Annotated in this window: 99 protein-coding genes, 1 tRNA gene and 1 pseudogene (1 of these 101 only partly in view); 57 read left to right on the top strand and 44 right to left on the bottom strand. The window is 47.1% G+C overall.

The features are described 5' to 3' along the window. From ASG33_RS23840 to ASG33_RS23825, 4 genes are all read left to right on the top strand, one after another. Positions 1 to 209, top strand: the 3' portion of a protein-coding gene (locus tag ASG33_RS23840; protein ID WP_056291467.1) for a HEPN domain-containing protein. It extends 184 nt beyond the left edge of the window; 209 of the gene's 393 nt are visible here — the last part of the coding sequence; its start codon lies off the left edge, out of view; its stop codon occupies positions 207 to 209. Next, entirely contained in the window at positions 206 to 1,141 is a 936-nt protein-coding gene (locus tag ASG33_RS23835) for a homoserine kinase (protein WP_056291466.1), read from the top strand. The genes ASG33_RS23840 and ASG33_RS23835 overlap by 4 nt, the downstream gene beginning before the upstream one ends. Before the next feature lie 76 nt (positions 1,142 to 1,217). Then, a complete protein-coding gene (locus tag ASG33_RS23830; protein ID WP_031530665.1) occupies positions 1,218 to 1,544 on the top strand; it encodes an iron-sulfur cluster assembly accessory protein in 327 nt (108 codons plus the stop codon). Positions 1,545 to 1,671: 127 nt separating this feature from the next. Then, entirely contained in the window at positions 1,672 to 2,568 is an 897-nt protein-coding gene (locus ASG33_RS23825) for a sugar phosphate nucleotidyltransferase (protein ID WP_056291464.1), read from the top strand. A gap of 305 nt (positions 2,569 to 2,873) precedes the next feature. Here ASG33_RS23825 and ASG33_RS23820 read toward each other — a convergent pair whose 3' ends face one another. The 4 genes from ASG33_RS23820 to modA form a co-directional block, all read right to left on the bottom strand. Then, on the bottom strand, positions 2,874 to 3,551 hold the full coding sequence (locus ASG33_RS23820) for an SGNH/GDSL hydrolase family protein (protein WP_056291462.1): 678 nt from the start codon (positions 3,549 to 3,551) through the stop codon (positions 2,874 to 2,876). A gap of 78 nt (positions 3,552 to 3,629) precedes the next feature. After that, the gene (locus ASG33_RS23815; protein ID WP_056291461.1) at positions 3,630 to 4,520 is read right to left on the bottom strand and encodes a sulfate/molybdate ABC transporter ATP-binding protein; all 891 of its coding nucleotides are present in this window, start codon (positions 4,518 to 4,520) and stop codon (positions 3,630 to 3,632) included. Further along, entirely contained in the window at positions 4,501 to 5,175 is a 675-nt protein-coding gene (gene modB / locus ASG33_RS23810; RefSeq protein WP_056291459.1) for a molybdate ABC transporter permease subunit, read from the bottom strand. The genes ASG33_RS23815 and modB overlap by 20 nt, the downstream gene beginning before the upstream one ends. A gap of 140 nt (positions 5,176 to 5,315) precedes the next feature. Further along, positions 5,316 to 6,080, bottom strand: a complete 765-nt coding sequence (gene modA, locus ASG33_RS23805) for a molybdate ABC transporter substrate-binding protein (protein ID WP_056291722.1) — start codon at positions 6,078 to 6,080, stop codon at positions 5,316 to 5,318. Between the two features lie 151 nt (positions 6,081 to 6,231). Here modA and ASG33_RS23800 point away from each other — a divergent pair, with 151 nt between their 5' ends. The 3 genes from ASG33_RS23800 (at position 6,232) to ASG33_RS23790 (ending at position 9,201) form a co-directional block, all read left to right on the top strand. After that, on the top strand, positions 6,232 to 7,389 hold the full coding sequence (locus ASG33_RS23800; protein WP_056291457.1) for a pyridoxal phosphate-dependent aminotransferase: 1,158 nt from the start codon (positions 6,232 to 6,234) through the stop codon (positions 7,387 to 7,389). Positions 7,390 to 7,411: 22 nt separating this feature from the next. Then, the gene (locus ASG33_RS23795; RefSeq protein ID WP_056291455.1) at positions 7,412 to 8,269 is read left to right on the top strand and encodes a prephenate dehydrogenase; all 858 of its coding nucleotides are present in this window, start codon (positions 7,412 to 7,414) and stop codon (positions 8,267 to 8,269) included. 152 nt (positions 8,270 to 8,421) lie between these two features. Further along, on the top strand, positions 8,422 to 9,201 hold the full coding sequence (locus ASG33_RS23790; protein WP_056291454.1) for a murein L,D-transpeptidase catalytic domain family protein: 780 nt from the start codon (positions 8,422 to 8,424) through the stop codon (positions 9,199 to 9,201). On the opposite strand, the gene ASG33_RS23785 is transcribed toward ASG33_RS23790, so the two are convergent. From ASG33_RS23785 to ASG33_RS23770, 4 genes are all read right to left on the bottom strand, one after another. Beyond that, the gene (locus tag ASG33_RS23785; protein ID WP_056291452.1) at positions 9,114 to 10,352 is read right to left on the bottom strand and encodes a L,D-transpeptidase family protein; all 1,239 of its coding nucleotides are present in this window, start codon (positions 10,350 to 10,352) and stop codon (positions 9,114 to 9,116) included. The genes ASG33_RS23790 and ASG33_RS23785 overlap by 88 nt on opposite strands. Before the next feature lie 232 nt (positions 10,353 to 10,584). Then, positions 10,585 to 11,568, bottom strand: coding sequence for a glycosyltransferase family 4 protein (locus ASG33_RS23780; protein WP_162242772.1), 984 nt, complete (start codon positions 11,566 to 11,568; stop codon positions 10,585 to 10,587). After that, complete coding sequence (locus tag ASG33_RS23775) at positions 11,565 to 12,899, bottom strand: NAD(P)/FAD-dependent oxidoreductase (RefSeq protein ID WP_056291448.1); 1,335 nt, start codon at positions 12,897 to 12,899, stop codon at positions 11,565 to 11,567. Before ASG33_RS23775 ends, ASG33_RS23780 begins: the two co-directional genes overlap by 4 nt. Next, entirely contained in the window at positions 12,892 to 13,890 is a 999-nt protein-coding gene (locus ASG33_RS23770; RefSeq protein WP_056291446.1) for an NAD(P)-dependent oxidoreductase, read from the bottom strand. The genes ASG33_RS23775 and ASG33_RS23770 overlap by 8 nt, the downstream gene beginning before the upstream one ends. Positions 13,891 to 13,990: 100 nt before the next feature. Here ASG33_RS23770 and ASG33_RS23765 point away from each other — a divergent pair, with 100 nt between their 5' ends. Both ASG33_RS23765 and ASG33_RS23760 read left to right on the top strand, forming a co-directional pair. Further along, a complete protein-coding gene (locus tag ASG33_RS23765) occupies positions 13,991 to 14,590 on the top strand; it encodes a glycosyltransferase (RefSeq protein ID WP_082489390.1) in 600 nt (199 codons plus the stop codon). Beyond that, the gene (locus ASG33_RS23760; protein WP_056291443.1) at positions 14,590 to 15,120 is read left to right on the top strand and encodes a glycosyltransferase; all 531 of its coding nucleotides are present in this window, start codon (positions 14,590 to 14,592) and stop codon (positions 15,118 to 15,120) included. Before ASG33_RS23765 ends, ASG33_RS23760 begins: the two co-directional genes overlap by 1 nt. Before the next feature lie 331 nt (positions 15,121 to 15,451). Here ASG33_RS23760 and ASG33_RS23755 read toward each other — a convergent pair. Together ASG33_RS23755 and hflX are read right to left on the bottom strand one after the other, a co-directional pair. Then, a tRNA-Arg gene (locus tag ASG33_RS23755) sits at positions 15,452 to 15,523 on the bottom strand. A gap of 46 nt (positions 15,524 to 15,569) precedes the next feature. Further along, positions 15,570 to 16,808: a GTPase HflX gene (gene hflX, locus ASG33_RS23750; protein WP_056291441.1), complete on the bottom strand. Its 1,239-nt coding sequence runs from the start codon at positions 16,806 to 16,808 to the stop codon at positions 15,570 to 15,572. Between the two features lie 333 nt (positions 16,809 to 17,141). On the opposite strand from hflX, the gene ASG33_RS23745 reads away from it, so the two are divergent. From ASG33_RS23745 to ASG33_RS23720, 6 genes are all read left to right on the top strand, one after another. Beyond that, the gene (locus ASG33_RS23745) at positions 17,142 to 18,527 is read left to right on the top strand and encodes an MATE family efflux transporter (protein WP_056291439.1); all 1,386 of its coding nucleotides are present in this window, start codon (positions 17,142 to 17,144) and stop codon (positions 18,525 to 18,527) included. Positions 18,528 to 18,591: 64 nt separating this feature from the next. After that, positions 18,592 to 19,983, top strand: coding sequence for a rhodanese-like domain-containing protein (locus ASG33_RS23740; RefSeq protein ID WP_056291437.1), 1,392 nt, complete (start codon positions 18,592 to 18,594; stop codon positions 19,981 to 19,983). A gap of 43 nt (positions 19,984 to 20,026) precedes the next feature. After that, positions 20,027 to 20,236, top strand: a complete 210-nt coding sequence (locus tag ASG33_RS23735; RefSeq protein ID WP_056291436.1) for a hypothetical protein — start codon at positions 20,027 to 20,029, stop codon at positions 20,234 to 20,236. Further along, positions 20,221 to 20,598: a type II toxin-antitoxin system VapC family toxin gene (locus ASG33_RS23730; RefSeq protein WP_056291434.1), complete on the top strand. Its 378-nt coding sequence runs from the start codon at positions 20,221 to 20,223 to the stop codon at positions 20,596 to 20,598. The genes ASG33_RS23735 and ASG33_RS23730 overlap by 16 nt, the downstream gene beginning before the upstream one ends. A 19-nt stretch (positions 20,599 to 20,617) precedes the next feature. Further along, complete coding sequence (locus ASG33_RS23725) at positions 20,618 to 21,196, top strand: YeeE/YedE family protein (protein WP_056291432.1); 579 nt, start codon at positions 20,618 to 20,620, stop codon at positions 21,194 to 21,196. After that, on the top strand, positions 21,196 to 21,684 hold the full coding sequence (locus ASG33_RS23720) for a DUF6691 family protein (RefSeq protein WP_056291430.1): 489 nt from the start codon (positions 21,196 to 21,198) through the stop codon (positions 21,682 to 21,684). Before ASG33_RS23725 ends, ASG33_RS23720 begins: the two co-directional genes overlap by 1 nt. On the opposite strand, the gene ASG33_RS23715 is transcribed toward ASG33_RS23720, so the two are convergent. From ASG33_RS23715 to ASG33_RS23675, 9 genes are all read right to left on the bottom strand, one after another. After that, entirely contained in the window at positions 21,685 to 22,428 is a 744-nt protein-coding gene (locus ASG33_RS23715; protein ID WP_056291427.1) for a cyclopropane-fatty-acyl-phospholipid synthase family protein, read from the bottom strand. Between the two features lie 68 nt (positions 22,429 to 22,496). Then, positions 22,497 to 23,930: a hypothetical protein gene (locus ASG33_RS23710; RefSeq protein WP_056291425.1), complete on the bottom strand. Its 1,434-nt coding sequence runs from the start codon at positions 23,928 to 23,930 to the stop codon at positions 22,497 to 22,499. 18 nt (positions 23,931 to 23,948) lie between these two features. Continuing rightward, positions 23,949 to 24,293: a heavy-metal-associated domain-containing protein gene (locus ASG33_RS23705; RefSeq protein ID WP_056291424.1), complete on the bottom strand. Its 345-nt coding sequence runs from the start codon at positions 24,291 to 24,293 to the stop codon at positions 23,949 to 23,951. Between the two features lie 34 nt (positions 24,294 to 24,327). Then, on the bottom strand, positions 24,328 to 24,894 hold the full coding sequence (locus ASG33_RS23700; protein WP_056291422.1) for an AraC family transcriptional regulator: 567 nt from the start codon (positions 24,892 to 24,894) through the stop codon (positions 24,328 to 24,330). A 62-nt stretch (positions 24,895 to 24,956) separates the two neighbouring features. Continuing rightward, on the bottom strand, positions 24,957 to 27,179 hold the full coding sequence (locus tag ASG33_RS23695) for a TonB-dependent receptor (RefSeq protein WP_056291420.1): 2,223 nt from the start codon (positions 27,177 to 27,179) through the stop codon (positions 24,957 to 24,959). Positions 27,180 to 27,256: 77 nt separating this feature from the next. After that, entirely contained in the window at positions 27,257 to 27,715 is a 459-nt protein-coding gene (locus tag ASG33_RS23690) for a hypothetical protein (protein WP_056291416.1), read from the bottom strand. A gap of 22 nt (positions 27,716 to 27,737) precedes the next feature. Beyond that, on the bottom strand, positions 27,738 to 27,947 hold the full coding sequence (locus tag ASG33_RS23685) for a heavy-metal-associated domain-containing protein (protein WP_056291414.1): 210 nt from the start codon (positions 27,945 to 27,947) through the stop codon (positions 27,738 to 27,740). 112 nt (positions 27,948 to 28,059) lie between these two features. Beyond that, the gene (locus ASG33_RS23680) at positions 28,060 to 30,288 is read right to left on the bottom strand and encodes a cation-translocating P-type ATPase (protein ID WP_056291720.1); all 2,229 of its coding nucleotides are present in this window, start codon (positions 30,286 to 30,288) and stop codon (positions 28,060 to 28,062) included. Between the two features lie 83 nt (positions 30,289 to 30,371). Continuing rightward, entirely contained in the window at positions 30,372 to 30,710 is a 339-nt protein-coding gene (locus ASG33_RS23675) for a tRNA-binding protein (RefSeq protein ID WP_056291412.1), read from the bottom strand. A 114-nt stretch (positions 30,711 to 30,824) separates the two neighbouring features. Between ASG33_RS23675 and ASG33_RS23670 the strand changes: the two genes are divergently transcribed. Continuing rightward, entirely contained in the window at positions 30,825 to 31,928 is a 1,104-nt protein-coding gene (locus tag ASG33_RS23670; RefSeq protein WP_056291411.1) for a lactonase family protein, read from the top strand. Positions 31,929 to 31,934: 6 nt separating this feature from the next. Here ASG33_RS23670 and ASG33_RS23665 read toward each other — a convergent pair whose 3' ends face one another. Further along, positions 31,935 to 33,314: a TlpA family protein disulfide reductase gene (locus tag ASG33_RS23665; RefSeq protein ID WP_229238834.1), complete on the bottom strand. Its 1,380-nt coding sequence runs from the start codon at positions 33,312 to 33,314 to the stop codon at positions 31,935 to 31,937. A gap of 128 nt (positions 33,315 to 33,442) precedes the next feature. Here ASG33_RS23665 and ASG33_RS23660 point away from each other — a divergent pair, with 128 nt between their 5' ends. Continuing rightward, positions 33,443 to 34,216, top strand: a complete 774-nt coding sequence (locus ASG33_RS23660; protein WP_056291407.1) for a YdcF family protein — start codon at positions 33,443 to 33,445, stop codon at positions 34,214 to 34,216. Positions 34,217 to 34,231: 15 nt separating this feature from the next. Here the strand turns inward: ASG33_RS23660 and pfkA are convergent, their stop codons facing one another. Then, entirely contained in the window at positions 34,232 to 35,206 is a 975-nt protein-coding gene (gene pfkA / locus ASG33_RS23655; RefSeq protein ID WP_056291404.1) for a 6-phosphofructokinase, read from the bottom strand. A gap of 243 nt (positions 35,207 to 35,449) precedes the next feature. On the opposite strand from pfkA, the gene ASG33_RS23650 reads away from it, so the two are divergent. From ASG33_RS23650 to ASG33_RS23630, 5 genes are read left to right on the top strand one after another with little or no spacing between them, the layout of a single operon-like run. Beyond that, a complete protein-coding gene (locus ASG33_RS23650) occupies positions 35,450 to 37,936 on the top strand; it encodes a hypothetical protein (RefSeq protein ID WP_056291403.1) in 2,487 nt (828 codons plus the stop codon). Further along, positions 37,933 to 38,256 (top strand): T9SS type A sorting domain-containing protein, encoded by a 324-nt coding sequence (locus ASG33_RS23645; RefSeq protein WP_056291401.1) that lies wholly within the window; start codon positions 37,933 to 37,935, stop codon positions 38,254 to 38,256. The genes ASG33_RS23650 and ASG33_RS23645 overlap by 4 nt, the downstream gene beginning before the upstream one ends. Further along, positions 38,253 to 38,936, top strand: a complete 684-nt coding sequence (locus ASG33_RS23640; protein ID WP_056291399.1) for a hypothetical protein — start codon at positions 38,253 to 38,255, stop codon at positions 38,934 to 38,936. Before ASG33_RS23645 ends, ASG33_RS23640 begins: the two co-directional genes overlap by 4 nt. A 30-nt stretch (positions 38,937 to 38,966) precedes the next feature. Next, positions 38,967 to 39,494 (top strand): DinB family protein, encoded by a 528-nt coding sequence (locus tag ASG33_RS23635; RefSeq protein ID WP_056291397.1) that lies wholly within the window; start codon positions 38,967 to 38,969, stop codon positions 39,492 to 39,494. A gap of 14 nt (positions 39,495 to 39,508) precedes the next feature. Further along, a complete protein-coding gene (locus ASG33_RS23630) occupies positions 39,509 to 39,736 on the top strand; it encodes a DUF2905 domain-containing protein (protein WP_056291395.1) in 228 nt (75 codons plus the stop codon). 32 nt (positions 39,737 to 39,768) lie between these two features. On the opposite strand, the gene ASG33_RS23625 is transcribed toward ASG33_RS23630, so the two are convergent. After that, the gene (locus ASG33_RS23625) at positions 39,769 to 40,272 is read right to left on the bottom strand and encodes a hypothetical protein (protein ID WP_056291394.1); all 504 of its coding nucleotides are present in this window, start codon (positions 40,270 to 40,272) and stop codon (positions 39,769 to 39,771) included. 118 nt (positions 40,273 to 40,390) lie between these two features. Here ASG33_RS23625 and ASG33_RS23620 point away from each other — a divergent pair, with 118 nt between their 5' ends. After that, positions 40,391 to 40,771, top strand: a complete 381-nt coding sequence (locus tag ASG33_RS23620) for a hypothetical protein (RefSeq protein ID WP_056291392.1) — start codon at positions 40,391 to 40,393, stop codon at positions 40,769 to 40,771. 194 nt (positions 40,772 to 40,965) lie between these two features. Here ASG33_RS23620 and ASG33_RS23615 read toward each other — a convergent pair whose 3' ends face one another. Beyond that, positions 40,966 to 41,355: a hypothetical protein gene (locus ASG33_RS23615; RefSeq protein WP_056291390.1), complete on the bottom strand. Its 390-nt coding sequence runs from the start codon at positions 41,353 to 41,355 to the stop codon at positions 40,966 to 40,968. A 45-nt stretch (positions 41,356 to 41,400) separates the two neighbouring features. Further along, entirely contained in the window at positions 41,401 to 41,859 is a 459-nt protein-coding gene (locus ASG33_RS23610; RefSeq protein ID WP_056291388.1) for a Panacea domain-containing protein, read from the bottom strand. Positions 41,860 to 42,211: 352 nt separating this feature from the next. On the opposite strand from ASG33_RS23610, the gene ASG33_RS23605 reads away from it, so the two are divergent. The 6 genes from ASG33_RS23605 to ASG33_RS23580 all read left to right on the top strand — a co-directional run bounded on the left by ASG33_RS23605 (position 42,212) and on the right by ASG33_RS23580 (position 49,256). Beyond that, the gene (locus tag ASG33_RS23605; protein ID WP_056291386.1) at positions 42,212 to 42,790 is read left to right on the top strand and encodes a helix-turn-helix domain-containing protein; all 579 of its coding nucleotides are present in this window, start codon (positions 42,212 to 42,214) and stop codon (positions 42,788 to 42,790) included. A gap of 210 nt (positions 42,791 to 43,000) precedes the next feature. Beyond that, positions 43,001 to 43,693 carry an HAD-IA family hydrolase gene (locus tag ASG33_RS23600; protein WP_056291384.1) on the top strand — a complete coding sequence of 231 codons (693 nt, stop codon included), beginning with the start codon at positions 43,001 to 43,003 and terminating at the stop codon, positions 43,691 to 43,693. 28 nt (positions 43,694 to 43,721) lie between these two features. Next, positions 43,722 to 44,855, top strand: coding sequence for a TIGR03364 family FAD-dependent oxidoreductase (locus ASG33_RS23595; RefSeq protein ID WP_056291382.1), 1,134 nt, complete (start codon positions 43,722 to 43,724; stop codon positions 44,853 to 44,855). 40 nt (positions 44,856 to 44,895) lie between these two features. Continuing rightward, positions 44,896 to 46,560: an alkaline phosphatase family protein gene (locus ASG33_RS23590; protein WP_056291380.1), complete on the top strand. Its 1,665-nt coding sequence runs from the start codon at positions 44,896 to 44,898 to the stop codon at positions 46,558 to 46,560. Between the two features lie 23 nt (positions 46,561 to 46,583). Continuing rightward, on the top strand, positions 46,584 to 47,942 hold the full coding sequence (locus ASG33_RS23585) for an aspartate aminotransferase family protein (protein ID WP_056291378.1): 1,359 nt from the start codon (positions 46,584 to 46,586) through the stop codon (positions 47,940 to 47,942). Positions 47,943 to 47,957: 15 nt separating this feature from the next. Beyond that, positions 47,958 to 49,256 carry a DUF5690 family protein gene (locus ASG33_RS23580; protein ID WP_056291376.1) on the top strand — a complete coding sequence of 433 codons (1,299 nt, stop codon included), beginning with the start codon at positions 47,958 to 47,960 and terminating at the stop codon, positions 49,254 to 49,256. Between the two features lie 71 nt (positions 49,257 to 49,327). Here ASG33_RS23580 and ASG33_RS23575 read toward each other — a convergent pair whose 3' ends face one another. Next, positions 49,328 to 49,552: a hypothetical protein gene (locus tag ASG33_RS23575; protein ID WP_056291374.1), complete on the bottom strand. Its 225-nt coding sequence runs from the start codon at positions 49,550 to 49,552 to the stop codon at positions 49,328 to 49,330. Between the two features lie 268 nt (positions 49,553 to 49,820). Here ASG33_RS23575 and nhaA point away from each other — a divergent pair, with 268 nt between their 5' ends. Further along, positions 49,821 to 50,984 carry a Na+/H+ antiporter NhaA gene (gene nhaA / locus ASG33_RS23570; protein ID WP_056291372.1) on the top strand — a complete coding sequence of 388 codons (1,164 nt, stop codon included), beginning with the start codon at positions 49,821 to 49,823 and terminating at the stop codon, positions 50,982 to 50,984. A 19-nt stretch (positions 50,985 to 51,003) separates the two neighbouring features. Here the strand turns inward: nhaA and ASG33_RS23565 are convergent, their stop codons facing one another. After that, on the bottom strand, positions 51,004 to 51,510 hold the full coding sequence (locus tag ASG33_RS23565) for a hypothetical protein (protein WP_056291370.1): 507 nt from the start codon (positions 51,508 to 51,510) through the stop codon (positions 51,004 to 51,006). Positions 51,511 to 51,567: 57 nt separating this feature from the next. On the opposite strand from ASG33_RS23565, the pseudogene ASG33_RS26135 reads away from it, so the two are divergent. Beyond that, positions 51,568 to 52,128: pseudogene (locus ASG33_RS26135) on the top strand (endonuclease V); the annotation flags it as partial. A gap of 172 nt (positions 52,129 to 52,300) precedes the next feature. Here ASG33_RS26135 and ASG33_RS23555 read toward each other — a convergent pair. The 7 genes from ASG33_RS23555 to ASG33_RS23525 form a co-directional block, all read right to left on the bottom strand. After that, positions 52,301 to 53,464 carry a glycoside hydrolase family 18 protein gene (locus ASG33_RS23555; RefSeq protein WP_056291366.1) on the bottom strand — a complete coding sequence of 388 codons (1,164 nt, stop codon included), beginning with the start codon at positions 53,462 to 53,464 and terminating at the stop codon, positions 52,301 to 52,303. A gap of 81 nt (positions 53,465 to 53,545) precedes the next feature. Continuing rightward, the gene (ligD, locus tag ASG33_RS23550) at positions 53,546 to 54,445 is read right to left on the bottom strand and encodes a non-homologous end-joining DNA ligase (RefSeq protein WP_056291364.1); all 900 of its coding nucleotides are present in this window, start codon (positions 54,443 to 54,445) and stop codon (positions 53,546 to 53,548) included. Between the two features lies 1 nt (position 54,446). Next, entirely contained in the window at positions 54,447 to 55,220 is a 774-nt protein-coding gene (locus ASG33_RS23545) for a Ku protein (RefSeq protein WP_056291363.1), read from the bottom strand. Between the two features lie 61 nt (positions 55,221 to 55,281). Further along, complete coding sequence (locus ASG33_RS23540) at positions 55,282 to 56,034, bottom strand: LytTR family DNA-binding domain-containing protein (protein ID WP_056291361.1); 753 nt, start codon at positions 56,032 to 56,034, stop codon at positions 55,282 to 55,284. Next, complete coding sequence (locus tag ASG33_RS23535) at positions 56,031 to 57,107, bottom strand: sensor histidine kinase (RefSeq protein ID WP_229238832.1); 1,077 nt, start codon at positions 57,105 to 57,107, stop codon at positions 56,031 to 56,033. Before ASG33_RS23535 ends, ASG33_RS23540 begins: the two co-directional genes overlap by 4 nt. A 33-nt stretch (positions 57,108 to 57,140) precedes the next feature. Further along, positions 57,141 to 57,794 (bottom strand): hypothetical protein, encoded by a 654-nt coding sequence (locus ASG33_RS23530; protein WP_056291359.1) that lies wholly within the window; start codon positions 57,792 to 57,794, stop codon positions 57,141 to 57,143. A gap of 22 nt (positions 57,795 to 57,816) precedes the next feature. Further along, entirely contained in the window at positions 57,817 to 59,979 is a 2,163-nt protein-coding gene (locus ASG33_RS23525) for a TonB-dependent receptor (protein ID WP_056291356.1), read from the bottom strand. Between the two features lie 386 nt (positions 59,980 to 60,365). Between ASG33_RS23525 and ASG33_RS23520 the strand changes: the two genes are divergently transcribed. The 5 genes from ASG33_RS23520 (at position 60,366) to ASG33_RS23500 (ending at position 67,058) form a co-directional block, all read left to right on the top strand. Then, positions 60,366 to 60,578 (top strand): hypothetical protein, encoded by a 213-nt coding sequence (locus tag ASG33_RS23520; RefSeq protein ID WP_056291354.1) that lies wholly within the window; start codon positions 60,366 to 60,368, stop codon positions 60,576 to 60,578. 23 nt (positions 60,579 to 60,601) lie between these two features. Then, complete coding sequence (locus tag ASG33_RS23515; protein WP_056291353.1) at positions 60,602 to 60,796, top strand: hypothetical protein; 195 nt, start codon at positions 60,602 to 60,604, stop codon at positions 60,794 to 60,796. Positions 60,797 to 60,933: 137 nt separating this feature from the next. Then, positions 60,934 to 62,163, top strand: a complete 1,230-nt coding sequence (locus tag ASG33_RS23510; RefSeq protein WP_056291351.1) for a multidrug effflux MFS transporter — start codon at positions 60,934 to 60,936, stop codon at positions 62,161 to 62,163. A gap of 62 nt (positions 62,164 to 62,225) precedes the next feature. Further along, a complete protein-coding gene (locus ASG33_RS23505) occupies positions 62,226 to 64,142 on the top strand; it encodes an AAA domain-containing protein (RefSeq protein ID WP_056291349.1) in 1,917 nt (638 codons plus the stop codon). A 96-nt stretch (positions 64,143 to 64,238) separates the two neighbouring features. Then, positions 64,239 to 67,058 carry a DUF5686 and carboxypeptidase regulatory-like domain-containing protein gene (locus tag ASG33_RS23500; RefSeq protein WP_056291348.1) on the top strand — a complete coding sequence of 940 codons (2,820 nt, stop codon included), beginning with the start codon at positions 64,239 to 64,241 and terminating at the stop codon, positions 67,056 to 67,058. Here ASG33_RS23500 and ASG33_RS23495 read toward each other — a convergent pair. Then, positions 67,039 to 68,076 carry a YhcG family protein gene (locus tag ASG33_RS23495; RefSeq protein ID WP_056291346.1) on the bottom strand — a complete coding sequence of 346 codons (1,038 nt, stop codon included), beginning with the start codon at positions 68,074 to 68,076 and terminating at the stop codon, positions 67,039 to 67,041. The genes ASG33_RS23500 and ASG33_RS23495 overlap by 20 nt on opposite strands. A 284-nt stretch (positions 68,077 to 68,360) precedes the next feature. On the opposite strand from ASG33_RS23495, the gene ASG33_RS23490 reads away from it, so the two are divergent. After that, positions 68,361 to 69,005: an NAD(P)-dependent oxidoreductase gene (locus tag ASG33_RS23490; RefSeq protein ID WP_056291344.1), complete on the top strand. Its 645-nt coding sequence runs from the start codon at positions 68,361 to 68,363 to the stop codon at positions 69,003 to 69,005. Between the two features lie 160 nt (positions 69,006 to 69,165). Here the strand turns inward: ASG33_RS23490 and ASG33_RS23485 are convergent, their stop codons facing one another. Further along, positions 69,166 to 72,141: an FAD-binding and (Fe-S)-binding domain-containing protein gene (locus tag ASG33_RS23485; protein WP_056291342.1), complete on the bottom strand. Its 2,976-nt coding sequence runs from the start codon at positions 72,139 to 72,141 to the stop codon at positions 69,166 to 69,168. Positions 72,142 to 72,494: 353 nt separating this feature from the next. Here ASG33_RS23485 and ASG33_RS23480 point away from each other — a divergent pair, with 353 nt between their 5' ends. The 7 genes from ASG33_RS23480 to ASG33_RS23450 all read left to right on the top strand — a co-directional run bounded on the left by ASG33_RS23480 (position 72,495) and on the right by ASG33_RS23450 (position 88,677). Beyond that, entirely contained in the window at positions 72,495 to 75,572 is a 3,078-nt protein-coding gene (locus ASG33_RS23480) for a TonB-dependent receptor (protein ID WP_056291340.1), read from the top strand. Positions 75,573 to 75,639: 67 nt separating this feature from the next. Continuing rightward, a complete protein-coding gene (locus tag ASG33_RS23475; protein ID WP_056291713.1) occupies positions 75,640 to 77,115 on the top strand; it encodes a RagB/SusD family nutrient uptake outer membrane protein in 1,476 nt (491 codons plus the stop codon). A 111-nt stretch (positions 77,116 to 77,226) separates the two neighbouring features. Continuing rightward, positions 77,227 to 80,589, top strand: coding sequence for a VCBS repeat-containing protein (locus ASG33_RS23470; RefSeq protein ID WP_056291338.1), 3,363 nt, complete (start codon positions 77,227 to 77,229; stop codon positions 80,587 to 80,589). Beyond that, positions 80,586 to 83,927 (top strand): VCBS repeat-containing protein, encoded by a 3,342-nt coding sequence (locus ASG33_RS23465; RefSeq protein ID WP_056291336.1) that lies wholly within the window; start codon positions 80,586 to 80,588, stop codon positions 83,925 to 83,927. Before ASG33_RS23470 ends, ASG33_RS23465 begins: the two co-directional genes overlap by 4 nt. A 6-nt stretch (positions 83,928 to 83,933) precedes the next feature. After that, positions 83,934 to 85,235: a hypothetical protein gene (locus tag ASG33_RS23460; protein WP_056291335.1), complete on the top strand. Its 1,302-nt coding sequence runs from the start codon at positions 83,934 to 83,936 to the stop codon at positions 85,233 to 85,235. A 5-nt stretch (positions 85,236 to 85,240) separates the two neighbouring features. Beyond that, a complete protein-coding gene (locus ASG33_RS23455; protein WP_056291712.1) occupies positions 85,241 to 86,287 on the top strand; it encodes a DUF4249 domain-containing protein in 1,047 nt (348 codons plus the stop codon). After that, positions 86,287 to 88,677 carry a carboxypeptidase-like regulatory domain-containing protein gene (locus ASG33_RS23450; RefSeq protein WP_082489394.1) on the top strand — a complete coding sequence of 797 codons (2,391 nt, stop codon included), beginning with the start codon at positions 86,287 to 86,289 and terminating at the stop codon, positions 88,675 to 88,677. Before ASG33_RS23455 ends, ASG33_RS23450 begins: the two co-directional genes overlap by 1 nt. Before the next feature lie 12 nt (positions 88,678 to 88,689). Here ASG33_RS23450 and ASG33_RS23445 read toward each other — a convergent pair whose 3' ends face one another. Further along, complete coding sequence (locus ASG33_RS23445) at positions 88,690 to 89,478, bottom strand: SDR family oxidoreductase (RefSeq protein WP_056291330.1); 789 nt, start codon at positions 89,476 to 89,478, stop codon at positions 88,690 to 88,692. 138 nt (positions 89,479 to 89,616) lie between these two features. Here ASG33_RS23445 and purH point away from each other — a divergent pair, with 138 nt between their 5' ends. The 3 genes from purH to ASG33_RS23430 all read left to right on the top strand — a co-directional run bounded on the left by purH (position 89,617) and on the right by ASG33_RS23430 (position 93,860). Continuing rightward, on the top strand, positions 89,617 to 91,152 hold the full coding sequence (gene purH, locus ASG33_RS23440) for a bifunctional phosphoribosylaminoimidazolecarboxamide formyltransferase/IMP cyclohydrolase (protein ID WP_056291328.1): 1,536 nt from the start codon (positions 89,617 to 89,619) through the stop codon (positions 91,150 to 91,152). 59 nt (positions 91,153 to 91,211) lie between these two features. Then, the gene (locus ASG33_RS23435) at positions 91,212 to 92,081 is read left to right on the top strand and encodes a hypothetical protein (RefSeq protein WP_229238830.1); all 870 of its coding nucleotides are present in this window, start codon (positions 91,212 to 91,214) and stop codon (positions 92,079 to 92,081) included. A gap of 159 nt (positions 92,082 to 92,240) precedes the next feature. Then, positions 92,241 to 93,860: a sodium:solute symporter family transporter gene (locus tag ASG33_RS23430; RefSeq protein ID WP_056291326.1), complete on the top strand. Its 1,620-nt coding sequence runs from the start codon at positions 92,241 to 92,243 to the stop codon at positions 93,858 to 93,860. A 66-nt stretch (positions 93,861 to 93,926) separates the two neighbouring features. Here ASG33_RS23430 and ASG33_RS23425 read toward each other — a convergent pair whose 3' ends face one another. Further along, a complete protein-coding gene (locus tag ASG33_RS23425) occupies positions 93,927 to 94,373 on the bottom strand; it encodes a peptidylprolyl isomerase (protein ID WP_031530590.1) in 447 nt (148 codons plus the stop codon). Between the two features lie 127 nt (positions 94,374 to 94,500). Next, positions 94,501 to 95,253 carry a lytic transglycosylase domain-containing protein gene (locus ASG33_RS23420; protein ID WP_229238829.1) on the bottom strand — a complete coding sequence of 251 codons (753 nt, stop codon included), beginning with the start codon at positions 95,251 to 95,253 and terminating at the stop codon, positions 94,501 to 94,503. A gap of 477 nt (positions 95,254 to 95,730) precedes the next feature. On the opposite strand from ASG33_RS23420, the gene glp reads away from it, so the two are divergent. The 6 genes from glp (at position 95,731) to ASG33_RS23390 (ending at position 100,273) form a co-directional block, all read left to right on the top strand. Beyond that, positions 95,731 to 96,921, top strand: coding sequence for a gephyrin-like molybdotransferase Glp (glp, locus tag ASG33_RS23415; RefSeq protein WP_056291322.1), 1,191 nt, complete (start codon positions 95,731 to 95,733; stop codon positions 96,919 to 96,921). Between the two features lie 27 nt (positions 96,922 to 96,948). Further along, positions 96,949 to 97,188 carry a MoaD/ThiS family protein gene (locus ASG33_RS23410; RefSeq protein WP_056291320.1) on the top strand — a complete coding sequence of 80 codons (240 nt, stop codon included), beginning with the start codon at positions 96,949 to 96,951 and terminating at the stop codon, positions 97,186 to 97,188. 7 nt (positions 97,189 to 97,195) lie between these two features. Beyond that, entirely contained in the window at positions 97,196 to 97,645 is a 450-nt protein-coding gene (locus ASG33_RS23405) for a molybdenum cofactor biosynthesis protein MoaE (protein WP_056291318.1), read from the top strand. A 183-nt stretch (positions 97,646 to 97,828) separates the two neighbouring features. Further along, positions 97,829 to 98,737 (top strand): bifunctional molybdenum cofactor biosynthesis protein MoaC/MoaB, encoded by a 909-nt coding sequence (moaCB, locus tag ASG33_RS23400; protein ID WP_056291316.1) that lies wholly within the window; start codon positions 97,829 to 97,831, stop codon positions 98,735 to 98,737. Continuing rightward, complete coding sequence (moaA, locus tag ASG33_RS23395) at positions 98,734 to 99,747, top strand: GTP 3',8-cyclase MoaA (RefSeq protein ID WP_229238828.1); 1,014 nt, start codon at positions 98,734 to 98,736, stop codon at positions 99,745 to 99,747. Before moaCB ends, moaA begins: the two co-directional genes overlap by 4 nt. Positions 99,748 to 99,856: 109 nt before the next feature. Next, a complete protein-coding gene (locus ASG33_RS23390; protein ID WP_056291314.1) occupies positions 99,857 to 100,273 on the top strand; it encodes a hypothetical protein in 417 nt (138 codons plus the stop codon). Positions 100,274 to 100,330: 57 nt separating this feature from the next. Here the strand turns inward: ASG33_RS23390 and ASG33_RS23385 are convergent, their stop codons facing one another. From ASG33_RS23385 to ASG33_RS23365, 5 genes are all read right to left on the bottom strand, one after another. Then, the gene (locus ASG33_RS23385) at positions 100,331 to 101,521 is read right to left on the bottom strand and encodes a glycosyltransferase family 87 protein (RefSeq protein ID WP_056291313.1); all 1,191 of its coding nucleotides are present in this window, start codon (positions 101,519 to 101,521) and stop codon (positions 100,331 to 100,333) included. A 10-nt stretch (positions 101,522 to 101,531) separates the two neighbouring features. Next, positions 101,532 to 102,458: an alpha/beta hydrolase gene (locus tag ASG33_RS23380; RefSeq protein WP_056291311.1), complete on the bottom strand. Its 927-nt coding sequence runs from the start codon at positions 102,456 to 102,458 to the stop codon at positions 101,532 to 101,534. A 45-nt stretch (positions 102,459 to 102,503) separates the two neighbouring features. Further along, the gene (xrtN, locus tag ASG33_RS23375; RefSeq protein WP_056291309.1) at positions 102,504 to 103,808 is read right to left on the bottom strand and encodes an exosortase N; all 1,305 of its coding nucleotides are present in this window, start codon (positions 103,806 to 103,808) and stop codon (positions 102,504 to 102,506) included. After that, on the bottom strand, positions 103,795 to 106,368 hold the full coding sequence (locus ASG33_RS23370) for an XrtN system VIT domain-containing protein (RefSeq protein ID WP_056291307.1): 2,574 nt from the start codon (positions 106,366 to 106,368) through the stop codon (positions 103,795 to 103,797). Before ASG33_RS23370 ends, xrtN begins: the two co-directional genes overlap by 14 nt. Positions 106,369 to 106,504: 136 nt before the next feature. Then, entirely contained in the window at positions 106,505 to 107,092 is a 588-nt protein-coding gene (locus ASG33_RS23365) for a hypothetical protein (protein WP_056291305.1), read from the bottom strand. Positions 107,093 to 107,199: 107 nt separating this feature from the next. Here ASG33_RS23365 and ASG33_RS23360 point away from each other — a divergent pair, with 107 nt between their 5' ends. The 4 genes from ASG33_RS23360 to ASG33_RS23345 all read left to right on the top strand — a co-directional run bounded on the left by ASG33_RS23360 (position 107,200) and on the right by ASG33_RS23345 (position 114,769). Then, positions 107,200 to 110,283, top strand: coding sequence for a PVC-type heme-binding CxxCH protein (locus ASG33_RS23360; protein ID WP_056291303.1), 3,084 nt, complete (start codon positions 107,200 to 107,202; stop codon positions 110,281 to 110,283). Between the two features lie 89 nt (positions 110,284 to 110,372). Beyond that, positions 110,373 to 110,627: a hypothetical protein gene (locus tag ASG33_RS23355; RefSeq protein ID WP_056291301.1), complete on the top strand. Its 255-nt coding sequence runs from the start codon at positions 110,373 to 110,375 to the stop codon at positions 110,625 to 110,627. A 415-nt stretch (positions 110,628 to 111,042) separates the two neighbouring features. Beyond that, positions 111,043 to 113,751, top strand: a complete 2,709-nt coding sequence (locus tag ASG33_RS23350; RefSeq protein ID WP_229238825.1) for a PVC-type heme-binding CxxCH protein — start codon at positions 111,043 to 111,045, stop codon at positions 113,749 to 113,751. A gap of 91 nt (positions 113,752 to 113,842) precedes the next feature. After that, positions 113,843 to 114,769, top strand: a complete 927-nt coding sequence (locus ASG33_RS23345; protein ID WP_056291299.1) for a hydroxypyruvate isomerase family protein — start codon at positions 113,843 to 113,845, stop codon at positions 114,767 to 114,769. A 212-nt stretch (positions 114,770 to 114,981) separates the two neighbouring features. Here ASG33_RS23345 and ASG33_RS23340 read toward each other — a convergent pair whose 3' ends face one another. Further along, on the bottom strand, positions 114,982 to 115,293 hold the full coding sequence (locus ASG33_RS23340; protein ID WP_056291297.1) for an isoamylase early set domain-containing protein: 312 nt from the start codon (positions 115,291 to 115,293) through the stop codon (positions 114,982 to 114,984). Between the last annotated feature and the right edge of the window lie 50 nt (positions 115,294 to 115,343).

Genomic DNA, 115,343 nt, shown 5'->3' with positions numbered 1-115,343 from the left:
ATACCAAGTTTCGCGAGTTATTCATAAAAACAGGAATTTTGGACATTGAGTTAAATACAACGTTGCAAAGAGCATTTGAAAAGAGGCAATTCAGCGACTATGATTATGACGAAGTTTTGGAAGAAGACGCCAGAGAGTCGGTTCAGGATGCAGCGCAATTCGTTAATACAACCCTTCAATACTTAAAAGAAAACAACCACTTACAGTGAATTATGTAAAAGCTTTTGCCCCTGCTACGGTTGCTAATGTGGCTTGCGGGTTTGATATATTTGGTTTTGCGATCAAAGAGCCGGGGGATACCGTGGAGCTGCGCCGCCGTGATGAGCCGGGTATCGTTATCGCGGATATTACCGGAGATGAAGGTCGGCTTCCACGTAATGCAGCCAAAAATTCGGTAACCGGGGTTATGCTGCATTTGCTCAAATATCTGGGCATTACAGATTTCGGCTGCGAAGTTGTTTTGCATAAGAATATGCCTCTGGGCAGTGGAATGGGATCCAGCGCTGCCAGTGCAGTCGCCGGTGTGGTAGCGATCAATGAAATGCTTGGCAAGCCACTTACCCGCGAGGAGCTGCTGCCTTTTGCGATGGAAGGGGAGCGCATTGCCTCCGGATCGGCGCATGCAGATAACGTAGGTCCCTCACTTCTGGGCGGTTTTGTAGTGATCAGAAGCTACAATCCGCTCGACGTTTTTACCATCCCGGTACCTGACGATTTGTACTGCACGCTCGTACATCCCGACATTGAAATCAATACCAAAGATGCGCGCTTTATCCTGCGGAATGAGGTTTCCCTGAAAAATACGATTGCCCAAATGGGTAATGTAGCCGGACTTGTCGCGGGGTTAATGAAAGCAGATTACGACCTGATCAGTCGCTCAATGGTGGATGTGATTATCGAGCCTGTCCGCTCTATCCTGATACCCGAGTTTAAAGAAGTAAAGCAGGCCGCCATTGAAAATGGTGCACTGGGATGCAGTATTTCAGGGGCCGGACCTTCCATGTTTGCATTGAGCCGGGGAATTGAAAACGCTCAAAAAGCAGGTAATGCAATGATAGCACGGTTTGCTGAGGCAGGAATAGCAGCCGGTTTACACGTATCTTCTATTAATAAAGAAGGCGCGGTTATTCTCACAGACTAGGCGCATTTTCTCGACTTTGTTGAACTTTCTCAAAGGTCCGGAATGTTAAAAAGTGTAGTTATAAAAACAAAGAATCATGGTTACTGTAAGCGATACCGCCAAAAACAAAATTGTTGAACTCCGTAATGCTGACGGATTTGCTGACGATTATCAGATCAGGGTCGGTGTTTTAGGAGGCGGATGTTCCGGTTTGACCTACAACCTGGAATTCAACTCCGAGTCCAAGCCTACTGATATGGTTTTTGAAGATAAGGGAGTGAAGATCATTGTAGATAAGAAAAGCTTGCTATACCTCGCTGGAACAACACTCGATTTTTCAGACGGACTGAACGGCAAAGGGTTTCAGTTTATCAACCCGAATGCAACCCGTACCTGCGGATGCGGAGAGAGTTTTGCGGTATAAATTTTAAAATATTTTATTTGATGAAACGCGTCCTGAATAAAGGGGCGCGTTTTTTTTATAGTACCGAAAGACCTTATTTTGCTGCAAGCTTTCATACACCACAATGCAATTTTTTAAAGAAAACTGAATGAAACCAACTCTTTTGATTCTGGCTGCCGGAATAGGCAGCCGCTACGGAGGTATCAAACAGCTTGACCAGTTTGGGCCAAATGGGGAAACAATTATTGATTACTCGCTATATGACGCAATCAGAAGCGGTTTTGGCAAAGTAGTATTTATCGTCCGTCAGGAAATTAAGGACAGCGCGGAAGCTATTTTTGCCCCGAAACTGACAGGTAAGATCGATTTTGACTTCGCAATTCAGGGAATACAGTCCTACGTTCCCGAGGATCTTGGAAAAGTGGAGCGTACAAAACCCTGGGGCACGGGCCACGCTACTTTATGTGCGTGGGATCAAACTGATACGCCTTTTGCGGTAATTAATGCAGACGATTTTTACGGCCGGGACGCATTCGAAACAATGGCCAAATTCCTCCAGAATGATACCGATGACACGCAGCACGCAATGATCGGATATGAGTTGAAAAGGACCTTGTCGGAAAACGGGACCGTTTCGCGCGGCGTTTGCATTGAACGCGAGGATCACAACCTGGAATCGGTTGTAGAACGTACCAAGATCTTCGAAGAAGAAGGTGTGATTTATTTTGAAGAGGACGGGGTAAAAACGGAGCTCGCGCCTGAAACGCCGGTTTCTATGAACTTCTGGGGCTTTAAGCCAACCATGTTCCCGCTTACAAAGGAGTTTTTCGAGATTTACGCCCGTGAAAATATCAATACCCCGAAAGCGGAGTTCTACATTCCGACTGTGATGACGAAAATCATCGAAGGGAAACTAGGTAACTGCCGCGTTTTCCGCAGCTCCTCAGACTGGTTCGGCGTTACTTACCCGGAGGACAAGCCAAATGTGCAAGCTTCATTGAATGCATTGCATGAAAGTGGGGAGTATCCTGAAAAATTGTGGTAGCCCAATCCCGCTAGGGATATCACATCGGTAACCCCGCTAGGAATGTAACACCGGAAATGCCGCTAGGCATGTAACATAGGTAAGTTTGGCCAAACAGGTGCATCACCCAATCCCATAGGGATAAAACATAGTTATGCCTGACGGCATTCCGATGTTGTTTGCTTAGTTGTGTGTTACCGATATTACATGCCTGACGGCATTGCCGATGTTGTATGCCAGGTTTCGTGTTACCGATATTACATGCCTAGCGGCATTACCTATGTTGAATGCCTACCGGTATTTTTGGTGGATTTGCCTTTGTTTTATTATTTCTGCACCAGTGCCTCCATCATCTTCTCTGCCAGGAATTTATTCCCGGCTTCTGTTAAATGTACCCGGTCGGTTGTTAAGATTCCTTTCTCTTTGTTTTCAGGATTGTTTTGCGCCAGGTATTCCGTGAAATGTTTGCGTAGGTCGCAGAGCTGCAATCCGTTTCTTGTCGCGATTTCACGGATCAGTTTGGAGTACTGGTTCAAGTCTCCGTCCTGCTGATTTGAATTGTCATTTCTTTCCCCGATTACGGTAGGTGTACATACAATCACGCGAATGTTTTGCGCCTTCATTTTCCTGATCAGGGCTTCATAGAACTTTACATATTTGTCAGGATCAGTTCCCGTTCCCGACGAAGCTTTGTGCCACACATCATTGATACCTACGTAAATAAATACGATGTCAGGCTTTTTGGAGAGGACATCGTCTTCCAACCTCAGGTACAGATCATATACTTTGTTCCCGCCGATTCCTGCGCCAACCAGCTCGTACTTAGCCCCCTGGTTTTTTGCTTTCAACATTTCGCCCATTTGGGTAATGTAACCTGTTGCCCCCACGCCGGCCTGCGTAATGGAATCTCCGAAAAAGACAACCTTTAACGGTTTATCCTGCCGCATTGCAAGAAGTGGTAGTACGAAAAACGCGATTTGTGCAAGTTTGAAAAATAGCTTCATATAAAGGTTTAAAATAGATTTCAGGGGAAAAAGACAAACGTGCTTGAAAGTTACTTTACACCTCAGACCGGTTTACAATCAGCTCATCCATGATATTTGCGGAAATGTAAGCGGGTAATGCAAAACGAACTTTCTGCCAATTGTTACCTCGTTTTGCATTGCAAGTGGCAGTCTGATTAGGCGGATTTTATTTTCAATCGAAACATCAACCAGCAGCTGATCTCCTGCTAACGCTGTTCTTAGTACTTCGCCGTGGATGAAAAAGCTTTCGTCGGGTGCGTCGCTATGCAGGTAAATGGCGGCGGGAGCGCCGAAACGGGTCAGTTTTCCATTCTCCATTACACCTACCTGATCAGCCAGCCGGAAAATTTCGGCCGTTTCGTGCGTGACGATGATTGCTGTAAAATGATAGCGTTTATGGAATTGCAGGATCAGTTCCTGTAACTGGTACCGCATTTCAGGATCGACTGCCGAAAACGGTTCGTCCAGCAGTAAAAGGCCGGGTTTCCGCACCAACGCACGTGCCAGCGCAACCCGCTGCTGCTGCCCGCCCGAAAGTTGGCTCGGCTTTCTTTGGCTGAGCTGATCAAGTCCCGTTGCTGCGAGCAGCTCGTCCACAATGGTAGCGTCTGAGCCTTTTGCTAATGCATAGCTCAGGTTTTCCGCAACGGTCATGTTGGGAAACAATGCATAATCCTGAAAAACAAAGCCAATGTTCCGGTGTTGGGGCGCAACGTTTTGGTGATTTTCACTGTCGAGCCAGGCAGTTCCGTCAAAGTGGATTTGTCCCTGTAGCGGCGTTTGCAACCCGGCAATTTGTTTCAGTAATGTCGTCTTTCCTGCGCCGGAAGGTCCCGTGAGCGCCATAATGCGCCCTTTTTCCAGCGCGAATGAGACTTCCATCGGGAATTCTCCGTGTGCAGTGTGCAATGAATGCCTGATCGCGATTTTAAGCTGATTGTCGGACACGAAGCAGGCGGTTGTTGATAGAATAAACCAGCAGCAAAATCACAAAACTGATTGCGAACAGTACCATTGCATATTGGTTTGCAACAGAATAATTAAGTGCTTCCACTTCATTGTAAATAGCTACCGAAGCAACTTTGGTAACACCCGGGATATTTCCGCCGATCATCAGAACTACGCCGAATTCTCCGACAGTATGAGCAAAAGTGAGTACAAATGCAGTGAGTATGGCAGGTTTACAGTTCGGCAGCAAAACCTTGAAGAAGGTTTCCCATTCGTTTTTACCCAAAGTATAAGAGGCTTCCCGCAAAGAGGGCGAGAGTGACTGCAACCCGGCGCGAATCGGGTACACCATGAAAGGCAGGCTATATAAAATGGAGGCGATCACCAGGCCAGGAAATGAAAAAACGAGACGGATACCTAAGATTTCCTCAATCCACGCACCAAACCAGTAAGACGGGCTGAATGCAAGCAACAGGTAAAAACCAATTACAGACGGCGGTAAAACCAGCGGCAGCCCGATCACAGCTTCTACAACACCACGCCCTTTAAACTTCCCGAATGCAAGCCAGTATGCAACCGGCAATGCAAGGGCAAGCAGGATCAGTGAGGTGATCGTAGCGAGGCGAAATGTGAGCCAGATTGGCTGGTAGTCCATTTTTTTAATTTTGAATGAGTGAATGAGTGAATGAGTGAATGAGTGAGTTAGTGAGTGAATTGATAAATAAATACTGAGTTGGTTATGATGGCTTTGTTCTTCATTCGATCATTCGATCATTCGATCATTCGATCATTCACTCATTCAATCATTGGTTTGTACCCGTACTTAACCAGTATTGCCTGACCTTTTTTGGAGTATAAAAAGTCGTAGAATTGCCGGCTTGACTCTTTTTTTGGAGAGCTGTCGCTGTGTTTGAGCAAGATAGCGGCTTGCTGAATGGGTTTATGCAGCTTCGGGTCAATGGCTATATAATGCCCTTTGCCTTTCATTTCGGGAGCGAGTACAATCGCCAATGCATTAAAGCCTGCTTCCGCAGAACCGGACACGATATACTGGGCGGTTTGCGCAATGCTTTCACCGTATACCAGCTTGGACTCTGTTTTGCCTGCCAGATTCTGAGATTGCAACACTTCCATTGCTGCTACCCCGTAAGGTGCCGTTTTGGGATTGGGAATAGCGATTTTTTTCACCTTTGCCGAGGCGAGCAACGCCAGATTCAGTTCAGCTTGCGGGATATTTTTTGACCATAATACCAGGGAGCCGAGCGCGTATACCTTCGGCTTCTCCTCGGAACCGCCATTCTTGAAAATCTCCTCGGGGTACTTGGTATCCGCGGATACAAATACATCAAATGGCGCGCCTTCCCTGATTTGCGTGGTCAGGTTACCCGACGAGCCTACTACAATCTGTATTTCCTTTCCCGACTCTTTTTCAAATTTCGTCTTGATCTCTTTCATGACGTACTGGACATTGGCCGCTGTGGCTACAATTATTTTTTCAGAAGGCTGCGAGCAGCCCGCTGCAAGGAGGGTAATCAGAAGTGTAAAATACCGAAAGTTCATCTTGCAATTTAAAGGATTTTTGTTTCCTATACATGGCGCCAAAATCCGGCTCATCGGGAAAATATCGTAAATTGCGCGCCGTTTCGACCAGGCTGGACGAAACATTAACCGCTGGTGGTCAAGTTTCCCGAAGCGTAATTCAATTTTATAAATGATCATAGAAACCGCCCTGCGCACCAGGCAGACTTCTGAATACTATTTTTCAGTGAAGCTCGCCGAAGTACGCAAACTGATTGCAGAAGGACACGACGTCATCAATCTGGGAATTGGTAATCCCGATATGATGCCCTCGGAGGCGACGCTTGAAGCGTTGTCGGCAGCCATTTTGAAACCGCAGGCACATGGTTATCAACCTTATGTAGGCACCCCTGCATTCCGGAACGCAATCGCCGGCTTTTATGATCATCATTACGGTGTAAAGCTTGATGTAAATACCGAGATACTACCGCTGATCGGCTCAAAAGAAGGTATTACACATATCAGTCTCACGTTCTTGGATCCCGGTGACGAGGTACTGGTTCCTGAACTGGGCTATCCGGCATACAGGGCTGTGAGCCAAATGGTAGGTGCGGTTGTAAAAGAATATCCGCTGCAAGAAGAAAACGGCTGGCAGCCTGACTGGAATGCAATGGAAAGCTTGGTTACATCCAAAACCAAACTGATGTGGCTCAATTATCCGCATATGCCTACGGGGGCTCCTGCGACGGTGGAACTGTTCGAAAATGCAGTAGCTTTTGCCAGGAAGCACCGGATATTACTTTGTCACGATAATCCGTACAGCCTGATCCTGAATAAGAAACAGCCAATCAGCCTGCTTTCTGTGGAAGGTGCAAAGGATGTGGCGATCGAGCTGAATTCCATGAGCAAGTCGCATAATATGGCGGGCTGGCGAATGGGCTGGCTTGCTGCCGCAAAGCCTTATATTACAGCAGTGCTGACCATTAAAAGCAATGTGGATTCGGGTATGTTCTGGGCAATGCAGGAAGCGGCCGTGGCTGCGCTGCACAATTCAGACGACTGGCACAAGGAGCGAAATGCAGTATACCAGGGCAGGTTGGAAGCCTCGGAAGCTTTGCTGAATGCACTTGGCTGCACCTGGGACGCGAAGCAGGAAGGAATGTTCCTGTGGGGAAAGTTGCCGGAAACTGTCGAATCAGCAGAGAAGCTGGTGAACGAAATATTGGTTGAAAAACACGTTTTTATAGCTCCCGGCTTTATTTTTGGTCCGAAGGGGCAGCGTTATATCCGGCTTTCACTTTGCTTACCGAAAGAACGCATTTGGGAAGCAGTGGAGCGGATCAAGGGTTGACGTAAATTTATCAACATCAAAAATGGTAGTAAGCATTATCGGGATCGGCCTGCTGGGCGGCTCTTTTGCACTTTCTCTTCGTGAAAAGTATCCGAATGTCAAGTTTGTAGGTGTTGATACTTCTGCTGTCAATCAGAAAATTGCATTGGCCAAGGGGATTGTCGATGAAATCGTCAGCCTGGAAGAATCTCTGCAAATTGCTGAGCTGAATGTACTCGCGACGCCTGTCGATGCAATATCGAAGCTTCTGCCGTATATGCTCGACCTGCTTCCCGAGGGGCGTACGATTATGGACCTCGGATCAACAAAGGAGCTTATTTGCAAACTGGCGGATACACATCCGAAACGCGGCCAGTTTGTAGCAGTTCACCCGATGGCCGGTACCGAAAACTCGGGTCCTGGGGCTGCATTCAAAGAGCTTTTGCCGCACAAAAATGTGATTATTTGCGACAAGGAAAAAAGTAACCCCGATTCGCTCGGGTTGGTAGAAACATTCCTGCGCGACGCCGGTATGAAGATCCACTACATGAAGCCCGTGGAGCACGATTTGCATTTGGCGTATGTGTCTCACCTCAGCCACATCAGCTCCTTTGCATTGGGGTTGACGGTTTTGGATAAAGAGGCCGACGAAAAGGCAATCTTCGATATGGCGAGCACCGGTTTTTCTTCCACGGTGCGCCTTGCCAAAAGTTCGCCTCAGATGTGGGCTCCGATTTTTGATCAAAACAAAACCAATGTTTCCAAAGCATTGGCGGATTACATTGAACTGCTTAAAAAATTCAAGACCGCCATTGATAATGAAGATCTGGGGACAAGCCTTAATTTCATGAGCCGGGCCAATGATATCGGACGCATTCTGGCCGGTATTGAGAAGAAATAACCTATTTGTTTCGAGGGTGTAATTGATTTAAAATGAATCAATTACACCTTTCTGTTTTCTGGATTGGAACCAATGCAGGCGGGCTGCCTGTTAACCTGCTACCTGTTTATCTATCAGTTCAAATCTTTATTTTTTCAACAAAACAGTAAGAAATGACGAAGGCTCAGGCAGTTTTTGTAGCGGTATTTGTTGCGCTTAGTGTTTCCTTAGGTATCCGCCAAATCAATCCGTTTGCGGATTCATCCAAATCCAAACAAATTTCAGTAGTTGATACGGATTCCATTTCCAAACCGGAATGGGTTGCATTGTATGATTCGCTTGATTTAAAAACCAAGGGATTATCGCAAGCTGCGTTCTATTGTGCATGGTATGGTTTTCAAAAAGCAAACCTGCAAAATCCGATACTTGCAATTGCGGATTTTACGCAATCTTCCCGAAATAAGCGCCTTTATGTAATTGATCTGATCAAGCGTAAAGTGCTATATAATACTTACGTAGCTCACGGTCGTAACTCCGGGCAGGAATTTGCGGAGAAATTCTCAAACGACAATTCCTCATACCAGTCCAGCTTGGGTTTTTATAAAACACTGGGTACTTACCAGGGAAAACACGGTTTATCGCTCCGTTTGGAAGGACTTGAAAAAGGCATTAACGACCGCGCGCTTGAACGGGCGATCGTCATGCATGGTGCTGACTATGTAAGTGAATCTTTTATAAAAAACACAGGTCGCTTGGGACGTAGCTTAGGCTGTCCGGCTGTATCTGTTGAAGATTCGAAAAAGCTGATCGATTTGCTGCACGGCGGCTCCGGACTTTTTATCTATTCCGGAGATCAGAAATACCTTCACGCGTCTTCTTTACTGGCCGGGTTGACTTTGGATAAAGTCAATCGCGCCTTAGGTGATCCTCTTTTGTATATATCAGGGAAATAAAGCAAGTCACCTTTTTCATTACAATCTGCCGGAAGATATAGCAGGAACACCGGGACGCGTACTTTCAATTTGTGCCATTTAGGAGGTGTTGAAACAGTATCAGGCTCGGTCATGAAGTCACTGCTCAGCAGCTGGGTACCCGCCATATAGTTGGCCAGGTCGGTAGGGCGTTGTACCCGCACACAGCCGTGGCTTCTCCACCTTTGCTCACTTTTGAACAGGTATCTTGCATTGGTATCATGCAGGTAAATCGCCAATGGATTTTTAATCTCCACTTTCAGCAGGCCGAGAGAATTATCTTCCCCTGTTTCCTGGCGAAACCTGTACGGAAATTTATTTTCCTTGGCCGCTTCCCAATCCACTTCGCTGGGATCAACTACCTGACCTTTGGTATCAATAATTTCGATTCTGTTTCTCGACAGGTATTCGCGGTCGCTCATCGCTTTCGGCAGGATTTCCTTGATTGCAATGCTCTTGGGTACATTCCAGTAAGGGTGTGTCACAATGCTGGTCGCGTAAGTGTCAATGGTAGGAGTAGGTGTATCTGATTTTCCGACAACAGTGCGCATGGTGAGCACATTTTTACCTGCGGAATCCATTGCAGTCAGGTATGCGCCTCTGATGTTGACCATTACAAAACGGGGTGCATTCTTGGTTTGCCTGTGAATCCAGCGATATGCATTCAGCGACTCAGCCACGAATGCGGCACTGTCATACTTTTGCTCTTTCAGCAGCCTGGTATAATTTACTTTGAGGTTATTGTAAACGGGAAACACAGGTTCCAGCCGCTCCATCACCTTTTCAATCGCTTTACCTTCCACCAGATCCTCAGCAGCAGCGCGGAGCACGGCAGTATCTGCGGCAATTTTTTTCTGTACGAAACGTAAGGCAGGTTTATGTCCGAATCCGATCTCTTCCAATAAAGCGTAAACCGGCGCGGTACCATCTTTGGGTTCAAATTTGGCGGGGTCAACCCCTACTTCTTTTGAAAATTGAAGGAGCTTGTCGTAGTTCTTTTTGGTGATCTCACTCGCCAGTTCCTCATTGGTCATTTCCTTCGGATTTTTCCGACAGGCTTGCATGATCGCCAATGTAAAAAGGATGAGGAGTGGTAAATATCTTGTCTTTCCGAGGCCTGAAAGCATTTGCATTGTATTGCAGTTTTGTTTTTACAATACACTACAATTGTTGTGCTAACTCTTATAGTCAGGCAGAAATTGAAAAATTAACTGATTCTGAGCTTCTTTCCTCCCGCACCTGCATTCTCCATTAAATAAACTGGGGAATTTCGGTGTCAATAGACTGCACGAAAAGTCCACTTATTTTGAGTTTCCCATTTATCTGAATGGTATATAACAGATAAGAGCAGTACAGGTAGCAGTATTATCTCTTCACTTCATGACGAAGTAAAAATTTCCAACTGAAAAGCACACCTGCAGCAAGAATGAGACCAAGACCCAGCTGATTGAGAGCAGCTTGTTGAGGGAATAAAAAGGCAATTAACAGGATAAGCGCCTGCGCTGTCCAGGCAATCGCGTCTGTTTGCCACCTTGTAAATCCTGCTGCTTGAAGGCGAAGGGAAAAATGATCAGGGCTGCCTTTCCACCATGCAAGCCCTTTTTGAATTCGTACGACGGTAAGAAAAGTGAGCTCAAACAACATTACCCCCGGAATGAGCAGAAATGCAATGATGTTTGAACCTGCAGCAGGCTGATTGAAGTGCAATAATGTGAAAGCAGCCAGTAAGAACCCCAGCAGGTGCGAGCCGGCATCTCCCAGGAATATGCTCGCTCTTGGTAAATTAAAGATGAGAAAGCCAATAATACTGCCGGCAATAAGTATTGCAAGGCTTGCTGGTTCCTGGCTGCGCATTCCTATGAAAAGGAATGTGATCAGCATAAGTCCGCCAACGAGTCCGTCGCACACATCTGTCAGGTTAGCGGCATTAACTAACACCAGAGTCCAGAATGCGGATAAAAGGAAGTCTACCGCTGGAATACCGACGAATTCGGCTTTTATACCCAAGGCCGTACCTGCAATTGCGAGAATCAGCTGGATTATGAATTTTTTGCGCGCACTGTACACTTCCAAATCGTCGAATATGCCGAGTACCAGAAAGCCCGTGGCACAAAAACCGATACCAACCTCTGGAAAAGCAACCTTTCCAAAATAATGCAAGATTCCCATTGCTGACACGCTACCCAGGAAGATCCCCAGGCCACCCAGATATGCTACGGGCCGCACGTGTTGGGGAACAATGGGATTAGGCTTGTTCACAATGTTATTTTTCAATGCAAAAGCACGGACAAGCCAGGTGAACACTCCGCCGGTGGCCAGCGACAAGGCAAAAATCAGGGCCTGGTTCATCTGCATAGCTCTTTACTGATCCTGAAACCATCCTCTATGTTTTTTGACATGGAAGAATACTCCCAGTTTCCATATCTGCCGGTGGATGTGATGTCAAATTGTTCCAGGTATTCGTGACAATGATTGATAATCTGGCTTGTTTCAGGTGTAAATACCACATAGGCAGGATCTGCCAGCCATTTATGCACGCCAATGATCTGATGATCGTCTGTAATAAATCCTGCATTTCTGATCGCAAAAACAGCTTTGTCTTCAAGAGGTTTTTCCAAGGCAGTTTGATCATCGGCTTTGAGCGGTATTTCTACCAGCAAGCCCCAGCCTTCCTCCGGCGCATTAGCAGGATCAAATTCGGTCATAAACACCAGTCTGGTAAATGGCGTACCGGGATCGGTAAAATAGCGCCAGCAACCAGGATTATCCGGCCGTGGCCCCTTTATCGACAAGGCAATAGAGAGTACTTTAACCCATTTGAGCTTTTCCACTTCTTTTATCAGCTTATCGGGAACACCCGCGCACATACGCATAAGAGCAGGGAGCGGAATGGTGGATAAACAATGACGATCATACCTGTACGTATGAATTTCTCCTTCTTGCATAAAAGTGACCACTCTCTTCTGTGGGTCAAGACCGACTATCTCTGATTTCAAATGCAGCTTTCTTACCTTTTTCGCAAAACCTTGGGATAGTACTTCCATTCCACGTATAGCTGAGCCCGTTTCCGGTCGCGGGTAAAATGCTTTTGTGTTATAAGTCTCCCGCGATACATTCGGCTCGATCAAGCCGCGCAGTATCTCGTCAAAGGAAGGCCGGTGTAAATTCCATAATTGCCCGTTTGTTGAAATTTCATTCAGCGGCAGCTTCCATAATTTTTCATTATATGGATAATAGAAAAGTTCGCACATGGTTTTGCCAAATGCATTGATAAGGTATTCTCCGTAAGACATTCCGGAAAAATCCTTTTGCTGGTAAAATGCTGCCGAGAAATCCTTGATGCAGCTGATTTTAGCTTCGGTAGACAAGCTGCCAAGATTCAGTTGAAAAGGGTAGCGTGCCACCCCGGCCGCAGTTTCGATCCAGGCCACCGGCGGGCATTCAAAAAGTACCGGCCCGAGCAGATTGTTTACTTTATTTAATATTTCCGGGTTGTTACAATGAAAAATGTGTAGTACATGATCAAACCAGTAGCCGCCATCAAAACAATGAGATTGAACCAGTCCGCCTGGTCTTCCCGATTTTTCAAAAACTGTGACGTTTTCACCCAGTTTGCTGGCGGCTGCAAGACCTGTAATTCCTGCGCCGAGGATTACAATTTCGTTAGCGTTATCAGCCATTGGAAATGCTTCTAATGTCGAGAAAGGTGTTTATCACGTCGTCAATATTTGGCCAGCTGATATCCCCGAGGAGCGATTTGGAATACGAGGTATCCGGCAGCCTGTTTTGCACATCAACCTGCCCGGGGAATATACTTTTGAAAGGTACGTGCTCAATCGCTGATGCTGAGCCAATGGCCCGGATGATTTTGTTGGCAAGCGCATTGATACTGACAGTCTGGTCAGATCCGAGATTAACAATGTTGCTGCCGGGTTGCCAGGCCAGGTCAATAGACAAGAGCCTGATCAGGGATTGGACAAATGTATTTACATCACTAAAACACCGCGTTTGATTACCGTCGCCAAAGATACGGAGCGGGATATCCGCCATGGCAGCTTGAATGAAAGCTGGAACAACCATTCCATACGTGCCTACCTGTCGTAAGCCGATCACATTGAAAGGTCTTACAATAAGAACCTTCCGACCGGCAGCTGCGGCGGCTATACCCAGCTGCTCCATATGCCGCTTCCCGCAGGCATAGCCAAGTGTGCCGCCGTCATAATCAAGCAGGTTTCCATCTGTAATCGCCGCGTCTTCCCGCATCTTTATGCCAGTATCAGAAAGTCCGTATACTGACGAAGACGAACAAAGGACAATAGGCGTGTTACCTGTATATTTCAGGATATTGTTAGTGCCTTTTACCGCAGTTTGATAGGTAAGTACGGGGTTTTGCTTTGCCAATTTCATCCCGACCACACTGGCCAGGTGAACTACAAGATCGAAGCCAGCGAGGCTCTTAAGTGCATTTTCATCTAAAATGCTGCAATTGGTAAAAGACAGATCTGGATGAACTGGAAGATTTTCCAGGGTGCCTGTGGACAGGTTATCCAAAATCCGGACTTTAAATCCGATCTTTAAAAACGCCGGCGCAAGGTGACTTCCGATAAATCCGGCACCACCTGTAATAAGTACACTCGGCTGTTTATCCGAATGTAATTCTGATAGATTCATGAGGGTTTGTAATCATGTGAGTAGTGCACAGCTAACACCAATTAATTGATAGCCAAAGACAATAGTAACTTAAATGTACTTGTAGAATTTTTGATTAAAAATGACTTCAAAAACTATTCTGGTCGCTTGCGGTCCGCCACGATCGGTGGTCGATTTCAGGGGAGATTTATTCAGGGAAATGGTAAAAGAAAACCGCGTTATATTGGTTTCGCCAACAATCAGCGATCCCGAAATCCGCGAGGAATTAAATTTAATCGGTGTGACAGTTTTTGAAAGCAATTTAAAGCCCAATAGTATCTCCATTACGGACGATCTGGCTTACTGTTTTTTCTTATTAAAGATTATAATGCAGGAAAAGCCTGCCCTTTTTTTTGGTTATACAATCAAGCCGGTCATTTTTGGAAGCATTGTTTCTTATCTATCGGGGATCAGGGAAATCTATTCCATGCTGACGGGACTTGGGTACAACTTCGTGGAAGGTGAGAACGTAAAAAAAGGACAGAAGAGGTTCGTTCATTTACTGCTCAGGCTAAGCTTGATTTTTAATAAAAAAGTGATCTTCCATAATCCGGACGATCGCGATCTTTTAGTCAAAATGGGGTTGGTACCGGTTGAGAAAACAATGGTAGTGAACGGCTCCGGAGTAAACCTGGAAAGGTTCCCATTCAAGCATGTAAATGCAGCAGAACTTACCTTCTGATGATTGGAAGGCTGACAGTCTCGAAGGGAATTAGGGAATATTATGAAGCAGTAAAAATTGTCCGGAGTAAATATCCTGAGGTGAAATGTTGCCTGGCGGGAGAGTATGAGGTACAAAATATTGATTGTATTGACAACGAGCTTTATGGTAATCTGGTAATGGGAAATGTTGTGACATACCTTGGATTCAGGAAAGATACAGCGTCCTTGATCGGGAACAGTTCAGTTGTGGTGCTGCCCTCATACAGGGAAGGAACTCCGAGAGCACTTCTGGAAGCACTTGCCGTCGGACGTGCCGTAATTACCACAGACACTCCCGGTTGCAGGGAAGTTATCAATCCCGATCTACATCATCGCAATGGATTTCTGATAGCACCGGGAAACACTCAAAACCTGGCCCTCTGTATGGAAAACATCATCTCAAACCCCACGATTATTGCAGAAATGGGTGCAAATGGAAGAAAATACGCCGAAGAGAAGTTCGATGTCCGCAATGTAAATAAAGAAATGCTCGCAACCTTGGAGTTGTAAATAGATGGGAATGATGCATAAAAAAAGCCAGGCTTAAAAAACCTGGCTCTGTGACCGCGACGGGAATCGAGTCGAGCGCGACCCCGGCCCATATCTAGAGTTTAGGTGGGAGTCGCCCTCGACAACTCCTATTCGATTCGTTGAACTACGAACCTAAGCACAAAAAAGCCAGGCTTAAAACCTGGCTTCAGTGACCGCGACGGGAATCGAGTCGAACGCGACCCCGGCCTATATCCAGAGTTTAGGTGGGAGTCACCCTCGACAACTCCTATTTATTCGTTGAACTACGAACCTAAAAAACAAAAAAGCCAGGCTTAAAACCTGGCTCCTGTGACCGCGACGGGAATCGAACCCATATCTAGAGTTTAGGAAACTCCTATTCTATCCGTTGAACTACGCAGTCATTTGGGGCTGCAAACCTCGGAAAAAATCGTTTGAATTACAAAAGATTATTCCTCTGTTTGTACCGCAGTATAGCCCAAATCAAGCCAGTTCGGATAAATAGAAAAATGTTTCTCTTTAACCAGCGAGAACAATGTATTCCTTAATTCTTCGATATTCTCCTTCTTCTCGGCCGAAATGAACACCACATGTTCCGCTTTGTCGGATATATAGCTCTTTTTCAGCTGTTCCAAAACCGTTTCCTGCAGCATTACACCTTCGTCTTCATTTTCTTCTTCCTCGTGGAAAGAAGGTTTGTAAAGGTCTATTTTGTTGAAAACCAATATCGAAGGTTTGTTGGCGGCGCCGATTTCTTCCAGCGTTTTGTTCACCACATCCAGATGCTCCTCAAATGAAGGATGCGAAATATCCACTACGTGCATCAGGATATCTGCCTCCCGAACCTCGTCAAGCGTCGATTTAAATGACTCGATCAAAGTAGTAGGCAGCTTACGGATAAATCCAACCGTATCCGTAAGCAGGAATGGAATGTTCTCCATATTGACCTTTCGTACCGTCGAATCAACGGTAGCGAAAAGGCGGTTTTCTGCAAATACGTCAGCTTTGGACAAGCTGCGCATCAATGTAGATTTACCCACGTTGGTATAACCCACGATCGCAACACGCACAAGGCGGTCGCGCTCCTTGCGGCGCGTAATGCTTTGCTTGTCAACCTTCTCCAATTTTTCCTTCAAAAAGGCAATCCGGTCTTTTACAATCCTTCTATCCGTTTCCAATTCCGTCTCACCAGGTCCGCGCATACCTACACCAGCACCCGACTGGCGGCTAAGGTGGGTCCACAAACGTGTCAGACGGGGGTACATATATTGGTACTGGGCCAGTTCAACCTGCAATTTCGATTGTGCAGTCTGCGCGCGCATTGCGAAAATCGCCAGGATCAGCAGGCTTCGGTCAATTACTTTGATATCAGTAAACTCAGCTTCCAGGTTTCTCACCTGGGAAGGAGTGAGGTCATCGTCGTAAATGACCATATCTACGGGATTAGCCTTGATGAAAGTCTGTATTTCTTCCAGTTTTCCTTTGCCGGTGTAAGTGCGTGTGTCCGGTCTTTCCAGGTTTTGTGTAAATGTTCTAACCGTTTCGACACCCAGCGTCGTAGCCAGAAAAGCAAGCTCTTCCAGGTACTCCTTGGTTTTCTCAACGTTCTGTTTTTGGGTACTTACTGCCACCAGCACCGCGGTTTCGGGCTGTACAGCAGTAGAATGAAATTTCTTCTTATCAATCATGTATTGCTTTTTTGATTTGTAATATAGTTCGTCTGCAATGTAGAGATTTGCAGGGTAATTTTGCGGAGAAGGTAGAATTTCAACGGTAAGCCTGCTTCAAAAGTTCATAAAACTTTATGCCTGAGTAACATTTCCCGGCCAGGCATTCCATTTTGTTTGATTATGCGAAAAACACTTTTGTATATTTGCGCAAATCTTCAAAGCCGATGCTGCTCTTCAACCTCGGACTACAAGCTTAGTCCGCCGACCATTCCGGTCACATTTACAAGTTCTTTTTAGTGGTCCCTAAGGGATTTCACTTCTTCTATTTATTTCATTCAATACTTCTTATCCATGAAAAAGTGGTTTACACTACTTCGTGAGGCTATTCGTGGCTCCGAAGAAAGTTTTACCGAAGGGAGCATCAATCGCGCTATATTCTTACTTTCCGTACCCATGATCCTGGAAATGGTTATGGAGTCGCTCTTCGCTGTTGTTGATATTTTTTTCGTTTCGAAGGTAAGTACTGAGGCAGTGGCTACAGTCGGACTTACTGAATCTGTTATCACACTCGTTTATTCCCTGGCGATCGGGTTGAGTACTGCGGCAACCGCCACCATCGCGCGCCGCATTGGCGAGGGGAATACAGTACAGGCGCGGCAGGCAGTCGGACAAGTTATCATTATTTCACTTGGTATTTCGCTGGTAGTCGCATTGACAGGTACCTGGTTTGCACGTGACATTTTGTTGTTAATGGGAGCAGATCAGAAGGTAATCGAAACAGGTACCAACTTTGCCAGAATACAATTCCTGAGCAGCCCGGTAGTGGTCTTGCTGTATTCATTAAGCGGTGCGCTGCGCGGTGCCGGGTCAGCAGCTACGGCAATGCGGTCTCTGATCGTCGCCAACTGTTTCAATATGCTGCTGGGTCCATTGCTGATCTTTGGAATTGGCCCTTTTCCTGAGCTGGGCGTAACAGGCGCAGCGATTGCAACGGCTACGGGGCGTTCGATAGGAGTTGGCTACCAATTGTTTTCGCTTACCAAGGCCAGTAAGATGCTCGGATTGATGTGGGCAGATCTTCGGCCGGATCCGGCAACAATCGGCAATATCGTTACAATTGCGACAGGCGGCACTGTCCAGTTCCTGATTGGCTCGGCCAGCTGGATCTTCCTTACCCGCATTCTTTCAGAGTTTGGAAGTGATGTGGTTGCTGGTTACACTATTTCGATCCGCGTGATTACATTTACGTTGTTACCGGCCTGGGGATTAGCCAATGCCGCCGCAACATTGGTCGGGCAAAACCTGGGTGCCGGCAAGCCCGGCCGCGCCGAAACTTCGGTATGGAAATGTGCTTTTTACAACCTGGTTTTCCTGCTGACCCTGTCGTTCTTTATGTTTGTCTGGGCAGAGACGATCGTGGGTTGGTTCAGTACAAATGTACAAGTGGTTGAAACCGGTAAAACCGCATTGCGGGCACTTTGTCTTGGCTACGGTTTTTATGCTTACGGCATGGTGGTAGCGCAATCGTTCAATGGGGCAGGAGATACAAAAACGCCAACAGTTCTAAATCTGATCTGCTTTTGGGCTATTGAAATCCCGGTTGCCTATGTACTGGCTATCGTACTTAATTTCGGGCCGATCGGTGTGTTTGTTTCCGTGCCAATTGCCGAGTCTGTTCTTGCATTGATGGGTATCTGGCGATTCAGAATGGGAGGGTGGAAGGCTGTTAAGGTATGACATAACGAACCAAAGAGCCACAGCCGTTGGTTTAATAAAACATAAGAACACAATTACTTTCCGCATGAAAATCGAACAAATATATACAGGATGCCTCGCGCAAGGGGCTTATTTCATTGTTTCAAATGGCGAAGCTGCTGTGATTGATCCTTTACGGGAAGTAAATCCGTACATCCGCAAAGCCGAGCAAACAGGCGCGCAGATCAGGTATGTATTCGAGACGCATTTTCATGCGGACTTTGTATCCGGTCACCTGGATCTGTCTGAAAAGACAGGCGCACCGATCATCTACGGTCCGGGTGCAAAAACGGGCTTTGAAGCACATATTGCAAAAGATAAGGAGGAGTTCCAGCTTGGAAACGTGACTATTCAGGTACTGCATACGCCAGGGCACACGCTGGAATCAACCTGTTACCTGCTTTTGGATGAAAATCGGAAGCCAATCGCATTGTTTAGCGGAGACACCCTATTTATCGGAGACGTGGGCCGGCCCGATCTTGCGCAAAAGTGTGACCTGACAATGGACGATCTTGCAGGAATGCTTTTCGACAGTCTGCGCGAGAAGATCATGCCGCTTCCTGACGACGTTATCGTGTACCCTGCGCATGGTGCAGGCTCAGCTTGCGGCAAGAATATGAGCAAGGAAACATCAGACACGCTCGGAAATCAGAAGCGCTTCAATTATGCACTGCGGGCGGATATGACCAAAGAAGAATTCATTAAAGAAGTGACCGCCGGCCTGACCGAGCCACCGCAGTATTTTCCAAAGAATGTAAAAATGAACCGCGACGGTTACGAGCGCATTGATGATGTACTTGAACGCGGAGACCAGGCGTTTTCTGCCGAAGCATTTGAAGCCAAAGCAAACGAAACCGGCGCATTGATCCTCGACACCAGAAGTGCCGGCGATTTTGCCAAAGGTTTTGTTCCGAATTCTATTAACATTGGTATTCAGGGCAGTTTTGCACCCTGGGTTGGCGCGCTCATACCTGATCTGAAACAAGAGCTGCTGATTATTACGGAACCCGGCAAGGAAGAGGAAGTAATCACGCGGCTGGCCAGGGTAGGGTACGACCACACGATCGGATATCTGGATGGCGGCTTTAAAAGCTGGGCGGATGCAGGCAAGGAGGTTGATTCGATCATGTCCATTTCTGCGGGTGAATTTGAAAGCGATTTTGAAAACGGAGCGCTGGAAATTATCGATGTACGCAAGCCCGACGAGTTCAATGCCGGCCACATAGAAGGCGCCAAAAACCTGCCGCTGGATTATATCAACGACCTGATGCAGGAATTTCCAAAGGATCAAAAACTGTATATTCATTGTGCCGGCGGATACCGTTCTATGATCGCCGCCTCCATTCTCAAATCCCGCGGAATAGACGACGTAGTAAATATCGAAGGAGGCTACGGAGCAGTTTCAAAAACGAATGTGCCGGTGCTGCAGGTAAGTTAAATACTGGCGTATTATTTCTATCTTGTATTATAAAGATAAAATTATGGAAACGTATGTAGTGGAGCTGACGCATGATAAAGCGTTGCAGTTACTCAGGGACCTGGAAGCATTGAACGTAATCCGAATTCATCAGAATGAAGAACGTACTGCACCTGGTTTATCATCCAAATACAGAGGGACGCTTACTAAAGAGGAAGGCAAAGCTTTGAGTAAACACATCTCCCAAACGCGCAGCGAATGGACCGGTATCTGATCGATTCCAACGCTGTATCTCACTATCTCTCTGAATTGCTTCCTTCAAAGGGAATGGAGTTTATGGATATGGTCATTAATGAGATTCCCAATATCTCCGTTATCACTGAAATAGAACTACTATCGTGGAAGACAGCTTCTTCAAGTAGCGTTGAAGCATTTGTTCGCGACAGTATTGTATTTACAATTACACCTGAGGTGGTCAAAAGTTGTGTGGCTATACGCAGAGGAAGGAAAATTAAAACACCTGACGCAATTATTGCAGGCACTGCCATTGCGAATAATTTGATCTTAATTACAGATAATGAGAGGGATTTTCTTACTATTCCGAAGTTAAGAATCGTAAACCCGAATCATTATTAAGCTATACTGCTTTTCTGACATGTCAGACCTCATTGAATTCCTTCGGAAACCCTGGCCGTGGTATGTAGCGGGGCCTTTGATCGGACTTACTGTTCCGGCGCTGCTGCTTTTGGGGAACAAATCGTTTGGTATCTCTTCATCATTGAGGCATATCTGCGCGGCGGTAATCCCTGCTGACATTTCTTTCTTCAAATACAACTGGCGCAAAGAAACCTGGAATCTCTTTTTTGTAGCCGGTATTGCAATGGGCGGCTTTTTGGCGACATTCTTTCTTTCCAACCCGGAGCCTGTTGCTATTGCAGCAGATACGAAATTTACACTTGCATCATTAGGGATCACAGATTTTTCCGGGTTGATGCCGGCGGACCTATTTTCGATAGACTATATATTCTCGCTCAAAGGATTCATTCTTCTCATTTTAGGCGGGTTCCTGGTTGGTTTTGGCACCAGGTATGCGGGTGGCTGCACTTCCGGGCATTCTATAATGGGTCTCGCCAGCTTACAATGGCCTTCGCTCGTCGCAACAATCTGCTTTATGGCAGGAGGTTTTGCGTGTACACACCTGGTCCTTCCATTTTTGCTTGAACTCGTCAGATAATGGAAAATATAGAAACTCAGGATATCAAAACAGATAATACCGACGGCGCAAATCAGCAGCAGTTGCAGGAAACCTTTGCCGCGAAGCTGAAATACCTTTTTGTTGGTGTACTATTCGGGATCGTGTTTGTGAAGGCGGAAATTGTGTCCTGGTTCCGAATTCAGGAAATGTTCAGGTTAGACTCATTTCACATGTACGGCGTAATCGGCTCGGCGGTGGCCGTGGGGCTGCTTTCGGTATTCCTTATCAGAAAATTCAATATCCGGACATTATCCGGAGAAGCCGTTTATATTCAGGATAAGGTATTTCAAAAAGGCCAGATCTACGGCGGACTGATGTTTGGCTTCGGCTGGGCGATCACCGGCGCTTGCCCGGGACCCCTTTTCGCGCAGATAGGAAGCGGGTACCTGGCGGTAGCAGTAACATTACTGAGCGCGATTGCAGGTACCTGGACTTACGGTTTGCTGAGGCCGAAGCTTCCGCATTGATCAGTTTTTAACAGCAACCAGGTAAAGCTGCTCGTCACCTAATGTGAATGGATCGGCTTCCAGGTTTCCGAAAGTACCTACCGTTTTTAATCCCACACTTTGCAGCATGGCCGTAATTTCAGCCAGCGTATAGATATACTGAAATACAGTGTGGGTAACTTTTTCACTACCTGAAATAAACGTTTGCTGCGCCTCAATGCAGCCTTCTTCGGCGCGGTACTCGTTTTCAGCAAGGTAAAAAATATCGTCTCCCACCGGCATCCAGTTACGTACCTGAAAGTTGGGTAAAATGCTTTCGGCTAGGTTTTCGGTATGCAGTGCCACGTGACCGCCTGGTTTCAGCGCAGCAGCAATTTTCCCGAAAAACCGCAGCATATCAGCCCGTGGGAAAAAACTAAGGCTATTGCCTAAACAGTAAACCGCATCAAATACATTTTGTTCGGGTTGATATTCCAGCACATCCTTGCAAATCACCTCAATGGGGAGCTTTTTCTTGCGGGTTACCTTTGTCAGTTCCTCGCAATACTCAGCAGAAATGTCGACGCAGGTAACGGAGCAGCCTGTTTCTGTCAGTGGAATGGCGTGGCGGCCATAGCCGGATAAAATGTCGAGTACCTTATTTCCTTCCTTGATTTCCAGCACATCAGCCAGAAAATCAACTTCGAAGTCGGTGTATTCTTCATCCTGGTAAAGCTTCCAGGCTATTTGGGGTAATCCTTTGAAATAACTATGATACCAGGCCACTGCGTCGTTTGATTTTTGGCAAAACTAAACAAATGCGGCCTGGTATCTATTGAAGATAATCGGAGAAACTACATTTTCATCAAACCGGGCGTGAGACGGAGGTAAACCTGACCAGAAAGTGGGGTTTTGGCATAAACGTCTTCCAGAATCCCTGTCTTGTCTCCGGCCAGACTATGAACAGTAATCTGTGCGCCGGCCTGTACCAGCGTGTTGGCAAAACCAAAAAGCTGCCGGTTCAGACCCAATGTGAATGCAGAAACAGGAAGTTTAAAGTATCCGACCCTCAGGTTACCTGAGTCGCTCAGCAGCTCGTCGCTACCTTTTTCCACGCGCTCGTAGCGGCCGTAGACTGCCCATTTATTCAGTTGCAAATTAGATTCTGCCAAAACGGTATTGCCGCTAGCGTGTCCGCCTGAATTGTTACCCCAAACCAGCGTACTCGAAATCCATTTGTTATCCCCGCCAAGCTGCGCCGAGTGCTGGACAGAAGCAGTCGTGCGCGTCACGTCGTCGTGGGCATGCAGCCTTTCAGGACTTTTGATAAATGCGCGGCTTACCTGAAAAGCCAACTGTTTTGAAGGATTGAAAAGCAGCCGGTAGCTATAAGAATCAAAACGCGGCTTGTCGAAGTCAAACCGGTTTTCATCCGGCTCGCGACCAGTGAACGAAGATCCTTCAAGTTTGAACGCACCATAACGCACACCCGCAGTTACCACGCCGAATGTAATGTGCGTAGCATCCTGCCAGTGGTGACCCAAAACCGCATCAGGATTGTTGAATGCGGACATTCTGTGCATAAAAGCAGTAGGTCCGAGCGCCGGTTCTCCGGGGTAACCTGCGTATATCGTGAGATCTAGCTGTTCGTTAATACGCTGGGTATAACCCACCGAAAGTTCCGAAATCAGATCGTGCGGGTGCTGGCGGTCAACCAATGGAACATTGTTCCAGCTTTCGCCAGATTGAAAAAGAAGCGGGTAGCCAGCCCCGCCGTCGAAAATCCGGTCGAGGGAAACCATTGCCCGGATGTTCAGCAAGCCATTTTTTCCAACCTGCCGCTGCGCCATTCCCATAAACCAGTTCGGCACACTGAACTTAGAGTCCTGGCCTTTTTTGTTTTTGTTATTGAAGTTCTGACTGGTATAGCGGAGAAAAACGCTTCCATGCAACATGTAATTCCACTTGTTGTTATGCTTCATATACGCATACATGGGCGTTGCATCGGGCTGCCAGCCGGTACCCGAGCCGTTTCTGGTCATGGGCAAGCTGAGCGAAAAGCTGTGCGTCATTTGGTGCGCATGCTGCATTTTCGAATGATCCGTCTTCGTGGTATCTCCGTGATTCATATGTTCCATGTTGCCATGATCCATACTTTTCATATCATGCATCTCGTGGCGCGTGCTGTCTTTTGCAGGCTGCTGATGATGTTCATGCTGCGCCATTGCCGGTAACGCAAGCATTCCGAGCCCAGATATAAGAATGTTTTTCAGTTTGTTGAGTTTCATAATAAAGCAATTAAATGATTAGTGTGGTGCTGCGGTTTTGCGGCAGCAGCTTGGCAGTTTGTCGTGTGCTTTCTGGTTAGCGAGTTGGTTATCGGCATCGTAGCCTGTGTTGATAATCGTGGCTTTAATCGCTTCCGGCGTTGTTTTGGCGGGATTGTACTTCACTGTCACCACCTTGTCTTTCAGGTTCAGGTTGGATTCCTTCACACCTTTTGAAAGGCCAAGGTTACGTTCAATGCGCGCCTTGCACATCTCGCAGATCGCCGACGTTTTGATCTTTATTTCCTTCTCATCACCCGCACTAAAAGCTGCATTGGATCCGATAAAAAGGAGTGTAATGAATGAAAAAAGGATTGTTTTCATGATTGCAGTTGTTTTTTGATTTGATATATTGATTTCATCCTCCGACCTGATCGAGCGTTTTTCTTGTCGGACTTTTCTTAAATTCTCCGGGCGTCATTCCGGTTACCTTTTTAAACTGGTTACTCAAATGCGCAGTGCTGCTGTACGAAAGCCGCCACGCCATTTCGCTTAGCGTCAGCTCATTGTACGATAACCATTCTTTTATTTTCTCTACTTTTTGCGCGATAATGTACTGTTCAATGGTCTGCCCCGTCTCAGATGAAAAAAGGCTGCTCAGGTAAGAATATTCATAGCCGATCTTCTCCGACAGGTAATCCGAGAAATTCATCTGGGCAGGTTTAAGTCCTTTTAGATTCTGGATCTCATCAATAACCAGCGTTTTGATGTGTTCGACAAGTGTCAGCCTCCGATCGTCGAGCAACTCAAACCCATTCGTTTCCAAAACGGTTTTTACCTGTTTCAGGCTCTCTGCATCCAGGTCTTCCTCCGTTTCTACTTCGCCCAGATCCACCGAAACAGTGTGCAGCCCCAAAGCAGTCAGCTCCTCACGTACAACACGCTTGCAGCGGTCACAAACCATATTTTTAATATATAACCTCATAAAAAAATATTTAGACTATAAATCCTCCTCCGTCCTCCCTTTCCTCCCTCCTCCCTTCCTTTTCAACGTATAATCTTATAACGTATCCCGGCATAAATCATTCGTCCTACTATCGGTCCCCATGCCATTCCGGCGTCAAAATGCTGGCCGAAAGGCTGCTCTGAACCTATAATCGGGTCTTTTTGCGTGAAGTTCGCCAGGTTCTCTCCTCCCAGGTAGATATCCCATTTGGGAAAAGTGCGGGTGATTTGTGCATTGAAATTATAGAACGCAGGCGCCATTGTCGACGGAAGGTTCTCAGGTACCTGGTGGTGATCAACAGGCCCCATGTAGGGCAGCCGTTTCTTACCATTCCATTGGGCGGTGAAATCAAACTTCCATTTGTCGTAAGGCAATGCATAACCTGCATTGAACAGGATCCGGTCGCGGCTGACCATCATTCTGGGCAGGAGCAGCCGCTGATCATAACCCTGGACCACCGTTTGCTTTACATCGAAAAGCCGGTAAGCAAGTTTCAATTCAAAACGTTTGATCGGCGTCAGGTTAGCCTCGGCCTGAAAGCTGTTCGCGAATGCGCTTCCATCCAGGTTATAGAAGTTCAGGTACCTGGGATCTTCCATATCCGCAACAAGCTGGTTTTCGAATGTTGTACGATAATAATCGACGATCAGATTCCCCTTCATTCCGCCGATTGTAAATTCCTGGGTAAGGCTGGCGCCGTAGTTCCACGACTTCTCCGGCTGGATCTGTTCCCTGAAAACGACCTGCCGCGCGCTTACCAGGTTACCATAGTACTCAGCCAGCGGATTGGGAACCCGGAACCCTTTGCCCGCAGAAGCACGTAACACGGTTTGATCTGCAACATTGTATTTCAAATGCACGCGCGGTGTCCATTGTGTTCCATAAAGGTTATGAAAATCCACCCGCCCGCCTGCTACCAGCACAAACTTGTCGAAATTGTTATAGGTATACTCAAAAAATGCGCCCGGTACTGATTCGTTTCTGGTTAAAGTCAGCGTTTTGTAACGTTCATCGTAGTTATCAAGCAGGTAGCTCAATCCTGTTTTATAGGAGTGATTGGTATTGTTGATAATGGACTGATAAATCAGGTTAGCGTAGAGTGTTTTCTGCTTTCCATCGTAGTTATTAAGACCAAAATATGACTTTGAATCAAAAACTGACGCATTCACGATCAGTCCCAAACCTTTGTAAGGCTGCTCGGGGAAGAGCCGCGCGATTTTAGAGAAAAATTCATAACGGTTGATCCTGGATCCAAAACCGTAAGCTTGCGTAGTACCGCTCATTTCTTTATCGAAGCCGGTTTGTCCGCCTAGCCTGTCTTCCACCATTGCTTTCACACCAAATTGCGCCATTAACTTATTGCCCTGGTATTTCCATCTGTTGATTGCATTGATCTGCGTATAAAGCGGCATATCCATGAAACCATCGCCGTTCTTATCCACTCTGTTTTGCAGGGTACTTACGTGTGTAAGCAGTCCGGTACTCCATTTCTTGCTGAGTTGATGGGCAAGGTTCAAGTTCAGTTCGGCTCTCCCGAAATTGTTGACATAAGTATTCAGGTAAAGTTTTTCGGGTGAATCGGGCTTCTGCAGCTCGATGTTGATCTGCCCGGTCATTGATTCATATCCATTCACAACGGAGCCCGCGCCTTTGCCGATGTCAATGGACTGGATCCACGTTCCCGGAATCGAACTAAGACCGAAAGTAGAAGCCAGTCCGCGCAGGGACGGGATATTTTCCACATTGGACTGAATGTAAGTGCCGCTCAGCCCCAGCATCTGGATCTGCTTTGAACCCGTAACCGCGTCGGCGTAGGAAACAGACACGGATGCATTTGTTTCAAAGCTTTCGGAAAGATTGCAGCACGCAGCTTTGGCGAGCGTGCGGGTAGTGATAATTTCTGTTTGATGTGGAGAAAGCCGGTCGATTGTACCGCTGCCGCCGCGCACGGTAACTTCATCCAGCGTCTGGTCGCTTTTCAGCACGACTTGCAGCTCGCTCTCCGCGCCGATTTTGATCGTGTCATTCCTGAACCCTACAAAGCTGATTACAAGCAGGTTCGATTGTGCAGATCTTGGAATGCTAAAATAGCCCGATTGATCGGTAACAGCAGCCTGGGTGGTACCCGACCAGTACACATTGGCGCCGGTGACAGGAGCAAGGCTGTCGGACCCTGAAACCTGCTCGCTGACGGAGCCGGTAACGCGCTGTGCTGATACGGAAATGGAAAGCAGGCAGAGCAATCCTGCCAGGTAAGTTTTCATTTCAAAATAGATTCAATTGAAAAAATAGTACTGCAAATCCCTGGTGGGATCTGTTAATTAGCTATTAATCAATTGTATCAGATCAGAAACGACTGGATAAAAGAAAGCATACTTCTCCCATGAAGGCGGGAGGAAAAGGATATGTCGGGCGAATCGGGCGGAGAAGGAAGTCTCCATTCCGCACGGATAAACTGGAAGGATGTAGCAAACCAAACCACATCTCCTGCCCACACTTTAAGGATTTTTGCAGCCTGCTGACCACCGGAAGCAACCACATCCAGCTTTTCAAACTTGTGGTTCTCCTTGCAGCAGTCTGTTTTTTTGATATATGTTCCCTTCGACGCTGTAAGCAGCTTGCTTTTGGCACAACAGGTACCAGCTTTTTTAACGGAATCTTCTGATTTTGAAGGGGTAACAAACTGCACCGACTTGCCGCGCATCATGCATTGATGCTCCACCAAAGCAAATCCTGTACTGCTGAACAGTACCAGAAATGCCATCAGGGCGGTGATCGATTGGTGCAATTTGTTTTTCATTGTATGCCAAATATATTAATTATCAGGCTATTTCTTCGGCTACATAGCCTGCATTCTTGATCAGTTCTTCAATTTCCTCGGCAGAATGGGAGGTTTCTACTTTCAGTATTCTTTGCGGATCTTCCAGGTCTACGGCCCAGTTGGCTACTTCTTTATCTGCATTCAAGAAAGGTGTAACAGTAGCTACACAGCCGCCGCATTTGATATTGGTTTTGAATTTGATTGTTTCCATTGTGTTATTCGAAATCAGGGTATTTAAATCGATGTTACAAATATCGGTACTCCATGTAAGCCACGCATTACACAATTACCGCGGGTTATTACAAAGTTTTGGGAAAGCCGGATTACAACCGCGCCGCCCGCAACCGCAGACTGTTCATTACTACCGACACCGAGCTCAGCGCCATTGCGCCGCCTGCAATCATCGGATCCAGCAGGAATCCGTTGACTGGATACAAAATCCCCGCCGCAATGGGGATACCGATCAGGTTGTAAATAAATGCCCAGAATAAATTTTGCCGGATCGTTGCTACTGTTTTACGCGACAGTTTCAATGCTTTTGGCAAGACGAGCAGATCGGAAGTGATCAGCGTCATTTTGGCCACATCCATCGCGATGTCAGACCCTTTTCCCATAGCAATGCTCACATCGGCTTGCGCCAGTGCCTGCGAATCATTGATCCCGTCGCCGACCATGGCCACAATCTTCCGGTCGGTTTGCAGCTGCCGGATCGCCTGCATTTTATCATCGGGCTTCATCTCGGCGCGGTACGAGACAATGCCGGTTTCTCGGGCTATTGCCGCTGCTGCCTGCTGGTTGTCGCCGGTCAGCATAATCACTTCTATCCCTTGTTTTTGCAATTCGGTAACCGCCTGGCGGGAAGTTGGTTTCAGGGTATCTGCAATGGCCACTACTGCCACCAGCTCTTTGTCAGCCGCTATTCCGATTACAGTTTTCGCCTGCTCGGCAATTTGTCTTACCTCATTGATCACGTCGGTTCCAACTGTAATCTCTTCACTTTTGAGGAAATTAAGGGTGCCGATTGTGTACCGGACATTATCGACTTTCCCGCGTACACCGCTTCCTGTCACCGATTCAAAATGACGTACATTCAGTTGCGCAGGTGTGTCGATATGCTGAACTATCGCACTGGCAAGCGGATGCTCGGATCGCGATTCAATGGCCTTGATAGCGGTCAGGTGCTTTTCCCTGTCAGCTTCCTTAATTTTCCATATCCAGTCGGTAACCACGGGGTGGCCCATGGTGAGCGTGCCGGTTTTGTCCACTACTACCACATTCACGCGGTACGCTTTTTCAAGACTTTCTGCGTCACGGATCAGGATATGGTTTTCGGCTCCTTTCCCTACACCTACCATCATCGCAGTAGGCGTAGCGAGGCCGAGTGCACATGGGCAGGCAATCACCAGCACAGATACCGCGGCCATTAAACCGTGGGTTAATGCATTTTCACCATCGGCAAAAATCCACACTACCAGCGTCAGCACCGCGATCGCGATCACGGCAGGGACAAACACACCTGCAACTTTGTCAACCAGTTTTTGAACTGGTGCTTTGCTCCCTTGCGCTTCTTGCACAGTCTTGATAATTTGTGCCAAAACGGTTTGCTTGCCTACCTTTTCGGCCACGAATGTAAAGCTGCCGTTCTGGTTGATTGTTCCGGCAAAAACGGGGTCGCCTGCGTTTTTAAGGGCAGGTACCGGTTCTCCGGTCATCAGGCTTTCATCTACAAAAGAGCTTCCCGAGATCAGCTTTCCGTCAACAGGTATCTTTTCTCCGGCTCGGATCAGGATTTCGTCGCATGCAACAACTTCCTTTACATTCACTTCCATTTCCACGCCCTCGCGGATCACCCGCACTATTTTGGGCTGTAAGCCGATCAGCTTTTTCAATGCGTCGGAAGTCTTCGTTTTGGCACGCTCTTCCAGCATTTTACCCAAAAGGATAAAGAAAATAATCACGGAAGCTGCCTCGAAATATACGTGCGGATGCAGCCCGCGGGCGTGCCAGAAATGCGGGAAAAAAGTGTTGAATGTGCTGAAAAGGAATGCGACACCGGTACTTAATGCGACCAGCGTGTCCATATTCGCCTTGCCGTGGCTGGCCTGTTTCCATGCATTGACAAAAAAGTCTTTCCCGAAAATGAACAATACCGGAATTGTCAATGCCAGCATGACATAATTCGAAAAAGGCAGGTCCATGAAGAACATGCCCAGGATCACCACTGGGACAGTCAATACACCCGACCAGATCGTCCTAGTTTTCAGTTGTTCATAATGTGCCAGCCGGGCTTTCTCCTGCTCGGCGAGCGCATCATCTTCTTCGTCTTCGATAATAAGCCCGTATCCGATCCCATTCAGTACTCCGTTCAGCTGCTGCAGGGTTACGGTATCAGGATCATATTCCACCGACACAGACTGACTCGCGTAATTGACCCCGGCGATTTCCACGCCAGGGGTACTTTTAAGCATACTTTCAACGCTCACTGCGCATGCCGCGCAAGACATTCCGGTTACCGGAAGCGTTACTTTATGAATTTCTGATGTTGTATCCATAGCCTTGTAAATCTTGTCTACAAAATTAATAACTGCATCTGCGCGAGTCATTACACAATTCTGGCCGGGATTTACATGATTTCTCAGGCCAGCCTCGTTCCGTTTGGAACCTCGAAATCCGGCCCCGTCAGGATCACTTCTCCGTCTGGTAATATGAAGCCGGTTGTCAGTACTTCGGACCTGAAATCGGCGATTTGCTTGGGAGGGAAGTTCACGACGCAAAGTACCTGCCTGCCGAGGAGCTGCTCTTTGGTATAACGTTTGGTGATCTGTGCGGAACTGGCTTTGATCCCGATTTCAGGGCCAAGGTCTATCCTGAGTTTGAAGGCTGGTTTACGCGCCTTTGGAAAGTCAGAAACCTCGATGATCGTGCCTGCTCTCAGGTCAACTTTCTCAAACTCCTGCCAGGTAATCGTTTCCATTGTAATCCAGAATTGTGGTTTGTTTCAAATTGATTATCTATTTAAACAACATTAAAAACAGGTTTGGGTTCGCTTTTGAGTACGTTTGGTAAAATCCCATTCTAAACCACGATCATGAAAAACATCATCCTTCCCATATTGCTGCTCGGCGCTTCGCTGCTGTTGGTCTCATTTCAGGACAAGACCGTTCCCTTTTACATCGGGACGCAGGATAAAGGCGCTAATTCCTCCATTTCGCTTTGCGAGCTCAATTTGTCAACGGGCAAGATTACGCTCATAGATACTTTTAATACCTCTGTCGGGCCGGGCTATGTTGCGGTTTCTCCCGACAAGAAAACGCTCTATGCAGCTGGTGGAAACAATAAGGTGGATGCTTATTCCATTGGCAAAGACAAAAAGCTGACTTACCTCAACAGCCAGTCTTCCGAAGGAGCTAATCCCTGCCACGTGGCGGTACATCCATCGGGGAAGCTCGTTTTTGCGGCTAATTACACGGGTGGAGGCTTTACTGCTTATCCGGCAGAGGCGGGTGGAAAATTGGGTACGCCTGTTTACAGGGAACAATATACCGGTACCGGGCCAAATGAAAAGAGACAGGAAAAATCGCACGCGCACTTTGCAACAGCCAGTCCTGACGGGAAGTTTGTATACGTTACAGACTTAGGCAGTGACAAAGTCATGAATTATACGGTGGATACCCGAAAGAATCAACTGGTACCGAATCCGGCGCAGCCATTTTTTACTGGAAAACCCGGCGCAGGTCCGCGCCATTTGATCATACATCCGTCAGGCAAGTCGTTGTTCCTGCTGAATGAGCTCGATGCCACACTTACATCGTGTTCAGTTGATAAAAACGGCGTGATAACCGCTATTAAAACATACCCGACGCTTCCGTCGGATTTTACCAGTACCAACACCAGCGCAGCTATTCACCTGCATCCGAATGGAAAGTTTGTTTATGTTTCCAACCGCGGGCACAATTCCATTACCGGATTTGCGATCAAGGCGAATGGAGAACTTGAAATGGTGGATCAGCAGACAAAGTCTATTGCAACTCCCCGCGACTTCAATATCGACCCCAGCGGAAAGCTGATGATCGTGGCGAATCAATCTACTGATAACCTGGTGGTGTACGATGTGGATCCTGCAACCGGCAAGCTGGCTTTCAAACACGAGAGCATTTCTGTGAAGCTGCCGATTTGCATTGTATTTCCCTGAAAGTGATCAGAGTTTCCGTGCCATTTTGTTTTGATAGTAATTCAAAAAGTCTTCCAGCTGCTCCACGGGCATTTTGCGGGCGATGATCTTTTTGTTTTTATCCAGGATATAAATGGTAGGCGTAGTTACCACGTCAAATTTGCGGTTGAAATCTATCTGTTGCAGTGCATCGAAACCGTTAATAACATCTTCGAGATGGTAGTTTTTAATAAATGACTTCCATTCTTCCATATTATGCTCTGTGGAAATCGCTATTACTTTAATGCCCTTTGCTTTGTTCTTGTCGTAAAACGCTTTCAGCACCGGTGAAGCTTCCTTGCAGTGCCCGCAGGTCGGGGCGTAAAAGAATAGCACCGTATATTCTGCAGGAATGGTCTGCACGCTTACCTTCTTTCCATTTTGATCCGTCAGGCTCAGTGGAGGGAAGGTTTTGTTCACCAGCAGATACTTCAGAGTATTCACCTTTTCGGCTATACGTTTCTTGTTCTCGGCAGTAACATCCATATCGCCTGACAGATAGTACTTCTCGGCCATATGTACCCAAAGTGCCTCGGTGCCGACGGTTTTAGGATTTTCATACTGATTGGCAATGTAAAAAACCACCCAGGTCTTAATGTCTTTATTAACAGAAACCTTCTTGACAATCGCATCCGCATCTTTGATCAGCGAATCAGGAACCTGTACAACCAGGTTTTTGAAGTAACGATCCAGTTTGGGTTCAAGAAAGGGCGTATTGACAATTCTCGAATCTGAAAAATCAAATGAATCCCAGTAATGTGATTTGTAATAGTTGAAAACCCAGATGGAATCGGTCTTTCCATTTGCCAGCTTGGGAGCCGCAGGTATCTCGGGATCTGCCGACATTTTGAGAAGCTGTGCGGTAAAGCTTTGCGGGTTTTCGCTCAGCATTTTCTGACGGTAAGCGGCGAAGCTTTGCTGGATATCTTTGATCTTGTTGCGGGAGTCGGCCCCATTTTCCTTGCCAAACTGCTCAATTTGCTTCGAGCTGGTTTTTAGCTCCTGCTGATATTTGTAAAATATCTCATTCTCTTTCGAACCGGTCACTTTCATGCTCCCGATCAGATCGGTCGTGTCTGTTTCCAGTTTGATATTGGTTTCCTTGCCTGAATATACCAGCTCGATCAGCCGCTGATTACCCGGAAACAGGATGACGTATAAACCGCCCGGCAGATTTGTCGTGCCTTCGAATACGATCTTCCCGGTCGCGTCGGCTTTGGCTGTATCTTTTGGTACAAACTGGTTGGGTGTCCGGTTGTAATGTCCGATAATAAATGAGGAATCCCTGACTCCTTTGATGTTGGCCTCAATGCGGTAACCCTGACCAAGTACATTGGCAGACATTGAAAAAGCGAAAAGGAGTAACAAACAGGCATTTCGTATAAAAGCGCTCATCAGACAGGTGTTTGCTTATCAGTATTAATTTTAATTACTTCAAATCTCGGGTCGGACAAAATTAGTTTCAAAACGATAACATCTATCAGGTTCTTATTCAAATGTTTTTTTTTCTCTCCAAAGCCATAGACTTTCTGGTAATGCCGCTGAGCATTATAATAATGCTGATGATTTTGGCGCTTTTTACCAAAAACTACAAATCGCAGAAACGGCTGATTGCGCTGGCGATCGTGCTGACTTATTTGGCTTCCAATACTTATCTCGTTACCAAGGCGCTCAACTGGTGGGAGCCGCGCGTGGTGCAGCTTAAAAATCTGGAAGGTACTTATGACGTGGGTATCCTGCTTTCAGGCGGTCTGATTTACGGGGAGAAACCTTTTACGGACCTGATTTCAACGGGTGATAATGGCGACAGGGTAGTGCAGGCTTTCCGGCTCTACAAAGCAGGTAAAATCAGGAAAATCCTGATCACAGGTGCCAGTCTGGATTATCAGATGGAGCAGCGAAAGGGAGAAACGCGGATAGCTGCCGACCTGCTGGTGAAATGGGGAGTCGCCCCTGGTGACATTTTGTTCGAGGAAAGAGCGAGAAACACACGTGAAAACGCATTGTATTCTGCGCGTATCCTCAAACAAAAATTTCCGAACGGGAGATATATGCTGATTACCTCCGCTTTTCATATGCGCCGGTCACTCGGCTGTTTTCAGAAAGCCGGTGTTAAGACCGATTATTTCTGTGCCGCTTATCTTGGCGGGTACAACGGGATCACTTTTGATCGTTTGCTGGTCCCCGATGCCAACGCATTTGCTGATTTTAGTGTGTTATGGCATGAACTGGTCGGGTATGTTGTATATAAACTGACCGGCTACGCCTGATGTGAAAACCAGCGCTTATACGCTGAGGATTTTCACCATTCTTAAAAGGTCTTCGTTGATTGGTTTTGGCAACCTGATCGTATCTTCAAAAGGCGTGTAAACCAAGTCGTTGTTCACGATTCCGGCCATTACATTTTTCTGTCCACCGATCAATCCTTCCACAGCACCAAGACCAAGGCGGCTTGCCAGGATCCGGTCGTAGGCAGAAGGCTGTCCTCCACGTTGCGTGTGGCCGAGGGTTGTTACACGGATATCCGCATTTTCATCCACCTGTACCTTGATCTTTTCGGCTACTTCCTGCGCACTTCCTTCTTCGTCACCTTCTGCTACAATAATGATAGAAGATGATTTCGAGCGGCTCCATCCTTGTTTAAGGGTTTCAACCACCTCCGAAATAGGAGTAAGCACTTCCGGTACCATCACCAGTTCCGCACCACCTGCAATACCTGACTGCACAGCGATGTAACCTGAGTCACGGCCCATTACCTCGATAAAAAATATGCGGTCGTGCGAGCTGGCGGTGTCGCGGATCCTGTCGATCGCGTCCAGTGCAGTGTTTACCGCTGTATCAAATCCGATCGTGTAATCGGTTCCGTAAAGGTCATTGTCAATTGTTCCGGGCGCGCCTACGGTTGGGATACCGTATTCATTTCCAAAAATCATAGCGCCGGTGAACGTACCATTACCGCCGATGGCTACCAAACCTTCAATCCCGTGGGCCATCAGGTTGTCGTATGCTTTCTTGCGTCCTTCCGGAGTCACGAACTCTTTACTCCTCGCGGATTTAAGAATCGTACCGCCTCTCTGAACTATATTACTAACCGAGTGAGAGTCCATTTTATAAACATCACCGGCAATCATTCCGCTATATCCTCTTCTGATTCCAAAAACTTCAATACCATGGTAGACAGCGCCGCGTACTACTGCCCTGATACAGGCGTTCATACCCGGGGCATCCCCTCCTGAGGTAAATACTCCAATTCTTTTCATTTAATTTCGGGTTACTTCTATCTTTTTGATTGTGTCGCGACGTTTGAACCTTAAAGTCACAATTTCCGCAAATTTATCCGGTATTTCCTTAAAATATATGACCTGACTCTTAATTCTATTAAAAAATTGCCAGAACAAGATTCGGATTTTACACCCTAAACATATATCAATACTTATATATTTGCGCCGGTTAATAGAAATTTAATATTCATTAGACCAACTGCAGGCTTACTTAATATCACAATGAAAAACCTGATTTCCTGGCAAAATACCTGGCCGCACCTAGTAGCTGTATTGGGCTTTATTATTCTGTCCATTGTATACGTTTCTCCGGTACTGCAGGGGAAAAAACTGGTGGCGACAGACGATATTCAAGCAAAGGCCGCGGCACGTGAAGTGATTGACTATCAAAAACAAACAGGAGAATGGTCTTCGTGGACCAATGGGATGTTTGCCGGAATGCCCGCTTACCTCGTAGCCACCGATTATCCTACGAGTATCTCCACCAAAATAGGACAGGGTATCAACAAGCTCCTGCCTGCACCTGCCAACTACCTGCTGATCGGCATGGTGAGCGCGTATGTACTTTTCCTGGTGATGGGCGCCGGTAGCTGGCTCGCAGCATTGGGGGGAATTGCATTTGCCTTTTCATCCTTTAACATCATTAACCTCGAAGCGGGGCACATTTCACAGGTAATCGCGATCATGTATGCACCGGGTGTTATTGCTGGGGTCATATTGGCTTTCAGAAAACACTGGCTTGCCGGGGCTGCACTTACCGCCTTCTTTTTGTCACTTGAACTTTACGCCAACCACGTTCAGATTACGTATTATCTCGGAATCGGGATTGTAATCCTGGTTGTAATTGAAAGTATTGCTTTTATCAGGAATGGTCGCGGCAAAGAGCTGGTACTTGTAGTCGGCGGCCTGGGGCTTGCGGCTGTGCTGGCCGTGGGGACGCATACAACCCGGTTGTGGAATGCTTATGATTATACCAAAGAAACAATCCGTGGTAAATCGGAGCTCACCAGCAAGGATGCTGCTGCCAGTCCGGGCAAAAACGACGGGCTTGACAAAACGTACGCTTTTACATACAGCTACGGTTTTGGCGAACTGCTCACGCTTATTATCCCGAATGCGTACGGCGGCGCCGGATACGGGCCTCTTTCCACTGATTCCGAAACTTACAAAACGTTGATTGGCCGCGGTGTCGATCAGGGTAATGCGCAAAGTATCATACAGCAAATGCCGCTTTACTGGGGTGACCAGCCGATTATGGGTGGTCCCAACTATGTGGGCGCGGTCGTATTCTTCCTGTTTTTGCTGGGTATTTTTATTGTTAAAAGTCCGCTCAAATCCTGGGCTGTCGCCGTAGTGCTTTTGTACATTGTTTGGGCACTGGGCAAAAGCTTTGCAGCTGTGAACTACCTGTTCTTCGATTATTTCCCGATGTTCAATAAGTTCAGGGCGATGACAATGGCGGTTTCACTGGCGCAGCTGCTGATGGTTTTCCTGGGGGTACTGGCATTGATTATCCTTGTTCAAAAGAAAATTACCTGGAAGGAATTCCAGAAACCTTTTTTGATATCAGTTGGTATCAGTGCCGGTTTGATGGTGATCATGGCTTTAATGCCGACATTGTTTTTCAGCTTTCAGTCAGCAAATGATTCGGCGACGTTGGAGCAGTTTTCACAGATGACCCGGGATAAGGCATTTGCACAACAAATTATGAATTCCATTGTACAGGACCGGATAGGTCTGATGAAAGCCGATGCATTCCGCAGCCTGATATTTATACTCCTCGCCGCCGGACTGATCTGGGTGTGGATGATGGACAAGATCAAGCCTGTCGCACTTTACGTAGTATTGATTGCCCTTGTTGTTTTCGATTTGTTTGGTGTTGATAAGCGCTATCTGAACAGCGAAGATTTTGTGTCCAATTACGTGGCACAAGGAAATACCGGCCCGTCTCCGGCCGACGAACAGATTCTCAAAGATCCCGATCCTGACTATAAAGTATTTGATAATACATCAGGGCAAGGTCCTTTCAACAGCGCGGCTGCTTCCAATTTCCATAAATCATTGGGCGGCTACCACGGCGCGAAGCTTCGGAGGTACCAGGAGCTTTTTGAGAGGCAGGTAATGAGCCAGCGTCCTAATATGAAGGTTATCAACATGCTGAATACGAAATATTTCCTTATTCCGGATCAGCAGGGTAATAAAGTGGCGCAAACCAATCCCGATGCATTGGGGCATGCCTGGTTTGTAAGCAGCTACAAGGTTGTTCCGAATGCGGATGCTGAAATGGCTGCCCTTGATTCACTAAAACCACGGTATGAGGCAGTGCTTGATCAGAAGTTCGCTTCTAAATTACAGGGGCTCAGTCTGCAAGCAGATTCTTCTGCCAAAATCAGTCTGATCAGCTACAAGCCCAATGAGCTGATTTATGAGAGTAATTCCAGCAAAGAAGGGTTGGCGGTTTTCTCGGAGATCTATTATAATGTGCGGAATGAATGGAAGGTAACGATCGATGATAAGCCAGCGGATATGCTTCGTGCCAACTACGTACTTCGCGCATTGAGGGTACCGGCAGGTAAGCACACGATCAAATTCCGCTTCGAACCTGTGTCAGTAGCAGTAGGTAGTAAAATAGACCTGGTGAGCTCGATATTATTGCTGGGGCTGATCGCCGGGGCCATATTCGTTGGTGCAAAATCCAGGAAGGTATGAGAGGTCTGTTCGCAATCTGGCTGACGCTATTTGCATTGGCTGGCTGTAACAAACCGGACATGGAGCCAGATCTGGCAGTTGTCACCTATCCTAATCCGGCTACCAGCGTGATTACGGTTTACGTACAAAATGATCAGCAGCAAGCTTACATCATCCGCATTTTCGGTCCGGATGCGAAGCAGGTTGCCGAGCAGGAAGTCGGGGCGGGCATTCAGCGCACCGGTATCAAGTTCGATCTGGAAGGTAAGAGCAAGGGTACTTATCAGGTTGTAGTGGAAATAGGAGGTATTACACTGGTCAGAACGTTTTATAAAGTATGAAGCACTTCCGGTTCATTACCTGTTTGCTTTTCCTGTTCATTGGTTTTGAATCCTTCTCACAAAACAGGAAGACAGAATGGTACGTTACAGCAAACGGGAATTTTTACATGCCGGTTGGCAACAGGTCAAAAGGTATGTATCCTATTCTGTGGTATGATAAAACGACTTCGCCCAAAATCCTGCTTGGCGGGGTGGGGACCGGAGCAGCATTGCTGAAACCACTGAGCAAAGATTTCAGCTTCAAGGCACAAGCCAATTTGTCAAAGCATACTTACTGGGAAGACCTGACGTTGATGAGAGATTATGTCGGTTCTTCCATTGGATACTTTCAGGCTGGTTCTTCCGATTATGGGCTTGGTGTCGCTGCCATGATCCATTATTTTCCTGTCGAATCGTTTTCAATCGGGGCCGGGCTGAGTGGACAGGCTACTTTGATTTCGCTGTCAAGAACGCCCGGAATGTACGTCGGCGCTGATATTGATCCTGGTATTGTCGTGAACAGGTATTATAAAGCCGTCGTACCAATGGTACCGGTAGAGCTTTCTTATACAGTGAAAAGATTGCTGTTCAATGTAAGGTATGAGGCAGGATTGATAAACAGGATCAAGGGTGATCTCGCCAACTTCAAATCGGACAAGTACAGTCTTCTCACATTTGAACTAGGGTTTCGGATAAACTAACGTGCTTCTCAGTTATTAAATGCATTCAAAATGACAGACAGAAAATATCCCATTGGTCCGTTTGTTCCGCAGGAAAGCTATACGGAAGAGGAACTGGCCGAATTGATCGCTACGATTGAATCTGCGCCCGCCGCTTACTGTGAGCTGGCTGGCAATTTTTCACAGGAGGATCTCCGCAAAACTTACCGCGAAGGCAGCTGGACTGTTCAGCAGCTGATCCACCACGTTGCCGATATCCATTTGGTGCACTTTTTCAGGATGAAAAAAGCATTGACCGAGCCTGATTACAAGGAGGTAACTTTAATCAATATGGACGGTTGGGTCAAAACGCCGGAAGCTGATCTATACCCGATTGCGGATTCACTTGCCAGTTTTGAAGGGATTGGGAACAGGTATGCGTACCTCGCTAAAAATCTTACTCCCGAGCAACTGGACATTGCGTATTTCCATCCCGTTCGCCAGATGTGGATCAGTCAGAAACATGCATTGGCTATGTCGGCCTGGCATGTGAAACATCATTTTGCGCACATTGAACTGGCGCTTGGTATTCTCGAATAGTTTCACGAAAAACCATGTCCCAAACCACAGGTAAATATCTGATCCTGATCGGTCTGGCAGTTGTTCTGATCGGCATTATCGTGTACTTTCTGAGCGATAAGCTACATTGGCTCGGCCGCCTGCCCGGTGATATCCGGGTTGAAAAGGGAAACTTCAAATTCTATTTCCCGATTACGACTATGCTCCTGCTCAGCGGCCTGCTCAATCTGGTGATCTGGCTGGTGAAGCGGTTTATGGGATAGGTTACATTAGCTGCGAGTGGTAGGTAGCTATCCTATTTCCGCACAGGCTTCAATCCCCGCATTGCTTTTAATCCGATAGTGGCGGGTGTGGTTAGAGGTATTTCCAGGAGCTTTGGCTCGGTTTCCGGTTCTATATATTCGCGCTTTTCGGTGATGTAACGCCTGATGATAAAGGCTTCTTCGCGCTCGAAGTTGATCGGGCTTAAACCCACATTTGCAGACATATCGTACAATTTCTTGTGCCACAAGGCCGCTTCTACATTTCCGTCAAATGCATAATGGTTTTCAAACCCGCGATCAAATTTGAAGTGGATCATTTTTCCTGCATTGGTCAGCAGACTCTCCGGCGTGCCGGTAAGCGTAATAGGGATATAGGTTTTTTTATCCACTATAAACCCGCCGTAATTGTTCTTGATATGCTCCCTCATGTTCCGCGGTGTGTCGCCGACGAGCAGTACATCGACGAGCAAAATCAGTTCGGCAGCATGAAATTGCTGGGTAGTTTCAATGAGTGGGAGCGTGGAAATGCGGATCATCCGACTTTATACTGTTAATTAGAGATTGTTATAGGCGACAACATGATTGTGCTGCTGCGAGGTTCAAAGGCACAATAATTATGCTTGTCGTAATTGATAAATCAAACCAAAAATAAGAATGGAACTTCAAAAGGTGAAGAATTACAGGTTTGTCGGCTTACTTGGAAACGGCCGCGAGCGATATAGCGATAAGGAACTGGATCAGGAGCAGCCTACCGAGCCTATTGTAATCGATGCATTTGGTTTTTCAGATGTTTACAGGTATGCCGGATACGTTTTCCTGGATGAAGAATGGTTTACCAAATACGATAGGAACTGGCGGCTGGACACTGCCAAAATTGACGAGCTGCTGGTTGATCTTGTGAAATACTCGGTGAAGGATTCAAAATCCGAAAACCTGGCCAGGATTGAAGCCTATCTGCAATCACCACCCGAGACAATAGAAGAAGCCGCCGAAGTCTGGAAATCCTTCCATGAGCCCACACTAAAAAGAATATAATCCTTTGTCCCCGGGCTTAAGCCCGGGGCAATGGACTGCTATGGCTTTGCGAAATTTTAGCACTATCAATTTCTAGCACTATCACTTTCGAGGGGCTTTAGCCCTAAGAAAGCCCAGCAAAAACAATCCCTTGCCCCGGGCTTAAGCCCGGGGATCATTGAATTGAATTGAATTGAATTCAATTGGTTATCCAATTAATCTCTGTTTCTGTTTGGGAAAAGATATTTGGTAACAGCCAGGAAGAAGGCGGCCACATTAATGGTTGTAGTAGTAATCAGGGCGATGGTTACCTCATTCGTAAGTTTGAAGTGCATGGATTCAAAGCCGACCATGAGAATAATGCCGAAAATGCCAGCCAGCCAGAGTGCTACCATCCAGAAGATCAACTTCGCGTATTTCTTACGCTCCTGCGTATCCTGCCGGAAGCTTTCAAGTTCGGCTTTATTTTTCTCCCCTGCATAATCTGCTGTTGCTTTCGGGTCCCGGTTGGCAAAAACGAGACTGTCAGTCGTAATCTGATCAGGTACGTCAGACTGACTGTTAATTACATCCGCTACATTCTGTACAATATTGGTTGACGGCATTGTTGGCTCGGCTCTCGGCTGCAACTGGTTAACTGTATTTCAGGATTATGCTGCCTGATGTGGAAGATTGAAAGATTCCCGGAAGTACTTTTTCATCAGTTCAGGACTTATCGTGGTGTTCAGGGAGCGCTTTGCAGCCTCATCCCACGGAGATCCCGGCAGGTGTGTCCAGTTGGCAAGCTTGATGGCATCAACACTTTTGGTGATATTCCACACATCCAGAAGAATGGACTGGGTATTGGCGTCGAGGCTGAGGCCGTCGGCAGGCTGTGGCAATGTAATGGGTTTGTCGCCCCAGCTTTTGAAGGTATTATATACAGATGGAATAACCGGACCGTACCGCCAGGCCTGAATATCCTCGGCCAGAAGCGGCTTTTCTGTCAATGCCAGATACATTCCATTGGCGAGGTATAAAACCTTCTGCAATTTCATATTTGTAAGCGGCACATCATCGACAATGCCGAGATTGACAAAATAACGGGCTACTTTAATTGCATCGTGCATAACCGGATCTTTTAGTATGTGAGAAGGAATATATCATTTCTTTAAAACTCCTCAATATAACGGAATATTCCTAAAAAATAGTTCTTGGCTGTTAGGTGTTAAGCTGTTAGCTATTAGCTATTAGCGATTAGCTGTTAGCTATTAGGTACAGAACAAAGGAAGTGCTTTCATTATATGGCTGTGTTAAAAGAATAAACAGCACATATAATCAGATACTAAGTAAAAAGCCAATAGCTAACGGCTAAAAGCTAATAGCTCTCAGCAAAAAACTTACACCTGCTATATTTTCCTGGGCTAAGTAAAATTTACATTGTATCATTGACGAGCCAATTTTTACTCACTTGAAAAAAGCATGCAGGAAGATATTCTTTTGCAGATCAGCAATAAGTTAAAGGAAGTCAGGAAGAATAAAGGGGTTACCCTGCAGGAAATTGCTGATGAAGCCGGTGTTACAAAAAGCCTCGTTTCTCAGATTGAAAACAGCCGCACCATTCCGTCGCTGCCTGTGATGCTGGGCCTGATCAAAGCTTTGGATATCGACCTCAATGTATTTTTCAAGGATATCATATCCAAGTCGCCTGGCGAGAATGTACTTGTGCGGCGCAAGGAAGAGTACCAGCCTTTTACCAAGGAAAATGCAAAAGGCTTTTACTACCAGCGCATTTTCAGCCGGCAGTTTAAAGACAACCATATCGACGTAGTCCTGTTAAGACTGGAAAAGGATGCGAAGCGCCCGATGGTGCGTACCAATGCATTTGAATTCAAGTATGTACTCCAGGGTGCGGTTGAGTATACCGTAGGTAAAAACAAATATGTGCTGCATCAGGGCGATTCCATGTTTTTTGATGCCAATGAGCTGCACAATCCCCGGTGCATTGAGGGTGACGAAGCATTGCTGCTGGTGATCTACTTCTTTCATGAGCAGGTTTAGTGTTACTGTACGCGCTTCAACTATCCTGTTTAAAAGTTCAATATAAATTAACATTCGCTTAATTTTCAATCTGCTCGTTTTTTCTAGATTTGTGAAACTGATATAGCATTTAAGAAGCTTTATGTGTGCTTTTCTGTGCAGGTCTCAGTATGATTAGTTAAATATTACTTTACTGATATATTGAAGTTTCACCAATTATAATCTGAATTAATGATCGAGCTAGTTGTCTTTGATATGGCCGGGACGACGGTCAGGGATAAAAATTTTGTAGGTATCGCATTTCAGGAAGCGATGCAATCTCAGAGTTACGACATTGAGATCCGGGATATCAATCCATTAATGGGTTATGAAAAGCCGCTTGCAATCAAAATGATGCTTGAAGCGCATGAGCCGGATCAAACCAGGATCACAGAAGAGCTGATCGGTAAAATCCATTCCAGTTTCGTCGATGCAATGATCCGGTTCTACAGTACCACCCAGGAGCTTGCGCCACTTCCGAATGTGGAAGAAACTTTCAAAACGCTCCGTTCGGAAGGGATCAGAATTGCACTTAATACCGGTTTCTCCAGGGATATTGCCGATGTGATCGTGGAAAGACTGGGGTGGACAAAAAAGATCGATATGCTCGTGGCGAGCGACGAGGTGCAATCGGGCCGCCCGGCTCCTGATATGATCAATAAAATAATTGCAACGCTAAACATTACCTCCGCCGCGCACGTAGCGAAGGTGGGCGACACAGAAGTAGATATCAATGAAGGAATCAATGCAGGGTGCAAATATGTGATCGGCATTACTACCGGTGCATTCACACGCGAAGCGCTGCTGCCTTACAATCCAACCCACGTAATTGATGATATAGCAGACGTGGTCAAAATCATCTCTCACACACATTCACTGGCCTGACCGGTTTAATCATTTGGTTAGTTTCGAAATGAAAAAATCTGCGATTGTAATCGGAGCGGGTATCGTCGGGCTTGCTACGGCCAGGGCTCTTGCTACCCGGGGCTACGAGGTAACTGTTATTGAAAGATCGAGTAAAGCGGTTGGCGCGTCTATCCGGAATTTCGGGATGGTGTGGCCGATTGGTCAGCCGGAAGGAAAGCTTTACGAGCGTGCATTGCATGCCAAAAGCATCTGGAAAGAAGTGCTCGCGGGGGCCGGGTGCTGGTCGCACGAAGGTGGCAGCCTGCACATGGCGTATCACGATGATGAAAACGAAGTACTGCAGCAATTTGCGGAAACAAGCAGTTACCGGCCTGTTCAGTACCTCAATGCGGCGGCTACCCTTGAAAAGTCGCCGGCCGTAAATGGAAAACAACTCCTCGGCTCTCTCTATTCTGCCGACGAGATGATCGTGGACCCGCGGGAAGCGATCGCCGCGATACCGGGTTACCTAACAGCAGCGCTAGGTGTTACATTCATCTGGAACACTGCTATTTCCAGGGTTACGTATCCGCAGGTTTTTTCGGGTGCAAAAAGCTGGTCAGCGGACGAGATATTTGTTTGCAGCGGACAGGATTTTGAAACATTATACCCAGAGCATTTCAGCGCAGCGCCTCTGACCAAATGTAAACTGCAGATGCTGCGGCTGGAAGCACAACCCGATAACTGGAAGATTGGCCCGGCCTTGTGCGGCGGCTTGTCACTGATCCATTACCACGGCTTCAAAGCAGCACCTTCATTGCCCCGCCTGAAAGCACGATACGAAAGCGACTATGCAGAATACCTGAAATGGGGCATTCACGTGATGGCGTCTCAGAATGGTCTGGGTGAAATTACCGTGGGCGATTCCCACGAATATGCACTTACATTCGACCCTTTTGACAGAGAATTTATCAATACCATGATCCTGGACTACCTGGCTACTTTCGCGCAGTTTAAATCGCCCAAAGTGTTTCAGACCTGGCACGGGATCTATCCAAAAATGACAAATGGCCAGACCGAGATCGTGTTGCAGCCAGAGAGTGGCGTGACGATTATCAACGGGCTTGGCGGCAATGGAATGACATTGTCTTTCGGTTTGTGCGATGAGGTAGTGGGCGGTACTTACGCGCCTCTGAAGTAGACAAGAACCTTTTTAATTTTCCTAAACCCTTATTCAAACCATGAATGCGTTCAGGGCATTGTTACTCCTTTTTGCCGGATTGATCCTTTTTTGCTCGTTTCGGCAGAATGAAGAAGGTCCGGCCGGTATAGAACACGTGATCGTAATCGGTGTGGACGGGCTCAGTCCCGACGGGATCAAAAAAGCGGAAACGCCATTTATTGATCAGATGATCTCGGGCGGCGCTGTGAAGTGGAATGTACGGACGGTGCTTACTTCTGCAAGCAGCCAGAACTGGGCCTCGATGATCATGGGCGCCGGGCCTGAGCAGCACGGGATCATTAATAATGACTGGGAAATGGACGAGCATACCTTACCCGCTATCGTGAATGAAGCGGACGGACGTTTTCCAACGATTTTCAGCGTACTACGGAAAGCCAGGCCGGATGCAGAAATCGGGACTGTGTATCATTGGGAAGGTTTTGGAAGGCTATTTCAAAAGAATGCGCTCAGTTACGACAAACACTTCTCCACCGAAGATTCCACAGCAACAGATTTTATCAGGTATATCAAAAGCAAAAAGCCGCTACTGGGCTTTGTGCATTTTGACCATGTAGACCACGCGGGTCACCATGGCGGGCACGGCTCTCCGGAGTATTATAAATCCGTTACCAAAGCAGATTCGCTGATCGGGGCGGTTTTGAAGGGGATTGAAGAAGCGGGGATGAAGGAGAAAACGCTCGTTATTCTCTGGGCAGACCATGGCGGCATTGGTTACGGCCACGGCGGAGCAACTCCCCAGGAAGCCGAAATCGCGGGGGTGTTTTATGGGAAAGGAATCAAAAAGGGCTACGAAATCGCACAACAGGTATATACTTATGATCTCGCCTCGACCATTGCATTTGCATTGAGCATTGAGCAGCCTTATGCCTGGATCGGCAGGCCGGTAAAGCCTGTTTTCGAGGGAATGCAGGAGCCGAAGAACCTTTGGTTGGGTGAAAAGACGGTGGAAGCGCCTGTTATTTACCCGGACAGAAACCTATACGCACAAGCAGGCGGCCTGTTTATCGACCAGAAACCGGTTGTTAAAATCGAAACAAAAGCTGCGAACAGTGTCACAAGGTATACGCTCGACGGCACAGAGCCCACGCCATCTTCCCCTGTCTTTGAAAAGGAATTGACATTAACCAAAACCACCGTTGTAAAAGCGCGCACCTTTGACCAGAAGGGAAACCCCAGCCCGCGTGCTACCGCCTATTTCAGGGTAGTGAGTTCAGGCAAAGGAAATGGATTGACGACCACATTTTATCAGGAAAAAGACCTGAAAAGATTGCCTGATTTTACCAAAATACAAAAAGGCAGCAGCTGGACAAGCCCCGAATTTGCACTTAATAAATCACAGATCAGCAAGCTTCTCAAAGATGAAAATGAAAGTTTCGCTGTACGCTTTGAAGGGTTTATTCAAATTGAAAGAGCAGGCAAGTACACATTCTCGACCCAATCCGACGATGGCAGCAAGCTATTTGTCGATGGCAAAGAGGTAGTAAATAATGACGGGAACCACGGTGTGCAGGAAGAAACAGGCTCTATTGAGCTGAAAGCCGGCAAGCACCCGATCCGTGTCGAGTTTTATAACAATGGCGGAGGCTTCTGGCTCGACGCATTCTACAAAGGTCCGGGCATTACGAAGCAGCTTATCCCGGCAGACAAGTTGTTTGTCAAATAACCAATCCAAACTGACACCTGCAAATGGCCGAAGCGCACAACCGAACAGAGGGGGATATCAATTTATCATCTGCCCGCAGCGACTGGTACGCATTGATCAACGATCCTGAGACGGTTTCCTGGCTCAATGAGGATGAAGCTTACTTTTTGCATCAATCATTGTCAACGCCCTGCCTTGACGTGCTTGCTTCCTGCGATGGCATTTACCTTACTGATATACAAGGTAAAAGGTATATGGATTTCCACGGTAACAATGTGCATCAGCTTGGTTACCGCAATTCTTACATTGTAGAAAAGGTCAAAGCACAGCTGGATATTCTTCCTTTTTCACCACGTCGCTACACCAATGTGCCGGCCATAGAACTGGCTAAAAAGCTGGGTGATTTAATGCCCGGTGATTTAAAGCGGGTACTATTTGCGCCCGGCGGTACATCGGCGATCAGTATGGCGCTGAAACTGGCGCGCATTGTTACCGGAAAGCACAAGGTGATTTCGCTCTGGGATTCCTTTCACGGCGCTTCGCTGGACGCCATTTCGGCGGGAGGTGAGCTGGATTTCCGAAAAGATATGGGACCGATGCTACCAGGCGTGGAGCGCATTCCGCCGCCTATGACCTACCGCGGGCCTTTTGCATCGGCGGGCAGCGGGGATCTGGCTTATGCGGATTACCTCGAATATGTAATAGAAAAAGAAGGCGATATCGGTGCATTCCTCATTGAAACGATCCGCAATACCGATGTTCAGATCCCTTCCAATGCGTACTGGCAGCGCGTCAGGGAAATTTGTACCAAACATAAAGTACTGCTGATACTCGACGAGATCCCGATCGCATTCGGCCGCACCGGGAAAATGTTCGCATTTGAGCATTATGGAATTGAGCCCGACATCGTCTGTCTCGGAAAGGGACTCGGCGGGGGGATTATGCCAATGGCGGGAATCGTGGCCAGAGACAGCTACAATGTAGCGCAAAGTGTTTCGCTCGGCCACTTTACGCATGAAAAAAGTCCGCTCGGAAGTGTGGCTGCGCTGGCTATGCTGGAATATATTGAACAGCATGCGATTCTGGAAAAAGTAAAGGAGGACGAACAATTTATGTCAACCGCACTCGCAAAAATGAAAGACAGATACCCGTTGATCGGCGATGTGCGCGGGATGGGGCTTTTGTGGGGCATTGAGCTGGTAACTGACAGGGTAACCAAGGAAAAGGCTGTGAAAGAGGCGGAGTTGGTTATGTACGAATGCCTCAAAAACGGTTTGAGTTTCAAAGTGTCCCAGGGCAACGTGCTGCAACTCTCGCCACCACTTATCATCACCCGCGAGCAGCTTACAGAGGCGCTGCAAATCATTGAGAATGCATTGATCACCGCGTCAGGCACTGTCTGACTAAATAGACGGATTATGCGATTGAAAGAAGTACTTGCCCGATCCAACTTCCTGTTTGTTCTCTGGGCTATCATCGCCTCTTTCGGCGCTTATTTCTGCATGTACGCATTCAGGAAGCCATTTAGCGCTGGCTTGTACTCCGGTCTGGAGCTGGGCGACCTCAGCTACAAAACCGTACTCATAATTGCACAGGTAGCTGGTTACACCATTTCGAAGTTCATCGGTATCCGCATTATTTCTGAGCTGAAACCCGGCAGGCGCATTGCTTTTGTGATCAGCCTCATCATCATTGCCGAGGTGGCTTTGTTGCTGTTCGGTCTGGTTCCGCATCCTTACAACTTCTTTTTCCTGTTTATGAACGGGCTGCCGCTGGGTATGGTGTGGGGAGTTGTATTCAGCTTTCTGGAAGGGAGGCGGTTTACTGAAATGCTCTCCATGGGGTTGAACATCAGCGTAGTCGTCGCCTCCGGAATTTTAAAAACAACCTACATTGAAATTCACACCCTTTTGCCCCAGGTATCTGAATTCTGGATGCCGGCGCTCATGGGTGGATTATTTCTGCCGCCTTTTCTGATGTTCGTCTGGATGCTTTCCATGATTCCCGCGCCGAATGCCGAGGATATTGCATTGCGTACCGAAAGGTTACCTATGACCCAGCCGGACAAAAAGCAGGTGATGCGCCAGTTCGGCTTTCCCGTTCTGTGCATGGTTATCTTTTATGCCTCGCTGGTGGTCGTACGCGATTTTAGGGACAATTTTATGATAGAGATCTGGAACGAGATCGATACTGACTGGGTAAGCAGCGTTTTGACACAAACAGAAATGATAACCGGGCTGGTAGTGCTCGTAATTATAGGCTCACTGGGCTTTATCAAAGATAACCTTACCGGCTTCCGTGCCACCAACCTTATCCTCTTCGCGGGCATGCTGATGATCGGGCTATCGACTTTCCTTTTCTCACAAAAACTGATTTCCAGTTTTTACTGGATGCTGTTTGTAGGAATGGGCTTGTTCCTGGCGTATACGCTGCTGCAAACCGTGTTTTTCGACAGAATGATCGCGCTGTACCGGATCCGCGCCAATGCGGGCTATTTCGTTTATATGTGCGAGAGCATCGGTTACCTCGGCAGTGTCGGGCTACTGCTTTACAAAGAGTTTTTCATGAAAGAACTGAGCTGGTCGGGCGTGCTGATGCATTTCGCCTACATTCAGTTCGGGATAGGGTTTCTGCTGTTGCTGCTAACCAACCTGAGCCTGGAAAAGCGGCGAAGCAGTTCGTTTTCCAACAACAATGCGCCGCTCGCCGTGATCTGAAAGGGCATAAAAAAAGGAGAAGCTAGTGTTCTCCCTTTTAAATCTCAATTTCACCTTAACCTTATTTCAATCTATTTTGCCACTTTGAGCTCCACAATGGAAGCTTTCTGAGCAGGCGTGTACTTGCTGTATTCGTTAACCGTTTTGCCGTTTTGCGGAGCCGGTGTTTCAAGTGCCGGGGTGGCGGCTGGTAATGCCATTTTAGCGTCTTCTTTTACTTCGTTATTATTATTTGCAAAAGCGATAGTGCTGCTCAATGTGAGTGCAAATGCGAAAGTTGTGATCAGATTTTTCATAGCTCTAAATATTTAAATTCTTGTCTTTGTCTTATTTGTATATGCAAATGTAAATGCATTCCGGGATATAGCATGAGAATTGTTTCACGAGTGAGCTAATGGTATTTTGAGCGGTTAATGCTGTTGATGAACAGTTTAGTAAATCATACACTGTTTGTGTTGGCTGTCCTGTTTGCCTGGTCAACCACTTGGCATACTATTAAGAGATATTGGAAAAGCACAATTTGCCTTGCCGGTTGCCCACAAAAATATTTATTAAATTGCCTGCATGCCAAGACTAATCAACTTAAAGCCACTCAAAGAATTTCTGCAATCCAGTACAGCAGGAGGTATCATACTGATCGTATGCGTAATCGTTTCACTTGGGATCGCCAACTCGTCCGTCGGGCCCGCATTTGAGCGCCTGCTTGGCATTGAGCTGGGGTTCAATTCCGGGGCGGTGCATTTACGCTATCCTGTTTTGTTGTGGATTAATGATGGTTTAATGGCCATATTCTTCCTAATGGTGGGGCTGGAAATCAAACGGGAGCTGGTGGAAGGAGAGTTGTCCTCATTCAAAAAAGCCGCATTGCCGATATTCGCGGCGATCGGTGGCGTCATGGTGCCTGCATTGATTTATGCCGCCTTCAACAGCGGCACACCGACAGCTGCCGGTTGGGGAATTCCAATGGCTACGGATATTGCCTTTGCGATTGCAATTGTCAGTATGTTGGGGAAAAGGGTACCTGCTTCCATCAAGATCTTCCTGGCCGCACTGGCGATTGTAGACGACCTGATCGCGATCCTGGTAATCGCGGTTTTTTACTCCTCAGAGCTGCATTATATGTATCTGCTGTATGCATTTGCCATTTTCGGCGGCATGATGGCCATGAACAAGTTCGGGGTAAAGAACCTGGCCGCTTACCTGATACCAGGCTTGTTTATCTGGTATTTCATTCACCATTCCGGTGTGCATGCAACCATCGCCGGAGTACTCACTGCTTTTGCCATTCCCACCACTCCCGACGCAACGGAGTCGCCGCTCGAAAAGCTGGAACATATCCTGGTAAAACCAGTCAACTTCGTAATAATGCCCCTTTTTGCATTGGCAAATACAAATATCACGATCGAAGCCAGCATGCTGGAAGGCCTGAATTCGACACTTGGCCTGGGCATTATTGTTGGATTAACATTGGGAAAACCAATTGGTATCTCACTGATTGCCTGGCTTACGATCAGACTTGGGATCGCATCGCGGCCGGGTCATGCCAACTGGGGCCACATTATCGGGGCAGGTATGCTCGGCGGGATAGGTTTTACAATGTCGATCTTCATTGCATTATTGTCTTTCGCCGGCGCACACGAAATTCTGGCCGAAGCCAAGTTTGCTATCCTCACCAGTTCGGTACTTTCCGGTTTGCTCGGGTACTTTGTGCTGAGTCGGAAGTTTTAGTTTTCAATGACACTTCTCATTACTCCGTTTTACATTTGATCAGAATATAATCAAGGTCCCCTTTGGCTGAAAATGCCGCTATTTCGGTGTACTTCTCATAATTCACCCAGCGCTTTATCTCGTCGTCATCCACCTTGGGGTCAATGTTTTCTTTGAGATTGAGCAAGCCGAGAATCACACGGTTTTCAAAGTCGTATTCCGACAAGTCGCGCAGTACAATGCGATCGGCGATCTCGTTGATAAAGATGATCTCGACCTTACCATCACGGTAAATCCGCTTCGGACACTTTTCGCAGCCCGCTTTGGCATCTGCAAAGTAGCTGTCCAGCTTGCCCGGCCCCAGTATCGCTTCCACTTCCTGCTCACTCCGGAAAGCTACCTGTCCCAGGTCAAGCGCGACGACAACCGGCGCATTTTCGTCGTGATCGTCGATGACGAAAAATTTAATAAAAACAGCAATAAGGATGATTACGAATATGATAAACTTCCAGTTTGCCCATTTGCGCTTAACCGTGGCGTGCTCCATTGAAGATGGTCTGATTTTTTAATTAGCTGATTCTTTATTAGCCAAACATCGAATATCATGCCAGATTTATTGAACCAGATTGTTCACACGGCGCAGTCTAATTACGACCAGCTTACGATCCCTGAAGCAACTGCGATTCAGATGGAACTGAGCAGGTACCTGAACCTCGATCCAATGCAAACGCCCGTGCGGACTATTGCCGGCGCCGATATTTCACTTTCACTTTACAGTGAGACAGTTTACGCAGGAATGGTCATACTTAGCTACCCTGATCTGCAACCTATTTCCTATTCTCTGGTGAAAAGCAGCACCACTTTTCCATACGTGCCGGGCTACCTTGCCTTCCGCGAGATACCCGCTTTATTGCAGGTTTACGAGCAGATTCCCGTGAAGCCAGACGTGGTTATGTTTGATGGAAATGGGATTATACACAAGAAGCGAATGGGAATTGCGTCGCATTTTGGGGTTTTGACAGGCGCCACTACCATGGGATGTGCCAAAAAGAAGCTCACGGGAACCTACCAGGATCCGGCCGAAGACCGGGGCGAGCATTCCTGGGTGATCGACAAAGCTGAGAAGATCGGCTATGCGTTGCGGAGCAAGGATAAAGTCAAACCGGTTTTTATTTCTCCCGGCCATAAAATGAGCCTGGAAGATCAGTCTTGCAATTGCATTAAAATGTCTGCACAAGCACCGGTTGCCAGAGCCCACCCGCAAAGCCCACGAATATGTGAACCTCTTCCGGACAGGAGCACTGACAGCCGGCTACCACGAAGTACAGAAATTAACGCTATTTTAACTCCTTATCAATCTCGTCCAGCAGGTAGTTTTTGGGATCAGAATCGTATTCCCAGAACATCACGCCCGCGAGCTTGTTGTCAAGTACATACCTGCATTTATCGCGCACTGCTTCCTCGTCTTCGTAGCTGAGTAGCTGTCCGGTAGCTTCATTGACCAGGTAAGGCGCTTTTGCAACTGTGTCCCTGAATGCTTTGAAGCCTTTTTTGTTCACCAGGCTATCCTTGATAAAGGTATATCCTTTGTAATACTCTTGAGATTTCTGCTTTTGACCAAAACCATTTTCCAGTTTTTCAACTGTAAATATCCTGCTGTAAAAAGGAAGTCCTACCACGAGCTTATTCATCGGAACTCCCGCTGCGTGAAACGCTTTTACCGCTTTATCAACCGAGTGAGCAGCCTTGTATTTATCGCTCTGGTACAAGCTGGCGTGGTGTACCACGGTATCGCCCTGAAAAAGATCGTAGGTCATCAAATTGACGTAGTCAAGATACTCGGCAGCTTTGCCCATTTCTGTTGTATTCAAAAAAGAAACAAAACCTGCGGTAGCAGTGGTAAGCAGCTTTTTCTCACCTGTTTCCTTTTCAAGTACGTCAAGTTCTTTTCTGATTGCTTCAAACATCAGGGTGTAGTTCTGCTTGTCTTCGGGGCGGTACACATTTCCTTCTTCGCCAGGGATACCCGGATATTCCCAGTCAATATCCACACCATCCAGCTTGTGTTTTCTGATAATATCTACCGAGCTCACAGCAAATGTCTTTCTCGCGGAATCGGTAAGAACTGCATCAGAAAAATTCTCACTCCATGCCCAGCCGCCAATGGAGATCAGGATTTTGAGGTCAGGATTTTGGGTTTTAAGTAAATTGAGTTTTCTGAAATTGGTTGTATCCGTTTTTTCATTGGTCAAAAACGCCTTTCCCTGTTTTATATCCACGAATGCATAGTTGATGTGCGTCAGCTTATTAGCCTGGATATTTTCCGTATTGAGTAGTCCGTGAAAGCCGCCCACATATCCGATCACGACCGGCCGGGTTGTTGAATCTGAATCAGTTCCGGCCTGCTCTTCCTGTCGGGAATTACAGCCGGAGAGTAGCAGCAATGCGGCAAAAAGGAAGGTCAAAGGGTAGGTAGCAAATCTCGCAGATTTGGAGGTCATCGTTTTGAGAGGTTAAGTTGAAGCTTTAAAATTAAAGATTACTTCCTCTTAACTCCTAATAAATACAGGCACAATGGGCTGCTACGGCGTGTGTATCGATTCCATCTTTTGAAGCGCTTTGGCCATATCAATGCCTTTTCCGAGTGCGCCTTTGAAAAGATCACCTTTCTCCTCCACCCGCTTCAAAATGTTCTTGATCGTAAAATCGCCGATGCGCAACCCCTGCTTTACTTCGCTCCATTCCAGCGGAGCGGAAACGGTAGCGCCGGGTTTCGGGCGCGCGCTGTACGGACAGGCGAGCGTTTGTCCAATGCGGTTCTGCAGATAATCGACGTAGATCTGGTTCTTTTTTCTTTTGGATAAAGATCTTTCCAGCGTAGTGAGCTTGGGCAGCATTTCAGTGACCATACTGGCCAGGATTTCCGAAAAATCCCGCGCCTCGTCGTAGTTGTATTTTTTGTTAAAAGGGATGTAAACATGCAGCCCGCTCGACCCGGAAGTTTTACAGTAGCCTTCTACATTGATCTGGTCCAATAGCTCTTTGATAGCCTGCGCTACTTCAATTACCTCGTCGAAAGTGTTCTTATCCGAAGGGTCAATGTCCATCACAATGTAATCGGGATATTCCAGCTTGTTGATCGTCGAATTCCACGGGTTCATTTCAATGCAGCCTTTATTGGCCACATACAGCAAAGTTTCCACATCGTTACACACAATGTAGTTGACCATTTTGTCAGTTGACTCTGCGTGGATTGCCTCCGTTTTCACCCAGTCGGGCGCAGAATCACCCACATCTTTCTGGAAAAAACCTTCATCCTTTATCCCGTTGGGCTGCCGCCGCATGGAAAGTGGCCGGTTTTTCAGGTAAGGCAGAATGTACGGACTGATATTACTGTAATATTCCAGCAGCTCGCCTTTCGTGATTTGTTCGTCGGGCCAGTAGATCTTGTCCAGGTGCGTTAACTCGGCTTTCTTTTTCATATCAGGATGCTTTTCGTTTTGGCGCGGCCAGGCTTTCTTTCAGCTGGGCCATCAAATCCTTGCTCTTCGAATGCACGATCTTCATTTTTGGCGCCACGGCTTTTTTGCCTTTCGCTTTCGCCATGATCAGTTTCAGCAGATTCTCATTGTAGGTATCCTTGTACCTCGAAATATCAAAATCGGTCGTAAGCTGCTCGATCAGCTGGATCGCCATTGCAATTTCAGCCGGCTTGATCTTTACATCCGGTACCACCAGGTCTTCGGTGTCGCGGATCTCGTCGGCAAAGCGGATTTTGTTCAAAATCAATAAATCACCCGCCGCCTTGATCAGTACAAGGCTTTCACGGTTCCGCAGTACGTAGCTGCCCAGTCCGGCCTTGCCCGTTTTTTTCAATGCGTCGCGAAGCAATGCGTATGGTTTTACCCCCGATTTTTCAGGTTGTAAATAATAAGGTGTCTCATAGTAAATGCTGTCAATGTCTTTTTCATTGACAAACTCGGCTATCTCGATGATCTTGGTTTTTTCGGGACTTGCCTTTTCAAAATCCTTTTCATCGAGCACCACGTAATCGTCCTCTACTTTGTAACCTTTTACAATATCGTCCCATTCTACTTCCTTGCCTGTATTTGCATTTACACGATGGTACTTGATGTTGGCATGGTCGTTTTTGTCCAGCATATCGAGGTCGAGCTCGCTACCTTGTGTGGCACTGAAAAGTTTGACGGGAATGTTTACCAGGCCAAATCCGATGGCCCCGGACCATATTGCTCTCATAATTTATATGCGCTGTTTACGGTTGGTAAAGACTTCAAAATCCGTGCCTTGGCTGGTAAAGCTATTGTCCCAGCCAATTTTTAAACTGTCCCATTCGCTCGCGGCTGATCAGGATATCGTTGTCGCTGCATTGATCGAGGTGAATTTTGAGGCGGCTGTTGGAGTAGGTAAAAACGTCTTTAATAGCGGAAATGGCGGCAATATATTTTCGGTTGAGCCTGAAAAATTGTTCAGGAGAAACCATATCCTCGACTTCGTCCAGTGTGTAATCTACTGTAAACTTTTTGCCCTGGCGGGTTTGGAGTAAAGTAACCTTCTCTTCACTGAAAAAGAATGCAATATCACCGACATCGATCGTCTGAATGCGTTCACCCATTTTGACCAGAAACCTCGTCTTGAAAGTTTTCGGAGCAGGCGCGAGCAGCTGTTTGATCTGGTCAAGCGAAAGCGCGGGTTCCTTGCGGCCGGCTTTGAATTTATCCAGCGCATTGTTCAGTTCCTCGGGGTCGATTGGTTTAAGGAGGTAATCGATGCTGTTGAGTTTGAAGGCCTTGATCGCATACTGGTCAAATGCGGTGCAGAAAATGATCGGCGCGGTTACTTTCACTTCTTCAAAAATGGCAAAGCTGATCCCGTCTGCGAGCTGGATATCCAAGAAAATCAGGTCGGGCTGCGCATTATTTTTCAACCAGGAAACGGCTGAAGTAACAGTATCCAGGATCGCTTCAATGCGGGCTTCCGGTAGCCGGTCGCTGATCAGCTGGGTAAGTCTGCGCGCCGCCGGTTTTTCGTCTTCTATAATAAGGATCTTCATCTCGGGAGGTCAATTTTTAGCAAAGGTAATTTCACAACAAAGTAACCTTCTCCATTCCGGACTGAAACAGGCTGCTGGCTGAGCAGTTCATATCGTTTGCTGATGTTGGACAATCCAATTCCCGTTGATTCCTCCGTAATGCGGCTTTTCAGCTGCAAGTTGTTTTTCACTACCAGGAATTCATTTTCCAGATAAATGTCAATGCGCAATGGATTTTCAGTTGAGGCAATGTTATGTTTGATCGCGTTTTCCAGCAGCAGTTGCAGCGAAAGCGGCGGCAGCAAACCTTTCTGGTCTTCGTCAATGTGTATCCGGTAATCCAGGTTTTCCTCAAACCGGATCTTCTGAAGTGACAGGTAATTTTTGGCAAATTCAAGTTCCTGTCCCAGTGTCACCAGTTCTTCGTGCTGCACATCCAGCACATACCTGTAAATCCTGGAAAGCTGCTGGATAAAACGCGCCGCCGTTTCCTGATTTTCATAAACCAGATTGCTCAGCACATTCAATGAATTGAAAAGGAAATGCGGGTTCAGCTGGTCTTTCAGCGACTGGTACTGCTGCGCAAATCGCTCGGTTTTCAACTTCTCAGTCTCAATCGCCGCCTTGCGCCATTCCAGCAGAAACGACCGGCTCATTAACAAAAATGAGATTACCAGAGAAAGCTGCATCGGAAATCGGGTATATCCCACCAGTTTACCCCACGGAATTGCATTCAGCGTAAAAGCCTGTTTGACAAACAATAAATGGGAGAAAATGACAATGAAGCTGGCAACAAATACGTAGGCTGCGTAGGCGGAGTACTCCACAAATAGCCGCTTGACGGGATACTGTATCCACGGAAGTCGCTTGTCGAAAAAGCGGTCGGACAGGAAGCCGCCGTAACTGAGCAGGCTCGACATCAGGAAGGAGATCAGAAAATCATCCGCACTCTCACGCCAGTTTTCCGTATCCAGCACGCAGGAAGGACAGGTAAATACCAGGATACCCAGTGCGATCAGTACATTGGTCGCAAAGAATGCAGGTGAAAAATTCCAGAATGCTTTCGATCCTTTGACCGAGCTCTCGCCACTCATTTACTCGCTGTTTATAATTTAATGCAAACTTTGTTACTGACAATCTTTGCTCATGCGCTCTGCCAGTTTTTTGCCCCAATAAGGCATCAATGTGGCTTTCAGCAATTCTTCATCCTGTTTTTCAAATGCGGCCACACTTTGTTTTGCCAGCCCGCACGCTTTTTCCGGCCCAGATCCAAAGAACTTCGCCATTCCCGCTTCCATTTGCGCCATTAATATCAGTGCACGCGGATTTTGATTGTCGATTGAAAGTGCTTTTCCAAAACTCTGCAAAACCTGCGCAGATAAAGTTTGTCCGCGGCTTGCAGGATCGGCGCTCAGGCTGGCCATTGTCATGAAGCCTTGTAAAGTCACAATTTCAGCATTATTTGAAGAAATAGCTTCTGCTTTTTTTGCCAATTCCCCGGCCTGCGCCAGTGCCGCATCTTTCTTGTCGAGCGGCAGGCTGTTGGTCAATCCCTGGTAAGTGTAGGCGAGCGCCTGGTAGTAATAGGGCTGCCATTCTTTGGGATTCAGTGCTGCAATGCGGGCAAATGCATTGGCCGCTTCCTGCAATTGCGGCAGCGAGTCGGCTTCCATTGACTTACCGATTTCTTTTTTCATTGCTTTCTGATAAGGCGTTTCCTGTGCATTGGCGGCGGAGAAAACAAACAATAACATTGCGAGCAACAGCGATAGCTTTTTCATGAATTCAGTTTTAAAAGGTTGATTATAGATTGTTTAACTGATTGGCACTTTTGTCTTTCGAAAGGGTTATGAACAATCCGACGAAGGCCATTCTCTTTGCACCCTGCCCAATCGGCAAACTGGCGAATGCGCCGGTTTCGTCAGGTGAAGCCGCATACCGGTAGCCGAATACATTCTGGCGGCCGAGTACATTAGAGCAGGCGAAGTGGATGATCATATTGGGGCGGGGCAGGTAACTCCAGCTCAGGCTCAGGTCGCTGTACCCGCGCGTTTTCTGCTGCATTTCGCCGGGCAGGTTTGGGTTATCAAAAGGGTAGCCGCTGTTCCACGACCACGAGCTGCCAAGCTGTGACTTCAATGCACCTACAAAGTGTTTAACTACGACCGATCCATTGTGTTTGGGCGCAAATGAGGGTTGCACGCGCGTTTCGTAAGCAGCAAATTTCCTCCTACTGTCTACAAAGCTGTATGTGATCCAGAAGTCTGTCCCCTTGATGCTCTTCCGATCGCGGTAGAAAAAGTCGGCGCCTCTTGCGTACCCGGAGCCATTTTGCCCGATCTGCTGCGGATCTGCCGCGGTACCCTGGAAAGTAACCAGGTTATTATAGGTTTTGTGAAAAGCTTCCGCGCGGAAGGTTCTGTTATTGTTCACAATGAAGTAGTTGAGAATGTAATGGGTCGCCGCACTGTTTTTTAAGTCTATTTGGCGCACGCGGTATTTTTCCTCGGGTAACTGCTTAAACTCGCCCGCTGCAATGGAAAACTGCCCCTGCCCTGCTTTATAAGCAACCGAGAAACGTGGTGTAAACCAGGCTTGTCCGGCCTCGGAGCTGTAACCGCTTCTCAGTCCGCCTACCATGATCAGGCGATTGCTGAAATAGTAAGTAGCTTCCACAAAATGATTGAACTGCTGATCAGTATAACTTCTCTTCCGGTTTTCAGCCGGCAATGCTTCCGAATAGCTTTTGATATACCATTCCAAACCATTCTTCAATGAAAACTGCGGAGAGAAATCCTTTACTGCCACTATTTTGGAGTGGGTTATCTGATTGACCTGGCGTATCGGATCCAGATTGATCTTCAATGCATCACGGTTATGAGAGTAGGCAACGCCTCCGTAGAATAACCAGCCGTTTTCAATGGAATGTTTGAAAGACAAATTCCCGTAGGAGTAGCGGTTGTGCAGCTGCACGCGATCGCCGCGACTGTCGCTGCCTGGTATCGGTTGCCAGATCACCATTTGGCTTCCTTCTGTGTGGAAATAGGCTTTCACAAATCCGGAAGTGCCTTTTGCCGCATCTCCCCATTTCTGTCTGAGTGAAATTTCAGAATCCCAGCTGGACGGACTTTTTTCCCAATCAAAATTTTGCCGCACCAGCGATTGATAGGGCGCCAGGTTATAGTAGTTAGCCGAGGCTGTTAATGCATTTTGCTTGCCTACCAAAGTTTGTGTGTACCCGCCGCCGAGCGACATGATACTGATATCGCCCTGGTTCCGCAATGGAAGGTCGAGTGTATTCAATGCGAGGGCAGAAGAAAGCGCCTGTCCGTACTCAGCGGAGTAGCCGCCGGTACTGAAAAACGATCCTTTAAAAAGATTGGGACTGAAACGCGTCCTGGTGGGTACATTGGACGCAGTACTGCCAAACGCATTACCTACCTGCAACCCGTCAATGAAAATGGAAGTCTCCGACGCATCGCCGCCCCTGACAAATAACCGGCCATCGTTCCCCACTGTGGAGGTTCCGGGCAAAGTCAGCAATGCGGCTGTGATATCGCCCATTGCACCCGACGTAGTTACGATATCGATGGGTTTGAGTACAACCGATTTCTTCTGGTCGCTTGCTTCCATTGCGCCCGCTGTGATGGTTACCGCAGTGAGCTGGTTGATACTTTCTGCCAATGCAACCGACTTTTGAACAGGCTGTCCGTTGCATTCGATTTTGATCTCCTGTGTTTTAAACCCGAGTGCCTGCACGCTCAGTACCTGTGCGCCGGATTCGTCTGTGGAAAAAGAGAAATTGCCCTCATTATCAGAAGAAGTTCCGTCGTAAGTTCCTTTTAAAACAACATTGACACCGGGAATTGATACGCCTTTTGTATCTGTGATCTTGCCGGAAACCAGCGTTTGTGCCGTGAGCCGGAGTGCGGTTATAAGTAGGAGGAAAGTGAGGCAGCTTTTCATTTTTGCGCTTTGTTTTGACCAAAGTTGCGCATTGGAAAAACGGCTGCGAAAAGGAGGTTACCGAAGTGCAGAAGTTGCAGGATGAACTCCCATCTTTTATAGACAAAGCGTAGCGCATTCTGTAACGAAAAGCTGTGACTGATTCCACGGTTTTCGCTACAACCGGGAGCTATTTTACACTTTTTTTGAGAAAATTATAATTATTCTTTGCTTCGGTGTAAAGTGCTTAATTACAATTATTTATTACTATTTTCTTCTTGCTGTAAGGTTAAAACTGCTCCTGTGGAGCATGGGTGCAGGTTTCAGTTTGGCACAGCTGGCACACTTCTTTAAATAACTCTTGCAAAACAGTTTCAAACAATAGACAACTCCAACTAAAAATCAATATGGTAGCTTCACTAGGTAACACCGCAATTGACACACTAAAACCAGGCGCAGTACTTACAGTAACAGGTGCCAATACTGAGAAAGATGCTCATCAGCAAATAGCTGAATTCCTGCAGTCGAGCAACAGAAACGATCTGGATTATTTCCCGATTTCGAAAGATTACTTTCTGGTGTACACGAAGGCAGCGGGCTCTTCAAATGGAGTTGCGTAAAGATTTAATTTCGATTTTAGAACATGGTACAGTCAGGTACATTTAAATTATTAGGGCAACAGCTCATTGATATCATTATCCACAAAGACGACGTAGTTGAAATAGCACCTATTGAGAAAGATCAGGGTTGTATTATTTATCTGAAAAACAAAGTCCCTTACGCCGTAAGTGAAAGCCAGCGGGAGGTTTATCAGAAGTTAAACTGGGTCGCAGCATAATATTAATCTATTGTCATGGAAAAGGAGAAGAGGCTTCGGGGAAACCGGGGCCTCTTATTTTTTGTGTCAAATGCGCCGCTTTCCCGAACCGTCGCGCATTTCCTCACGTTACATGGTAGCTACACCACAAAGTTCAAATGCCAAAAAAGACATACTTCTTCCTGATTTTAATCCTGGGAAGTCTCACCGCACTCGGTCCGTTTTCGATCGATATGTATCTGCCGGGTTTTCCCGCCATTGCCAAAGATCTTCATACCACAGCCGCAAAAGTCTCGCTTTCATTGTCGGGTTTCTTTGTCGGTATCTCACTGGGGCAGCTTCTTTATGGCCCGTTACTGGATCGTTTCGGCAGGAAAAAGCCCCTTTTTATCGGTTTGGTCATTTACGTGCTCGCTTCCATTGGTTGCGCATTTACAACCAGTATCGACGGGCTGATCCTGTTCCGGGTTGTGCAGGCGATCGGTAGCTGTGCAGCATCTGTTGCCTCCGTGGCAATGGTGCGCGACCTTTTCCCGGTGAGTGAAAATGCCAAGGTATTCTCCCTGTTGTTGCTCGTTGTGGGTGTTTCACCTATGATTGCGCCTACGTTGGGCGGTTATGTCACAGCGGTTTTCGGCTGGCACGCTGTGTTTCTGATCCTGACCGGAATGGGCGTGGCGATCCTGATCGCGACGGCTATCTGGCTGCCCGACAGTTACCAGCCCGACAAAACACTTTCGCTGAAACCGAAACCCATTCTGCGGAATTTTCTTGCGGTGATCCGGGAGCCACAGTTTTACACTTACTCGATCACAGGCGCAGTTGCATTCTCGGGGTTGTTCGCCTATGTATCCGGGTCGCCCATTGTTTTCATGGAAGTTTTCCACACGGACGAAAAAGTGTACGGGTGGATTTTTGCATTCCTGTCAATCGGATTTATTGGTTCCAGTCAGCTGAATACGTTTTTCCTTCGGCGGTTCAGCAGTGAGCAGGTGGTAAATGCGGCATTGATCTGCCAGGTGATTATCGGGATAACATTCCTGGTGGCCGCATTAAACGGGTTGCTCACCCTTGCATCTACACTCGTTTTTCTTTTCTTCTTCCTTTGTTGTGTGGGTTATACGTTCCCAAATGCGGCAGCGCTTTCACTCGCGCCATTTACCAAGAATGCAGGTAGTGCTTCTGCTTTAATGGGCGCTTTTCAGATGGGAATGGGAACATTGATTTCCATAGCGATCAGCATGTTTGAAGTACCCTCCATTATCCCGATGGTAGCTGCAATGGCTTGTTCTGCGTCGGCAGCTCTCATTATTTTACTGATCGGCAGACGGTTTATCACCGAGAAAGTCGAAGTAAGTGAAGGGGCGGATGCGGGGATAATGCATTAAATTCGGGGAGTAAGGGGAGGATGGAAGTGGAGGAAGGCTTGGTTGAGATTTTCTAAAAAAATATGAGTGAATATTTCAAAATATTGCTTGACTTACTAAAAGTTGAGCGGGAGGAAGATAAGCAAGCTTACATCCGGCAAACTGAAATGGCGTCGGTGTCGGAGCGGCGCGCCAACGGACTTGCCTGGTACCCGATCGCGATACGCGGCAACGAAATGAGCCGCGGTGATTACCTTACTGTGGAAGTGGAGCGCACGACGCACCAGGACTTGCCGCACCAGCTCCGCTTTGGAATGCCCGCTGTATTGTTCAGCAACCACGAACCTAAGAAGGACAGGGTAGAAGGCATTATTTCACACCAAAGTGGTAATCGTTTGAAAATCACGTTGAAAACCGACGAGCTGCCGGACTGGTCGCGCGACGGAAAGCTGGGGATCGATCTGTTGTTTGATGACAACAGTTATGACGAAATGCAAAATGCATTGAAAGCAGCGGCCGCACGTCTGGACAGTGGAAAAGATGCACAGCTGATTGAGGTTTTGACAGGTGGAAAACCGGCTTCTTTTAACCAAAATTACCTTGCTACAGAGATACCCAAACTAAATACCTCCCAAAACGAAGCAGTAAACAAGATCCTTTCGGCCAACGAGCTGGCAATCGTGCACGGACCTCCGGGTACGGGCAAAACAACCACATTGGTGCAGGCTATCAAGGCAATGTACCTGAAAGATCGCAAGCAGATACTTGTGGTAGCGCCGAGCAATACTGCGGTGGACCTATTAAGTGAAAAACTGAGCGAAGAAGGAATGGAAGTGCTGCGCGTGGGGAATCCGGTACGCGTTTCGGAGCGGCTGATGTCACTTACGCTCGATAGCAAAATGGCGGCGCACAGCCGGATCAAAGATATAAAAACGCTTAAAAAGCAGGCGGGCGAGTACAAAAACATGGCGCATAAATACAAGCGTCAGTTTGGAAAAGCAGAACGTGACCAGCGAAAAGCGCTTTTTGACGAGGCGCACAAAATCATGAAGGAAGTTGCGAGCATTGAACAGTATGTTACTGATGATCTGCTGAGCAAAACACAGGTAGTTACTGCCACGCTGGTCGGCGCAAATCATTACACCGTCAGAGGACTGAGTTACCATACCGTGGTCATCGACGAAGCGGGACAGGCGCTTGAACCGGCTTGCTGGATCCCGATCCTTAAAGCTGAAAAGCTGGTGTTGGCGGGCGATCATTTACAATTGCCACCTACCATTAAATCAGCGGAAGCAGCACGGAATGGGCTGAGCACCACATTGCTGGAAAAGTCAGTGGCACTTCATCCGGACGCTGTGGTGCTGCTGGAAGAACAATACCGGATGAATGAATCCATTATGGGTTTTTCTTCCAAAACATTTTACCAAAACAAACTGAAAGCGCATGCATCCGTAGCCAACCGGACACTTTTCGAGGGAGATATGCCGCTCGCATTCATTGATACTGCCGGCTGCGGATTTGACGAAAAATTGCAAGGTACCAGTTCCACCAATCCCGAAGAAGGCGCATTTCTTTTCAAACATCTGGGGCAGCTGATTGAAGCGCTTTCAAAAGCAAAACCCCTCGCTCCGGCAGAATTCCCCACGATTGCGATCATCTCCCCTTATAAAGAGCAGATCAACATTTTGAAAGAACAGCTACAACACGCAGGTTTTTCCAACGATTATCTCGCCAGGATTGCGGTAAATACAATTGACAGTTTCCAGGGTCAGGAGCGCGATGTGGTGTATATCAGTATGACGCGGAGCAATGCGGAAGGGGAAATCGGATTTTTGGCTGATATCCGGCGGATGAATGTAGCGATGACAAGGGCCAGAAAAAAACTGGTGGTAATCGGCGACAGTGCGACGCTTTCCGTACTGCCATTTTATACCGACTTCATTGCTTACGCTGAGGCACTTGACGCGTACCAGAGTGCCTGGGAGTTTGCCGATATCTGACAGAAGTTAAAATTGTTTAATCTTTATTAATGCAACCGGATTATATTTAAATGCATCTGTCTTTTAAAAGCAGTTTACTCACCACCGGACGCATTTATGCTCAAACACTACTTCATCAGCTTTTTCCTGATCATTTTCGCAGCCGGTCTGGCTGTTGCGCAAACCACTCCTTCGCCGGGCGTCGGTACGCCGGTCGGCATCAAAGGTATCATCAAGAATAAAAACGGAGAGCCGCTTCCGTTTGCGGGGATATTGGTCAAGGGTACCAACATCAGCACCATTTCCAATGAAGAAGGCAGGTACCAGCTTGATCTCAAACCGGGTTATTATGAAGTGATTTTTCAGTACCTGGGATTTAAAACGGGGATGAAGCCGGTGACGATAGAGAGCGGAGTGCAGACTTTCGACGTGACGATGGAAGAACAGGCGCTCAATCTCGGAGAGGTCAGGATCGGCAGCAAAGGAGAAGATCCTGCCTACACGATCATGCGCCGCGCCATCGCAAAAAGCCGCTACCATTTGTTGCAGGTGGATAGTTATACGGCCAAAGCCTACTCCAAATCGTCCGTCGTGATCACTGATCTGCCGATGGAGTTTTTGTATAAAAAGGAATTGAAGGAGATAGAGAATGAAACAAACTTCAAAAAAGGAGTTCCGATCCTGAATGAGAGTGTTTCTATTGTAACCTTCAAACAGCCAAACTCTTACAAACAAAAAGTAATTGCTTCGAGAAACAGCCAGGACAAGGACTTCGCCAATCCGAATGCATACTTGCTCGCGAGCTTTTATCAGCCGGAAGTTGTAAAAGCGGTCTCCCCGCTGTCGCCCCGCGCATTTGCCTATTACAAATTTGAATACCAGGGTTCATTTCGTGAAAACGGCATTGAGGTAAACAAAATAAAGGTTACGCCGCGCTCTTGGGGAGAAGGTGTTTACCGCGGTACGATCCAGATTATTGAAAATGAATGGAGCATTTACAGTCTGGACCTGCAAACTGTAAATACCGGCTTTACCATTGATATCAAGCAGGTATATAGTCCGATACAAGATGTTTGGATGCCTGTAAATCAGCAGTTTCATATTCATGGAGGTATTTACGGGCTGAAAGGGAAAGGCGACTTCGTGATTTCCCAGTCTTTCAGCAATGTTAAAATCAACCCGACCTTCCGTCCGGATATCGTGGTGGTAGACGGTAAAAAGGAGAAAGAAGAAGCTAAGAAGGTAAAGCTGAGCAATCGCGAGATCAAAAGCCAGAAACTGGAAGAGGTAGTCAGCAAGCAAAAGGAATTTTCTGCCAAAAACCTTCGCAAGCTCATGAAGGAGTATGAAAAGCAGGACTTGAAAGCCAAGCAGGAAAAAGGGGAGGATATCGATATGAACCTTACCCGGAAAGATTCCACCGAAGTGGATTCAATGGCCGCCCGCCGTTCAATGGCATTCTGGGACTCGATCAGGACTGTGCCGCTTACTACTGCCGAGGTAAAAAGCTACACAAGGCTGGACAGCATTATCGTGGTTCAGGAAAATAAACCCGCGGAGAAAGGTTCAAAGAACACGAATTCGGATTCCACTAAGAACAATAATGATAACAACACCAAGGGAAAAGGGGTATCTGGCATTATAGGCAACATTTTTACAGGTACCAGCTGGCAGCTGGGTAAAGAGAGCCCATTGAACCTGCAATATGTAAGTCCGATTTTCGGAGCGCAGGTGAATACCGTAGAGGGACTGGCCCTCAATGGCGGTGGCTTTAAGCTTCATTATTATTTTGGTGGTGAAAAGAAGAGCAAAGGCGAGGTGAATTCGAATGGTTCTTCGAAGAAAACGACGGGACGTCCGGGGCAGCAGCTGACTTTCAATGCACTTACACGCTATTCATTTGCCCGGCAAAAGTTAATGCTGTTTGGCGGTGTTGACTACACCCGGAAGCGCACTACGATCAACCTTTCGGGCGGACAAACGGTAGCGCAGTTCAATGGCGATAATCCAATGCATCCGCTGCTGAATACATTCACTACGCTGTTTCTGGAAAGGAATTTCATCAAGATATATGAGAAAAACTTCGTGCGGCTCGACTTTAAAACGGATCGTGAGAATGAGCATTTCGAGTTGAAGGCGAACATTGAATTTGCAGACCGTAAACCGTTAAGCAATGTGAGGGATATGAATCCTTATAGCTGGATCGACTGGAAAAATCGTGCATTTACTTCCAATATCCCGTTCAATGAGGAGAATGCGACTGATTCAAAAACAGAATCTTATGAAATGACGCCGCACCAGGCATTTACCCTCGGGGTTTCTGCTTCGTACAAGCCCTGGCAGAAGTACCGGATCAAGGGAGGTAAAACTTCCTTTTACGACGATGATTCACCGATTTTGTCGGTAAACTACCGGAAAGGTTTCAGCGGTATTTTTAGCAGCGATGTGAACTATGATTTTATTCAAATTGGCATTCAGCACGGATTTGACACCGGCGTGAGGAGCAAGCTGCGCTATAAATTCGCCGTGGGTACATTTCTGAATAGTGATTCATTGCAGTTCCCGGATTATCAGCATTTCGCCGGTAACCGGTTTTTCTTCCAGTTTGGCGATCCTGTGAGTACATTCCGGATGCTGGACTACTACCGTTACTCCACTTCTGACAAGTTTGCAGAGGCGCATGTGCTGGCCGAATTCCGCAAGTTTCTGCTGACCCAAATTTCCTGGTTCCGTATCATGGGGATCAAGGAAAACTTCATGCTACATTACCTCGCCACGCCCACTTCCGACAACTACGCCGAACTCGGCTACGGCCTGGACGTAGGGATCCGCTTCCCCTTCCGCTTGGAGGTCGTAAACAGTTTCGAAGGCTTCAAATACAAACACACCGTATTCAGGATCGGGACAACGATGAATATCAATATTGGAAGGAATTAGGTTGGTCTTTGAATAGTAATTGAAGCTTATCTGCAATTTCCTGTTCGCTAGGAAGTAAATTTTGGTATTTGGGAGGCAAAAAACTGGAAGTGCTGTATGTTGCCACGCCTATCGGAAGTGTTGAGTTTCTTAGCGAGTATTCGACAATAGTTCTGTTTTTGCTTTTGCAAATGATAATACCGATGGACACATTTTCGTGCGGGAGCTTAACGGTATCATTAAGTACTGCCAGGTAAAACTCCATTTTACCTTTATACTCGGGCTCAAAGTCACCGATCTTGAGTTCAATGGCTACGAGACATCGTAGTTCCCGATGAAAAAGCAGCAAGTCGATCCAGTAGTCGCGGTCAGCAACTTGTATTCGGTATTGACTCCCAACAAAAGTGTAGCTGTTGCCCATTTCAAGCAAAAAGTTTTGAATGTTGGTAATCAATGTAAGTTCGAGTTCTGCTTCTGAATGCTCGGCTGACAGGTTCAGGAAAGCAAATGTGTAATTATCCTTTACAGCCAGCAAGGCTTGGTTCGAATGTGTTGTGGGCAGAGACTTCTCGAAATTTGTTTGATTCAGCAGGTAATGTTCATAGGCTTTGTTCTCGATCTGGTTGATAAGTACGTTCCTGGACCATCCGTTTTTCCTTGTAGATAATATGTAAAATTGACGTTCCTGGCTACTCTTACATTTCGACAAAATCGCTAGATGTTTAGTCCAGCTGATTTCTCCAGCCAGTGGCTGGAGATTTACATCTCCTTGATAATCATTGTAAAACTGGACCATATACCAGAGATTGGTTGTAGAAAATCCTTTCATTCCCGGAAACTCCAGCTGCAACTCTCTGGACAGAGTCGGCACGATCGATTTTCCCCAACCTTCTGCCTGCTTCTCGCTCAGCGATTTTCCAATCTCCCAATAAAGGTTAATGAGTTTAACATTCACCACCTTCAACGCTTCGTACTGCGCCGCCCGGATCTTTCCTTTAATGTCTGCAATGAATTCCTTTTGAAAAATATTCTCATTCATAGTTAATGTCTTTCTCTTAAGACGTTCACTACAGCTTTTGGTAACAATAATATTCGAAAGTTATTAGATCCTATTAGCAGCCCGGATGAGCCAGGCTGCCGTCCTAAGACGAGTGAAAATTTACGCCGTTTAAAGAGCTGGTGTTTTTCATTTTCACCAAGAATTATATATTTGTCTCATTAAAATCTTCTGATAAAATATCACCTCAGCGCTGAAACATGCGCATTGCCGGCCTTGAAGAGGTTTGGCTGCAATGGTATTTTTAAAATTTTATCAGAGAGAAAATGAACACAATCCAGCATATTGCCGTCACTGGCGGAAGTGGCCGCACGGGCCGGTTTTTGGTAGAAGCGCTTCTTCGCGAGGGCTATCACTTAAAATTGCTGCTCCGGCATCCTGAGCAATTCCCGGTTCAGGGACCCAGTATCACAATCATAAAAGGAGATGTGCTTGATCCGCAAGCAGTAGAGTCGCTGGTAGCGGGCTGCGATGCGGTGATGAGCGCCACCGGGCAGCGTAAAGGCGAGCCGCTGATGCCTTCACAGGCTGCATTCCACATTCTGAATGCGATTGAAGCGCAGCCCAACCGACAAATCCGCTACATTACCCTCGCGGGTCTGAGTGTGGATACACCGACGGATGAAAAAGGCTCCGTAACCCAGCAAGCCACTAATTGGGTGCGCGAAAAATTCCCGGATGTCTATGCTGATTTACAAAAAGCGTATTCGCTATTGCAGCAAAGTCAGGTGGATTGGGTGCTTGTGCGGGTACCATTCATTGAATTCGAAGCAGCAACGGGAAGCGTGAAAGTAGATTTGGCTGATTGTTCGGGTACAAAGATCGCGGCCGGTGATATCGCAGAATTTATGGTTGCACAGCTGAAAGAGGAAAAATACCTGCGAAAAGCACCATTTGTAGCAGGAGGGTAGATGGAGGGGCGCGGCTTAGGTGCTAAAAGGTAGCATGCTGCCTTCACTTCGACTGCGCTCAGTGTGACAATGAGCGTTTGTCACACTGAGCGCAGTCGAAGTGCCTAAGCGCAGTCGAAGTGCCTAAGCGCCGTTGAAGTGCCAAAGCGCGGTCGAAGTGTTACACCAGCGCCTCGAACAAGATCTCAGCGGGATGCAGGGCTTTTCTTCCTGTGCCGTCGTGTATCTGGTGCCGGCAACTGGTGCCCGGCGCAGCGATGATTACCTCTTCGGGTTGCTGGCGCACAGCCGGGAAAAGTACCAGTTCTCCGATCTTCATTGAAATATCATAATGCTCCTTTTCGTACCCGAATGAACCCGCCATTCCGCAGCAGCCCGACGGGATCAGCTGGACGGTGTAGTTTTCAGGAAGTGAGAGCATCTTTTTAGTAGGTACCAGACTTGAAATTGCCTTCTGCTGACAATGACCGTGCAATTTGATAAGACGCTTCTCTTTGGTGAACTTGTCTTTCGATATATTTTTCAGTTCAATTTCCCTGGCGATGAACTCGTCAAACTGCAATGCATTCATAGCCAATTTTTTAGATTCTTCCAGCAGCTCGTCACTTACCAGGTCGGGATACTCATCGCGGAATGTTAATATAGCGGAAGGTTCAATGCCGACAAGCGGGGTATCATGCGAGATGATGTCTTTCAGCAGCCTGATGTTCTCTTCGGCGATCTTTTTCGCGTCTTTCAAAAGCCCTTTCGAAAGCTGCGGCCGGCCGGAAGGTCCGTGATCAGGAATAATAACCTCGTAGCCAAGTTTTTCAAGTACCAGAATGGACTTCTTGCCGATCTCTACATCATTATAATTGGTGAACTCATCGCAAAACAAATAAACCCTCTTGCCTGATGTTGCGGGCTTTTTACGCTTGTCATACCACTTTTTCAATGTAGTATCATGCAAAAGCGGCATGGTGCGGTCGGGGTGAAATCCTACGACCTGGTTTGCTATTTTGCGCAGCGGGGCATTCTTGAAAATCAGGTTATAGGCCCAGGGAACGTAGCTCGCCAAACCTGTCATTTTAGAGAAATTTCCCACCAGCCAAGACCGCAACGGAACACCGTGTACGTCGTGGTATTGTTGCAAAAATTCCATTTTCAACTTGGCTGCATCCACGTTCGAGGGGCATTCGCCTTTACAGCCTTTGCAGGCCAGGCAGAGGTCATAAACCTCCTTGATTTCATGATTGTCAAAGCGGTTTTCCTTGGGAGACCGCGTGAGCATTTCACGTAAAATATTCGCTCTGGCGCGCGTAGTATCCTTTTCATTACGCGTTGCCATGAAGCTGGGGCACATGGTACCGCCGCTCAGCTCCGTTTTACGGCAATCGCCCGATCCGTTACATTGCTCTGCGTGCTGTAACACATCCTGATCGTGGAAACGGAAGTAAGTTTTGAACTCCGGTGTTTTCTGATCTGCCTCGTAGCGCAGAAAAGTGTCCATCGGAGCAGTATCCACAATTTTACCAGGATTGAAGATATTATTCGGGTCCCAGGTCTTCTTAATATCCTTAAAAAGCTGGTAATTATGCTGGCCAACCATTTTTGGAATAAACTCCCCGCGCAGCCGACCGTCTCCGTGCTCGCCAGAGAGAGAGCCGTCATATTTTTTTACCAGATCCGCAATCTCCTCTGCGATCATCCTGAACTGCCGGTGGCCTTCACTGGTTTTCAGGTTAATAATAGGCCGCAAATGCAGCTCGCCTGACCCTGCGTGTGCATAGTGAACTGCCGACATGCCGTGCTTTTTCAAAATCGCATTGAAATCACGGATATATTCAGGCTGATCGTACACATCAATCGCTGTATCCTCAATCACCGCCACGGCTTTTTCGTCGCCCGGAATATTGGCCAGCAAGCCGAGGCCCGCTTTTCTCAGCGTCCAGATCTTTTTGGTATCATCTCCAAAAAGCAGGGGATAGTGGAAGCCGATGTTTGCCTCTGTCAGTTCTTTTTCCAGCGTTGCAGCCAGTGCCTCTACTTCTTCTTTCGTCTCCCTCGAAAGGTCCACCACCAGGATGGCGGGATAGTTGCCGTCAGGTTTGTTCTTTACGAAAAACGCGTTTTTCTTCTGTTCCGGGTTGGTAGCAGCGCATTCCAGTACATATTCATCGATCAGTTCTACGGCCTGCGGCTGGTATTTCAGTGTCAGTATCGTAGCCCGCAATGCCTCATCGATGGTAAAGCAATGCACGCACACAAGTCCCTGCGTTTTGGGAGGCAGGGGTACCAGGTTTAATTTGATTTCTGTCAAAAAGCACAATGTACCTTCCGAGCCCGCGATCAGGCTGCACATGTTGAATTCCTTCGCTGGCTCCTCCGCGCCCTGGGTATAGGGCGCCGTATTCAGCAGCATATCCAATGCATATCCTGTGTTACGCCGCTCAACGGAGGGTTTCGGGAAGTTCCTTCTTATTTCTGCCTGGTTTTCAGGCGAGGACAGGATTTCATTTGTCTTCAGATATATCTTGTCGAGCAGCGACGCGCTGCCGTTTTTTTGCTTTGCGGCTTGCAGCAAGCTGTCGTATTCTCCCTTTTTGATATTTGAAAAAACGGCATCAGTTCCGTCTGCAAGAATTGCTTTTACTTCCAGCGTATGCTCCCTCGTACTTCCATAAACAATTGAATTGGAACCGCAGGAGTTATTTCCCACCATTCCGCCGATCATCGCACGGTTGGCAGTTGATGTTTCAGGACCGAAATAAAGACCGTAAGGTTTCAAAGCCATATTCAGCTCGTCCCTTATCACACCAGGCTGCACACGTACCCATTTTTCCTCCGGATTGATTTCAATGATTTTATTAAAATTCCGCGAAACGTCAACCACCAGTCCATTCCCTACAACCTGTCCTGCCAGTGATGTTCCGGCTGTTCTCGGGATCAATGAAATCCCATTTACCGCAGCAAATGAAATCAGGGCTTTAATATCGGCTATTGACTTTGGTATGGCGACGGCCAAAGGCATTTCACGGTAGGCAGAAGCATCAGTGGCGTATAACGTACGCATTGTATTATCGTAATACAGATCGCCTTCAAGCTGCTGGGACAAGGAACTTAACTGATTGCCGGATACGGTTGGCTGAGGTGTCATAAAAGCATTAAAAAACTAAACAGGGAGAGCAAAGTTACACACTAGCTGCAAGGATTTCCAGCAAATCTTGCAGGAATACGGGCTTAGCTCACCTTACAGGAGCCACTTATTTATGCGTACATGCCTTTTGGAAATTAATAAGAATTTAATGTATTCTATTTTGGAGTGCATATTGCATTATCCGTATGATTTTTATTATTTTGTGTGAGTTGTACTGCTTAATTTCAATTAATTCATCAGGAAGTTCAGAAAGGCAGGGAGTTGCCTATTTTTCTGGGAGATTATGATCCGTAATGAGTTAGCTGGGATGAACCAGGAAAACAGACAAATACCAAATTAATATCTATCAACCTATGATGCATTTATCCTATCAAGAACCTTATTACAATGATGTTTCGGGAAAAAGTATTCAAAGAGAGAAAACAGGCGCAGGCTTCCTCCGGATCGCTGCATTGTTTGTTCTGCTTTTTACCCTAGTTAACACAGCTTTCGCCCAGGATGTGGAAATCACCGGAAAGGTGACCGATGCAAAAGGAAGTGGCTTGCCGGGCGTTTCCATCACCATTAAGGGCAGCACGAAAGGTACTAACTCCGACATGGACGGTAATTACTCCGTAGCAGCACCTGCAAATTCAACACTTGTTTTCAGCTTCATTGGTTTTACCAGTAAGGAAGTGATAGTAGGCAACCAGTCCAGAATTGACGTTTCGCTTACTGACGACGTGAAAGCACTGGAAGAAGTAGTTGTTGTGGGTTATGGTACTGCAAAAAGAAAGGACGTAACCGGAACAGTAACTTCGGTTAGTTCGAAAGATTTCAATGCAGGTATCAACCCGAACCCGCTGCAGGCTATTCAGGGCCGCGTGGCAGGTTTGACGATCACCCAGCCAAATGGTGACCCTAACACTAGCCCGACTGTAAGGCTTCGCGGGTATACCTCACTGGCAGGCGGCAGCGACCCGCTATATGTGGTTGATGGAATTATCGGTGTGCCGATCAGCACGATCTCACCGACAGATATTGAGTCAATGGACGTTTTGAAAGATGCATCTGCTTCTGCAATCTATGGTTCACGTGCAGCAAACGGCGTTATCATTATTACTACAAAACGCGGTAAGTCTGGCCGGGCGACAGTTACATTTAATAACTACGTAGGTGTTGATGTAATTTCAAATAACCTGAAATTGCTTGATGGACCAGGTTACATTTCTGAGGTACAACGCATTAAAGGTGATTCATCACTTCTGGATAATCAGCGTTTTCCAAAAGATGCGAGCGGTAAATTTTACAATACAGACTGGTGGGATGAAATTTCAAGAAGTGGTTTCACAAACAGCCACGATCTGGCGGTTGCAGGTGGTTCCCCTACATTCTCTTACAGAGGTTCTGTTAACTATACAAAACGTCAGGGTATTATCAAGAATACCGGTTTTGATCGTCTGACAGGCCGTATCAACCTTGATCAGAAAGCATTGGATAACAGACTGAACATTCAGTACAGCTTGTCATACACCAACACCAATTCTGACCTGACTGACGGAGGTATTCTTGCAAATGCTACATTATTCCTTCCTACGCTTCCGAAACGCAATGCAGATGGATCCAACTATGAAATTCCAGGTGCATTTGACTTGAACAATCCGGTTGCAATGTTGGAAAATGAAACATTCCAGCGCCAGAAAAATACATTGGTTGGAGCCGTAAATTTAAAATATGAGGTTTTTAGCGGCTTAACACTTGGTGTAAACGGAGCGCTTAAAAATGATCAGGAAGTGACGAGCCGTGCGCGTGACAGGTCAGTGAAGGCTTTCCAGATTACAAATGGTGAGGCTTCAAGAAATCTTGGTCAGAGTAATGATAAATTGCTTGAATTGACAGCGACGTACCTGAAAGGTTTCGGAGAAAAAGGAAGTAACTTCTCTCTTTTAGGTGGTTATTCATACCAGGACATTATCAATGATGGTTTTGGAGCAAATAATACACAGTTCGTTGCGACGGGACTTGGGTTTGATAACCTTGGATTAGGATCAGGATCATTAATACTTCCTAAAACCGGTTATGTAAGCTCTTACAGAAACAGAACTTCACTTGCATCTTTCTTCGGTCGCGGTACATTGAACTTCAATGAGAAGTACAACCTGACTGCAACACTTCGTTATGATGGAAGCTCGAAATTTGGAGCAAACAACAAATGGGGTCTTTTCCCATCTGTGGCGGGAGGCTGGACGATTTCGGACGAATCTTTCTTCCCAAAATCAGAAGCATTCAACTATTTGAAACTGCGCGCGAGCTGGGGTAAAACGGGTAACTCGGAAGGACTTGTACCTTACCAGTCTCTTCAATTATACGGTCCGACCACTTCCTACTACGACGGAAGTATCAATAACTTCCTTCCAGGATATGCCATCACGCAGAATACAAACCCTAACCTGAAATGGGAAGTAGTGTCGCAGACCAACATCGGTCTTGACTTCCAGTTAGGAAACGGCCGCTTCTCCGGATCAATTGACGTGTTCGATAAGAAGACCAACGATATGCTTTACAAATACTCTGTACCAGCTGATGGTGTGAAATACTTCACAAACTTCATCTGGGCCAACGTTGGATCGATGAGCAACAAGGGTATCGAACTTTCGTTCGGTGGCAACGTGATCGAGAAAGATAACTTCACATGGAATAGCCGCCTGACAGGTTCTTACATCAAGAACTCGATCATCAACCTGAAAAGCAACGACTTCGACTCTGGTATCATCCGTTTCAATGCATTCGGCGGTCGTGGTCTTTCCAACGTGTATGCTTCGATCCTGACACCAGGACTTCCATTGGGTTCATTTAACAACGTAGGTCATTTTGTTGGATTTGATGATAAAGGCCAGATGTTGTTGCAAGGAAAAGATGGAGGTTCATCAGTAACCAACCCTGCTGACGCACAGATTGGCTTCAAAAACAACCCGCAGCCTTACCTTACAGGAGCGTGGATCAACAGCGTGACTTATAACAAATTTGATCTGAGCTTCCAGTTGAGAGGTGTATTTGGAAACAGCATTTTGAACAACCTTCGCTCTAACCTTTCGATTCCGGGCTCAATCCTGGAAACCAACATGCTGGAAAGCGTAAGAGAAGTTCCTGCTAATTTCAGCACCAATGCATTGTCTGACTACTGGTTGGAAAAAGGCAGCTACGTTCGTCTTGATAACTGGCAACTGGGATACAATCTGGCACTGGAAAGTAAGTACATTAGCAACGCACGTATTTACCTGGGTGGAAACAACCTGTTTATCATTACCAAATACCGCGGTGTGGATCCTGAGCTTGAAGTAAAAGGTGATTTTAACAATGATAACTCGGCGCCGAACAGCCTTGGTCTGGATGCAACGGGTATTTATCCAAAAACACGTACATTCCAGCTTGGCGTAAACCTGACATTCTGATCTGACTGATAGTGACTACACACGTTGCATTCAGCCAAATCGCCAAAACTTTTAAATGACCATTAAAATGAAACTGAAAGTAAAACATATACTACTTGGCTCAGCATTGTTGCTGACCGGCCAGGCATGTACAGACCTCACTGAAACACCCTACGATGTAATCCCGACGGACCAGTTTGGTTCTACCCCACAGCAGCAGGCAGCCCTTCTCGGGCCGCTTTATAGCTCGCTGGGTGATTACTTCGGTCGCTTTGCCGAATTGAATACAGTGACTGACGAGCAGGTAATCCCAACCCGCGGCGGTGACTGGAAAGACGGAGATGCCTGGAAACGTTTGAAACAACATACCTGGACTCCTGCCGGAGACGATGATAAATTTAACGGTCTCTGGACGTGGTGCTACAACAGTATCACATCCATTAACCAGCAGCTGAACAATCCGGAAATTACGGATGTGGCAACCAAGTCGGAGCTGCGTGCATTGCGTGCGTTTTACCACTACGTGCTGCTGGACAACTTCCGGAACATCATCATCGCGGATAAGCTGGGCGGCGACAGCCCTACCCAGAAGACAGGTGCTGAGGTTTTTACGTGGATTGAAAAGGAACTAAAAGAGTCTTATCCTAACCTGAGCGAAACTGCAGGTGGTGCTTTTTACGGCCGTTTCAACAAATACGTTGCCGATATGACATTGGCTAAATTGTATCTGAACGCGGAAGTTTACACAGGTACTCCTAAATGGGCAGAAGCAAAAGCGGAGTGCGACATTATCATCAATTCCGGTAAGTATGCGCTTTCAGCTGACTTTTTCAGCAATTTCTCTACGCAAAACCAGTCTTCAAAAGAGAATATCCTGGCTGTACCTTACGATGCTTCGAAACGGGGCGGGTTTAACATGAACATGCGTACGCTTCACTATCTGAGCCAGTTGACTTACAACACACCTCAGGCTCCATGGAACGGATACTGTACTGCAACTGAGTTCTACAACTCTTTCAAGGAAGGTGATAACCGCAAAAACATGTGGATCGTAGGACAACAGTTCTCATCTGACGGAAAGCCGCTTACCGATGACGGAAAACCTTTCGTTTTTACTCCTGAAATTCCTGCATTCGAAATGCCGGCAGGACCTACTGCACGTTTGGCCGGAGCAAGAAGCCAGAAATATGAGATCCAGCGCAATGGAGCAAGTAATGATCAGGATAATGACTTCGTGATCTTCCGCTTGGGTGATACTTACCTGATGCGCGCAGAAGCGAATCTGAGATTGGGTAAAACAGCTGACGCGATCAAAGATGTGAATATCGTACGTGCCCGCGCAGGCGCCACGCCGATCACTACGCTTACTTTGGATGGAATGCTGGCAGAAAGAGGTTGGGAAATGGCGTGGGAATACACCCGTCGTCAGGATCTGATCCGTTTTGGACAGTTTAACAAAGCGTGGCAGTTCAAAACTGCGTCTCCTGAATTCCGGAAGCTTTTCCCGATTCCCGCTACACAGCTTTCATTGAACCCCAACCTGAAACAAAATCCGGGTTACTGATTTTACTGAATAAATTCTTTTTGACAGGAGCAGGCTACTTAACAGACTGCTCCTGTTTTAATTTACATTTATGTGATAGTTTCGCCAGAAACAGAAAGAATCCCCTCCCAAATGATTTGGATTTTCAGAACGCTCCTGGTTTGCGGATTTAGTACACTGATCTTTTCAGGATGTTCTAAAACGGAAAAGAAGGACACACTTTTTGAAGAAATGTCTTCCCCGGAAACGGGAATCTCCTTTGAAAATACGATTACCAATAGCGAAGAATTCAACATCTTCAACTACCGCAATTTTTACAATGGAGGCGGGGTTGCTATCGGAGATATTAATAATGACAACCTGCCCGACGTATACCTGATCGCCAACCAGGGCGACAACAAGCTTTTTCTTAACAAGGGTAATTTCAAGTTTGAAGACATTACAGAAAAGGCAGGCGTGGCCGGAACTAAATCGTGGAGCACAGGCGCTACGTTTGCGGATGTAAATGGCGACGGGCTGCTGGATCTGTACGTATGTAATGCGGGCAGATCGGAGGAGCGGGCTAACGAGCTTTTTATTAATAAGGGGAATGGCACGTTCAAGGACGAGGCGAAAGCCTATGGTCTCGACGATGGCGGCTTCTCGACCCACGCTGCATTCTTTGATTATGACCGGGACGGCGACCTCGATATGTTCCTGCTAAACAATAGTTTTACGCCAGTGGGCAGGCTTGCTTATGCCAATATCCGTAACCAGCGGGATAAGGAGGGCGGCCACAAATTATTCAGGAATGACGGTGCACATTTTACGGATGTAAGTGAGGCGGCAGGCATTTATGGCAGCCTGATCGGTTTCGGTCTCGGCATCACAATCGGTGATGTGAATGACGATAACTGGCTCGATATGTACATTTCCAACGATTTCTACGAGCACGATTACCTTTACATCAACAACCACGACGGTACATTTACAGAGTCGATCCAGTCGGCTATGCAGCATACCAGCCTTTCTTCAATGGGCGCGGACATTGCTGATATTAACAATGACGGTAAGCTGGATATTTATGTTACGGATATGCTGCCCGGCATTGACCGCCGGCTGAAACTGACTTCTACCTACGAGGGCCACGATCTTTTTGAACTGAAAGTTTCGCGCGACTTCCATTATCAATACATGCAAAATACGTTGCAGCTTAACCAGTCGGGCGGTCCTGACAGCAAGACCTGGTTCAGTGAAATTGCACGTTTTACTGGAACACACGCGACAGACTGGAGTTGGGGCGCATTGATCTTTGATATGGATGCGGACGGCAATAAGGATATTTTTGTCGCCAACGGAATCAATAAAGACTTGACAAATCAGGATTTTGTCGCCTTCCTGGCAGATCCTTCCAATATTGCCGAGGTGAGCCGCACCAGGAAATTTGACTATAAGTTGTTTCTGGATAAAATGCCTTCCGAGCCGCTCGCTAACTATGCTTTTAAAAATGGCGGCGATCTTTCTTTTGCTAACAAATCGGAAGAATGGGGCTTGAATACACCTTCATTTTCAAACGGCGCGGCTTATGGCGACCTGGACAATGACGGCGACCTGGACCTGATCGTAAACAATGTAAATGGTCCGCTCTTTGTGTACAAGAACCACGCAAATGAGCGCGCCGACTTCCATTATATTAAATTCAGGCTGGTTGGTGAGAAGGGAAATGTGAATGCGATCGGAGCAAAAATATATGTTCATCAGCCGGATAAAACACAAATGCTGCAGCAAATGCCTAACCGCGGGTTTGAATCTTCGGTGGACTTGCGGCTTGTGTTTGGTCTTGGTAAAAACCCGGCGGTGGATTCAGTCACAGTAGTCTGGCCGAACGATCAGCAGCAGGTTCTGAAAGCGCCGCGTGCCGATTCGACTTATACATTAAACCAAAAAGATGCTCAAACTCCCTGGAAGGCAAATAGCAAAACAGGGCAGGAGCGTTTTGAAGAATCAAAATCGTCAGGGATAGATTTCACGCATGCAGAAGCCGAATTTGTCGACTATAACACAAACCCGCTCCTCAAACAAATGTACTCGCGCCTGGGACCCGGACTTGCAGTGGGCGATATTAATAAGGATGGGCTGGACGATGTTTTTGTAGGAGGCGCAATCGGCCAGGGCGGGAAGCTTTTCCTGCAAAAGGCAGACGGAACATTCTTTGAAAAAACGCCGCAGGCAATTGCAGACGATAAGGCGACAGAAGTATCAGATGCTACATTCTTTGACGCCAACAACGACGGGAATGCAGACCTTCTGATTGTTTCGGGCAGTAATGAATTCAAGGATGATGATGAAGCATTGCAGCCGAAGCTGTTCCTCGGCGACGGTAAAGGTGGTTTTGCAGCAAGCACCGGTCTGCCAGGTTTGAAAATGAATGCATCCTGCGTGACGGTAGCTGATTATGACAAAGACGGCGATCAGGATATCTTCATCGGCTCGCGGCTGAGATCAGGGCAATATGGTGTGAATCCGCCGAGCTATTTGCTTACAAACGATGGTTCGGGCAACTTTAAGAATTATACTAAAAGGTACATGCCGCAGGTGGATCAGCTTGGTATGGTCACAGATGCAGTGTGGGCAGATATGGACGGCGACAGCTTTCCGGAGCTGGTCGTGGTAGGTGACTGGATGCCGGTAATGATTTTCAAAAACAATAAAGGAAAGCTGGCAGCAGGCACGCAGGAGTTCAAAAGCGCTGGTGGCGAAGTTGTGAAAACAAATGGCTGGTGGAATACGGTGGAAGTGGCAGATATTGACGGCGATGGTGATCCTGATATTATTGCTGGTAACCTGGGCATGAACTCGCGGCTGAAAGCGACCCAGCAACAACCCGTCGAAATGTTCGTGAAGGATTTTGATAATAATGGTATTACAAAACAGATAATCACGTGCCCCGACGAAACCGGCACTTCTTACCCGATGGTTATGAAGCCAGATTTACTTCGTGCAATGCCTTCATTGAAGAAGAAATTTGTCAAGTTTGAACAGTATGCCGACAAGAAAATTGAAGACGTGATTGACAGTAAAGATCTGGAAAGCGCGGTGAAAAAGGAGGTTTTTATGCCTGCATCCGCTGTGTTCAGGAATGAAAGCCGGGGTAATGCATTTACTTACCTGCCGCTGCCTGCGCTTGCGCAGCTTTCCCCTGTTCACGCCATTATCCCGACAGATTACGATCACGACGGACAAATGGACCTGATCATCGCGGGCAACTATTACGATGTGCTGCCCGAAATCGGCAGATATGATGCATTCAGAGGGCTCATTCTCAGGAACAATAAGGGCAGCTTTGAGACAAAGCTTCCGTCAGAAACAGGACTTTGGACCGAAAATCAGGTGCGCCAGATGAAGCAGCTCAAACAAGGTCAGGTGATCGTAGGTAATAACAATAGTAAAATTCAGGTATTCAGAACGGCAGCGGGCAAAAAACCGAAACCCCAGCCGGGACTCGCATTGAAATGAAAAAAATTGTATTGATGATGTTGTCGGTATGTGCCTTTTTCCAGGCTTGCAAACCGAAGAAAAATCAGGATGAAAAGCCGATGTTCGTGGTAAAAGACTCAGCCTCTACGGGTGTTAGTTTTACCAATCGTGTTGTCGGTGACGAGAAAATGAATTTGATGGATTACCTCTATTTCTATAATGGAGGCGGCGTTGCTACCGGTGATATCAACAATGACGGACTTGCAGACGTGTACTTTGTATCCAATCAAGGCAAGAACAAGCTTTACCTGAACAAAGGCGGTTTCAAATTCGAGGATATCTCTGAAAGTGCAGGTGTGGAAGGTTTTTCGGACTGGCAAACGGGTGTGACGATGGCCGATGTGAATGGGGACGGGTTGCTCGACATATATGTTTCGGCGGTGGGTAACTTCCGGGGAATGGAAGGAGCCAATGAGCTGTATATCAATAATGGCGACCTGACTTTTACGGAAAAGGCGGCCGACTACGGTCTTGATTTTACAGGATTTTCAACGCAGGCTGTATTTTTTGATTATGACAAAGACGGCGATCTGGATTGTTACCTCTTGAACCACGCGGTGCATACCTCCCGAAGCTACGATCGCGTAAGTACCAGGCATTTACGTAATAATGAAGCTGGTGATTACTTGTTTGAAAGCAAAATTGCCAACGTGAAGTCGGACGGTTTTGAAAAACCCATAAAGTTTGTGGACGTAAGTGAAGAAGCGGGCATTTATGGTGCCGCAATGGGCTATGGTCTGGGTGTTGCCGTCGCGGATATCAATAATGATGGCTGGGACGATATCTACGTTTCCAATGACTTTCACGAAGACGATTATTGCTACATCAATAACCATGACGGGACTTTTACGAATAAAAGCCGCGAAATGTTCAGGTACACAAGCCGGTACTCAATGGGGAATGACATTGCCGATGTGAATAACGACGGGTACCCTGATGTAATGACGCTCGATATGTATCCGGAGGACGAAACGATTGAGAAATCGTCGATCGGGGAGGATGCATTGGATATTTACCTTTATAAACTGTCGTTTGGGTACATGCCGCAGCTGAGCCGCAACTGCCTTCAAATCAATTTGTCGGGTGAAAAGTTTATGGAGGTAGGCGCCATGGCGGGCGTGGCTGCGACGGATTGGAGCTGGTCGCCGCTCCTGGCTGACTATGATAACGACGGTATTAAAGATCTTTTTGTAAGTAATGGGATTGCACACCGTCCGAACAATCTGGATTATGCCAAATATGCTGCCGACGATTCACTGAGATACGCCAGCGAAACTTCCATTGAGCTGGATAAAAAGGCATTGGAGATGATGCCCGAAGGAAAGGTGCATAACTACCTTTTCAAAGGTGCGACAGGGCCGGTTTATGAAAATAAGTCGCTAAGCTGGGGATTTGAAACGCCGTCACTTTCCAATGGAGCCGCATACGCAGATCTTGATAATGACGGTGACCTGGATCTCGTGACCAACAATCTCAATGAACCTTCGGCTTTCTATGAAAACCAGGCAAATGCAATCGCCGGAAATGGTTACCTGCGGGTTAAGCCGGAGGGTTTTCCGCTCAACGTTTTTGCATTTGGTACCAAAGTCGTGATCAAACAAAAAGGCGGCATTCAGATGCAGCAGCTTTCAACGACGCGCGGATTTGAGTCTTCCAGCGAGCCGATCCTGCATTTTGGAGTGGGTAAAGAGACTGTAATCGACTCTGTAATCATTGTCTGGCCAAACCAGGAAGAACAAATCCTGACACAGGTGAAACCCAATCAGCTTTTGAAGGTTAAATACAATTATGATTCCAAACAACCCGGAGACAATTCAAAACTGGTCGAAAAAAGCCCTGCCAAGTTATTCCAGGAGGTTTCCAAAGATTTTAATATCCCATTCAAACATCTTGAAAATCAGTACTTCGACTTCTATCGCGAAAGCTTAATGCCGTTTCTCGTATCCACAGAGGGGCCGAAGATCGCGGTGGCAGATGTAAATGGTGATGGTCTTGAAGATATGTTCATTGGTGGTGGCAAGTGGCAAGCTGGTGAGTTGTACCTGCAAACGGCTGGCGGCAAGTTTGCATTGACCAAACAACCCGACTTTCAGGTAGATTCAACTTTTGAAGACGTGGATGCGGTGTTTTTTGACGCGGATAAGGACGGTTTTCAGGATTTGTATGTGGTGTCAGGCGGTAACGAATTTTACGGGAATATGCCGCAGCAAAATGACCGGATCTATTTCAATGACGGCAAAGGCAATTTCACAAGAAATGAAAAAGCGCTGCCGCCGATGCTGATGAACAAATCCTGTGTCAAACCCTTTGATATAGATGGTGACGGTGACCTCGATCTGTTTGTTGGTGGGCGTGTGGTTGCATTTCAATATGGCGTGACGCCGGATTCGTACATTCTGATCAACGACGGGAAAGGGAAGTTTAGCGATCAGACCAGCAAAGTAGCTCCTGATCTTCGCAAACTGGGAATGGTGACGGACGCGATCTGGGCTGATATCAATGGAGATAAATCAGCGGATCTGGTAGTTGCCGGCGACTGGATGCCGGTTACTGTTTTCCTTAATAAAAAAGGTATTCTTGAAAAGGCAGACCAGTATAAAGTACCTGCCGGCTTTTGGCAATGCGTTCAGGCAGCCGATTTTGATCAGGACGGAGATATTGACCTTGTAGCTGGTAACCTGGGTAGAAATACCAAATTCAGAAAACGGCCGGATTCGCATTTGAAAATGTGGGTTAAGGATTTTGATAACAACCAGGGACTTGAACAGGTTGTTGCTTACAGCGTAGATAAAAAATGGTATCCCATTGCTTTTAAAGATGAATTGGGAAAACGCATTCCTTCCATTATCAACAAGCGTTTTACGGATTACCGCACTTTCGCGGGTAAAACGATCAATGAACTTTTCAAGTCCGACGAACTGAGTGACGCGAAGGTTCTGGAAGTGGAGAAGTTTGAGTCTGTGTACATCGAAAATAAAGGCGGCAGTTTTGAAGTTCACGATTTGCCTTTCAATGCGCAGGTTTCCAAGTTATTCACATTGGTGGTAACAGACATTAACAAAGATGGAAAACCTGATATTCTGGGAGGCGGAAATTACCTTGGTGTAAGTACATTCCAGGGCCGCTATGATTCCAGCTACGGGCTTATTTTATTGAATAAAGGAAAAGGAAATTTTGAGTCAATCCAGCCTGTGGGTGCCGGGTTTGCGCTTGATGGCGAAGTAAGGGACATCAAGCCAATCAAAAAAGGCAACGAAGTTTTCTGGCTGGTAGCACGCAACAATATGCCAGTGTCAGTTTACAAACCTGTCCGTTAGCCACCGATGAGAAAGCTTTACCAACTTCTGACTTTGCTGAGTATAAGCTTTCTTAATTCCTGTGAACAGGAGTTTGCGCCCACAGGGATAGAACAGGAACCTGATATTCCGGTCGCCATTGTAGCTGTGGACCAAAGCAAAACAGCTTCCGAGGCAGGTATTACTTTGAAACTACCGCAGAAAGAGGTTGCAAACCTGCAAATCGGGCTTTTCAACAGTGGCGGTGAAAAGGTATCACTTACTTCCGGTTCCAGTGAAGTGACCGGGAAGTTCAGCCTGCGCAATTACAATGCATCAGGCTTGAAAGAAGGAGAGCTATATAAGCTGCAATTGTCCTATACCGATTCGCGGAAAAATCAGATAACTACTTCCAGGAGCTTCACCGCCAGGGCCGCTCCGGCATGGAAGCGGCTTCCTCACATTCCCGTTTCAGGCGGAGACTTTACGGGCGCTGCCTTGTATTCCCCACTTTTCTCCCAGCTTGCCGTTTACAGGTATCAGGATGCAACACGCTGGGACATTTTAAAATTTATTAACGGGAAATGGGAAAGTATCGAAAGTAAGAAGCCTATTCCCAGGCACAATGCAATTGCTTTTCCCCTCGGGCAACTCGGCGACCGCGAGTTGATCTTTATGGGATTCGGATATCTCGACGATGACAAGCTGCCAACCAAGAAAGCTTACCTCAATGATTTTTGGTGGACAATGAGCTTCTACTACATCGGCCAGCATTCAGGAGTGGTTTTCCCGCTCTATGAAGGAATCGATAAAGACATTAAATACTTCCTGACTTTTGACAAAGCATACCTTCTGAAAGAAAACGATAACGGAAGTATGTGGTCGCTGGACATTACCTGGGACCAGGCCCAGCTTGCGCCGCTTCCCGAAAAGACGGGGCGCATTGCTGCATTTACTGTCGGAGGGACAGGCTATGTTGTCAACCAGCTTCCCGGCGCAATTCCGCATTTGTTTGCTTATGATCCCGCCAAAGACAAATGGACGAGAAAAGCAGACTTTCCGGGTAAGCTTCGCAGTGAAGGGACAGGATTTGTGGTCAAGAATAAAGGTTATTTTGGACTCGGGGTAGATGCCGAAGGAAAGGGGCTTCGCGATATCTGGGAATATGATGCTGCCGGAAATACCTGGCGGTACCATTCCGATTACCCCGGGCAGGGTAGCAGATTGCTGATTTCCGTGTCGGCTGCTAACAAAGCATACCTGGGCTGGGGCTATGAAGTGCGGCAACTGGAAGGTTCAGGGTCAAAAGAAATCATTGGGTGCACAGACTTTTGGGAATTCAATCCTTGATGAAAATGTCAGCTATATTCCGGTCCGCCAGGACGGTACTTCCTTTCTGCTTATTTCTATTCTTCCTAGGCTGTGTGGATGAAGTGCAGCTTCCATCACGTTCGGTCGAGTCGCGGCTGGTAGTGGAGGGTTTGGTCACGAATGAAAAACCGCCTTATACCGTCAAGCTTACATTCACGGGCGAGTATAACTCGCTGATTTATGGTCAGGCTGAGATTCCCGTTAATGGCGCGGACGTGAGCATTACCGAAATCGGAGGGCGCACCGTGAAGCTGGTTCAGGATGCACTTACTCCTGCTTATTACTGGATGTACGACTCCACATTTACAGGTAAAACGGGCAAAAGCTACCAGTTGAAAATCACATTACCTGGTGGCGCAACCTACATTTCAGAACCTGAGCTGCTTAGTCCCGTCGCCGAAATTGACCGCATTTATGCAGAGTACCGGCAGCGTGACGATGCAAAGATCGACGAGCCAGATCACTACGAAATTTTACTGGATACCAAAGATCCTGCTACGCAGGGTAACTATTACCGCTGGTCAGGCTATGGTTACGTGCCCCGCCTGTCTACCGGCGAGCCGATCGGAATGGGCTTTTGCTGCAAATGGTGTTGGGTACCTGTTTATGGGTCGAGAAGCGATGTGCTTTCGGATGTTCTGGTGAATGGAAACAGCATCAGCCGGCGCCACATTATGACGTCTCCGGTGTATTACGTAGGCAGGCATTACCTGGAAGTGCGCCAATATTCCCTCACCAAACCGGCTTACCAGTTTTGGGTGAAATTCGAAGAGCAGCGCAAGCGAAATGGGTCGCTGTTTGACCCGCTGCCGGCTTCAATCGAAGGAAACGTGCACCGCGAAGATGATCCGAATGTGCTTGCACTGGGTTATTTCGGCTCTTCGGCGGTTAGCAAGCGAAGACTTACCATTCCGGGGGATACATTGAATGCGGCCCGCCTGGAAATCAAGTACGGAGATGTTTTTGTCAAAGACGGCAACTGTCAGCTCATTTATAGTCAGGGGCAACTTAATCCTCCCGCAAATTGGTAATGAAAACGCGCAGCAAGCTTTTGATCCGAAATAACCTGCGACTGCTGCTTATTGCAGCGGTATGGTTCCTGGTACCCGAACTGGCCCATTCGCAGGCAGACTGGACGCTCAGAGGAAGCGTGCAGGATGCGGTTTCCGGGAAAGCGGTGGTGAATGCGTCGGTAGTGTCGCGGGTTTCAAAAGCGGCTTCGATCACGGATAGTTTGGGGAAATTCAGCATTCGCCTGAAAGCGGGTTCGCAGCTGGTAACATTTTCTTCGGTGGGGTATTTTTCAAAAAGCGTCACGATCAATTACCAGGAGGTACTTTCGGGAATTGATATAAAGCTCGCACCTGAAACGCGGGACCTAATGGAGCTGGTCGTAAAGGAGAAAGCGCCCGATGAAAATGTGAGGTCCAGCCAAATGAGTGTTGCCAGACTGGATATCAAGAACCTGAAAAACATCCCCGTCGTGTTTGGGGAGGTAGATATCATCAAAGCGCTTACTTTACAGCCGGGCGTGAATACAGTAGGGGAGGGTACGGCAGGGTTTAATGTGCGCGGCGGCCGCACAGACCAGAATCTCGTACTACTCGACGGAGCTCCCTTATTCAATACTTCCCATTTGCTTGGGTTTCTGAGTAATGTAAATGCCGATGCGATCCGCGATGTAACATTGTACAAAGGAGATATTCCTGCAGGTTACGGCGGCCGCCTTTCCTCTTTATTAACAATTAATACCCGCACTGGCAACAAGGAGCGCGTAAATGTATCTGCCGGGGTAGGTTTAATGACCGCGAGTATCATGGCCGACGGGCCGCTGACGAGGAATAAGCGGCTTACTTTTCTGGCGGGAGGCAGAGTGGCTTATCCCAATTTGCTGATCAAACGTTTCCCCGCTCCAACAAACCAGAACAAAGCATTCTTTTTTGACCTCAATGGAAAGCTATCCTACGAAATATCTGAAAACAGTGTGATCTCGGCTTCTGGTTATTATAGCCAGGATGCATTCAAATTCCCGGAAGACACACTTTACGGCTGGCAGTCAACCACGGCTACATTGAACTGGAACAGGCAGATCAACAAAGCATTATCCATTCAGTTGGGCGCAAATCTCAGTCACTATACATTCAACCTGAACGGAATTTCACCTACGATAGAATATCAGTTTCAGTCGGGTATCAGGCAGCATAATGCGCATTTGCACTTGCTTTGGGCACCTCAGCCGCACCATAAGTTTGAAGCCGGCTTTGATTTTACACAATACCAGCTTTCCCCCGGTAACCTGTCGCCCGAAAAAAACTCCAACATCACTAACATTGACATTGAGAAGGAGCAAGCTTTGGAAAGTGCATTCTTTGTTTCAGATGAATGGAACCCGGTTCCCTGGTTGTCTGTGAATGCGGGCTTGCGGTATGTTGCATTCAGGAATGTAGGCGCGGGAACTGTGTATCAATACGAAAACGGCATTCCGCGCACGCCGGAATCGGTTCGTGACACGCTGGTTTTCGGAAATGGGAAAAAGATTATAGGCTTTGGTGGGTTTGAGCCGAGGTTATCTGTGAGGATTAATACCGGCGGTACCAGTTCGCTGAAAATGAGCTATACCAAAACGCGGCAGTACCTGCATCTGATCTCCAATACAACCGCCATTTCTCCCGTAGATTTCTGGAAAATGGCTGATGATTTCGTCCCGCCGCAAACTGCCACGCAGATTGCGTTGGGCTATTTCAGGAATTTCAATGAAAATGCATTTGAAACGTCCATTGAGGTTTACCAAAAACATTTAAACAACCTAGTCGAGTACAAAAACGGCGCTACTTTACTGTTGAACCCGGCATTGGAAACCGACCTGGTACCGGCAGAAGGAAAAGCTTACGGCGTGGAAGTAAGTGTGCAAAAATCAAAGGGGGTGATTACCGGACTGCTTTCTTATACTTATAGCCGCACTTTTGCGCGCGTGCAGTCTGCATTCCCGTCGGAGCAGATCAACAAGGGCGACTGGTACCCGGCTACGGTAGACCGCCCTCACAGTGTCACTATATCAACGCAGTGGAAATGGAAGAAGAACTGGACTTTCGGTACCAATTTCGTTTACATGACTGGTCGGCCGATCACCTTCCCTGACGGTACTTACAGGCTCAATGATGTGGTCGTACAGGATTACTCCGCAAGAAACCTGGACCGGGTGCCGGATTACCACCGTGCGGATATTTCTTTTACCAAAGACACCCGCACCAGTACCGATCAGCGCCGCTATTCGCTCTGGTCTTTCTCGATCTACAATGTATATGCAAGAAGGAATCCGTATTCGATCTACTTCAAACAAACAGGCTCCCGGCTCGTAAGTTACCGCCTCTCAGTTTTCGGCACGATCATTCCTTCTATTAACTGGAAGTACTTTTTTTGATTGTTGGGCGTGTTACAAACTCTCTGTCCTGCCTCCATCAACCGGCAAATTGACTCCATTAATGCTGGCGGCAGCGGGGCTGCAAAGGAATGCGACGGCGGCGGCGGTTTCCTCAGGTTTTGTAAAACGCCGGATCGGGATACTCGCTGCGAGTTCGCGCCCCACTTCTTTGGCGGTCTTATTCTGAGATTCCGCGCGCATTTCCAGGACGGAATACAGGCGGGCTGTTTCAGTATACCCAGGAAGTACATTGTTGACCGTAATACCAAACTGCGCAATTTCCAGCGACAATGTTTTGGCCCAGCTCGCCACAGCTCCGCGGATGGTATTGGAAACACCCAGACCGGCAATAGGCTGCTTAACAGAAGTACTTATAATATTGACAATGCGGCCAAACCCCTCTTTTTTCATGGAAGGCAAAACCGATTGCACCAAAAACTGATTGTTGATCAAATGCATTTGAAACGTTTTGAGAAACTGATCGCTCTCCGCTTCAACGATCGGCCCGCCGGAAGGTCCGCCTGTATTATTGACCAGAATATGAACTTCAGGACAGAGACGCAGGTAATTTTCAATAGCTTCTTTTACGTTTTCAGTGTCACTAAAATCGGCAACTACGTAGCGGTGAAGCTGTCCGGCAGAGGTGTCAAGGGTGTCAACGGCACTGCGCAGTTTTTCTTCATTTCTGGCTACCAGCGTCACATTTGCGCCTAGTAGTGCCAGTTCAACCGCCGAGGCGAGTCCGATTCCTTGGGTAGCGCCGCAGACGATCGCTGTTTTTCCGTTCAGGTCCAGGTTCATATTTTCTGATTTTTTAAATGCGATAATAAGTTAAATCCCTGCCTCGATTTTCATTCCTTTCACTTCAAACTTCGCACATTTTTAGGCTATCTTTGCGGTTTATTTTCAGTCAGAGCATCTTACAGTTAACATTTTACAATGTCTAAAAAAATCCAATCCGCACTTATTTCTGTGTATTATAAGGACGGACTTGAACCTTTGGTTCGCCTCTTGCACAGCAATGGTGTAAAATTGTACTCAACCGGAGGCACGCAGACTTTCATTGAAAACCTGAACATTCCCGTGACAGCCGCGGAAGAACTTACAGGTTATCCTTCCATTTTCGGCGGTCGTGTAAAAACTTTGCACCCAGCGATTATGGGCGGTATTTTGTATCGTCGCGACGACGAAGGCGATGTAGCTCAGGCGGCTCAGTACAACATTCCTGCCATTGATATGGTGGTGGTAGATTTGTATCCGTTTGAAGAAACAGTTGCTTCCGGTGCGGGAGAAGAGGATATCATTGAGAAAATAGACATTGGCGGTATATCCCTGATCAGGGCAACCGCGAAAAACTTCAAGGATACATTAATCGTGTCTTCCCGCTCGCAGTATGCAGAAGTAGTAGAGCTTTTGACTGCCAAAGCAGGTACTGCCGATCTGGAAGACCGTCGCTATTACGCAGGTCAGGCTTTTGGTGTTTCATCCCATTATGATGGAGCGATCAACCGGTTCTTTACTGCGGGAAAAGAAAAAACAGACAAAGACCTTTTCGACTTTACGAGCCTGTCTTCACAAACCTTGCGTTACGGTGAAAACCCGCACCAGAATGCAACATATTACGGCGACCTCGAAGGTATTTTCGATAAGCTGCACGGAAAAGAGCTTTCTTATAACAACCTGGTTGACGTAGATGCCTGTGTGAACCTGATCGACGAATTCGAAGGAGCAGCTCCGACTTTCGCGATTATCAAACATACCAATGCATGCGGAATTGCTACTGCACCTACTGCAAAGCAAGCTTATGACAATGCGCTGGCCTGCGACCCTGTGTCTGCATTTGGCGGTGTTGTTATTACGAATGCAAAAGTGGATCTGGCTACTGCAGAAGAGCTGAACAAGCTTTTCATGGAAATCCTGATCGCGCCGGAATACGACGAAGATGCGCTGCAACTTTTGAAGTCTAAGAAAAACAGGATTTTGTTGAAGAGAAATCCCGTGGAGCTGCCTCAGATCATGTTTAAAACAATCCTGAATGGCGTTTTAGTGCAGGATAAGGACCTTTCCACCGAAGTAGCTTCTCAATACACTACTGTTACCGAAAAGGCGCCGACTGAGCAGGAACTTACTGCGATGGAGTTTGCGCTGAAAGTGTGCAAGCATACCAAGTCCAATACGATTGTTCTGGCAAAAGAAAACCAGTTGCTGGCCAGCGGCACAGGCCAGACTTCACGCGTGGATGCATTGCGTCAGGCGATCGAGAAAGCGAATGCATTCGGATTTGACCTGAACGGCGCAGTAATGGCGTCGGACGCATTCTTCCCATTTGCTGACTGCGTTGAGATCGCGCATAAAGCGGGTATTACTGCAGTAGTACAGCCAGGAGGCTCCATTCGCGACAAAGATTCGGTTGATTATTGCAACGCCAACGGTGTAGCAATGGTAACCACCGGCGTGCGCCACTTTAAACATTAATTGCTTGCTGCAGATTCGTGTCCATTCGCGGATTCGTGGCAATTATTTAAAGCATTTCTTTGAAAGATAACCCGGTACCAGCGCGCGCATTACGAATTATTAAAGTGATAGCCGCGCTGGTATTTATCATTCCGGCAAGTCTTTTCTTTCTTTATCCCCAGGTTTTTCATTGTGAACTGATCGCCTTTTCAGGTTTCCGGGAAAGCGGATCAGTTTATTTCAGCCCCGAAATCAAACCTGCATCTTACAAAAAGCTTAAACGGATAGTTAGTCTGGCAGAAATGCGGATTGATTCGTTTTACACCGGCAAAAAATCTTCCCCCAAAATCATTATCTGCAGCAACCCGCAGCAATACCAGCGTTACTGCAGCAGCACAGAAGGCGCAGGATGCAGCGTAGGCACTCCCTGGGGCAACAGCTACGTGGTTCTTAACGAACAAGGCGCAAATCTGGATGTGATCGCACACGAAATGGGGCACATTGAACTGCTGAAAAGAATCGGCTGGTGGAAAGTTACCTCGGAAATCCCGCAATGGTTTAACGAGGGACTGGCCTTGATGCTCGACAGAAGGTTCGTCAACAACCCCGATCCCGCCGGCCGCTATCTGGAATATATGGACGAGTGGATGTACTACACCGGCGGCGGACAGCAGATCCTGGAACTGGACCAGGTTGCGACTATTAAAGACTTTTTCAATGGCGGACAAAAGCACGTGATGCTTGCCTATATGTCTGCCGGAATGGAAGTATCCTACTGGCTTGCCCTGAGCGGCAGCAAAGGTTTGCAACGCTTTGTTCAGAACCTGAATGCCGGACAGTCTTTTGAGGAGGCTTATGCGGGCGCGGAGCAGGCGCGGCTGAAAGAATATTATAGGAAGTTACCCTCCAATCCGCTGAGATATTCAGATTCGGAGAAAATATCAGAGTAAAGCTTTGTTAAGATACGCTTGTATCTATATTTACAGGCACAATTTCTACAAGCTTAACGGCGATCTTACATAACTTTGGTTTTGTACTATTTTCCGAAAATAATGTACCTTTCGTTTTAAACTGACAAACCTCATCATTCATCTTTTTTACACTTTGCAATGCAGGAATTACAGACCCTAGATTACATCGTTTTCTTCTTTTATTTCATAGTTGTCTCCGGTTACGGTTATTGGATTTATCAGCGGAAAAGGTCAAAAACAGAGTCCACCAAGGATTTCTTTCTGGCCGAAGGGTCACTTACCTGGTGGGCAATCGGTGCGTCGCTGATTGCGTCGAACATTTCAGCCGAACAATTTATCGGAATGTCCGGAAACGGGTTTTCAATGGGGCTCGGGATTTCTACCTACGAATGGATGGCAGCAGCAACTTTGATTATAGTCGCTGTTTTTTTTATGCCCATTTATCTGAAAAACAAGATCTACACGATGCCGCAGTTTCTCAACGAGCGGTACAATCCTACCGTGAGTTTGATCATGGCTGTTTTCTGGCTGGCATTGTATATTCTGGTTAACCTTACTTCCATTCTGTACCTCGGTGCGCTGGCAGTTTCGGGTATTTCGGGTCTGGATTTTCAATTCTGTATGATCGCACTCGCTGTTTTCGCCATCATTATCACAATCGGCGGTATGAAGGTGATTGGTTTTACAGATGTTATCCAGGTTTTCTTCCTGGTAATTGGCGGTTTAGCTACTACTTATCTGGCTGTCAACCTGGTTTCGAGCAATGAAGGAATGGAAGGAATTGCAGCTGGTTTTAAATTAATGCGTGAAAATCATGACGACCATTTCCACATGATCTTTCCAAAAAGCAGTCCTTTTTACATGCAGCTACCCGGCCTGACTGTACTGCTGGGCGGTATGTGGATCGTGAACCTGAACTACTGGGGCTGTAACCAGTACATTACACAGCGTGCATTGGGAGCTGACTTGAAAACAGCTCGGAATGGTATCCTGTTCGCCGCATTTTTGAAATTGTTAATGCCTGTTATCGTTGTTCTGCCTGGTATCGCAGCATATTCACTTTATAGCAGGGGAATGTTTCAGGCCGAAATGTTGGGTGACGACGGTGTGATCAATGCAGATAAAGCCTATCCTGTACTATTGAACTTGTTGCCTGCCGGCTTGAAAGGACTTTCATTTGCAGCACTTACGGCTGCCGTAGTAGCCTCCCTGGCTGGAAAAGCAAACAGTATCTCGACGATTTTCACACTCGATATTTTCAAAAATTACATTGGTAAAAATGCCTCGGAGAAAACCCTGGTTCGCATTGGACGGATCGTCGTGGTAGTAGCAATGCTGCTGGCGATTGTTGTTTCTCCTTACATGGGCATCGATAAGAAAGGCGGTTTTCAGTTTATTCAGGAAATGACGGGGCTGCTTTCGCCGGGTATTTTTGCATCATTTATCATGGGCTTCTTCTGGAAGCGTACCAATTCGGCCGGCGCATTGTTCGCAATCGTAGGCGGGTTCCTGATTGCGCTTGCGATGCACAACAACTATTTCCCGTTTGCCGACTGGACGCAGGTTCCATTCCTGGACCGTATGGGAATCGTGTTCATAATCTGTGTGGTAGTGATGGTAATCCTGGGATTGGTATTACCAAATGAGAAGAAAGGGCTGGAAATCGATTCGTCGATGTTCATCCCGCACCGCAGCTTTATCATCGGCGCGGTGATCGTGATCGGAATGATTACTTTCTTGTACGCACATTTCTGGTAAGATCAGCTATTCAACAAAAAAAGGCTTGGGTGACCAAGCCTTTTTTTGTTGTTAATGCAAACAGGACTAAGCTTCCTGCTCTTCGATAATCGTGATCTTCTGGATCTTGTCGCCCTGACGGATCAGGTCAACCGTTTCAACACCTTCCACCACTTTGCCGAAGCAAGTATGGTTACCGTCCAAATGCGCAGTGTTCTTGCGGCTGTGGCAAATGAAGAACTGAGAGCCTCCGGTATCACGGCCAGCGTGCGCCATTGAAAGTACGCCACGATCGTGGTACTGGTTTCCGCCATTCAGCTCACATTTGATTTTATAGCCAGGACCTCCGCGGCCGGTTCCTGTTGGGTCACCACCCTGGATCATGAAATCCGGGATTACGCGGTGAAAAATCAATCCGTCATAAAAACCTTTTTTCGAAAGGTCAACAAAGTTTTTCACTGTTCCCGGTGCATCCTCATCGTAAAATTCGATCAGCATGGTGCCTTTGTCAGTGACCATTTCAGCTTTTGTCATGTTAAAGAGCGTAATAATTGATAAAAGTCTTTTGCTTTCACGCAGCATTTCGCTGCTGCTATAAAACACAAAGAAAAGGAGAATGAGTCCTTTTCCTTGCATTAATATCAATAAATAAAGTTGCAGCTCAGGAGTCGGCAGCAGCCTTAGCCAACTCTGTTCCGGCCTTTTTCTGTTCCAGTTTGAAGTCTGTCAGGCGGGTGAGCACATCTCCGCTTCCCCATTCCCGGCTTCTTTCTGGATTGGAAAACCATTCTTTAACAGCCAGTATCTTGTAAATGTACCGGGCAGTTTCAGAGTTTAAGCGCAATTTGAAGAAATCATCTTTATTCTGGGAATCCATTCTGTTCTGGATGTGCGTCGGCCCTGCATTGTATGCAGCTGCTACTAGTGTCCAGGAACCCAGCTGGCGATGCAGCTCGCGCAGATACTTGCCTGCGGCGTGTGTCGATTTAACGAGGTGATTGCGATCGTCTCTGTGTTCATTCACTACCAGTCCAAGGTATTTGGCTGTTGAGGGCATCAACTGCCAGTAGCCTGCCGCGCCCCGGTGGGAAGTAACCTGGTTACTCATGGCGCTCTCTATAAGAGGCAGATATTGAAAATCGGCTGGTACTCCGTACTTTTTAAGAATAGGCTCAATAATGCGCATTCTTTTTTGGGTCTTTGTCATCAGCTTACGAAAGGCGGGATTGTCGTAATTTCTGATCATGTTTTGATATCGCTCGGCGATTCGAAGCTCTGATAATGGGATGGCTTCGCCACAGAAGTCAATAGCAAGAAGATCTGAATCTATAATAGTTGTTTCTTTCAGCTCCTTCTTTTCCACCTCCACCTCACTCACGGGTTCGTTGCCCATTATTGCGATTGAGAAGGCCATAAAGATAAGTTTAATCATGCATTTTCATTTTGGTGAAACATATTACAAGGCCATAAGCCGGGGTGCAAAGATAACGGATTTAGAATAATAAATATTTCAAATTCAATTAAATGGTTGATTTACAACCATTTTGCTCGTTACTAAATAGCATTAAACCAATACTTCTGGATTTGGCGTGCTTCTCAGATTCGATTCGAAATTGCTGGGTAACCCGCTTACGCTGCAATTTTCGTTGGTAAATGCCGAGGTTCGCAAAACGTAAATTTCTATGCCAGATATAATTTTTGTAAGAACAAAGAAATTTTTATCGACTTATATTGTCTGTTAATCAGTGACTTACATAATATTCCTGATTTGATGCATTGGTATTTTGCTGTTAAACCAGTTGAGTTTTGGACAATTTGTACACAAACTGTACGGGTTGCAAACGTTTAAAAATTGTAATTTCTATCTTCGCATACCTTCATTTTTAAAGAAATGGTAACAGTCAACGAGGCCAAACAACTCATTATTGCAAACGCGGCATTGTTGCCCGCAGAAACCCGGAAGCTCAGCCGATCGACAGGTTATGTGTTGGCTGAAAACATCATAGCGCCACTTTCACTGCCGTCTTTCCGGCAATCTTCCATGGATGGATACGCCATTCTGCATTCGGATATTACTTCGCCGCAAACGGTTCTCAAAGTGGCAGGCGAGTCAAAAGCAGGACAGTCGGACCTGGAAAAGCTTCAACCCGGCACAGCAATGCGGATTTTCACAGGTGCGCCAGTGCCCGAAGGCGCGAGCGCGGTTGTCATGCAGGAGCACACAAGACTGGAAAATGGTAATGTTCTGATCGACGAATTTCCAGTTCCGGAGGGTAAGAATGTGCGTAAGATAGGGCAGCAGATAATGGCTGGTTCCGTGGCGTTAACTGCCGGTACTTACCTTTCGCCTGGCAGCATTGGTTTTCTGCAAGGTCTTGGCATACAAGATGTTGTTGTGTATCCCAAGCCGAAAGTGGGATTCCTGATTACGGGAGACGAGCTATTGCAGCCCGGCAGCAGGATGGAACCCGGAAAGATATTTGAATCAAACTCGGGAATGATCGCGGCGGCTTTGGAACAGGAAGGTCTCGGGGAAGTAGAAATCCGCTACGCCGCTGATACCCTCGATGCGACCATTGCAGCGTTACAGCTGCTTGTGGAAAAAAACGACATAGTGCTGGCATCCGGCGGGATATCTGTCGGTGATTATGACTTTGTCGGAGAAGCAATGGAGGCAGTCGGCGCTGAGACTATCTTCTATAAAGTGCGGCAGAAACCGGGTAAGCCTTTGTTGTTTGGTAAAAAAGATCAAAAGCTGTTTTTCGCCCTTCCGGGGAATCCTGCATCGTCGCTCGTATGTTACTATGAATATGTATTGCCGGCAATAAGAAGGATGACCGGCCGCACGGATATTTTTTTAAAGGCGTTACAATTACCTGTAAAATATGGATATTCGTTTGACGGCGACCGCGATGAATTCTTAAAAGCTTCCATTGCAGGAGATTATGTAATCGCACTTGACGGACAGGAATCCTTTTCCATTCGTTCTTTCGCGCTGGCCGACGCAATTATATACCTGCCGGTCAGCCAGAATAAGGTAGCAGCGGGTGATTTGGTGGAAGTTCATTTACTTCCGTTTTGATGTTTTAGCAGAGATTGTGAAAAGAACATGAGTTTACACGTGCTTTATTTCGGAATGCTGGCAGAAGTGACCGGACTGGCAGAGGAGAATTGGTTAAATAACGGACAACTGACGGTCGGAGATTTCCGTGCGCAGGTCATGCAAAAATATCCTGCATTGCAGGGAAAGAAATTCAAGATAGCAGTTAATCAGCGTATTCTGGAAGATCTGGCGGATATCGCGCCCCAGTCCGAAGTTGCGCTTTTACCACCTTTTGCGGGAGGATAACAGGAGTATGGAAAAACAGCATAAGCCCAAGAAAGTATTTGTAGAAGGGCCCATCAGTCCTGATTTCATAGCAAAATCTATTGCCAGTCACCAGTCTAAGACAGGTATCGGCGCGCATGCGATTTTCCTGGGACAAATTCGCGCAGATGAGAAAGAGGGTGGCGCAGTGTCGGGCATCGCATATACTGCATACGAGGAAATGGCCGAGCAGACTTTCCATGAAATCCGGGAAGCTGCATTCGCGAGGTTTGAGCTGACCTGTCTGCACATTTACCACAGCCTCGGACTGGTCCCGACCGGACAGATCAGCCTGTTCGTATTCGTTTCCTCTCCACACCGCCGCGCTGCATTCGAAGCATCGGAATACATCGTAGAAGAAATAAAAACCAAAGTCCCCATTTTCGCCAAAGAACTCATCGGAGATAACGGGGAGTTCGAATGGAAAAGGAATGTTTAGGAAGGGGAGGAAATGGAAAAAGGGGAGGATGGAGGAAAGGTAGGACGGGAATGTCTTGTCACCCTGAGCGCAGTCGAAGGGACATGCACGATTACCCTTTGACCGCCCGGTTCGCTCACACTGACAATACTATTCAATCATTCAATCATTCCCCGTTCCACGGCGGATCATTCAAAATTAACAGTGGTCGATATTACGCATAAGACAAACACCCTCCGCATTGCTAAGGCACAGGCTATTGTGCGGGTGAGCAAGCCTGAAACGATCGAGGCGATTGTAAACCGGACTGTGCCGAAAGGTGACGTTTTTGAAATGGCCAAGGCGGCGGGGTTTCTCGCGGTGAAAAAAACGCCTGACCTGCTGCCCGACTGTCACCCGATACCTATTGAATACACAGCTGTTAATTACAAAATTGACGGACTGGAAATTTCCATTGAGTTGATCGTCAAAACGATATACAAAACCGGTGTCGAGGTAGAAGCAATGCACGGCGCGTCGGTCGTGGCGCTCACAATGTACGATATGCTCAAACCAATCGACAAGGGAGTAGAGATCAGCAATATCCGTTTACTTGAAAAGAAAGGCGGGAAAAGTGATCGCAAGGCAGTGCCTGATGCATTAAAAATTGCGGTAATGGTTTGCTCAGATACGATTGCTGCCGGAAATGGGGAAGACAAATCTGGCAAAAAAATCATGGAAAAGCTCGCTGCATTGAAGCTGGAAACAGCAGATTACGTAGTGGTACCGGATGATAAACTGACTATCCAGCAGCAAATCCTGCAATGGACGAATACAGGTTATCAGCTGATTCTGATCACCGGCGGAACCGGCTTGTCCCGTCGCGATGTTACACCGGAGGCAGTATCTGAGCTGATTGACCGGGAGATACCGGGAATTGCAGAGGCTGCACGCAGCTACGGGCAGGAAAGAGTGGCTACTTCAATGCTTTCCAGGTCGGTTGCCGGGTTTTCAGGAGATAGCCTGGTTGTGACAATGCCGGGTAGCACGGGAGGAGTTACCGAGTATATGGATGCATTATTCCCGCATATTTTACATGTTTTCAGCGTTCTCGAAGGTGCTAAGCATGAATGAGTAATAAAGATGAACTGATGTCAGCACCTATTATAGATACATTCGGGCGTAAACACACTTACCTGCGTATTTCGCTGACGGATAAGTGCAACCTCAGGTGTACCTATTGCATGCCGCAGGAGGATATGCAGTTTATGCCTTCCAAGTGGCTGATGCAGGCTGACGAGATCCGCGCTTTGTCGGAGATATTCGTCGAAATGGGGGTTGAGAAAATCCGTCTCACAGGCGGAGAGCCGCTGATCCGGAAAGATGCGCAGCAGATCATCAGTAACCTCGGCCAGCTAAATACTTCCCTTACGCTTACTACCAACGCAGTTTTTGCAGACCAGTTTATTCCCACTTTCAAACAGGCGGGTGTACAGTCGCTCAATGTAAGTCTGGATACTTTGCGGGAAGACAGGTTTAAAAGCATCACAAAGCGCGACCATTTTGCACTGACACTTGCCCATATCCGCTTATTGCTGACCGAGGGTTTTGTAGTCAAGATCAACATGGTTGTGATGCGGGGTATCAATGAGGATGAAGTCAATGATTTTGTCAGACTAACCCTTGACGAGCCTAATCTTCATGTTCGTTTCATTGAGTTTATGCCTTTCAAGGGCAATCAATGGGATATGTCCAAGATCGTATCCTATGCGGATCTGCTTACAATGATTGGCGATGAATTTGATTACCTACCCATTCAGCCGGAAGCCAATGATACGGCCAGAAGGTATCACGTCAATGGCGCCGGCGGTACTTTTGGCATCATCAGCACAGTTACTCACCCATTTTGTGCAGGTTGTAACCGGATCCGTTTAACTGCCGACGGTAAGTTGAAAAACTGTCTTTTTGATACCTCCGAAATGGATTTGCTTACGCCATTGCGCCGCGGTGAAGATGTGCGCGCATTGATCCATCAGCACTTTTATAAAAAGCATTTTGCCCACGGCGGCCACGCCGGCTTTACAGAGCAGCAGGCGAAGACCGACTACGAGCAAAACCGCCAGATGATCGCGATAGGCGGGTGACCATTCAACACGAATTTTTTCCGTTCAAATAACGGGTGCAACATAGCAGGAAGGTTATTCCTCATTGGTGAAACTTTAAGATTTTACCCACAATAACCTTCATTAAGCTATGAAAAACATCATGAAATCCATTGCTGCGGCTGCATTCAGCCTGCTTCTGCTCAATCAGGACGCGCTTGCGATAGACCCAGTTGAGACAAAATCACAATGCAAGAACAACACCTGTGAGAAGTTCAGGATCGGTATGTACCGGGTAAGGGATACCGAAACGATGAACCTGCTGGTTGAAAAACAGAAAGGGGAGAAGCTTTTTATCCAGGTAATGGATCACGAGGGAAAGGTACTGCACGAAGAAATTGTGGGTAAGTCAGTGATGAAATTTGGTAAAAAACTAAACTTCTCCCAAATGCGTGACGGGAACTACACCCTGGTCGTTTCTGATGAAACCGAGAAAGTTGTCAAAAATATCTTTCTGTCAACCAACGAAGTACGTGAGGTTAACAGGCTGTTAGTAGGCTTGAATTGAGGTTGAGTTAGGTGCGTTGCAGGGTCTGGCCGCAGGATCTCTGTAACGCCCTTTTTTCTATTGAGTATTTTCTGTTGCCTCAAAATGTCGCGGCAGCAGCTTGCCGGCAGTCAGATCGAAAAGTAATTTAGCCCACACCAATATGCAGGGTACTGCCTTCACCACATACGGCTTCATCCATTCATTCCTGATGTATTTTGGGAAAAGATCAGTAGGTGACAGGACCGTAAACACGAGTGCCAGGATCAGCAAAATGTAATTCACCTTATTTGGAAGCTGGCTGTAATACCATAATGCAACACCTGTAATGGCAATGATAAAGGTCGGTGACTCGGCCCTGTGATTGAAAATAACCACCCATATCAGCACAGAAGCGAGCATTAAAATCCGGAAAGTGAAATTGGAATACGCATTGATCCGCAACAAGGGAATGCAGAAAAGGACCGCACCGGCAACACTTACGTAGGTTTTGTTTAATGTTAAACCAAACCAAGTCCGCAGCCAGCCTATCACCGAAATGCCGTCTGAAATAGAATGGTCATTACTCAGAAGGTTTCCCCAGCTCTTGTACAAGAAAACAAACTGCTCAGTATCAACTGCCACTAACGGGAAGATAGTGAAAAGGACAATCCAGCACGCAGTGGTGTAAGTGAGCTTTAATTTGTCAGGATACAGCAGGTAGAGCGCGAGTCCGACAATTCCGAAAAGTTTGATGTAAACCGTAGATACCAGGCAAAAGGAGGCCAGCCAATACTTCCTGCGTTCAAGTGCGCCGAATGTGAAAAGCAGTAACCCCGCGATCAATGCATTACTCTGCTCGTTTTGTACCGCAGTAAGCATTTCAACTGCAACAAAAACAAGGATCAGACCCTTTGTGCGGAGGTCGATCTTTGGTAAATAATACACCGAATACAGCAGTACCACTACGTTCAGGATATTCCAAAGCGAGAGGCCCAGTACATCGGGGAGCACAGCGAAAACCCCAAAGAGGAGCGCGAAGGTCGGGCTGTATTTGAACAGATCGCCCTGCTCTTCCACATATTCAATGTAAAGGTCTTTCCCCCCGATGAAATGGAAGAAAGACTGCTTGAATATAATGTAGTTATTGTAGGTAGTGTAAAGTCTGCCGCCTTCTACAAAGCTTTTCATTGGCGACAGGTAAGATTGCAGACTTGCAAAAATGGCTATTCCAAGAAAGAGGAACAGCAGGTATTTTTGATTTACCAGAAAACGGTTCAATGCGGTCATTTGTGTTCAGCTACTTCATATACCCCATTGCTTTAAGCCAGCCTTCCATTGCGGCGGGCCAGTTGGCAAGCGAGCCTTTCCCTTCCGTGCGCATGCCGTAACCGTGGCCGCCTTTTGGATATAAGTGCATTTCTGCGGGTATTTTCTTCTTTTTCAATGCAAGATAATACTCAATGCTGTTTTCAACGGGCACTCCGGTATCGTCCATTGCATGCACAAGAAATGCGGGCGGCGTTTGTTCGCTCACCTGCAACTCGTTGCTGTAATATTTGATCAGCTCTTCCGATTTTTCAGGGCCCAGCAAATTGTCGCGTGAGCCGCCGTGCGATATTCCGGGCTGAAAAGAGATGACCGGATAGAGCAAAATTGAAAAATCAGGCTTTGCTGCGGGTGAAGCTTTCGGTCCCATATTGTGGTGGGTTGACAAGGTTGCCGCGAGGTGGCCACCGGCTGAAAAGCCCATTACACCGATCTTACTTTTGTCAATATTCCATTTTCCTGCATTGTCGCGGATTAGCTTCATGGCCTGCATGGCGTCCATCAACGGGACTTCATGCTGGTGTTCCATTGCCTTTTCGTTCGGCAGTCTGTATTTCAGTACAAATGCGGAGATACCCCGGTTATTAAACCATTTGGCAAAATCGCTGCCTTCGTGGGAAGCGGCCAGGATCCCGTAACCGCCGCCCGGACAGATCATCACCGCCGCGCCGGTCGCTTTTTCTTTGGGAGCAATGTAAGCTGTGATCGTAGGAACGGTAACTCCGCTGATCCTGAGAATGCCCTGCGCATCTGTTTCGGATTTTTCCTGAATGCTGCTGCTTTTAAAGTTAGGTACCTTGCCTTCCGGCCAAAGGTTAATGGTTTCTGTTTGTGCCATAACAGGGAAAAGAAGTAAGGTAAGGCTCCAGGCTGTAAGAATCCGTGCGATCGTTTTCATGGGTCAGATTTTCATCGAAAAGGCTGCGGTAGGCGCAATATACCCTCAAATGGCCTTCAACCACGTGTGCACTGCCAAATTTAAGTCTTGCTCACTTTCGGCAGTGACGTTAATCAGCTGAAAATTACCTTCGCCCCGCATTGCTTTCCAGCGCCAGTCAAGCTGACTGATGGTAATATGACGGTCGCTGGAAAACCACCAGGCAGTCTGCAGATGGTCACTTCCCTTCCTGAGTGTGCCTACGTAAATTTTCTTGTTCCCAAAGTACTTCTCCCGGATAGCGGTTAGCTCGTAACCCGAGCCGGTCCAGCAAATGGCGGGGTTGTGTTCGGTTGTAAAAAATGCAGCAATGGGTTTAATATAAATAAGTGCCTGCTCGCTCCTGCACTGGATCACCCCATTTTTCATCAAATCCGTTTTGTAAGCTTGCGGAATGGTTACCGTCGCGGCCTTCGCATTTGCAGAAACAGGAGGGTTATGGAACACACAATAAATGCAGCAGACCAGTACAGCAAAATGGACCAGTATAGCCTTGCCGCCAGGTTCCCATTGCGGCTGCTTATCCAGGGAGGTTATTGTGCCGTAATTTGCATGCAGGTACCTGACCAGAGACGAAAGTGGAACCCAGACGTAAACAAGCAAACACATGATGCCCGCCCAATCATGCAGCGGGTTTTCGGGACTGATTTGAAAAGCTACCAGTGTTACAATTCGGATCAGATTACTGAAAATATTGAGCACAAAGGCAGCGATCAGAATCGCTGGTTGCAAAGCGGGCTTTACTGTTTTTTGCGTTCTGCGTTGCTCGTGCGCGATCAGGAAAATGCCGGCAAGAAGTGAAAAGCCGGTCATCTGAAGTCCCATACAAGCCGGGTCAACCGAGAACCCTGCACCATTCATTTCAATAATGTTTCCTGATACAGTTACCGGAACGTTACCTGCCTGCATCATAGCAGCCGCCCATTCACTCAATTTCAGGCGGATCGGAAATGTGAAAACTTCGGAAACGTACTTGAAAAGCGGTGAGATAATCACAAGCAAAGCGACTAGTAAGAGGCTGGTATTGCCGTAAAAGTACCGGACTGCAAACAAGGCAGCGGATACCAGCAGCAAATACCGGAAAGTCTGTTCGTTCCGGAAAAAGCAGGCCAGGATCAATGCCGCAACCAATAAACCGAGGAAAATACCTTTTCCAGGCGACCTTTTATTTTGTAAAACAAATGGGATCAATCCCGCGCCAATGAGGCTGGTAGCGTCCGTCTGCAAATAGCCGCTCGCAATGAAAGGCGCAAACAACATCACATATGCAGCGAGAAAAAATACGGGCAGGTACTTCTTACCAGCGTGCATAGTTCCTGAATGTGTAATAGGTGGCCAGCAATGCAAACAGGATAATCAGGGCCCACTCGTGTGGCTCCGGTACTGCGCCGGAAGATTTCAGTGCAGCATTGTCCAGGCTTTTTTTGCTTTTCCTGATATCAAAGCGGTCATAGTCCTTTTGACTTTCCAACACAATCAAACTGGATACTGGTGTGACGATATACGCCTGATCTGCTTCTTGTACCAGCGCAGATAACTTCGCTGAATCTTGCTGATATTGACCGTTGAGGTAAGTCCGGCCGATTTGCTGCATGATGTGGTTGTAAGCGTATAACCGAAGCAGGTGATCAGGCGCTGTACCCTGGACCGGTTCGTCGCTTTCAACGATAATCATTCCGGAGTTTCCAATTTTCAATGCAGCCTGGTCAGATTCAGGATCTGTCGGAAACTGCTTCGATGCCAGCATTTTCTCAATCACTGTCAGGCTCGCCTGCTCATTTCTGATCATCCGCAGCTCCTGCATTGTTTTGAGATAAGGGGAAAGTTCCTGGCCAAGATCAAAGGTGCGGAGCCTTACTGATGGATTATCGCTGGCGATGGATTTTGAAAATCCACTTCCCGCAAGGTCTTTCAGGTTTGGCGAACTTCCATCGCTTTTGGTGATCAAAAGTGCATTGTGCCGGTCTTCAACAAGGTGAATGGGAAAAAGAGAGTAGTTGAGCGTCGCGCTTTTTTCAAAAATGGCATTCTTGTTCCCGGCTGTGAGTGGTTCCATTTTTTTATTAAAAACATAGACTGGCTTTCCATTGGTCAGTTCCAGTACTTTGTCAAACTCAGCTTTGGACCAGGCTTTGTTGATATCCAGGTAAAAGGCAGTAGGTGTAAAAGCTTCCGTCGCGGCCTGGATTGGCATTGCTTTGTATGCTTTTCCATTGAACTGGAACACCGCCTTCGACAAAGCTGGCGCAGCGAAGCTGGCTTTCCAGGCGGGCTGATATTTTCCATTAAACACGACTGTCTTACGATCTTTCATCTGTGTCTTGAAAGGTAATTGAATGTCGCCGGGTTCATCGGAGAAGTTCAGCGATAAAAGCTCTGACGCACGCTCGGCAGTCGGACCTTCAAACCAGATATTTTCGTAAATCAATTGATTAGCTTCAAATGCAAGCGGCGATGTTATGCCGATTTTAAACCTCCGGTTTTCAACACTTGTACATGGAAAAACCTTCAATTTTACCGTATTACCTTCCTGCCAATGCACCACAGAAGGATCGCGGCTTTCTACTCCTACAATGGTTTTATAAGCAGATTCTGCTTTTGTTTGTGTAGTTAAGTGACTTTTCTGCTCAATTCCATTGATCCACAACGAAAGCGAGCTCACTACCGAACCTTCCGGCAGGTGAAAGGTGAACAATGCCTCTTCTTGCTGGAATTTGGAGGATGCATTGCTTTGAATGCTGATGGTTTTCTCGGTATAGGCAAGCCTGAACTCGGGATATAGCCTTACATTCGTAAGCACGCTGGCAGTCACCAGATCGCTGCCCGACCATAATCTTTCCTGGGTAAAATGCCTGGTGCCAAATAAAACATCGAGTAAGCTGATCCTTTCTTTCTGTGTAAGGTCAGGTTTAGTTGAAAAAAGCGAGGCGATCAGCACGAGCGGATCATGCTGTGTTAGCTTTTCCAGGTTCAACGTATTCGGGGAAAAACTTAAAAACTCCCCGGGCATCTGGTATACCAAACCGCCCATCATGATCTGTTTAGAAATCAGGTCAGTATCAATAACCTGCCCCAGCGAAACCCATTTGGGCAGATCACTATCGTCGCGGATGGAGTTTTCAAGGATCTGGTTCCGGATCTTTTCATTCAGCATATCCCAACGGACACAGTAACCTGTTACAAGAAGCAGCGGAATGATCAGGCCGGCCAAAATCGGCAACCGGTAGCTGTTCCATGCAGCGCGCAGTAACCTGATATGCGAAATCGCAAGCAGGAGCGGGATGAAACTGTGAGCCGATAAACCCAGGAAAAGCAGAAAGATCAGACTGGCCAAATAGATCCGGGTAAGGTAAATGGCATAGTAGCACCATAAAACTGCAGCTACCGCAAGAAGGAAGAACAATGTGCTTCTGAGAAATGAGGGAAGCGCCTTTTCCCAGGCAAAACAAATACCGCTGAAAGCTGAAATGACGATCAATACACTCAGCCAGTCTGCCGAATCATTGAAAACGGGCAAGGCGCGGTTGAATGTAAAACAGCTGACCAGCCACACATAACCCAGCACTAAACGGTGCGGCAGATACTCGGCAGGCTGTTTTTTCCAAATGAACCGTACTTTCCCTTTGGCTAAGAGCATCACCAGGTAAACTACCGAAACCGCAAACGGAAGAATGAATGAGCCCGGCAGCACATCATTGAAAAACACACCTTTTTGTGAGAGGACGAGCGCGGCAGCGTTTAGCGCGAGGCAACCTAACCCGATGAAGTAGTCAAAGTCAGCTGCTGGGGATGCATTCGAGCGCTCTTCATGAGGAACATTGGTTTCGTAAACTTCCGGGATTTCAGGCGCTCTGGTAGGTGTAGTCTTCATGAATTGCTGTTTTAGAAAGTACTTTGAATTGCAAAGTAAAATTCTAAAACTGATTAAACCTATCACTTGGCGCGATAAAATTTAAGCCAGCGCAAACTGCTTAGCAAAAGGGAATGAAAGGATAACAGCGTCCCGTTCAGGGTTTTGCCGGGTTGATCATAATATGCGCGCGGTGCGTGCCGGGATCCATGATCCAGGGCATTCCGGCTACATCGGGTTTCAATGGAAGACCGGTACTTTCGGCAGTAGCAAACGGAATGTAAACCACGTAACGCAGGTAGCCGTTTTTCAGATTCCCCGTAGCGGCATCGTAGTTGTCCATTGTTCCGGATAGTACGAATAGCGTGGAAGATTGCTTGGGCATGCGCAGTGTTCCGTCTTTTGCTTCTTTCTCCCGCGTGTCGAATATTTCCTTCGCGTTTTTACCTTCCTTCGTCAGCACCCGCCCGCGTTCCATGAAGGGTTCCAGGTCAGCGTGGTAGCAGGAAACGCCGATATCGGCCTTTTTCGGATCGTCAGCCAGGCACACGTAGTCGTTTGTTCCCTCGCGAAGTACAGTAAACATTCCGTCTGCCGAGTAGCCGTAAACCTTCGCGCCAGCCTGCTTTTCGGAGGGTGCAGCGAGGACAGCAGTCTTGATCTGAATGTCAGGCGAAGGAATTTTTTGAGCTGCTGCAGGTAGTGCCAGAGCGGCCGCGATGATGGAAAAAAAAGTCTTGTTCATGATAGTAAATGACAGGTGGATTGTCTCTTATACTCTAAAAATAGTAATCTTTAATGTAAGGATCACACAATAGGGTCCGGCTTTACGGATCACCACGATTTCACCCCATGAACTTAAAAAAATCCCTGATACTATTTCCGGCAGCCTGCCTGTTGGCTGGTCTGACCGTCGCTACTTACCAGCGGTCCAATCCAAGTACGTTACAGAGCGCCACGCTCGATAGTCTTTATAAAGATCTTACGGAGACTCAAAAACGGTCGCCTAAATATGCAGTGGCTGGTTTGCAGGTAACCAATGGACTGGAAGCTACATTGTTTGCATCGGAGCCGATGATCACCAATCCGACCAACATTGATGTCGATGAGCTGGGCCGGGTTTGGGTTTGCGAGGCTTACAACTACCGCCCAGCGATCAATGGAAACCCGACCAAAAATGAGGGTGACAGGATTATGGTTCTGGAAGATACCGACGGAGACGGGAAATCGGACAAAAGCACTGTTTTTTATCAGGGCAAGGAAATCAATGCGCCGCTTGGCGTTTGGGTAATGGGCAATAAAGTGGTGGTTTCACAAAGTCCTTATGTGTGGCTTTTTACGGATGAAAATGGCGATTTAAAGGCTGATAAGAAAGAAGTGCTTTTTGAAGGAGTTGGGGGCGAGCAGCACGATCATGGTATGCACGCATTCGTTTTTGCACCTGACGGGAAGCTGTATTTCAATTTTGGAAATGAAGGCGGACAGCTGCTCGACGGTAAGGGAAAGCCGATCGTCGACAAAAACGGGCAGGAAATTGACTTCAAGAAATTAAAGCAGGGAATGGTTTTTCGCTGCGATACCGATTTTACCAATATTGAAGTGTTGGGAAATAATTTCAGGAATAATTATGAGGTGGCAGTCGACAGCTATGGTACCATGTGGCAGTCTGACAACGATGACGACGGAAATAAAGGTGTGCGGATCAACTATGTGATGCAACACGGAAATTACGGGTATACCGACGAAGTAACCGGCGCAGGCTGGCGTGCCAACCGGACCAACATGGAAGATTCCATTCCGTACCGTCACTGGCATTTAAATGATCCTGGCGTGGTGCCTAATCTTCTTCAAACTGGCTCGGGCTCACCTACGGGAATGGTGGTTTACGAAGGCAAGCTGCTGCCGAAGGAATTTTATGGTCAGATGATCCACTGCGAGCCTGGTCACAATGTACTGCGCTCTTATCCGGTTGAAAAATCGGGCGCGGGTTACACTGCCAAAATCGTGAATATTGTCGACGGGAAAAGAGACCAGTGGTTCAGGCCAAGTGACGTTTGCGTAGCACCAGACGGATCTCTGATCGTATCAGACTGGTATGATCCGGGCGTAGGCGGCCACCAGGCAGGTGACCAGCAGCGTGGCAGAATTTACCGCGTTGCTCCGGCAAATACACCTTACCGCATCAAGAAAGCAGATTTCTCAACAGCAGCAGGCGCGGTAGAGGCACTGCAAAGTCCTAACCTTTCGGTGCGCTTCCTTGCTTGGAGTGCATTGGAGAAAATGCAGGCTCAGGCTGTCCCTGCTCTGGAGAAGTTATTTAAAGATAAAAAGGCAGATTACAGGATGCGCGCCCGTGCTTTATGGGTTTTGAGCAAATGGCCTGCTACAAGCAAAAAGAATATCGATCTGGCCATTAAAGATCTGAACCCGGATATGCGCATTGCAGGCTTACGGGCTGCAAGTGAGGTAAAAGGAGCAGATGTAACAGGATATATCAGGATTTTGGCCAAAGACAAAGACGCGCAGGTTCGAAGAGAATGTGCATTGATCCTGCATCATAACAATTCGCCGCAATCCGCTGAACTGTGGGCAGAACTGGCCAGGCAGTACGATGGAAAAGACCGGTGGTACCTGGAAGCACTGGGTATTGGTGCAGATGGACAATGGGATAGCTTTATCAAAGCCTGGAAAGCAAAAGCAGGTACAAATCCGATAGCAACCCAGGCGGGCAAGGACATTGTCTGGCGGTCGCGCGGGAAAGAATCTCTGCCGCTGCTCGCATCCCTCGCTGGTGATCCGAATGTGGACCTGAAAAGCCGGCTGCGTTATTTCCGCGCATTCGATTTCAATGAAGCGCCTAATGAAAAATCACTCGCCTTGCTAAAAATCATGAAAGGTTCGGCGCCGGAACAGGAAAAAGTAAATGAACTCGCATTGCGGCACCTCGACCCTGCTTTTGTAAAACAAAATACAGAAGCAATGGCGGCTTTGAAGAAAATGCTGGATACTTCGTACGGTACTCCGGCCTATCTTGAACTGGTAACAAAATATGAATTAGTTTCTGAAAACCAGCGCTTACTGGATATGGCGGTGAGCCAGTCTGCGACAAGGAATGGTGCTGCTGCGGCTTCCCAACTGATGAAGCAGGGCGGCTCGGACCTTGTTTGGAATACGATTAAGGGAGGCGATAATGCAAAAAGCGAGCAGATACTTGCCGCGCTCAAATCGGCAGGCGGAAAAGAGACGCTGGAAATTTTGAAGAAGGTCGCGACGGATGACAAGTATCCGCTGTCGCAGCGCATTGTAGCTGCCAAGTCACTGGGCGGTACGATGAGCGGGGAGGATCAGATACTGGAACTTCTTAAAGACGGTAAGCTCACCGGGGAGGTGAAAGTTGCGGCAGTGAAAGGATTGAGCGGCGCGTGGCGGAAATCGGTGAAAATGGAGGCAGCCAAATACATGGACGGAGTTACAATTGCCGCACGCAAGCACCCGGAAACCAAGGAGTTGATCGGAATGAAAGGCGATGCAGCAAAGGGTAAGCAGATTTTTACAAACTACTGCTCGGTATGCCACCAGGTGAATGGGGAGGGAATGGACTTCGGTCCAAAGTTGTCGGAAATCGGGAGCAAACTGCCGAAAGAAGCGCAATACTCGGCTATTTTCGAGCCGAGCGCAGGGATTGGATTTGGCTATGAAGGCTTCGAAGTAACTTTCAAAGATGGTTCTGTTGTGTCGGGTATCGTAGCCAGCAAAACAGAAACAGACCTGATCCTCAAATTCCCGGGCGGATCGACGCAGGAATACAAAATGTCGCAAGTGAAATCCATGAAGCAGCTCAAAGATTCCATGATGCCCGCCGGCTTGCAGGACGCCATGACAACCGACGAGCTGGTCAGTCTGGTAGATTATCTGAGTGGTTTGAAGAAGAAGTAAGGGGTTGGGTTAGGGTGACACGATATATTGCTGAGTTGAAACTTACCTGGTAAGCGCATGAACTTGAAAAAGTTTAGTAAATTCAGATTATGAACACGGTAAGAGTTGAAATTGAAGACGATAAGGATATTCCTCAACTGGAAAAGTTGTTGACTGAGCTTGGCTACAAATTCTATTTTGAATTTGAACCGGAAGAATCAGCTATTATCCCTGAAGCAGCGCTTTTCGGGATAGCTGAGGGGCTGAAAGACAGAAATGAGGGAAAGGTGTTTGATAACTTTCAGGCTCGTCAGCGTATCGACCGGAAAATATCCGAAATGCAACAAAAGGCCGGAGGGCAGTGACAGCAATACACTGGACCAATCGTGCCATTGTTGACTATGAGGTTTTAACTGAATATCTCTTTGAAACTTGGAGCGAAGGAATTGCTTTAAGAGTTCTATCTGAGATTGACCATCAGATTGAGAGAGTTCGACAAAGTCCACTTCAATTCCCGGTTGTTGAGCCCAAAACGCAGATCAGGCGCTGCGTAGCATCTCCACAAACTTCTATTTTCTTCGTGATTGAGCCTGAGAGTATACTGTTATTATCGATTTTCGACAATAGGTTGGACCCTCAAAAGCGGCCGGGGTAAGTTGTGCTTTTCTCCTCTGTAACCTTATTTTACTTCTTGTATCTTTTCAAAACTTCTCTTCCTTATTCAGGAAACATCAGGTATTTTTAAATGTTTTTTGAGAGTTTGAATCATCCGAGGCCGTTTTGAAACCATTCCATTCTTTTAAGTCTGCATTCCTTTTTACCGTAGTTACATTCCTCCTTCCTGCTTACGGGTTTTGTCAAGTTGCCGATTCAACAGCTGTTGACTCTGTGGCTGTTATCAGTCCCGACAGCGCTTATGCATTGCTCTCTGAACCGGAAAAGCGGTTTTCCAGGAATGCAGTGGCAGGCCTGAAAGTGGCCGACGGACTCGAAGCATCCCTTTTTTCATCTGAACCGAACATTATCAATCCGATCAATATCGATGTGGATCACCGGGGCAGGGTATGGGTTTGCGAAGCCTACAATTACCGGCCGGCAGTCAACGGTAAGTCTGAGCTCGGAATGGGCGACAGGATCATGATTTTGGAGGACAAAGACGGTGACGGGAAAGCCGATGTTACCAAAGTTTTTTACCAGGGACCGGAGATCAACGCGCCGCTTGGTATTTGGGTAATGGGCAATAAGGCGATCGTTTCGCAAAGTCCGTACGTCTGGCTTTTTACAGATACCAACGGCGACGATAAAGCAGATACCAAAGAGGTTTTGTTCAAAGGGATCGGCGGTACCCAGAGTGACGCAGGTGTGCACGCATTTGTTTTCGGGCCGGATGGGAAATTTTACTTCAATTTCGGAAATGCAGGCAGGCAGCTCGTTGATGGTCAGGACAGGCCGCTGCTGGACAAATATGAAAGACCCATTGATTTTCGTCAATTCAAACAAGGGGTGGTTTTTCGCTGTGAACAGGATTTTACCAAAGTGGAGATCATGGCGGAGAACTTCCGCAACGGTTTTGAAGTAGCAGTGGATAGTTACGGGACTATGTGGCAGTCGGACCAGGAAGAGCCTGGCAACGGTGGCGACAGGGTTTCATACGTAATGGAAAACGGAAACTTCGGATATATAGATGAAATGACGGGCGCAAGCTGGCGGCTCAACCGCACGAACCTTGAAGACGAAGTGCCGCGCCGTCACTGGCACCAGAATGATCCGGGCGTAATACCCAATCTGCTGGAAACGGGTTCGGGCTTTCCGATGGGTATGACCATCTACGAAGGAGAGTTGTTGCCAAGGCGCTACTGGGACCAGATCCTGCTCGCCGATGCCGGCCAGCGTTATGTAAGTGCATTTCCGGTAGAGAATGACGGGGCAGGGTATAAGTCGAAAGGAATTGATCCGATCGTGGAAGGTACCCGCGATAAATGGTTCAGGCCGACTGACGTTTGTGTTGCACCTGACGGTTCACTGATCATTTCTGACTGGTATGATCCCGTTATCGGTTCAAATAAAATGAAAGACAAAAGTCGCGGGCGGATTTTCAGGATAGCGCCAAAAGGTACACCGTATAAAATACCCGTTTTTGATCTGAGTAAACCAGAAGAAGCAGTGAAGGCGCTTCAAAGTCCTAACCTGTCGATGCGGTACCTCGCCTGGAACGCTTGTGTAAAGCACGGCTGGGCTGCGGAGCCTTATCTGGAAGAATTATTTAATCAATACAATGCAAATCCAAAGCTGCGCGCACGTGCATTGTGGGTCTTGAACCGGATCGAAGGTTTTAATTACAGAAGTCTGGATATCGGGTTCCGCCATTTGAACCCGAATATCAGAATAACCGCATTGCGTGCAGTAAGACAGCGGAACAGTGATCCAACCGAGTATATCAAGCGACTTACTTCCGATCCTGATCCCCAGGTAAGAAGAGAATGCGCGCTCGCGATCAACCATAACCATACATATGAAGCTTTGGATGTATGGTTGCAGCTGGCAAAACAGTATAAAGGAAATGACCGGTGGACTGTTGAAGCTTTAAGTATTGGTGCATTCGATCAATGGGAGCGAATTTTTCCGGCCTGGCTTGAAAGACAAAAAGGTAAACCAACTGCGACCGATGCAGGAAAAGATATTGTCTGGCTGGCCCGCACGCGCCAGGCTATTCCGTACCTGACCGAGGCGGCTGCGGACACTTCTGTTGATTTTAAAAGCCGGTTAAGGTATTTCCGTGCATTCGACTTTTTCCGGGCGGGTTATGAAAAGTCGCAGGCGCTGCTTAATGTACTGTCTGTGCCTTCCAGCGACCGCATTGAGGTAAGCAAGCTTGCATTACTGCATTTGGATAAATCTTTCGTGACCAACTCCCAGCAAGGATTGACTGCGCTCAACAAGCTGCTCGACGAAACTTATGGTACCGAGCACTACATTGATTTGATGACGAGGTATGCGCTTGAATCGGAAAATGACAGACTGCTGAAAATGGCTATCGAAAAATCAGACGACGTGCTGGGAAGAGATGCCGGTGCATTGCTGCTTGAACAAGCGGGTATCAGCTATGTGAATGATAAGCTGGCCGCTTTGAACGATGCCAAAAAGATCGCACTACTTGCTTCTTTCCAAACGGTAGGCAGCAGCGAATCCGTTTACCTGCTGCGTTCTATGGCGGTTAATACGAACGAATCGGCGCAGGTGAGGGAGAATGCAGCCAAATTCCTGGGTGCGAGCTGGCCGGGTGAAGAGGCGGTTGTCAAGCTGCTGAACGAAGACAGGCTCGCCGGAGGTGTAAAAGAAGCTGCTTTGGATGGCGTACGAAATGCATTCAGGGAAGAAATAAAGGCACAGCTTGCTCCCTATTTCCCTAAGCCGAAAGTAGAAGAGGCTGAGGTAGCACCTGCCAAGCCAGCTTCAAGGAAAGAGCGCCGTCGACGTCGCAGATCTTAGTCTAAAAACGCTTTTTAAAATAATAGAGGCAGTTTTGAGGTAAATTGTCTTTTGCAATTTCTTTACATCCTAAACATAACTAACGAAAAATATGCTTCGTAGAAATTTTGTAAAATCTACATTAGGTCTCGCGGGAGCCGCAGTTGCAGCTGAAACTGCATTTGCCGGTCAAACTGCTCCCACTGCCAAAAACCAGTTCAAACTTAAATACGCACCGCATTTTGGAATGTTCCAGAACAAAGCTGGAAAAGATGTGATTGATCAGCTGAAATTCATGGCTGATAATGGATTTATGGCGCTGGAAGATAATGGTATGATGGGCAGACCAGTGCAGGAGCAAGAGAAAATCGCGAAGGAAATGACGCGCCTCGGTATGCAAATGGGCGTTTTTGTGGTTGACAAAGGCGGTAATGGAGCTAACACGCTGGCAGCAGGAAAGCAGGAGTATATCGATATTTTCCTGAACGGATGCAAAAAAGCGGTCGAAGTTGCCAAACGTGTGAACGCAAAATGGATGACCGTAGTACCTGGCGATTTCGAAAGAAACCTGCCGATCGGGGTGCAAACAGGAAATGTGATAGATGCATTGCGCCGTGGCGCGGAGATACTCGAACCGCACGGTCTGGTAATGGTTTTGGAACCACTTAGCGATAGCCCGAACCTGTTCCTTCGTACTTCAGAGCAGACTTACGAGATCTGCCGCGGTGTTAACAGTAAATCCTGCAAGATACTTTACGATATCTACCACATGCAGAAAAACGAAGGCCGCCTGATTTACAACATCGATAAAACTTGGAGTGAGATCGATTATTTCCAGATCGGCGATGAGCCAGGCAGAAAAGAGCCGACTACGGGCGAGATCAACTACAAAAACATTTTCAAATACATCTACGACCGCAGCAAGAAGGAAAATAAATCTTTCATCATGGGAATGGAACACGGTAACTCCAAAGCCGGCGCAGAAGGCGAAGACGCACTGATTAAGGCGTATGTGGAGAGTGATGCGTTTGTGGTTTAGGGGGATTTCGGTGGTCGGCTGAGAGCTGTTAGCTGCTGGTACAGGCTTAAATAATTTGTCACCCTGAGCGCAGTCGAAGGGCATGTGCGGGAAGTTCTCGCACGTGCCCTTCGACTGCGCTCAGGGTGACAAAGGTAAATGACATAAAAAGGAACCTGGAAGTGATCTACTACTTCCGGGTTCCTTTTTATTGGCGACAGCCGACAGCCAAATTAGCTGCAAACAACTACTGAATTCTCCGACGCTTCGTCTACACCAGCTGGGACGTATTTATCTGCTTCCCAGTCATTTTCCCACTTCTCGTCATCAAGAATATAGCGGAACTGATGTTCGCCTGCACCTAGTTCAAGGCTCGTTTTGAATGATCCGTCTTTTTGCTTTTTAAGTACAAGTGCCTCTGGATTCCACTCATTAAACTCTCCAACAAGGGCAACTTTTTTCGCTTCGGCAGCAGCCTCAGCAGGAACTGTAAATGTTACTTTGTAAACAGATTTACTCTTTACAAACTGTTTCGTTAATGCCATAATTAAGTAGTGTTAAATAATTAATGAGACAAATATACAATCAATCTATA

This window comes from Dyadobacter sp. Leaf189 (assembly GCF_001424405.1).
Classification (GTDB): Bacteria; Bacteroidota; Bacteroidia; order Cytophagales; family Spirosomataceae; genus Dyadobacter.
Note: the sequence above shows the minus strand (reverse complement) of the source record. Positions and strands in the feature narration are given on the sequence as shown.

What these genes read in the sequence shown, in the direction of transcription:
- ASG33_RS23830 (WP_031530665.1), top strand. Translation starts at nt 1,218, where the DNA reads ATGGTTACTGTAAGCGATACCGCCAAAAACAAAATTGTTGAACTCCGT.
- ASG33_RS23825 (WP_056291464.1), top strand. Translation starts at nt 1,672, where the DNA reads ATGAAACCAACTCTTTTGATTCTGGCTGCCGGAATAGGCAGCCGCTAC.
- ASG33_RS23820 (WP_056291462.1), bottom strand. Translation starts at nt 3,551, where the DNA reads ATGAAGCTATTTTTCAAACTTGCACAAATCGCGTTTTTCGTACTACCA.
- modB (WP_056291459.1), bottom strand. Translation starts at nt 5,175, where the DNA reads ATGGACTACCAGCCAATCTGGCTCACATTTCGCCTCGCTACGATCACC.
- modA (WP_056291722.1), bottom strand. Translation starts at nt 6,080, where the DNA reads ATGAACTTTCGGTATTTTACACTTCTGATTACCCTCCTTGCAGCGGGC.
- ASG33_RS23800 (WP_056291457.1), top strand. Translation starts at nt 6,232, where the DNA reads ATGATCATAGAAACCGCCCTGCGCACCAGGCAGACTTCTGAATACTAT.
- ASG33_RS23795 (WP_056291455.1), top strand. Translation starts at nt 7,412, where the DNA reads ATGGTAGTAAGCATTATCGGGATCGGCCTGCTGGGCGGCTCTTTTGCA.
- ASG33_RS23790 (WP_056291454.1), top strand. Translation starts at nt 8,422, where the DNA reads ATGACGAAGGCTCAGGCAGTTTTTGTAGCGGTATTTGTTGCGCTTAGT.
- ASG33_RS23785 (WP_056291452.1), bottom strand. Translation starts at nt 10,352, where the DNA reads ATGCAAATGCTTTCAGGCCTCGGAAAGACAAGATATTTACCACTCCTC.
- ASG33_RS23780 (WP_162242772.1), bottom strand. Translation starts at nt 11,568, where the DNA reads ATGAACCAGGCCCTGATTTTTGCCTTGTCGCTGGCCACCGGCGGAGTG.
- ASG33_RS23775 (WP_056291448.1), bottom strand. Translation starts at nt 12,899, where the DNA reads ATGGCTGATAACGCTAACGAAATTGTAATCCTCGGCGCAGGAATTACA.
- ASG33_RS23770 (WP_056291446.1), bottom strand. Translation starts at nt 13,890, where the DNA reads ATGAATCTATCAGAATTACATTCGGATAAACAGCCGAGTGTACTTATT.
- ASG33_RS23765 (WP_082489390.1), top strand. Translation starts at nt 13,991, where the DNA reads ATGACTTCAAAAACTATTCTGGTCGCTTGCGGTCCGCCACGATCGGTG.
- ASG33_RS23760 (WP_056291443.1), top strand. Translation starts at nt 14,590, where the DNA reads ATGATTGGAAGGCTGACAGTCTCGAAGGGAATTAGGGAATATTATGAA.
- hflX (WP_056291441.1), bottom strand. Translation starts at nt 16,808, where the DNA reads ATGATTGATAAGAAGAAATTTCATTCTACTGCTGTACAGCCCGAAACC.
- ASG33_RS23745 (WP_056291439.1), top strand. Translation starts at nt 17,142, where the DNA reads ATGAAAAAGTGGTTTACACTACTTCGTGAGGCTATTCGTGGCTCCGAA.
- ASG33_RS23740 (WP_056291437.1), top strand. Translation starts at nt 18,592, where the DNA reads ATGAAAATCGAACAAATATATACAGGATGCCTCGCGCAAGGGGCTTAT.
- ASG33_RS23735 (WP_056291436.1), top strand. Translation starts at nt 20,027, where the DNA reads ATGGAAACGTATGTAGTGGAGCTGACGCATGATAAAGCGTTGCAGTTA.
- ASG33_RS23730 (WP_056291434.1), top strand. Translation starts at nt 20,221, where the DNA reads ATGGACCGGTATCTGATCGATTCCAACGCTGTATCTCACTATCTCTCT.
- ASG33_RS23725 (WP_056291432.1), top strand. Translation starts at nt 20,618, where the DNA reads ATGTCAGACCTCATTGAATTCCTTCGGAAACCCTGGCCGTGGTATGTA.
- ASG33_RS23720 (WP_056291430.1), top strand. Translation starts at nt 21,196, where the DNA reads ATGGAAAATATAGAAACTCAGGATATCAAAACAGATAATACCGACGGC.
- ASG33_RS23710 (WP_056291425.1), bottom strand. Translation starts at nt 23,930, where the DNA reads ATGAAACTCAACAAACTGAAAAACATTCTTATATCTGGGCTCGGAATG.
- ASG33_RS23705 (WP_056291424.1), bottom strand. Translation starts at nt 24,293, where the DNA reads ATGAAAACAATCCTTTTTTCATTCATTACACTCCTTTTTATCGGATCC.
- ASG33_RS23700 (WP_056291422.1), bottom strand. Translation starts at nt 24,894, where the DNA reads ATGAGGTTATATATTAAAAATATGGTTTGTGACCGCTGCAAGCGTGTT.
- ASG33_RS23695 (WP_056291420.1), bottom strand. Translation starts at nt 27,179, where the DNA reads ATGAAAACTTACCTGGCAGGATTGCTCTGCCTGCTTTCCATTTCCGTA.
- ASG33_RS23690 (WP_056291416.1), bottom strand. Translation starts at nt 27,715, where the DNA reads ATGAAAAACAAATTGCACCAATCGATCACCGCCCTGATGGCATTTCTG.
- ASG33_RS23685 (WP_056291414.1), bottom strand. Translation starts at nt 27,947, where the DNA reads ATGGAAACAATCAAATTCAAAACCAATATCAAATGCGGCGGCTGTGTA.
- ASG33_RS23680 (WP_056291720.1), bottom strand. Translation starts at nt 30,288, where the DNA reads ATGGATACAACATCAGAAATTCATAAAGTAACGCTTCCGGTAACCGGA.
- ASG33_RS23675 (WP_056291412.1), bottom strand. Translation starts at nt 30,710, where the DNA reads ATGGAAACGATTACCTGGCAGGAGTTTGAGAAAGTTGACCTGAGAGCA.
- ASG33_RS23670 (WP_056291411.1), top strand. Translation starts at nt 30,825, where the DNA reads ATGAAAAACATCATCCTTCCCATATTGCTGCTCGGCGCTTCGCTGCTG.
- ASG33_RS23660 (WP_056291407.1), top strand. Translation starts at nt 33,443, where the DNA reads ATGTTTTTTTTTCTCTCCAAAGCCATAGACTTTCTGGTAATGCCGCTG.
- pfkA (WP_056291404.1), bottom strand. Translation starts at nt 35,206, where the DNA reads ATGAAAAGAATTGGAGTATTTACCTCAGGAGGGGATGCCCCGGGTATG.
- ASG33_RS23650 (WP_056291403.1), top strand. Translation starts at nt 35,450, where the DNA reads ATGAAAAACCTGATTTCCTGGCAAAATACCTGGCCGCACCTAGTAGCT.
- ASG33_RS23645 (WP_056291401.1), top strand. Translation starts at nt 37,933, where the DNA reads ATGAGAGGTCTGTTCGCAATCTGGCTGACGCTATTTGCATTGGCTGGC.
- ASG33_RS23640 (WP_056291399.1), top strand. Translation starts at nt 38,253, where the DNA reads ATGAAGCACTTCCGGTTCATTACCTGTTTGCTTTTCCTGTTCATTGGT.
- ASG33_RS23635 (WP_056291397.1), top strand. Translation starts at nt 38,967, where the DNA reads ATGACAGACAGAAAATATCCCATTGGTCCGTTTGTTCCGCAGGAAAGC.
- ASG33_RS23630 (WP_056291395.1), top strand. Translation starts at nt 39,509, where the DNA reads ATGTCCCAAACCACAGGTAAATATCTGATCCTGATCGGTCTGGCAGTT.
- ASG33_RS23625 (WP_056291394.1), bottom strand. Translation starts at nt 40,272, where the DNA reads ATGATCCGCATTTCCACGCTCCCACTCATTGAAACTACCCAGCAATTT.
- ASG33_RS23620 (WP_056291392.1), top strand. Translation starts at nt 40,391, where the DNA reads ATGGAACTTCAAAAGGTGAAGAATTACAGGTTTGTCGGCTTACTTGGA.
- ASG33_RS23615 (WP_056291390.1), bottom strand. Translation starts at nt 41,355, where the DNA reads ATGCCGTCAACCAATATTGTACAGAATGTAGCGGATGTAATTAACAGT.
- ASG33_RS23610 (WP_056291388.1), bottom strand. Translation starts at nt 41,859, where the DNA reads ATGCACGATGCAATTAAAGTAGCCCGTTATTTTGTCAATCTCGGCATT.
- ASG33_RS23605 (WP_056291386.1), top strand. Translation starts at nt 42,212, where the DNA reads ATGCAGGAAGATATTCTTTTGCAGATCAGCAATAAGTTAAAGGAAGTC.
- ASG33_RS23600 (WP_056291384.1), top strand. Translation starts at nt 43,001, where the DNA reads ATGATCGAGCTAGTTGTCTTTGATATGGCCGGGACGACGGTCAGGGAT.
- ASG33_RS23595 (WP_056291382.1), top strand. Translation starts at nt 43,722, where the DNA reads ATGAAAAAATCTGCGATTGTAATCGGAGCGGGTATCGTCGGGCTTGCT.
- ASG33_RS23590 (WP_056291380.1), top strand. Translation starts at nt 44,896, where the DNA reads ATGAATGCGTTCAGGGCATTGTTACTCCTTTTTGCCGGATTGATCCTT.
- ASG33_RS23585 (WP_056291378.1), top strand. Translation starts at nt 46,584, where the DNA reads ATGGCCGAAGCGCACAACCGAACAGAGGGGGATATCAATTTATCATCT.
- ASG33_RS23580 (WP_056291376.1), top strand. Translation starts at nt 47,958, where the DNA reads ATGCGATTGAAAGAAGTACTTGCCCGATCCAACTTCCTGTTTGTTCTC.
- ASG33_RS23575 (WP_056291374.1), bottom strand. Translation starts at nt 49,552, where the DNA reads ATGAAAAATCTGATCACAACTTTCGCATTTGCACTCACATTGAGCAGC.
- nhaA (WP_056291372.1), top strand. Translation starts at nt 49,821, where the DNA reads ATGCCAAGACTAATCAACTTAAAGCCACTCAAAGAATTTCTGCAATCC.
- ASG33_RS23565 (WP_056291370.1), bottom strand. Translation starts at nt 51,510, where the DNA reads ATGGAGCACGCCACGGTTAAGCGCAAATGGGCAAACTGGAAGTTTATC.
- ASG33_RS23555 (WP_056291366.1), bottom strand. Translation starts at nt 53,464, where the DNA reads ATGACCTCCAAATCTGCGAGATTTGCTACCTACCCTTTGACCTTCCTT.
- ligD (WP_056291364.1), bottom strand. Translation starts at nt 54,445, where the DNA reads ATGAAAAAGAAAGCCGAGTTAACGCACCTGGACAAGATCTACTGGCCC.
- ASG33_RS23545 (WP_056291363.1), bottom strand. Translation starts at nt 55,220, where the DNA reads ATGAGAGCAATATGGTCCGGGGCCATCGGATTTGGCCTGGTAAACATT.
- ASG33_RS23540 (WP_056291361.1), bottom strand. Translation starts at nt 56,034, where the DNA reads ATGAAGATCCTTATTATAGAAGACGAAAAACCGGCGGCGCGCAGACTT.
- ASG33_RS23535 (WP_229238832.1), bottom strand. Translation starts at nt 57,107, where the DNA reads ATGAGTGGCGAGAGCTCGGTCAAAGGATCGAAAGCATTCTGGAATTTT.
- ASG33_RS23530 (WP_056291359.1), bottom strand. Translation starts at nt 57,794, where the DNA reads ATGAAAAAGCTATCGCTGTTGCTCGCAATGTTATTGTTTGTTTTCTCC.
- ASG33_RS23525 (WP_056291356.1), bottom strand. Translation starts at nt 59,979, where the DNA reads ATGAAAAGCTGCCTCACTTTCCTCCTACTTATAACCGCACTCCGGCTC.
- ASG33_RS23520 (WP_056291354.1), top strand. Translation starts at nt 60,366, where the DNA reads ATGGTAGCTTCACTAGGTAACACCGCAATTGACACACTAAAACCAGGC.
- ASG33_RS23515 (WP_056291353.1), top strand. Translation starts at nt 60,602, where the DNA reads ATGGTACAGTCAGGTACATTTAAATTATTAGGGCAACAGCTCATTGAT.
- ASG33_RS23510 (WP_056291351.1), top strand. Translation starts at nt 60,934, where the DNA reads ATGCCAAAAAAGACATACTTCTTCCTGATTTTAATCCTGGGAAGTCTC.
- ASG33_RS23505 (WP_056291349.1), top strand. Translation starts at nt 62,226, where the DNA reads ATGAGTGAATATTTCAAAATATTGCTTGACTTACTAAAAGTTGAGCGG.
- ASG33_RS23500 (WP_056291348.1), top strand. Translation starts at nt 64,239, where the DNA reads ATGCTCAAACACTACTTCATCAGCTTTTTCCTGATCATTTTCGCAGCC.
- ASG33_RS23495 (WP_056291346.1), bottom strand. Translation starts at nt 68,076, where the DNA reads ATGAATGAGAATATTTTTCAAAAGGAATTCATTGCAGACATTAAAGGA.
- ASG33_RS23490 (WP_056291344.1), top strand. Translation starts at nt 68,361, where the DNA reads ATGAACACAATCCAGCATATTGCCGTCACTGGCGGAAGTGGCCGCACG.
- ASG33_RS23485 (WP_056291342.1), bottom strand. Translation starts at nt 72,141, where the DNA reads ATGACACCTCAGCCAACCGTATCCGGCAATCAGTTAAGTTCCTTGTCC.
- ASG33_RS23480 (WP_056291340.1), top strand. Translation starts at nt 72,495, where the DNA reads ATGATGCATTTATCCTATCAAGAACCTTATTACAATGATGTTTCGGGA.
- ASG33_RS23475 (WP_056291713.1), top strand. Translation starts at nt 75,640, where the DNA reads ATGAAACTGAAAGTAAAACATATACTACTTGGCTCAGCATTGTTGCTG.
- ASG33_RS23470 (WP_056291338.1), top strand. Translation starts at nt 77,227, where the DNA reads ATGATTTGGATTTTCAGAACGCTCCTGGTTTGCGGATTTAGTACACTG.
- ASG33_RS23465 (WP_056291336.1), top strand. Translation starts at nt 80,586, where the DNA reads ATGAAAAAAATTGTATTGATGATGTTGTCGGTATGTGCCTTTTTCCAG.
- ASG33_RS23460 (WP_056291335.1), top strand. Translation starts at nt 83,934, where the DNA reads ATGAGAAAGCTTTACCAACTTCTGACTTTGCTGAGTATAAGCTTTCTT.
- ASG33_RS23455 (WP_056291712.1), top strand. Translation starts at nt 85,241, where the DNA reads ATGTCAGCTATATTCCGGTCCGCCAGGACGGTACTTCCTTTCTGCTTA.
- ASG33_RS23450 (WP_082489394.1), top strand. Translation starts at nt 86,287, where the DNA reads ATGAAAACGCGCAGCAAGCTTTTGATCCGAAATAACCTGCGACTGCTG.
- ASG33_RS23445 (WP_056291330.1), bottom strand. Translation starts at nt 89,478, where the DNA reads ATGAACCTGGACCTGAACGGAAAAACAGCGATCGTCTGCGGCGCTACC.
- purH (WP_056291328.1), top strand. Translation starts at nt 89,617, where the DNA reads ATGTCTAAAAAAATCCAATCCGCACTTATTTCTGTGTATTATAAGGAC.
- ASG33_RS23430 (WP_056291326.1), top strand. Translation starts at nt 92,241, where the DNA reads ATGCAGGAATTACAGACCCTAGATTACATCGTTTTCTTCTTTTATTTC.
- ASG33_RS23425 (WP_031530590.1), bottom strand. Translation starts at nt 94,373, where the DNA reads ATGACAAAAGCTGAAATGGTCACTGACAAAGGCACCATGCTGATCGAA.
- ASG33_RS23420 (WP_229238829.1), bottom strand. Translation starts at nt 95,253, where the DNA reads ATGGCCTTCTCAATCGCAATAATGGGCAACGAACCCGTGAGTGAGGTG.
- glp (WP_056291322.1), top strand. Translation starts at nt 95,731, where the DNA reads ATGGTAACAGTCAACGAGGCCAAACAACTCATTATTGCAAACGCGGCA.
- ASG33_RS23410 (WP_056291320.1), top strand. Translation starts at nt 96,949, where the DNA reads ATGAGTTTACACGTGCTTTATTTCGGAATGCTGGCAGAAGTGACCGGA.
- ASG33_RS23405 (WP_056291318.1), top strand. Translation starts at nt 97,196, where the DNA reads ATGGAAAAACAGCATAAGCCCAAGAAAGTATTTGTAGAAGGGCCCATC.
- moaA (WP_229238828.1), top strand. Translation starts at nt 98,734, where the DNA reads ATGAGTAATAAAGATGAACTGATGTCAGCACCTATTATAGATACATTC.
- ASG33_RS23390 (WP_056291314.1), top strand. Translation starts at nt 99,857, where the DNA reads ATGAAAAACATCATGAAATCCATTGCTGCGGCTGCATTCAGCCTGCTT.
- ASG33_RS23385 (WP_056291313.1), bottom strand. Translation starts at nt 101,521, where the DNA reads ATGACCGCATTGAACCGTTTTCTGGTAAATCAAAAATACCTGCTGTTC.
- ASG33_RS23380 (WP_056291311.1), bottom strand. Translation starts at nt 102,458, where the DNA reads ATGAAAACGATCGCACGGATTCTTACAGCCTGGAGCCTTACCTTACTT.
- xrtN (WP_056291309.1), bottom strand. Translation starts at nt 103,808, where the DNA reads ATGCACGCTGGTAAGAAGTACCTGCCCGTATTTTTTCTCGCTGCATAT.
- ASG33_RS23370 (WP_056291307.1), bottom strand. Translation starts at nt 106,368, where the DNA reads ATGAAGACTACACCTACCAGAGCGCCTGAAATCCCGGAAGTTTACGAA.
- ASG33_RS23365 (WP_056291305.1), bottom strand. Translation starts at nt 107,092, where the DNA reads ATGAACAAGACTTTTTTTTCCATCATCGCGGCCGCTCTGGCACTACCT.
- ASG33_RS23360 (WP_056291303.1), top strand. Translation starts at nt 107,200, where the DNA reads ATGAACTTAAAAAAATCCCTGATACTATTTCCGGCAGCCTGCCTGTTG.
- ASG33_RS23355 (WP_056291301.1), top strand. Translation starts at nt 110,373, where the DNA reads ATGAACACGGTAAGAGTTGAAATTGAAGACGATAAGGATATTCCTCAA.
- ASG33_RS23345 (WP_056291299.1), top strand. Translation starts at nt 113,843, where the DNA reads ATGCTTCGTAGAAATTTTGTAAAATCTACATTAGGTCTCGCGGGAGCC.
- ASG33_RS23340 (WP_056291297.1), bottom strand. Translation starts at nt 115,293, where the DNA reads ATGGCATTAACGAAACAGTTTGTAAAGAGTAAATCTGTTTACAAAGTA.